The following is a 107,206-nucleotide window of genomic DNA, read 5'->3' as shown; positions in this document are numbered from 1 at the left end:
GACGCCGAGATAGTCGTTGACCGCGGCCGCAATGCGCTTGGCGGTGGTGAAGTCGGCGTTGCGCAGCGCCAGCCGCACATTGGGCAGGCGATTGAGCGCGAACTCGATCTCGCGTTCGATGATGGCGCCGTTGGCGATGCGGCCGACCGTCGGCACGCCGCGGGTGACACTGGCAGCGGCGCCTTCGGCCTGGAAGCCACCGATCGCAAGCGAGCCTTGCGCCACCGCATAGACGTTGCCGTCGGCGCCGAGCAGGGGGGTGACGAGCAGGGTGCCGCCCATGAGATTTTTGGCATCGCCGAGGGCGGAGACGGTGACGTCCATCCGGGTGCCCTGGGTGCCGAACGCCGGCAGATTGCCGGTGACCATGACGGCGGCGACGTTGCCGGTGCGGATGGTGGCGCCGCGGATGTTGACGCCCATGCGTTCCAGCATCGCCTGCAGCGATTGCTTGGTGAAGGGAATGTTGTTCAGCGTGTCGCCGGTGCCGTTGAGGCCGACGACGAGGCCGTAGCCAATCAGCTGGTTCTGCCGCACGCCTTCGATATTGGCGAGGTCCTTGATCCGCGAGGTCGCACTTGCGGACATGGCCGACAGCGCCAGCGCCAACAGCGCGGCGCAGGCCAGCCGAAATACTCTTGCCGTACGGATGCCGGGCATCCTGTGCTCCCCTTTGGGTCTTCCAGCGGACCGCGCGACACTCCCATGACGGCGATCCAGCATTAACTATGCGAGATCGGTGCCACGTCGCGCCGCGCAGGCAATGTATTGATATATTTATGGAAATTGTCGCGAGCTGGTTTGGCTCCGGTTGGCCAGCACGCGCGAAACTGCCGCCTGGCGGCAGATTTTGCCGGGTCGTTTACGCGCCATTAACCATAACAAGGCGAAGCTCTCGCCACTCCATCCTGCGGGATCATGACCATGCGCATCTACGGACCGAACGGCACCACGCTTGGATCGCCCGCGAGTAACACGCGGCGAACCAGTTCGACCGGCTTTTCGCTGCCGGATGCGCCGGCCGTGCCCGAGGAGACCCGTTCCGCCACTGCGCCGAAAGCCGCCACCAGCCTCGACGGGCTGCTGGCCTTGCAGGGCATCGAGGATCCGACCGAACGCCGCAAGCGCTCGGTCGCGCGCGGCAAGGGCGCGCTCGACGTGCTCGACGACCTCAAGCTCGGGCTGCTGTCCGGCAATCTCAATGCCTCCACCGTCAACCGGCTGCGCGATGCCGCCGCCAATCTGAAATCCTCCTCCGGCGATCCCGGCCTCGATGCGGTACTGTCCGAGATCGAGCTGCGCGTCGAAGTCGAACTCGCCAAGGCCGGGCAGGTCTAGCAGTTTGCGGAAAAAGAGTTTTCATGGAGGCCATGAGCAACTTTGATTCAAGAACCGAGCGCGAAACGCACGATAGATTCAAGAAACGGCCGTTTTTCGATTCGATTGTTGCTCAACGTCACATCTATTCTGAGTTTTTCAGCAAACTGCTAGATCGATCCTGCATTTCATGGCCTCATGGTTCTCCCGGCGATGCGAAGCATCGTCCGGAGACGCGCGGCGTTGCCGCGCTCCTTACCATGAGGGTCTCAGACCTCATTCTGAGGAGCGCTGCGACAGCAGCGCGACTCGAAGGATGAAGCCACAGAGCCGGAAGATGCCCTCTCCCGACACATCGTCTCACGCCGCGGCCTGCTTGCGCTGTGCGTCGTAGCGCCGTTGCGCATTCAAAACTTCCTTCAGGTTGCTTTCCGCCCAGTCGCGCAACGGATCGACCGCGCCGGCCAGCGTGGTGCCGAGCGGCGTGATCGAATATTCCACCGTCACCGGCACGGTCGCGATCGCGCGGCGGCGGATCAGTCCGTCGCGCTCGAGACTCTTCAGCACCTGCGACAGCATTTTTTGCGAGATGCCCTCGATCGCGCGGCGGAGCGCATTGAAGCGCATCGGCTCGTCGCGCACGAGCAGCAGGATCAGCACCGCCCATTTGTCGCCGACGCGATCCAGGATCTGGCGCGTCGGGCAATCGGCCGAATAGGCGTTGGCGACTTTCATCATCGTTCTCCTGATAGTTCTCTTTGGCGGTTACTCCGGCGTAATCAGGTGACCCCAAAGTGCTCTCTTAACACTTACACGCTTTTCGCTATCTAGTCTCCATTGGATACCATACCCCCCAAGGAGACCTTCATGAAAATCGCCGTCGTCGGCGCCTCCGGCAATGCCGGTTCGCGTATCACCGCCGAACTCGCCCGCCGTGGCCACAGCGTGACCGCCATCGCCCGTAACCCCGAAAAGATCGCCGCCCAGGCCAATGTCACGGCGAAGAAGGGCGACGTGCTGGACCAGGCCGGCCTTGCCCAGCTTCTGGCCAGGCATGACGCCGCGATCAGTTCGGTGCATTTCCTCGATAGCGACCCGGCCAAACTGATCGGAGCTGCCCGCGATTCCAGAGTCGGCCGCTACCTCGTCGTCGGCGGCGCCGGCAGCCTGGAAGTGGCCCCCGGCGTCCGGCTGGTGACGACGGCGGGCTTTCCGGCCCAGTACAAGGCCGAGGCCGAGAAGGGGGCGCTCTTCCTCGACCTGTTGGGGAAGGAAAAGGAGCTGAACTGGACCTTCCTGTCGCCCTCGGCCGTGTTCACCGCAGGCGAGCGGACCGGCAAGTTCCGGCTCGGGACCAACCAGCTTTTGACCGCCGCCGACGGGAAAAGCTGGATCTCCTTCGAGGACTTCGCAGTTGCACTCGCCGACGAAATCGAGCGTCCGGCCCATATCCGCCAGCGCTTTACGGTCGGCTATTAGGGCGCCGGGAACCAGATCCGGCCCGCCCCGGACGGGCCGGCGACGATTGTCTGTGCAAGGCCATGGGGAGGTACCTCCTTTCCCCAGCGGCCGATATTGTCTGTCACAACCCGCCGCTATATAAGGCGCGCGCGGACGGACCTTTTTGCCCGCCGCCTTGTACGTGAAGATGGGCTGGCCTTGGAAAAGTTGAAGAATTATCGACCCTCCGAAAAAGAGCCTTTCATGAACGAGCGCCAGCGCGATTATTTTCGCGCAAAGCTTCTGGCGTGGAAGGACGAGATCCTGAGGGAATCGAAGATCACGCTGCAGACCCTGCAGGAAGAGAACGTCAATCATCCCGATCTCGCTGATCGCGCCTCTTCCGAAACCGATCGCGCCATCGAACTGCGCGCCCGCGACCGCCAGCGCAAGTTGATCTCCAAGATCGACGCCGCGCTGCAGCGCATCGAGGACAACACCTACGGCTATTGCGAGGAGACCGGGGAACCGATCTCGCTGAAGCGGCTGGAAGCCCGCCCCATCGCAACGCTGTCGGTGGAAGCGCAGGAACGCCACGAGAAACGCGAGAAGGTTTACAGGGACGAGTAGGGCGTGACCGCCGCGTGCGGTCATTTTGTTGTGTAGAACGGAAGGCTGCCGCTGATGGACAACAATCTCGCGGCCGCGAAAGTCATCGCGAGCGCCCGCCGCAAGCGGACGAAGCTCGATTCGCTCCCGCCTGACATCGCGCCGCGCGACGAGGCGGAAGGCTACCAGATCCAGCGCGCGGTCCACGACCTGCTGCTGCCGCAGTTCGGCGCCATGGTCGGCTACAAGATCGGCTGCACCAGCGCGGTGATGCAGCGATATCTCGACATCCCCCATCCCTGCAGCGGCGGCGTGTTCGCCAAGGGCGTCTACGAGAGCGGCGCGCAGCTCAAGGCCGGCGACTACATCCAGGTCGGCGTCGAATGCGAGATCGCGGTGCGGCTGGCGCGCGATCTGACGCCATCGGAAGCGCCGTTCACCGCCGAATGGGTGCACGAGGCGGTCGAGGCCTATCACCCCGCGATCGAGATCGTCGACGACCGTTACGTCAAATGGGAAACCATTGGCGCGCCGACCCTGGTGGCGGATGATTTCTTCGGCGCCGGCTGCGTGCTCGGCCAACCCGTCGCGCGATCGGCCGCGCCTGATCTCCTCAACGTCGTCGGCCGCGCCGTCATCAACGGCAAGGAAGCCGGCCGCGGCACCGGCGCCGACGTGCTCGGCCATCCGCACAACGCACTCGCCTGGCTCGCCAATCATCTGGCCGCCGATGGCCGCGGTTTGCATGCCGGGCAGATCGTGCTCACCGGAAGCCTGGTGAAGACGGTGTGGCTCAACGCCGGCGACAGCGTCGTGATAGAGCTGTCGGGGCTCGGCAACGTCGCCGCCGATTTTCGGGATTGAGAAAACGCATGAAAGCGCAGGAGAGCGTTCCGTCGGTGCGCGAAGAGGATGCCGCCGGCGAAATCGCTGAAATTTTCTCGGACATCCGAAAGGTGCTCGGTACCAGCGTCGTCAATCTGATCTGGCGCAATCTCGCGACCATGCCGGGCGCGCTGCCGTGGACCTGGTCGACGCTGCGCCCGCTCTATCTGGGCGACGCGCCGCTGCATGCCGAGGCAGTCCGGCGCACGATCGCGTTGCCGGACCTGCCCGGCTTCTCCGAGGATACCTTGCTCGCCGCCGGCATTTTGCCGCCGGACCAGATCATCATCCGGCAGGTGCTGGACAGCTATCAGTACACCAACGCGCTGGCGCTCGTGGTGTTGTCGGCGCTGCTGGCGCGCTTCGAACCGAAAACGGCCGAACCCGTGCAACCGGCAACCGCCGCGCCAAAACCGTTGGGCGTGAAAATACCCGAACTGCCGCCGATGGACGCGCTCGACCCCGAGGTGGCGCGGCTGGTCGCTGAATTGAACGGCTTTGGCGAAGACACAAAACCGCAGCTGATCGCCAGCATGTACCGCCATCTGGCCTATTGGCCGGCCTATCTCGCACTGGTCCGGACCATACTGGTGCCGCCGCATGCCGACGGCCGGCTGCTCGCGCTGACCAACGCCACCCGCGCGCTGGGCCATGCCCATGGTCAGATGCTCGCCGCGCAATTGAAGCCTGCCGCGCCGCCCGACACGCTCGCGGATGCGCTCGCCTCCTGCCGCCTGTTCGTCGAGCATCCGATTGCGCGCATGACCGGGCTCTGCGCGTTGATCCGCCGCGCTACGCCGGCATGATGGCGGATTGATATTCTCAATCGATCAATTTCACCTTGCCGTCGCCGAGGCGATAGACGCCGCCGACGATCTTGATTTTGCCGTCCGCGACCGCGGCATTGAGAATCGGCGTCGCCGATTTGAGCTTTGCGACGACGTCGACGACGTTTTGCCGGATGGCATTGGCAAGCTTGTCGCCGGGCTTGTCCATGGTCGCTTTCACCGCAGGCGCGAGTGCTGCAACCAGCGACGGCAGATGACCGGGCAGGGTGGTGTTGTCCTTCAGTGACTTGATCGTCGCATCCACCGCGCCGCAACTTTCGTGGCCGAGCACCAGGATCAGCGGCGAGTTGAGCACGGCGGTGGCATATTCCAGGCTCGCCACCGTGTCGTCATTGGCGAAATTGCCCGCGACCCGGCAGACGAACAGATCGCCGCGGGCGCTGTCAAAGGCGTATTCGGGCGCGATGCGCGAATCCGCGCAGCTCAAAATGCTGGCGTAGGGATTTTGGCCGCCGGCCAGCGCTTCCCGCTCATGGGTGAAATCGTGCCGGCGCGAGACGCCCTCGACATAGCGTTCGTTGCCCTTCATCAGGCGCTTCAGCGCCGCCTCCGGCGAAATTTCGTTCTGCGGCTTCGGCGGCGGCTTCGTCTCCTTGGCAGAGGCCGGCGGCGAAAGAGCAAGACCGGCGGCGGCTCCGCCGGCGAGTGTTAGGAAGCGGCGTCGTGAAGTTGTCTCGGGCGCAACGGCGTCGCGGGCATCGCACAGTCGGCACATGGCGGTTCTCCCTGGCGAGAATGAAGGCGAAGGCAAGTTCGAAAACAACGTCAAGTTTATGTCATTGCGAGCCAGCGAAGCAATCCACTCGCTTTAATGGTCGCTACGGTTCTGACCGTCATTGCGAGCGAAGCGAAGCAATCCATAGCGCAGCAAAAAAGAATGGATTGCTTCGTCGCTTCGCTCCTCGCAATGACGGTGAACACGAGTTCACGACCTCGCGGCGCGAAGCGCCCAAGCTGTGCAAGAAACTCCGCCCAAAGAAAACAGAGGGCGCAGGGAATGCCGGGTGCTTGCTGCACCCGCGGTCTCGCGCGCAAAATTGTGCGAAGAAACGCACACGAGCATACAGGTACAGTCGGAGCATTCCGGCATTCCCCGCGCAATGGTTTTACGGCTTATATCGCGCTCTCCCCGGCGACGAATTCGTCTTGTCACCGTCGCCAGCGGATTAAGGTTTCGCGAAAGCCCGGTCGGGCTCGTAAAACCTCCGCCGACTTGACACCAGCAACGGGTGCCAGGACCACACGGTTTTGCCGTACGCCGCAACATCGATCGTCTGCGCGCCCTGATCGCTCACGGAGAACCGCCCTGCGATCACGTCCACGCGCCCGACGCAGCCGCGTCCACCGCGTCCCATCCCAACGACCGTGACGATCATGATACGCCCCTCCTGCGGGACAGGATGGGGCGAGCTTCTACAGCTGATTTGCCCGACAGCGAAAGCGGAATATTTTCTCAAGATGGGCTTGACAGAAATTACTGATTTGCCCGTCGGGCAGTCAGCGCATGGCGATCGATTTGAAGCCGCCGCTACTCACCGGCATATTCCGTCTGCCTGACGTAAGCGTCCGGCACACAGCGACGGACGGATTCGAGGATATTGCCGGCGGCAGACTTCGAGCGATACGGGCCCAGCACGACGACGTTGTAACCGGAAGCCATTCCCTTGAATTTCATGGAGTAGTCGTTGAACGCCTGATATCCGCATTTTGCGGCGGCACGTTCCACGATTTCTCGTTTTCGGCCGGACTCCGCGGTTATGTTATTGTCGCGGCCGATGTCGATTGAGCCAAGTATGATCCACCAGCCTGCTTCGCCCATTTCGGCTTCGGAGGGTTTTGGCGAGGGCGCACTGGCCGCCTTGTCGTAACATTTGAGACGTTCTGCGTCCGCAGTGACACGTTTGCAGCTGTCGAGAGTCGGCGTGTCCACCTCGGCGCGCGCAGGCGAGGCGAGCAACAATAGTCCCACAATCGCGGCAGCAAACTTCATGACGGTCTCTGTGGTCGGCTGCCGAGCGCGAGTGTATCCGGCGAGTGTTAACCGATATCCCAAACGGCAGCGGTTTTGAGCAGGAAAGCTGACGAAGGCGGCGTGATTGCATCGCCGCGCCTGGGTTCGCTGGAAGTACGCCATTCCCGGAGATATTTGCTGCGATCCGGAACGATCGGCCCGCCAGCAGATTGGCTATGATCGACCCGGAGAATGCAATCATGAGCGATGATTTCCAGCCACCGCCGTTCGTCTATGAAGGGTTGGATCCGGTCCCCGAACCCAAGTCGACGATAGCGGAAGCCACCGAGGCGGTGAAGAACGCCGCCGGCTTTGTCGGCGATACCATCGACAAGGGCCGCAAGCCCGGAATGCCCCTGAGCATCCTGAGCAATATCGCGCGCGAAGCGCCGCTTGGCTCGCTGCTGATCGCTTTCCTGTTGGGCGTGGCCGTTGCCCGGCGCAGGTAGATCGAGACCAGGCGTGCGCGAGCGCGCAGCAGCAGATTTGTGATTAAAAAGAAAAAGCGCACTTCCCTTGCGAGAAGCGCGCCTTGGAAACATTAGTCGCGCTCATGGATGATGGTTTTGTGTTCCACGCCTTCACCGCGTTCCTTCTTGATCACCGTGGTACGATCGGTGGGCTCGCGTTCCTTGATGACGGTGGTGCGGTCACGATCGCGATCCCGATCATAGTCCCGATGGCCTTCGCCGACCGTCACGCCGGCGCCAACCGGGCCAACCTTAACGCCAACCTCGTCCGCCAAAGCCGGGGTAGCCAGCGCGGCAACGGTCGCAATCACCAAAGCGTACTTCATTTAAAGCTCCTCTCCTCATGATGGTGGAAAGGAAATCGCCGGTGCGGCGTGAAGTTCCTGCGACGACAGCAAAATGTAGCGGGAACTATTTTCGGTTTCGAAATCCCGACGAAGGATCAATCGCCCGAACCGATCTGCAATTCCAGCAGCGCCAAGCGTTGCAGCACGGATGCATTGCGCTCGCCGTCCCTGGTCTCGCGAAGGATCGTCTCCGCCAGTCGATGCACGTGATGCGAACTCACCGGTTCCGGCAGCGTCGCCACGGAAGCCTTGAGCGCCGTCGTCATCGTCTTGATGGTTTCCGGTGCGAACGCCGCGTTCGAAAAATCTTTCATTGCGGTCTGGCTCCACGATGGGTCAGTCCAGTGGATCGCCGGGCGGCGTCCTCGGAAGCGCATCTCAGACAACAACCTTCGGGCAATGAGATTGGTTCCGGCCCAAGCCGCAGCAGCCCGGCTTCTGCGAGCCCGGAATCTGGCTCTTTATCGTCGATGAACGGCGGAGTGCGGCTTCAAATCTCTTGCTTGGGCTCAAGCAGCCGGACGTTTCCGCGCTTGTCACCGGTCGCGTCGGCAAATTCTCGATCGATCGGTTGGTTCGATGCCTGGATCGATTGGACTACAAAGTAGACGTCGTCGTGCGCCACAAGCCGCGCCGCGGCTCTTCGCGGGCGATAGCGGCTTAGAGTTAGACGGTCGTTTAGATTATGGACAAAGCATGTTTCGGAATCCCAACGATTCCGTTTTGCATGCTTAGGCGGTGTCCGCTCGACCTCCGCCTTCGTGAGGTTCAGCGGGGCGGGTCAGCGTTCGGATGGCGGTTGGGTGTAGTTGTTCGTTTGTCGGTGGCTTGCTTGTTTTGGGCAAGCCTTAGAAATAGGGGAGAGGCAATGCTTGAGCTAACGCTCGGCCCCATCCCCCTCACTGCTCCGCCTTCGCCGGCTCCCCATCCTCTGCCAGGCACCGGATAACAAACGCGGTCCAGTCCCGCGGCAGCACCTTGGCGATATCGGCCTTGCGGCGGCATTCGAGTTGCTCGGCTTTTTTGGCGCGGCGCTTCTCTTCCGTGAGCGAGGATTGCCGGATTTTTCGCAATGTGATCGGCGAACCGTCGGACTCGAATTGCAGTTCGTATTTCTTGCCGTTGGCGGTGGTCGCCGCACAGGAGATGCTGGAGATCGGTGTCTTCGTGATGATCCCGATCTGCTTGCAGCTGCCCGCCGACGGTTCGGCCGACGGCACCGGCAGGCCGTCGACCCTCGGCCGGTCCTTGGAATTCAGCAGCATCTTGTCGACCAGCAGCTCGTAGACATTGTCCTGGTCCCGCCGGCCGTTTTCGCCGGAGAACGAGATGATATGGCTGGCGTCCCTGGGGTCGTCGAGCACGATGGTAAAATGGGCGCGGCCTTGCTGGCTGTGAAAATAGGCCACCGCCTTGCACGTGAAATCGCGGCCCGCGATCCTGAGCGTGGTGCACTTGCCCGACATCAGCGCGTACATGTCGATATCGGGCTCTTCGTGCTCGGGCTCGGCCGCGACGGGAACGAGCGGCCGCGTGCCGTCGGGTGGCGCGGCCGCCGCCGGAGCCATCGAGATAAAACTCGCAACGGCAAGGAGTTGCCAGCAGAAGCGCATCGTCATGTCCGGTTTGAAGAAAAGTTTCGCGCAGGTGCCATTTAGCATCAAATTGGTTCGCCTGTTGCCTGAAATTCTGGGCGTTTCGATGGAGCCGGGTCCGCCAAAACAACATTGAACCGCAAAAAACGACCGCGGCCTTCGCCAGGGGAGCTGGCGAAGGCCGCGTTGGAACACATCATCGCGCCTAGGTTCGCAATGAGGTGTGGGAGCTCGTTATTGAGTGGGCTTGATCTTATCCAAAAACCGGTTTCCACTTTTTGGGATCATGCCCTAGAACGGCAGCAGAATGTCGGTCACTTGCTGGCCGTAACGTGGCTGCTGGAAGTCGGAGATCTGGCCGCGGCCGCCATAGGCGATGCGGGCCTGCGCGATCTTGCTCGAATCGATGGTATTGTCGCTCTGGATGTCCTCTGGACGCACGACACCGGCCACGATCAATTCGCGGATTTCGTAGTTGACGCGGATCTCCTGCTTGCCCTCGACCACGAGATTGCCGTTCGGCAAAATCTGGGTAACGACTGCGGCGACGTTGGTCTGCAGATTTTCCTGGCGGTTGACCGAGCCCTTGCCGTCGTAGGTGGAACTGGAATCGGTGGTCAATATGCGGCCTGGCAACACCTTTTGCGCCTGTACGCCGAGTGTCTTCGCGCCGATGAAGTCGTCGATCCCGGAATCTTCCTTTGAGGCCCGGCTGCGCTGGCTCTCGTTGGCGATATTGGCCTTGTCGGTAAAATTCACTGTCACGGTGAGGAGATCGCCGATTCGCGCCGCGCGCTGGTCCTTGAAGAAGGCTCTGGAGCCGTTTCGCCACAACGAGTTCGCGTTATATGAAGCCTGCTCCGGCTTCGGCATCGGCATCTGCACCGGCTTGTAGCCGGGCTGCGTGGTCGGATTTTCGATCGCCGTCAGCTTCGGCGTCTCGCCGATCTGGGAGAGACGGTCGATCGCGGAACAACCGCTGGCGAAGGTGCCGAGCGCCAGCAAGGCGCCGGACAGGACGATGCGGTTAATACGGGAGGCTGACATTTACATTACTCGGCTTTTGGAGCGACTGAACTGACATTGGCGACGGCGACAGGGGCGGGGGCGGCAGGCTCGGCGGCGCCGAGCTTTGATGAGGTGGCATCGCTGACCGGCGCGGGGCGCGGGGTGGCGACCGAAATCGTGACCTGGCCGCGGCCGGTGACGGCGCCGGATACGGTGCGCCTGGATTGCAGGTTCGTGACGCTGACGACGTCGCCCTCGGTGCCGTTCTCCATGGCCTTGCCGCGAACGGTGATATAAATCCCGGGTGTTTCATAGATCAGCGTGACGTTCTGGTCGCGCTGCACCAGATCGGGCCTGGCGAGATCGGCGACGCGCAACGCCTGGCCGGTGCGAAGCTGGCGGCGTGCCTGCATGCCGACGGCGCGGTCGCGGGTTGCAGCGTCAACGCCGACTTCGGCTTTCGGCCTGCGCTCGACCACCACGTCGGAGGATTTCAGCACTTCCTTGGACTCGACATTGCGCGCCAGCACCGCGGCTTCCACGGTCTCGATCGCGGTGCCGGTAAAGCGCAGCTTGGTCGGCGCGGCACCGGTCTCGTTCGATATTTCGAGCGTGACGTCGAAGCGGCTGCTGCGCGGCTCGTAGCGCACCGAGGTCGCCTGCAGGCTGCCGGTATTGGCGGCGTCGAGGCGGATATCGCCGGGATCGCGATCGAAGGTCAGGCTCAGATTGGAGGCGTCGCCGAGGCCGTTCTTGCGTTCCAGCGCATGCGCGACCTGGCTCTCGATGTCCTTGCCCTCGAGCGTGCGGGCCAGCCGCGTCACCGAAATCTCCTTGAGATCCCGCGTGTCGACGCCGATCACCTGATGCGCCCGCAATGCGGAGAGCACCTGCGAGACCGGCAGCGCGCCGGTCGTGCCGAGATCGGGCGCGCGATAGATCGCGATCTGCGCGGCGCTGCCGGCATTGTCGATGATGTCGCCGATCCGTACGATATCGCCCGACACCGTGACGCTGGCGCGCAGCACCGGGGTTGCGATGATTTCGTCGCGGGTCTGGGCTGCGGCCGCGATTGCCGAGGCTGCGAGCAGGGCGGCTGCGAGGAGGAGCGAGCGGGCGATCATGTGCTTTCCTCAGCGGAACAGGGCAGTAGCGGATTGCAGCATCTGGTCGGCCGCGCTGACGACCTTTGCGTTCATCTCGTAGGCGCGCTGGGCTGCGATCAAATCGGAGATTTCCGAGACCACTTCGACGTTGGCCTGTTCGAGATTGGACTGCTGCATGTCGCCAAAACCGTCGGTGTTGGCGATGCCGTCCTGCGGCGCGCCGGAGGCCGGCGTATCCGTGAACAAATTGTCGCCGATCGGCTGCAGGCCGGCCTTGTTGATGAAGCGGGTCAGGCCGATCTGGCCGACCGTGGTCGGCGTGGTCGAGCCCGGCAGCGTTACCGAGAGCTGGCCCTGCGCGTTGATGGTGATGCCCGAGGCGTTCTGCGGGATCGTGATGGTCGGCTGCACCGGGTTGCCCTGCGCGTTGACGACGCGGCCGGTGTTGTCCATCTGGAACGAGCCGTCGCGGGTGTAGGCAAAGGTGCCGTCCGGCATCTGGATCTTGAAGAAGCCTTCGCCGCGGATCGCGATGTCGAGATCGTTGCCGGTCGCCGCCAGCGTGCCCTGGCTCATCAGCCGCGGCGTGCCGACGGTTTTGACGCCGCCGCCGAGGTCGACGCCGACCGGCAGGATGGTGCCCTGGTCGGAGGCCTGCGCGCCGACCCGGCGCACATGATCGTAGATCAGGTCCTGGAACGCGGCGCGCTGCTTCTTGTAGCCGGTGGTGCGCAGGTTGGCGATGTTGTTGGAGATCACCTGAACGTTGAGTTCCTGTGCCGCCATTCCGGTCGCTGCGGTATAAAGAGCGCGCATCGGTCAGTCTCCCCTTAAGCCGGAACGTCGGCGAGTTTCTCGATGGCGGATTTGTGCAAGTCGCTCTGCTGCTGCAGCAGCGTCGAAATCTGGGTGTAGGTGCGCGTGATCTCGATCATGCGGCTCATCTCGGTGACCGAATTGACGTTCGATTTCTCGATAAAGCCCTGGCGCACGCGCGAGGTGGTGTCCGGCTGCGCGGCGGTGCCGGTGCCGGCCGAATAGAGGTTGGAGCCTTCCTTCAGCAGCTTCTGCGCATCGGCAAAGCTCACCATCCGCAGCTTGCCGCGGACCGAGTCGGTGCGGCCGATGCCTTCCTGCACCGTGACATAGCCGTCGGCGGCGATGCTGATGTCATGGTCGGTCGGCTGGAACACGATCGGGCCGGAGGCGCCGAGCACGGGATTGCCGCTGACGGTGACGAGCTGGCCCTGGTTGTTGATCTGCAGGCCGCCGTCGCGGGTGTAGCGCTCGCCGGCCGGGGTCTGCACCACCAGGAAGCCGGCGCCGTCGATCGCGACGTCGAGCGGGTTCTTGGTCAGCTCGGTACTGCCGGGTGCGAAATCGTGGAAGGTGCCGCGGTCCTGCACGAAGGAGACGCGGCGGTCGCTGGAGGCGAAATTATCCTCATGCGCGCCCGACCGCAGATATTCCTCGAACAGCGAGCGGTCGGCCTTGAAACCTGACGTATTGACGTTCGCAACGTTGTTGGCAACGACATCCATCTGCCGTTCCAGCGTCATCTGCCGCGAAAGTCCGACGAGAAGCGTATTCTCCATCGGTGGTTCTCCCCTTCAAATCGATCCGTGCGCGGCTCTCCCAAGCTTTGCTTTCGGATCTCGCAAACCGTAAGAGGGCTCTCCCAAGCGCCTCCGGGTTCGCCAACATCAGAGCGAAAGCCGTGCCAATTGAGAAAACGCTGATTTTTGAACGGTTTGGGTGTTTTGCAGGGGTAGACCGAGGGCGGCAGAAAGGTCTTGTTGACCATGTTTGCCCGGCAGTTTTTTCCTAGTTGCAGGGCAATGGAAAGGTTCCGTTAACCATTATTACCCTAGCGTTGCACGTAGAGAGCGCGTGTGCGCTGGCGGCATTTGTATCGCGTCCTAAAGCCCGGCAGGCGGCAATCGCGTTCGTTCTCCTGATGAGCGGGCGGGGCAATGGCGGACAACGAAGCGGAAGGCGCGGCCGACGGCGCCGAAGGCTCGTCTGCGAAAAAGGGCAAGCTCAAGCTGATGATCGCCGCGGTGGGATTCATCGCCATCCTCGGCGGCGGCGCGGGCTGGTTCTTCTTCATGCGCGGCGGTCACGGCGAGGAGATGCGCGCCGAAGCGCTGCCGCCGAAGCCGCCGTCCTTTGTCGAAGTGCCGGACATGATGGTCAATCTGGTCGGCGCGCCGGGCGAGCGGGTGCAATATCTCAAAATGAAGATCGTGCTCGAGGTCAAGGAAGAGAAGCAGGCCGAGTCCATCAAGCCGTCCCTGCCGCGCGTCACCGATCTGTTCCAGACGTACTTGCGCGAATTGCGGCCGTCCGATCTGAACGGTTCGGCCGGACTGTTTCGCCTCAAGGAAGAGCTGACCAAGCGGGTGAATTCGGCGGTATCGCCCAATCAGGTCAGCGCGGTGCTGTTCAAGGAAGTTCTCGTCCAGTGACGAGACGGATGTAGAATCATGGCTGGCAACAACGATCAGGTCGATCAGGACGCAATTGCCGCCCAATGGGAAGCCTCGCTGGATTCCGAGGACCCGGCGGAGGCCGCGGAAGCGGCTGCGGCCAATGAACTCTCCGAGAGCATGGCGCTGCAATGGGCCGCCATGGTCGAGGACGGCAGCCGCGACTTCGGCAACAAGAACTCCGGCGAGCGGGTGCTGTCGCAGGAGGAGATCGACAATCTGCTCGGCTTCACCGTCGGCGACGTCAATCTCGACGACCATTCCGGCATCCGCGCCATCATCGATTCGGCGATGGTGTCCTACGAGCGTCTGCCGATGCTCGAAATCGTGTTCGACCGCCTGGTGCGGCTGATGACCACGAGCCTGCGCAACTTCACCAGCGACAACGTCGAAGTCTCGCTCGACCGCATCACCTCGGTGCGGTTCGGCGACTACATGAATTCGATCCCGCTGCCGGCCGTGCTTTGCGTGTTCAAGGCCGAGGAGTGGGAAAATTTCGGCCTCGCCACCGTGGATTCCAGCCTGATCTATTCGATCATCGACGTGCTGCTCGGCGGCCGCCGCGGCCAGACTTCGATGCGAATCGAGGGCCGGCCCTACACCACGATCGAAACCAATCTGGTCAAGCGGCTGGTCGAGGTCGTGCTGTCGGACGCCGAGCAGGCGTTCCGGCCGCTGTCGCCGGTGACGTTCTCGATCGACCGCCTGGAAACCAATCCGCGCTTTGCCGCCATCAGCCGCCCGGCCAACGCCGCGATCCTGGTGCGCCTGCGCATCGACATGGAAGACCGCGGCGGCAATATCGAGCTGCTGCTGCCCTATGCGACCATCGAGCCGATCCGGCCGGTGCTGTTGCAGATGTTCATGGGCGAAAAATTCGGCCGCGACCCGATCTGGGAAGGCCATTTCGCCACCGAGGTGGCGCAGGCCGAGATCGCGGTCGATGCCGTGCTCTACGAGGCCGATATCCCGCTGAAGCAGCTGATGAAGCTGAAGGTCGGCGACACCCTGCCACTGGAAATGCGTGCCGATGCGCTGGTCTCGGTTCGCTGCGGCAACGTCGTCCTGACCGAAGGCCGCATGGGCCGGGTCGGCGATCGCGTCGCCATTCGCGTTACCAAGCAGTTGCGCAAGCCGAATACCACCTTCGCGATGTTCGAGAAGGCCGACGAGCAAACCAAGCTGATGGAGGCACCATGAGTCATTCCTTTGGAATTGTGATCGAGAGCCTGGTGGCGGTGCTGCTGATGCTCACGATCGGCTATTGCATGCTGCTCAACGCCCGCCTGAAGCGCCTGAAGGCGGACGAACATTCGCTGAAAGCGACGATCGGTGAACTGATCACGGCGACCGAAATCGCCGAGCGCGCGATCGGCGGCCTCAAGCATACCGTTCGCGACGTCAACGAGAATCTCGGCAGCCAGCTGACCGCCGCGGCGCAGATGTCGGCGCATCTGAAGAACCAGCTCGCCGAGGGCGACGGCGTGATCCGGCGGCTGTCCAGGATCGCCGCCGCCGCACGGCCCTCGTCGGAGTCGGCTGAGGCGGCGCCCAAGGTTTCGGCCGCCAAGGCGGTCGCCGCGGCGGCACAGGCCTTCTCCGACCGCCGAAGGGCTGATGGCCTCGCCGCATGAAATCCTTCCGTGACATTCGCGTCATTCCGGTCGTCCTGGTCGCGGTCTTCGGCCTTGCAGTGCTGAAGATCGCCGGCCTGGTGCTCGATGGAGGATATGTCTTCGACTACGATCCGAACTCGACCCAAAAGTCATGGGCACAGGAAACCATCAACTTCCCCGGCGGCCCCAAGGCAAATTCCAGAAACGATCTGAAGGGCGATTCCGATATCACCGGTTCGGTGCATGAAAAGCCCAAGGAAGAGGCACCGGAACCGGCGGCACCCGCGGCCGAAGCGCCCAAGCCCGATGGCGTCATGGTTTATCCCGAGCAGGCCCAGGGGGTGTCGCCGTCGGAGCGGGCGATCCTCGAACGGCTGCAGGCGCGGCGGCAGGAACTGGAGACGCGCGCCCGCGAAATCGACATCAGGGAAAACCTGCTCAAGTCGGCCGAGAAACGCATCGAGTCGCGGGTCGAGGAGATGAAGGCCACCGAGGCGCGGATCACGACCGCGACCGGACAAAAGGCCGAAGTCGAAGCCGCGCGCATGAAGGGCATCATCACCATGTATGAGGCCATGAAGCCAAAGGATGCCGCCAAGGTGTTCGACCGGCTGGAAATGTCGGTGCTGTTCGAAATCGCCTCCCAGATCGCTCCGCGCAAGATGTCCGACATCCTCGGCCTGATGCAGCCGGAAGCGGCCGAACGGCTCACCGTCGAGATGGCGCGCCGGGCCAATCCGGACCGCTCCGCCTCCAGCGCCGATCTGCCCAAGATCGAAGGCAAGATGCTGTCGCAAAAGCCCAATTAACGCGGATATTTAACAAAGCCTTAAGCCGGCCAATTCAAGATTCAAATGCGAAGCCGACGGCGCTTCGCCCGCGACGGTACCTTGAGGCTGAAAGTAGTTTTGGAATGGGGCGAACGGCTGCCGCTGGAATCTGGTCGCTGGGCCGCGCATTGGCGCGGACGGCCAGATCTTGCATCGGCCTGCCGTCATCGCGCTCGATCATCCTCGTCGTCGCCGGTTTGACGCTGTCCTTGCCCTGCCGGGCGCAGGATCTGGCCAAACAAGACCCGGTCAAGGGCGAGGCGAGTTTTTCGGCCGCCGGCGGTTACGCGCGGCTGGTGCTGAAGCTCGCCGAGGACGTCGAATCCGAAGTCACCACGGCCGGTTCGATCATCGTGATCCGGTTCAAGCGTCCGGTGGACATTCCGGTCGACAAATTGTCGGACGCGGTGCCCGACTATGTCGGCTCCGCACGGCGCGATCCCGACGGCTCCGCGATCCGGCTGTCGCTGCAGCGTCGGGCGACCGTCAACACCATGACCGCGGGCGAGCGGATCTTCGTCGACTTCCTGCCCGACAGCTGGACCGGCCCGCCGCCCTCGCTGCCGCAGGAAGTCATTCGCGAATTGTCGGAGCGGGCGCGAATTGCCGAACGCGCGCTTCGCTTGCAGCGCGCGGCCGCGGCGTCGAAAAGAAAGCCGCCGGTTCGCGTCCGCGCCTCGGTGCAGCCGACATTCGTGCGCTTCGTGTTTGAAATGCCCGATGGCGTCAATGTTTCGTCGGTGCTCAACGACCAGAAGCTGACATTGCAGTTCAACAGCGTGCTGGCCTTCGATCTGGCGGATGCCAAGGTGGCGGCGCCGCCGAACATCGCCTCGATCAGCCAGCGGGTCGATGTCGATTCCTCGGCGGTCGACATCACGCTGATCGGTGAAGTCGACGTCCACTCGTTCCGCGAGGAGAAGAACTACATCATCGACGTCGCCTTCCAGCAGGCCGAAAAGTCCGCCGCGGCCGAATTGCCTGCCGCGATTGCGGCGCTTGCCCCCACCGCTGCACACGCTCCGGCACCGGCCGCCAGCGACAGGCTGGCCAGGGAGTCGATGCCGCCGCAACAGCCGGCGCAGGTCGCGTCGGTGACCTCGGAGACGTTCGCCGAGGAGGCGAAGATCGAGATCAAGCCCGAACAGGCCGCCAACGCAGCGCCCGCGGCGGAGCAGACAGCGCCGGCGGCGGAGAAGGCTGCGCCTGCGTCAGAGAACACCGCGCCCCCGGCCGAGAAGGTTACGGCTGACAAGGCTGCGCCCGAGACGGCTTCGCCTGCGCCCGAGATGGCCGCTCCCCAGGAGGCGCCGAAAGCGGAGCATCGGGTGGAGGAGAAGCAGGCCGCCGCAAACGAGGCTGCGAAGCCTGCACCGGCAGCCCAGGAAACGCCGGCTCGCGCGTCGGAAGCCCCGCCAAAGGTGTCGCCCGCTGCGTCCCCACCTTCGGCCGAAAATCGCGGCACCGGCAAGGCGGTTGCCGTCGACGCGCGGCGGGACAGCGACGGATTTCGCGTGACGTTTTCGTTCGGTGCGGCGACGCCCGCGGCGATGTTTCGCCGCGCCGACACCGTGTGGCTGGTGTTCGATTCGAACAGGGCGATCGATGTCGAGCCGATCCGCGCCAAGGCCGGCGCGATCATCGGCGACGTCAGCCGGTTGCCGCTGGAAAAAGGCCAGGCCATCCGGTTCCGTCTCAACCGCCCGCAGATGCCGTCGCTGACCGGCGACGACCGCGCCACCGGCGAGAGCTGGACGCTGACATTTGCCGACCGGGTGCAAACGCCGCCGCTGCCGCTGACGGTGATCCGCAACATCACCGACCCCGCGCGCGCCAATGTCAGCGTGCCGCTGGCGAACCCCGGCACGCTGCACCGGCTGGTCGATCCCGACGCCGGCGATATGCTCTGGGTGGTGACCGCGCCGCCGCCGACCCGCGGCTTCATCAAGCGGCAGGATTTCGTCGAGCTGTCGCTGCTGGAATCCGTTCACGGCGTGGTGGTTCGTCCGAACTCCGACGATGTCAGCGCCGAGGTCGGCGCCGACAAGGTCATGCTCGGCAGGCCGGGCGGTCTCACGCTGTCATCGGCTGACGTCGCGGCCGAACGCGCCACCGCCGCGGTCCGTCCGCTGTTCGACGTCAACGAATGGCGCAAGAACCGGGAGGAGAAATTTCTCGCGCGGCTGGACGCGCTGATCGCCGCTGCCGCCGCCGCCGCGCCCGACCTGCGCTCGCAGGCCCGGCTCGACCTTGCCGATTTCTACATGGCGAACGGGATGTATGAGGAAGCCCACGGCCTCGCCAATCTGATCCTCTCGGAGACCAAGCAGGGGACCGAGGACGCCGGCGTGATGATGGTGCGTGCGGTCTCCGGCATCCTGATCGGCCGGCCGGACGGGGGATTGAAGGATCTCGCCAACCCGGCGATCGGAAACGGCTACGATTCCCAATTGTGGCAGGCGCTGGCCTTTGCGCGCCAGGGCAAATGGGCGGATGCGCGCGAGAAGTTCAAGAACGCCGAATTCTCGATCGCGGTGCTGCCGCTGGAGCTGCAGCGCATCGTGACCGCGGAGGCGATGCGGGCATCGCTCGAAGTGAAGGATTATGCCGGCGCCTCGCGTCGCCGCAGCGAGCTCGAAGTGGTCGGCGTCCCCAAGGAGATGAAGCCTTCGGTCGCGGTGTTGCGCGGGCGGCTCGCCGAGGCGCTCGGACACGACAAGGACGCGCTCGATGAGTACAGGTTCGCGGCCAACTCCGCCGACCGGCCTTCGGCGGCCGAAGGCAGGCTGCTCGAGGTGTTGCTGCGGCAGAAGCGCGGCGAACTCGGCCAGGCCGAGGTCCTGCGCGAGCTGGAGACGCTGTCGGCGATCTGGCGCGGCGACGGGATCGAGGTGAAGACGCTGCAGACGTTGGCGCGCATCTATGCCGATACCGGGCGCTATTCTGAATCGTTCGCCGCGGTCAGGACCGCAACAAGGCTGCAGCCGAATTCCGAACTGTCACGGCAAGGCCAGGATGCGGCGTCGGCGCTGTTTGCGCAATTGTATCTCAGCCCCAAAGGCGAGGACATGAAGCCGATCGATGCGCTCGGCATGTTCTACGAAAACCGCGAGCTGACGCCGATCGGCCGGCGCGGCGACGAGATGATCCGGCGGCTGGCGGACCGGCTGGTTGCGGTCGACCTGCTCGATCAGGCAGCCGAGCTGTTGCAATACCAGATCGACAAGCGGCTGGAGGGGGCTGCGCGCGCGCAGGTGGCGGCAAAGCTTGCGATGGTCTATCTGACCAACCGCAAGCCGGACCGCGCGATCGCCGCGCTTCGCACCACCCGGATCGCGGATCTCTCCGGGGAGTTGCGGCAGCAGCGGCTGCTGCTCGAGGCACGCGCGCAAAGCGACGTCGGGCGCCACGATCTCGCGCTCGACATCATCTCCAATATCACCGGGCCGGAAGCGATCCGGCTGCGCTCCGACATCTACTGGGCCTCGCGGAAGTGGCGCGAGGCCTCCGAACAGATCGAATTGTACTATGCCGATCGCTGGCGCGACTTCACACCGCTCAACGCGGCGGAGAAGGGCGACGTGATCCGCGCCGTGGTCGGATATGCGCTGGCGGAAGATGCCATCGGCCTGGCGCGATTCCGCGAGAAATACGCGCCCTTGATGATCGGCGAGGCGGACCGGCTGGCGTTCGACACTGCCAGCAAGCCGGCCACCTCCAGCAGCGCCGAATTCGCCCAGATCGCCAAGATGGCCGCCAGCGTCGATACGCTGGACGGCTTCGTCCGTGAAATGAAGACCCGCTTCCCGGACGCCACCGCGCGCGCGCCGCTGCTGCCGGAAGCCAGAGCCGACCCGGTCCACACCGGTTCCCTGCCGGCGATCGTCGGCTTGAGGCAGATCGGCGCGGCGCGATAGCACCTCCTTCGTCCCCTCGACAGATGCGCGCCGACGCGGCAACCTGCGGCGAACAATACTTTGGGGAGGACGCCGTCACCATGAGCAAGCCCGTCAAGACCGAAGCCGAACTCATTGCGATGGCAGCAGCCGAATTGAAGGTTCACGCCGATTGTCCGGATGGAATGGTCATCGCCGTGATCCCCGACGGCGATAGCTGGGAATTCCGCGCCAAGGCCGATGCGGCAACCGTTGCCAAACCCGGCTATCCCGAATGCGTCGCGATGCTGGTGCAGATCGGCGACCACCTCAGCAAGCAGTATGACGTGAAGGGGTGAGGGGCACGCAGCCTTACCGGCCGCAGTTCTGCGCGAAGCGTCTGCGACCGGCGATCAGGCATCGACCAGCCCGAAGAAGCTGGCGAGCGGGCAAGGCTACTTCGACATCACTTCATAGACCCTGATGCTCGATATGAACGGATTGCCTCGCGCCATCTCCTCTGCGTCATCAAGGCTATCTGCCTTCACTGTGGTGAAGCCGGTGATGGATTCAAGCCCCAGTGGCAGGTCCCTGGTCCCGGCTTTCGAGATTTCTCGGCCCCGACTGAAATGGCCGCCCATGTCGATGATATTGTCTTTCATTGCCTCGAACCACTTGCCCCAGGCCGCCATGATTTCCGGCGTTGGCTTTTCAAATCCGTAATGCAACAAGATAAACTTCTTCATTGTCCTCTCCTTGATGTTGGTCGAACAAGATCTGGAATCCTCCAGCTGGCTCCGCCGCCTACTGCTTCGTCATCATCCCACGCCTGCGTTCCGCGAGGTCGAACAGTTGCGGCAGCTTGCGAACGAGCGCTGCCGAGCCACTCACTATCGCGCGCTTCGCCGCTATCGCATCATCGAGCGACACGCCCATGCCAACGATCTGGAGTACAACGTCGAACGGCGCTTCCAGCGTTCCCTTGCAATTGGTGATGCCCTTCTGGATAGCCGTTCCGCTCTGGCCGCCCGCAACGGTAAAGCCGGCAGATTTCTTGCCATGCGTTACGACCAGACCGACGTTCATTTCGGGCACCGGCGTGCGCTTCGCGATGGCATCCAGGCCGAGCAGCACCCAATCCGGCTCGAACGTGTCCCCGGGCACCGGCGGAAACAGAAAGCGGCCTCCCCAGCGGATCAATTCCCGTATTGCCGGTTGAATCTCGCGACCGATATCGGTCAGTTCATAGAGCTGTGCATTGACCGGCCTCGGCAAAGTGATCCGGCGAACCACATTGCTGTCGATCAAAACCGTGAGACGCGCCGTCAGCAAAGTCGGGCTCATCCCGTCAAGGTGATCCATGAGATCGCCAAACCGCTTCGGCCCAAGCAGAAGCTCTCTGATGATCAGCAGCGTCCAACGCTCGCCAATGAGCTCCGCGGCCCGGGCGAGCGCGCAAAACTGCGGGTAGTGGATATTGCTCATGGCTGAAAAATCGTCGTGTCAGCCTCCAGTATCAATCTCGGTGGGCAAGGGCGGTCAGGGGTCCCACGACCAGGAACTGCAGGATCGTGAAGGCGGTTTCGAGAGGCACATAGTCCGAGATCGAGGCCATCGGGTGTTTTGCCGCAACCGCCAGTGTCGTGAATGACCACGATAACAAGCCGGCACCCAGCCCGTACAGCAGCCCATCTTTCAGGATCGAATCGCGATGACCGGCAAACACACGAGGGAAAACCCACGAGAAGATGACGGCCTGGATCATCATCGAAGCCAACCCGAAGGGGATGATCGGATCGGCACGGTAGATGTGAAGTGCATGGTATTGCGGCTCGAACAGAACGAGATGCCAAACATATGCAATCGGAAAGGTGGGGATGAGGTAGGCGGCGATACCGAGCCACAAGCCGCGGGCACTCGCCGGGTGCCTGGTGTCAGGGGCAATCGCCATGGGCTACTCCAAGGTATACTACATTTTTTATAGTAGACACTACAAAATATGGAGTCAAGCGTGCGGCGGCGATCCGAGAACCGTGAGCTCACACCGACGAGTGTGATGGCGGAGCCTCGCTCATAGGTCGCGCATCAAGCCGGCTGCAGCAGCGGCGCCTGGGCAACGCCCGGATTTTCCGTTTCCGCAAAACCCGCTTGCAAGACTTCTTCGCGTTTGTGACGAAGATGCGTACGCAGGATGTGCGCCAGTCCCAGTCCGTCGCGGCGTCGCAGCGCATTCAGGATCGCCTCGTGTTCCTGAAGCGCCAACGCCCAGCGCGGCGGCGTCATCGGGGTCACATAGCGGGCGCGGCGGATGCGCGCGGTCACCGATTCATAAAGCCCCGATAGCACCGGGTTGCCGGCGGCGGTGACGATGGCCTCGTGGATGGCGCGGTTGCAGCGGTAGTACTGCAGCAGATCGCTGTTTTGGTAGTGCTGCGCCATCGCGGCGTGGGTGGCGGCGACTGCGGCGATCTCCGCATCGGTGATGCGCTCGCTGGCGAGTTCGCCGGCCAGGGCCTCAAGGCCCTGGCAGACCTCGAACAGGTCGCGCATGTCCTTGTCGGTGAGCTTGGCTGCGCGCGAGCCACGGTTGGGCAGGAGTTGGACGAGGCCTTCGGCGGCGAGCACCTTGAGCGCCTCGCGCAGCGGTGTGCGCGAAATTTGCAGCTTCTCGCAGAGGTCGCGTTCGGGAATCCGCGCCCCCGGCGGAATTTCGCCTTCGAGCAGCATCGCGCGGACCCGGCCGACGACCTCCTCATGCAGCATGGTTCCGTCGATCCTCTATTTTTGAATTCAAAATGGTCAATAACATCGGAAAACGGAAAGTTCTAGCTTGATAAATCGAAGTTTTGCATTCAAAATCTGAAAAACTAGAAAAGGAGGCTTGGGGATGAACCAGCAACTGGCCGAGCGGGAGGATCTCCTCTTCACGCTCGACGACGGCATCGGCCGGATCGTTTTCAATCGCCCGCAGGCCAGGAACGCCTTCACCTTCGAAATGTATGAGCGCCTCGCCGAGATCTGCGATCGGGCCAACACGGACCGCGCCATCAAGGTCCTCGTGCTGCGGGGCGCCGGCGACAAAGCCTTCGCCGCCGGCACCGATATCAACCAGTTCCGCGCGTTCGAGACGCCGCAGGACGGGATCGAGTATGAGCGTCGCATCGATCGCGTGCTCACGACCCTCGAACAATGCCGGGTGCCGACCATCGCTGCGATCACCGGTGCCTGCACCGGCGGCGGTGCAGCCATCGCGGCCACCTGCGACCTGCGCATCGGCACCGCGAACACCCGGATCGGATTTCCCATCGCGCGGACGCTCGGCAACTGTCTGTCGATGTCGAGTATCAGCCGTCTCACCGCGCTGATCGGTCCGGCACGGGTGAAAGATCTGATTTTCACGGCGCGGCTCGTCGGGGCGGAGGAGGCGGCCTCGGTCGGCCTTCTCACCGAAGTCGTCGACGATCTGGCGGCGCTCGACAAGCGTGCCGATGAAGTCGCGAGACTTGTCGCAAGCCACGCGCCGCTGACGCTGAGCGCAACCAAGCACGCGGTCGCGCGATTGCAAAAACGGCTTACGAAGGACGAAGGCGAAGACCTGATCCTGATGTGCTACATGAGCCGGGATTTCCGCGAAGGCCTCGATGCGTTTCTCACCAAGCGCGCGCCGCAATGGCGCGGCGAGTAGGAGGGCGCATGCCGACCCGCAACAACAACACCCGTGCGCGCGCTACGGGGCCGCTTGCCGGCCTCAAGGTGGTCGATCTCACCCATGTGATGGCGGGCCCGACCTGCACCTTGATGCTGGCCGATATGGGCGCCGACGTCATCAAGATCGAAAAATCGCCGAACGGCGACGACACAAGGCATTCGATCCCGCCGAAGATCGGCGACGAGGCCGCATCCTTCCTGATGATGAACCGCAACAAGCGCGGCATCGTGCTCGATCTGAAGACCGCGGGCGGCAAGGCCGTACTGCGGCGGCTGATCGCCGACGCGGACGTCCTGGTGGAGAATTTCGCGCCGGGGGCGATGGAGCGGCTCGGCTTCGGCTACGCGGAGTTGCACAAGGATTTTCCGGCGCTGATCTATTGCTCGCTGTCGGGCTTCGGCCGCACCGGTCCCTACAAGGATCGCCGTGGTTTCGATCTGGTTGCGCAGGCGATGAGCGGCATCATGAGCTTCACCGGCGAACGTCCGGACGGGCCGCCGGTGAAATGCGGGCCGCCCTTGTCGGATATCACCGCCGGGCTTTTGGCGAGCATGGGCATCCTCGCCGCCTACACGCATCGGCTGAAGACCGGCGAAGGCCAATGGGTCGAGACCTCGCTCTACGAGGCGGCGCTGGTTCAGACCTATTGGCAGTCGACGATTGCGCTCGCGACCAATGTAGCGCCGCGCGCCATGGGCTCGGCGCATCCATTGAACGCGCCTTACCAGGCTTTCGAGGCGTCGGACGGCTGGCTCGTGGTCGGCGGCGCCAACAGGAAGCACTGGCTATTGATGCTGGAGGCGCTCGGCGCGCCGGAACTGGCATCCGATCCGCGCTTTGTGAACGGCTCCGACCGCATGGCGCATCTTGCCGAGCTCGAAGCGGTGTTGAGCCGGCATTTCCGGACCCGCACCAGGGCGCATTGGCTGGCCGCGCTCGAGGAGAAAGGCGTGCCCTGCGGTCCCGTCCACGACATGCTGCAGGCGCTTGAGGATCCGCAGACGCTGGCGCGCGAGATGGTGGTTGAGGTCGAGCATTCGACGATCGGACCAGTCAAGACCATCGGGCTCCCGGTCAAGTTCTCGGCAACGCCGGGCAAGGTGCGCTCGGGCGCGCCGGTTTACGGCGAGCACACCCGCGAAGTCTTGCGCGAATACGGTTTCGACGAAAAGCAGATCGAAGCGCTCGAAAGGGAAGGGGCGGTCGTTGCCGCTGCCCCTAGCCGCAAGGCCGGCCAGCAGGTCGCCTGATCAACAGTCCAACATACTCTTCTTAAAAAAACAACGAGACGGGGGAAACATGAACATCACGTCAAGACTTCTGTTGTCCACGGCCGCGATCCTGCTCGCCGGCGCGGCGCCTGCTTGCGCGGCCTGGCAGCCGCAGAAACCGATTGAGTTCGTGGCGACGGCGGGGCCGGGCGGCGGCACCGACAATCTTGCCCGCGCCGTGCAGAACATCGTCACCAAATACAAACTGACCGATCAGCCGGTGGTGGTCGTCAACAAGGCCGGCGGCAGCGGCGCCGAAGGTTACGTCTATGGCAAGGCCTCGGCCGGCGATCCCTACAAGGTTATCTTCGGCACCTCGAACGCCTGGCAGCAGCCGTTGGTGTCCAAGGTTGCGTTCAACTACACCGATCTCACGCCGATCGCGGCGATGGCGCAGGACGAGTTCCTGCTCTGGGTGAAACAGGACGCGCCCTACAAGACCGCCACGGACTTTCTCAAGGCGGCGGCCACGGGCGATTTCAAGATGGGCGGCGCCCAGTCGAAGGATACCGACGAAGTGCTCACGCGCCTGATCGAGAAGGCCGCGCATGTGAAGTTCACCTACATTCCCTTCAAGAGCGGCGCCGAGGCCGCGGTGCAACTGGCCGGCGGCCACATCGACTCCCACGTCAATAATCCGAGCGAGAGCCTCGGACAGTGGCGCGGCGGCACGCAGCGTCCGCTCTGCGCCTTCAGCCCCAAGCGGTTGCCGCAAGGGCCGAAGATCACCGCGACCGAAGGCTGGAGCGACATTCCGACCTGCGTCGAGCAAGGCCTCGCCATCTCCCAGTACGAGCAGCCGCGCACGGTATGGCTGCCGGGCAAGGTCAGCGCCGACCAGACCGCGTTCTATCAGGATCTCATGAAGAAGGTTCAGGCGACGCCGGAGTGGAAGGACTACATCGAGAAAACCTCGCAGGTCGATACATTCCTCAGCGGCGATGCATTCGACAAATTCATCAAGGAGGACCTCGAGCATTTGAAACAGGTGGCGGCCGAGCAGGGCTGGTTGGTCAAGTGAACGGACCGCGGCGGTCTGGACAAGGATCGCGCCGCGGCCTGATGCGCGGCGGGAGGCATCGATGATATCGCGACGGGTGCTCGAGGTTTCGACGGCGGCGCTGACCGGGAGTTTTGGTCTCGCGGTCGCCGTCTCGAGCATCGACAACGGCATCGGCTGGTCCACGGCGGGCGTCGATTCCGGCACGTTTCCTTTCCTGGCCGGAGTCATCATCGTTCTCGGCAGCCTTTACAATCTCGGACGCGGCGCGCTGACGGGGGGCGCCGTGGTGGTCTCGCGTTCCGATCTGCGCCGCGTGGCGGCGTTGTTCGTTCCGGCCGCGATCTTTATCGGCGTCATTCCGGCGATCGGCATCTATCTGGCTTCCGCGGGCTATATGTTCGCCGTACTGGCGCTGCCGAAACATCAATCGCTGCTTTATTCGTTCATCATCGCGGCCCTAACGCCGGTCGCGCTCTACGTCGTGTTCGAGCGCCTGTTCCTGGTGACGCTGCCGCACGGCGCGCTCGCCGCCGCGCTCGGCTTCTGACGGGGGCGGCGATGGAAAACATCGATTTGCTGCTGCACGGCTTCACCATCGCGATCACGCTGCCGCATCTGGCGCTGATGGTGATCGGCGTGCTGCTCGGAATTCTGGTCGGCGTGCTGCCGGGCCTCGGCGCGCCGAACGGCGTATCGCTGTTGCTGCCGCTGACCTTCGGCATGCAGCCGGTCTCGGCGATTATCCTGCTGTCCAGCATGTATTGGGGCGCGCTGTTCGGCGGCTCGGTGACGTCGATCCTGTTCAATATTCCCGGCGAGCCGTCATCGGTCGCGACCACCTTCGACGGTTATCCGATGGCGCGCGACGGCCGACCGACGACCGCGCTCGCCACCGCGTTCGGATCGGCGGCGTTCGGCGCACTGGTCGGCGTGATCCTGATTACCTTTCTTGCCTCCTGGGTAGCGAAGGTTGCGCTGGCGTTCGGACCGGCGGAATATTTCGCCGTCTACTTCCTGGCTTTCGCCAGCTTCGTCGGCATGGGCGGCGCGCCGCCGGCCAAGACCATCGTTGCGCTCGCGATCGGCTTCGCCATCGCCGCGATCGGCATCGATACCGTGTCCGGCAGCGTGCGGCTCACCATGGGCATCGATGAACTGGTGAAAGGCGTGAATTTCGTCGTCGCCGTGATGGGCCTGTTCGGTATCGGCGAGCTTTTGATCGCCGTCGAAGAGGAATTTCACGCCCGCGCGGTGTCGTCGAAGATCGAGTGGCGGGAAGTATTCCGGGCGCTGGGCCGTCTGCCGTGGCATGGCGTTGCGTTGCTGCGCAGCGCCGCGATCGGCTGCTGGATGGGAATCACCCCGGGTGGCCCGACGGCGGCGTCGTTCATGAGCTACGGCATCGCCAAGCGGTTCTCGAGCCGCGGCAAACACTTCGGCACCGGCGAAGTCGAGGGCATCATCGCACCGGAGACCGCCGATCACGCCGCCGGAACCAGTGCGCTGCTGCCGATGCTGTCGCTCGGCATTCCCGGCTCGGCGACCGCCGCCGTCATGATGGGCGGCCTGATGATCTGGGGCCTCAATCCCGGGCCGATGCTGTTCATCGATCAGAAGGATTTTGTGTGGGGCCTGATCGCCTCGATGTATGTCGGCAATATCGTCGCCGTCGTGCTGGTGCTGCTCACCGTTCCCGTTTTCGCCGCCTTGATGCGGATTCCCTTCGTCATCATCGCGCCGCTGATTGTGATCATCTGCGCGGTCGGCGCCTATTCGGTCTCGAACTCCTATCTCGACGTGCTCTTGATGCTCGGGTTTGGCGTGGTCGGCTACCTCTTCAAAAAGCTGTCCTATCCGCTGGCGCCGCTGGTGCTGGCGATCGTGATCGGCGACAAGGCCGAGGATGCGTTCCGGCAATCGATGCTGATGTCAAAGGGCTCGCTCGGGATTTTCTTCGCCAACCGGCTGGTGACCAGCCTTGTCGTCGGCGGCGTGGCGCTGCTGCTGCTTCCGCTCGTTCTGCAGGTCGTGCGCATGCGGCGCGGAACCGCGCCCGATCGAGCCAAGCCTGAGGAGATGCGGATCATATGAACGCACCTGGCAGCAGCCGCCCGATTATCGCGCTCGCGATGGGAGATCCCGCCGGCATCAGCCCCGAGCTGACCGCGAAGCTCACAGCCCTTGACGAGGTCCGCGCCTGTGCGCGCGTCATCGTGATCGGCGATCGCCGCGTATTCGACGAGGGGGCGCGTGTCGCGGGCATCAAGCCTGATCTCGGCAATGTCAAGCCGGATGCCGACCCGCGGTCGATCAACGCCAGCGCGGTGTTCATGGATCTTGCCAATCTCGACCCGGCCACGGTCGAACGCGGCGCAGCCTGCAAAGCGGGCGGCGCGTTTGCGCTGGCGAATTACCGGCATGCCCTGACACTGGCGGGCGACGGCCACGCCGACGCCGTGTGCTTCACGCCCTTCAACAAGAAGGCGATGCGGCTGGCGCGTTCCGGTTATGACGACGAAATCGCGTTCTCTTCCGAAGTGGTCGGCCTGCGAACGCCGGCCAGCGAGTTCAACGTGCTCGACAAGATCTGGAATGCGCGCGTCACCTCGCATATCGCGCTCAAGGACGTGTCGTCGCAATTGAGCTTCGAACGGATCAGCCGGGCGCTGAAGCTGACCGATGCCTGCATGCGCCGGGCCGGCTTCAGCAAGCCCCGCATCGCGGTCGCCGGGCTCAACCCGCATGCCGGCGACGGCGGCAATTTCGGCCGCGAGGAAATCGACATCATCGCTCCCGCCGTCATGGCCGGCAGGGAAGAGGGGATCGCTGCCGAAGGACCGTTTCCGGCCGATACCGTGTTCCTGCGTGTGAAAAATGGCGCCTTCGACGCGGTGCTGACCATGTACCACGACCAGGGCCAGATCGCGATGAAGCTGATGGGGTTCGATCGCGGCGTAACGCTGCTGGGCGGTTTTCCGTTTCCGATCTGCACGCCCGCGCACGGCACCGCCTATGATATCGCAGGCCAGGGCATCGCCTCGATCGGAGCCACCCGCGCGGCGGTATTGCTTGCGGCGGAGATGGCCAACGCGCGCCGGGCGTGACGCCGCCATCGTTGAGGGGCGATATCAGCCCCGCAGCCGCCTCACCAGCGCCGCAACGAAGCGGTCGGCGTCGGCTTCGTCGTTGTAAACGTGCGGCGAGATGCGCATGCGGCCAAGCCGCGCCGCGACGTGGACGCCGTCGGCTGCAAGTCCCTCGATCAGTTTCGCCGGCATCCCGTCCTTGAAACCAAGGCTCAGGACATGCGGCGCCCTGACATTACGCGCCGGCACGCTGACGCCGAGACCGTGCACGCCGTCCGCGATCCGGTCCGTCAACATCGCGAGACGCTGCGCGACGGCTGCCGCACCCCATTCGGCCATCATTTCCATGCCAATGGACGCCATCTCCATCGAGATGAAATGGTCGCGCTCGCCCATGTCGAAGCGCCGCGCATTGCCGACATAGCCGAGGTCCGAGAAATAGACGTCGTTCTCGGCGCGCACGTCGCGGCGGCCGGCCGCCGTCTGCTCGAGCGGAATACCATTTTGATGGCGTTTGGCAACGTAGGCAAACGCCCTGCCGTAGGGGCCGAGCAGCCATTTGTAGGTTGGGAACAGCACAAAATCCGGGTCGAGATGTCCTACCTCCATCGGAAGTACGCCGGCACTTTGCGTCGCGTCGACCAGAAAGAGGGCGCCTTGCCGCCGCAGCGCCGCAGCCACTTTTTCGAGATCGATCAGCCCGCCGTCCGACCAGTGCACTGATGAGATCGATGCCAGGCCGACCGGCGGCGCACCGGAGCGTTCGATCGCCGCGAGAACCGCCGAGGTCCAGTCGCCATCGTCAGGTTGGCGCACCGTCTCGATGGCAAAACCCTGCGCGTCGGCCCTGGTCTGCCATTCCAGCACCGGCGAGGAATGATCGTTTTCCAGAACGATGATTCGCGTGCCGCGGGCGATGGTCACGAGCTTCGCGGCCGTCGCCACCCCGTAACTGATCGAGGGGATCAGGGCTATGTCGGCGGGATCGGCATTGATTAGCCGCGCCGCGGCGGCCCGCGCGCGCTCATGCTGCCTATGGGCGAAGCCGGCGTCGAGTGTCCAGGGCGTCCCTTTGCGGTCGACCGCGGCGCGGCCGGCTTCCAGCGTTCGCCGCGGCAACGGGCTGTAGGAGGCCGAATTCAGGTAGCAGATGTGGCGCGGCATCTCGAACAGGTCACGTTGCGACGGCAGCATTTCGGTCTCTCGGTTGCACTATGATCTTGATAACCTATCCGGGCCGCGCCAGCCACCGAGGTCGCCGGTTGGCTGTCTTGCGTGCCGCGCGGCGGCGATCCGGGGCGGAGTTGAGGCAGGGGACTTGTTTCCATGAAGCTTGAACGTCGACAATGCACAGCGGATTCTGCTGGGCGGCGTTCACCAATACCAGCCGCCGCAATTCGCGGATCGATGGCGACCTCGACGCGCTCAATTGGGACATGGTCGGCAAGGTCGAACATTGGCAGGTATAGGCTGCAGCGCTCCGCAAACGCACTCCAAGGATGCTATTTTTCGAGCGCCGACACCGCCGGTGGGCTAGATCTCGGGGGCCGGCCCGGCCCGGCAAGACCGCCGAGACCCGCGTTTAACGCCGCCGCCTGCCTGTTATTCCACGCGGCGGCTGCATGGCCCAATGCCAGAACCTTTTTGCCTGTGGGGTTACCTATGCATAGGGCTGTATTACCGGGTTCTCGCATGACGTCTTTCCGACCCACGAAAATCGAGCAATTCGCGTTTGAAGCGAAGCTCAACCGGTTTTTCGGGGAGCATGTATACGACCAGGTGTTCCTTGGACTCGAGATCGTGGAGGTTGTCGACGACGAGCTGCGGGCCTGGTCGCCGTCGGAGCATTGTGCCGCGGTGATCGACCTGCACTATTCGAAGAAAGTCGCGTGGATCGCGCAAACCCTGTTCAACCGGCCGGTGCGGCAGGTCCGCGTTCTCGCCCGCGGAATGAGCCATAACGCGCGCGAACAGCCGGTCTGAGCGATCGGGTTTCGTCGCCGGAACGCGTCAACGGCGGCATCAAGCCGTATTGCCGGCGTCGATCGTCATCACGGTGCCGGTGATGTTGCTGCCGCCGTCGCCGAGCAGATATTCCACCATCCGGGCCACATCGTCCGGGGCGGCGAGGCGGCGCAACGCGCTGCGGCCGGCGATCCGCTTGCGCTGATCCTCGGCAAGATCCTTTGTCAGTTCGGTATCGATAAAGCCCGGCGCGATCGCGTTCACGGTGATCCCGAGCTTGCCTACCTCGCGCGCGAGCGAGCGGGTAAAGCCGGTCGCCGCCGCCTTGGTCGCGCCGTAGACCGACAGGCCGTTGTAACCCGTCGTCGCGATGATCGAGGACATGTTGACGATGCGGCCGGCGCCGTCGGCCATCATCTGGCGCACGACATATTTCGTGAGAATGATCGGCGAGAGGATGTTGAGGCCGACCAGGGCCTCGATCTCGCTGTTGTGCATGGTGGCCAGCAGTCCCTCGGTGCCGATGCCGGCATTGTTGACGAGGCCGTAGATCGCGCCGAATTCGTCGCGCAGGCCTTTGACAAAGGCGGGGATGGCGCCGGTTTCGCTGAGGTCGAATGCCCTGAAGTGAATGGCGCCGGTGCCGGTCGCGGCATCGCGGATGGCGTCGCTCAGTTCATCGCTCGGGCGCCGCGCCACCGCGATGACATTGTAGCCGGCCGCGGCAAGCCGTTGCACGATCGCAAGCCCGATGCCGCGGCTGCCTCCGGTCACCAGGACGTTACGCATCGTTTCGCGCCAGCTTTCCGGCCGCCGTGATGTCGAGCGATGCGACAAAGCGGATCACGGCGGGCACCTTGTGCGCGGCGAGCTGCGCCCGGCAATCGGCCAGAATGTTGGTGCGGATCTCCTCGCTGCGGTCCGGGCCGCAGCCATCGGCCAGAATGACATCGGCCACCACGATCGCGCCGGTGATCGGACTGCGGCGCGATTTGGCGCGCGACATCCGCACTTCCGCGTGCCGGTTGATGACGGCTTCGATCTCTTCGGGATGCACTTTCAGCCCGCCGATATTGATGATGCCGCCGCGGCGGCCGACGAAATGATAGCGGTTGCCGCGCAACTCGACCATGTCGCCGGTATCGACGAAGCCGTCGCCGTCGGTGAGCGCGGCGGCGTGCCGGCCGACATAGGCGTGCGCGGTGCGCGTCGAGCGGATCCGCAGCGATCCGTCCTCGATTTTCATCTCGACGCCGCCGTTTCTGTCGCCGACCATATGGGCCGGAAAACCTTCGCGGCCGTCATTGACCGCAAAGCCGACGCCGGCCTCGGTCGAGGCATAGGCGTGGCCGATCGAGGCCTTTGGATATGCCTTGCTCAAACCGTCGAGCACGGCCTGATCGGCGATCTCGCCGGACAGCCGAACGTAGGATGGAGAAAACCCGGAGGCCGATCCGCTCATCAGAAGCTTGCGCCAGTGCGACGGCGTGCCCGAGATGTGGGTGACTCCCATCTTGTTCAGGCGCGCGACATGATCGGCGACCGGCTCTTCCGGCTGCGACAGCACCATCGAGCCGCCGCCGATGATGGCGCGCAGGAAGATCTGGAGGCCGCCATAGCGGCGGATGTCATAGAAGGTCGCCCAGACGGCCGGGCCGCCGCGGGCGGGGCCGTCGGCGATGATCGCGCCGGTCAGGCCTTCCAGGGTGTGACGGACGATCTTTGGTACGCCCGAGGTGCCCGACGTCAGCATCAGCCACTCGGTCGCGCGCTCGGTTCGTGCGCGACTCGCCCCAGCTGCGGGCGATCGGGCCGTAACGTCCAGGTCGATCCCGGCGGTGTTCCACTCGGCTGGCCGGTCGGTCACGACGGCATCGATCCCGGCGTCCTGGACCAGCGAGCGGACGTGATCGGCGCTGACATCGGGCGGACACAGCAGCATGCGCCGGGCGACGCCATCGAGCTCCGTCATCGCAAGCCCGGACATCAGTTGATCGGTCACCGCCAGCAGCACGGCGCGGCCGGCGAGTTCGCCGAGACGGTTGCCGAGGCAGGCCCGTTCGAGAATATCGGTCAGCGATACGATCTGTCGCGCATCCGAAATCGTCCGGCCCGTCAGCTCCGGGCCGAGATAATCGCGGAGCGCAAAAATCTCACGCGGGGACATTTTCATACGCCCTGACGAAGTCGCCGATCGTGAGCGGGAACGCGGCATCATCCGCGATCGTGAAGGGGTCGACGCCGAGATCGTCTTCGAGACGCGCCACCAGGATGGCGAAGCCGAGCGAGTCGAATCCGGTTTCGTGAAGCGACAGTTCGTCATGCAGCGGCGGCAGCCTCACCTGCTGCTCGACGGCGATCTGCTGCATCGCTGCAATGATCCTTAACCTTACCGACATGGATTCTTTTGCCTTCCCATTGAAGTGTGAGAGGACATCATAGAATGCAAAAGCGAAATAGCGCCGCCTTTCGTCGATCTTTTGGGTTCATTGGTAAACATGATCCTCGCCGCAAAGCCCCGGATTCGCGAGATATTGGAGGCCGATCTCGAGACGGTCGGCGACCTCCTGACTCGCGGGTTCGTGTACCGGCCGCGTGAGTACTGGATGCGCGGCCTGCACCGCCAGGCCACCAGACCCGTGCCGCCAGACGTGCCGCGCTACGGCTATCTGCTCGAAAATGAGGGCGTGCCGGTCGGCTGCCTGCTGCTGATCTATTCGAGCAGGATCCTCGACGGCCAGACCGTGACACGCTGCAACGTGTCGAGCTGGTATGTCGATCCGGCGTTCCGGAACTACGCGGCGCTGTTTGCCTCGATGGCGCAGAAGCGCAAGGACGTCACCTATCTCAACGTCACGCCGGCCACCCGCACCTGGCCGATCCTCGAAGCGCAGGGATACCAAGCCTATTGCCGCGGCCGGTATTTTTCCGTGCCTGTGCTGTCGGGCGGCGGACGCGGCATGCGGATCGAGGCGGTCGGCGCGGATACGAAAGCGATCGAGGGCCTGGCGGACGCGGACCTGGAGATGCTGCGGCGTCACGCCGAATATGGCTGCCTCAGTCTGGTCTGCCATACGAACGAAGCTGCATTGCCGTTTATCTTCTTCCCGCTGCGCAAGCGCCGCGGGATCATTCCGGTGCCCGCGATGCTGCTCGGTTATTGCAACAGCGTCGCGAATTACGTTCGTTGCGCGGCTGTGATCGGCCGCTATCTGCTGTGGCACGGCAAGCCGGTGGTCATTGTCGATGCGAACGGGCCGGTGGCCGGGTTGACCGGGGTCTATCGCGAGCCGCAGGGCCGCAAATATTTCAAGGGGCCGCATCGCGCCGCGCTCGGCGATCTCGCCGACACCGAACTGGCGATCTTCGGCATGTGATCCGGCTATAGCCGCAGCGCGCCGTCCATGAGCTGCGCATAGGCCTCGGCATCGATCGGACGATAGAAGCCCGAGCTTACATCGAGGAAAAACAGCGGGTCTTTCACGCGCGCGGGATCGAACCCCTCGCGAGTCAGTTCGTGCTTTTTCTGCTTGAAGGTTTCGGTACTGTCCAATGTCGCGCAGATGCGCACCAGGACGGGGCAGGCGTAGACCGGCAGCCGGCGCGACAGGTGATCTCGCAATTCCCCGAGGTCGAAACCATCGCCGGTCACGATCGCAACCATGCCGGCGCGGCCATCGGTGCCCGGAAGCCTCACGCCATAGGTCGCGGCGTCGACGACGCCAGGACATTGCGCAACGCCTTCGTTGACTTCGGAGGTCGCGACGTTTTCGCCCTTCCAGCGAAACGTATCGCCGAGCCGGTCGACGAAGCGGAAATAGCCGCGCTCGTCGCGCGTCATCAGGTCGCCGGTACGGAACCAGGCATCGCCGGGCGCCAGCACGTTGCGCAGGATCTTCTTTTCGGTTTCAGCGGCGTCGGTATAGCCCTCAAAGCGGCCGCCGGCCTCGTCGGCGGTTCCGATCCGCCCCATCGCTTCACCGGCTTCGCCGCGCGCGCAGGGGACGCACAGGCCGTCCGCGCCGCGAATGGGTGTGCCGAGCTCGGCATCGACACGGATGATCGCCGCCGGAAACCGATGGGCCAGGAACGCCGGGATCCGCCCGATCGCGCCGGGTTTGCCCTCGACATTGTACAGCGAGAAATTGCCTTCGGTCGCCGCGTAGAATTCGAGGATCTGCGGAATCGCGAACCGGGCCTGAAAGGCTTCCCAGACGTCGCCGCGCAATCCGTTGCCGCAGGCCAGCCGCAGCCGGTGCCCGCGTTCGAGTTCGGATGGCGGCGCCTTCAACAGATAGCGGCAGAGCTCGCCGATATATTGGAACAGGGTGCAATCATGGCGGACGATGTCGTGCCAGAAACGCTCGATCGAGAATTTTTCGGCCAGCACCACCGAGGCGCCAGCGGCCAGCATGCTGCAGGGCGCGACGATGCCGCCGACGCTGTGGCAGAGTGGCAGGCAGTCGTACAGGCGGTCGTCGGGTGCAGCGTTGGTCAGTCCGGCAAACCAGCCGCCCCAGTTGAGGATACGCCGGTGACTGATGCTGGCGGCCTTGGGCAGGCCGGTGGTGCCCGAGGTGTAGATCAGCAGCGCCCGATCGTTGATGGTGATGCCGCGGCGTTCGGCGGATGACAATGCCGCGCCATCCATTTTCGCGAGCGCGGCATCGATGCTCGCCTCTGCGGCGACATCACCGTGGTGCCAGATTTTTGGCGCGTGCTTCAGATGCGGGACGGCGGTTTCAAATACGCCGGCAAGATTGTTGGCGAGGATGATTTGATCGGCATTCGCGACATTGAGGCCGTGCGCCAGCGACTGCCCGACCAGTTTTGTGTTGATCAGCGCGGCGACGCCGCCGACTTTGGTGATCCCGAGCCACGCCGCGATGTAATCGGGGCCACCCGGCATGAACAGGCTGACGGTATCGCCGGCCTCGATGCCCGCCGACATTGCCCAGCGCGCATAGCGGTTGATCCGGGCCGCCAGATCCCGGTAATTCAACGTCATCGCATCCGATATCAGCGCGGGGCGGTCCGGTTGTTTCTCCGACCAATCCTCGACGATGTCGGCAAACAGGCGATGCGGATCGGCCTCGATATGCGAGGTGAGCTCGATCGCCTTCAGCCAGCTTTTGGCGGCCGACGGCCTGCCGCGAAGCTGCGCGGGTTCTGTCGCGTGATTGATGACGCCGGTGTTCATGGCCCAAAATGCGTTGGCTTTCCGCGCCATCTATACTGGGGTCCGTCCGCCGAGGTGTTAATCAGCAGAGTTAAAACTCCTTTCCCGTGCAAATGGGATGGGCAGGGTTTTGATTAATTCATCGGCAATCGAATACGTATCGATGCTTTCGCAGCGTCAGCTGCGCGCGAATTTTACCACGATGCCGGGAATGCCGTGCGGCGCCGCCGGATTCCTGCGATATCGGCCTCGGTTAAAACGACGAAAGGCCGCGATGATGATCAGCAAGAGAGCGCTCCTTCATTCCGCAGCGTGCGCCGGGATATCGCTGCTCGGCGTCAATGTCGCGAGGGCCGCGCGCGCCGATCTGGTCTACCCGACCCGTCAGGTAAAATGGGTTGTCCCGTACGCGGCGGGCGGCGCGACCGACGTGCTTTCGCGGCTGATCTGCCAGCATCTGACCGAGCGGCTGGGCCAGCCCTTCGTGGTCGAGAACAAGCCAGGCGCCGGCAGCAATATCGGCACCCAGGCCGTCATCTCGTCGCCGCCGGACGGCTATACGCTGCTGTTGACCAGCACGGCCAACGCCATCAACGCCTCGTTCGATCCGTCGCTGCCCTATGATTTTGCCAAGGGCATCGCGCCGGTCGCCGGTGTCGCCCGTATTCCGCTGGTGCTCGTGGTCAGCAACGATCTTCCGGTGCACAGCGTTGCGGATTTCATCGCCTACGCCAAAGCCAATCCAGGCAAGCTCAGCGTCGCGTCTTCCGGAATCGGCACGTCGCTGCATCTGTCCGGCGAACTGTTCAAGGCGATGGCCGGCGTCGACTTCATCCACGTGCCCTACCGCGGATCGGCACCGGGCCTGACCGACCTGATGTCCGGCCAGATCCAGGGCATGTTCGACAACGTCACGTCCTCGTTCGAACTGGTCCGGTCGGGAAAGATCCGAGCGCTCGGCGTGACCACAAGGGAACGGTCGGAAATCATGCCCGACGTGCCTCCGATCAGCGATACCTTGCCGGGATATGAGACCGCGTCGTTCTACGGCGTCGGCGCGCCCCACGATACGCCGCCGCAAATCCTCGAACTGCTCAACAAGGAAATCAATGCGGCGCTGGCCGACCCCGCCATCAAGGCGCGGCTCGGCGAACTCGGCGCCATTCCCATTGAGGGCAACGCCGGCCAGTTCGGCGCCATGCTCGTCGTGGAAACCGAGCGCTGGCGCAAGGTCGTGGAACTGTCGGGGCACAAGTAAAACCCGGCCGGTGGCCAATGCACTTGCCGAGGCGGGCCGATTTTTTCGGCTCAGCCTTGATATTCGACCACGTGCAGACCGGCGCGCTCCAAGGGAGTCGAAATGCTAAATTTGGTCCACCAGTAGAACATCAGACAACCGCCCGGTGCATGGCGGGTCGGCTCCAAACCGCTTCGTTAGAATTTGCGCGCGAGCGCAACGTATTGCGCCCCAAGCGGCAGCCAGCCGAGTTTGTCCTCGATGGGACGGAGCAGGGCAAGCGCACGCGGAAAAAACAGATTGTATCGAATCCGAGGGGACGCCCAACCGGCCTCAGCCAATCGTTGCGCCAAATTGCGGGCAAGAACAAGTTTCGCATTCACGTCGAAAGGGCAGGTGTTTACCGCATGGACGGTGAGGGGGTTCAACGGATTATGCTCGAAGATGGCGATCAATCCGCCCGGTTTCGTAATCCGGTAAAGCTCCCGCAGCCACATGGCGTGCTCGTCATGGGGGATGTGGTGAAACACGCATGCCGAAAATGCCAGGTCGAAAGCGTCCGGTTCGGCGGGGATGCGGTCATTTTCGATCAGACGATAGTTGGTGGAATCCGGATAACGCTGTTTGCTGAGCGCAAGGCTGCGCTCGGACACATCGCATGACGTCAGCGAAGCTTGAGGAAAATGCGTCCGAAAGAACGGAATCGAGTTGCCGATTCCGGAACCGAAGTCGCAGATTCGGGACACGCCGATGCCGCCGCGATCGACGATCTGCCGCAGCTTCCTGATCTTGTATTCCGCGAAATACTCCGGGCCCTCCCCGGTGACAGCCACGTTCTCACGATGCTGGTCGTGGTATTCGTCGGCGAAGCGGTCGAATTCGGCCTGGTCCATGTTGCTATCGGGTTACCCGTTTCACGCGCTGAATCGTTCTAATTTCTGCGAAGCCGGGTCGGCGGTTCGTTGTCGGGGGCTCGAACAATTACAATAGGCCCCAATATTTAATTACATATCCGCCTCCCACAGGACCCGGTGGGACAATTGAACCCCCGCAAAGGTTAGCGAATCATGCGCCAGGTTGGCCATAAAAATTGATGAATAATTAACCGGGGTTCACCGAGTATGTCGCGACCAGTCGAATTCGATTCCCTATCTTGCAGGCTGCCAGAGTCATGGAAATTCACGACGGTATGCAGCGCCCCAAAAGACTGTTCCTGTCGATCGTGGTGCCGTGTTGCAACGAAGAAGAGGGATTGCGCGAATTTCATCGTCAGATGACTGCAGCAGCGCGCGCGCGGTTCGGTCAGAAATTCGAACTCATCCTCGTCGATGACGGTTCGACCGACAATACGTGGAAAATCATCAACGAGCTTTCGGCGCAAGATCGCAATGTCGTCGCGGTTCGTCTGTCGCGCAACCACGGTCACCAGTTGGCACTAACGGCCGGACTTTCCACCGTGCGCGGCGACCTGGTCCTCGTCATTGACGCCGACCTGCAGGATCCCCCGGAACTGCTGGGCCCGATGTACGATCTGATGGTGCGTGAAGACGCCGACGTGGTCTATGGGCAGCGACGAAGCCGTGCCGGCGAGGGCCGCTTCAAGAAGAGGTCAGCCGAGGCATTCTACCGCCTGCTCGCCAACCTGACGCGCGTCAATATCCCGGTTGATACCGGCGACTTCCGGCTCATGAGCCGGCGCATCTCCGATCAGGTTGTGCAGATGCCGGAACATGATCGGTTTATTCGGGGCATGGTCGCCTGGCTCGGTTTCAAGCAGGTTGCTTTTGAATACGATCGCAACGCCCGATTTGCCGGTACCACCAAATATCCGCTGACCAAAATGATCGGCTTCGCCGCGGATGCGCTGGTGAGCTTTTCCATGGTCCCGCTGCGGATCGCAACCTATGTCGGCGCGTTGTTGACGACGGTCCTCACTTTTGTCGGCCTCTGGGCAGCGGTAGGCTGGATTCTCTCCGGCACCGTACCCGGTTGGACCAGCCTGACGCTGCTTGTCGTTGGAATTTCCTCCGTGCAACTCCTGGTCCTCGGCCTGATCGGGGAATATGTCGGCCGCACCTATATTCAATCGAAGCATCGGCCACTGTTCGTGATCTCTCAGCTCCGCCGGCGTGCCCGTTTGCCGGATCGGCTGCCGCACGATCCGCCGCCCGGCCGGAAGAGTTCTGGGAACTCGCCATTCAAGGCGCTGCAAGCCGAGTTGGATGCCGAGGCACACGAGCCGCTTCTCGACGAGATCGCCCAGTAACGGCGATCCTGAATCATCCCGCGCTGTATCAGGCCTGGCAGAATGCCGGCGGCTTGTTTGGCGCGCGCGTCAAGGCAATCGCGGATGATGTGACGCTCGCTTGCGGGATGCGCGTGATCGACATCGTCGCGTTTATCATGTGGCGAGGGTGTTTGGTCAGCTATTCGCGCTCGGGGCTAGCTTGCGACCATCTTCCGGATAAAAAGGGTGCTTTTTGTACCCGGGATGTGCAAGCCAGCCGGCTGGGGCTTCTTTTTGAAAACGCCGATACAGCACGCCAAACCAAAGTAACAGGGCCAGGAAGGCAAACGGAACATGGCTGCCAACTGCGACAGGCTGTGCATAGGGCATGATCAGTAGCGCCGTTACCGAGGCTAATTCGATCCCGTCCCACCCATCACGCCAGTTGCGTGCGAGCAGCGGGATAACGGACAGCATCAGCAGTGGTGTGTCGTAAGACAATGAGTACGGCGTTGCAAGCAACGTCCCCGCGGCCAGGAGCGCCAATCGAAGATCAAGCCTCCCATCTTCCTTTCCCGTTTCCTGGCTGTTTGACTTCCACCGCGAAAAACCCCGGGTGATCACGGTCAGAACCGCAACGATCACGACCACCTGCAAAAGGCCCGCGAGAGCAGCCGGCATTCCAGCTCCCTGCAACGACACATAGGGACCGAGTGCCAGCTGTTGTATCTGGTCGTAGCCCCTGCCGATAAAATGGCCGAACAGCTGGCTCATACGCAGATAATCTGTCCAGATGGCGGCTCCAAGCCATATCGTCGAGAGAACAATCAAAGAGAGGACGGTTGTCGCTGCGGCCGCGACGACGCGCCACTGACCGGACGCTATCAGCGCAAAGGGCATCAACAGGCCCATTTGTGGTTTGATTGCCAAAAGACCGATGCAAATTCCTGTTAGAACAGGACGCGTTGGCCAGAAATACGCCGCCCCCAGAAACAGCACGGCTATGAGCGTACCGGTTTGTCCGCTAAACAAATTGGCGCTGAGAAAGGGCAAGGAGAATGCGATAAGCACGGCGTAAGCCTGCATTCGCGGCCAGTGATTCTCGCAAGCAGGATTGGCGCCGGCACCCAAGCCGGAGCGTTTCGCCAACAAAACGATCAAAGCAAAATAGAAGGCCAGCGGAACGAGCGACCAGGCCAGGACCGCTTCGTTGTACGTCGCGTCGCCCAGCGGCCATAATCCAAATAAGGTGAATGGTGGATATACGAACCACGAGAGGGTGCTCGTCGTATTCGTCGACAAGATTCTTTGCCACGTTTCTGGATCATAGATGGCGGTGAACTCGCCGTGCCGCACTCGATGCGCCGCATTCCAGAAACTAATGAAGTCGCCACCGAAGCGCGAGCCGTCCGACAGTTCGTGGAAATACTTGATCAGATTGGCGCCGGCCTGCGTCGCCAAGCATGTCGCAAACAACAGCAGCAATGTTTTCTGCAACGGCCTCATGGGCCGGAGTTTAGCGGCCCTTCCTTTCTGGTGGCTTAAGACGGTAGCGGCAATGCCAAGCATTAACGCAAGTCAGCGCAGCATTTGCCGTAAATGCTAGATCGTCGAGCCGGAAATATACTCCGGATCGTCGCGGCTCTGGTGTCCGCTTCCGCCGCTTTCATCAAGGCCATTGGGACCGGTGACATCAACTGGGCTTCCGCGATTTTGGCGCGGCCTCCGGAATGAGCGCCTACCCCCCGTAGCTCTGCACCAGGCTGCCCGCCACCAGCGACCAGCCGTCGACCAGCACGAAGAAGATCAGCTTGAACGGCAGCGATACCACGACCGGTGGCAGCATCATCATGCCCATCGACATCAGGACCGATGCGACCACGAGATCGATGATCAGGAACGGCAGGAACAGCAGGAAGCCGATCTCGAACGCGCGCTTCAGTTCGGAAATCATGAAGGCCGGCACCAGTATCCGCAGCGACATCTCTTCAGGTGTTGCCGGCGGCGGTTCGCCGGAGAGATCCATGAACAGTTTTAGATCCTTCTCGCGGACGTTCTTCTGCATGAAGCCGCGCAGCGGCACCGATGCCTTCTGCAGCGCTTCCTCGACGCCGATCTGGTTGGCGACCAAGGGCTTGATGCCGTCGTCATAGGATTTCTGCAGCACCGGCCCCATCACGAACGCGGTCAGGAACATCGCCAGCGCGATGATCACCGAGTTCGGCGGCGCGGTCGCAGTGCCCAATGCGGTGCGCAGCAGCGACAGCACCACGACGATGCGCGTGAACGACGTCATCATGATCAGGATCGACGGCGCGATCGAGAGCACCGTGAGTAGCGCGATCAGCTGGATCGCGCGCTCGGTGACGCCGCCATTGCCCTGGCCGAGATTGATGCTGATATCCTGCGCGAACGCCGGATCGATCAGCGATCCGGCGGTGGCTATCAGTACGGAAAAAAATAAAACTCTACGCGGGACTTTCGCCGATCTCACGAAGGAGACTTTGGACGGCCCAGCAAGGACGCCATCTCGTCTTCGAGATTTTCAAAGCCGCTCTTCTGCGGAGCGGGAGCGGGAGCGGGAGGGGGGGCCTCGCTGCGCGCCGGACGGGCGGGCGGCGGCTCGGGCGCGACCGGCGGCGCGGTGTCGCCGGCCGGCCGACGCAGGGCTGCTTCCAGTCGCTGCGCCATCTCGGCAAGATTCTGGTCGGCGCTGGATTGCGGCGGCGACGCGGAAGGCGGCGGCGGAGGTGCTGCGGCGCGTTCCGGCGCCCGCACCGGCGGTGGCGCTTTCGGCGGTTCGCTCGGACGCGGCGCTCGCGGCAGCATTGGTTCGGTGCGGGTCATCCGCGGCGGGACCGGATCGGGGCGCGCTTCAGCCCTTGGCTCCGGGCGGCTGCCAATCGGTTCCGGCGCAAAGCCGGCCATCGGATCGCTGCGGCGCTCCGGCACCGGGCGGCGAACCTCGTCGGCGAAGGAGGGGCGGGCCGAGCGCGGCGGCGGCTCCGGCATTTGCGGTTCCGCATGGTCGAACATGTCGGTCCGGGAACCTTCGCTGTCGGCCCAGGCGGCATCGGGCAGTGGCGCAATCCGGGGCGGCTGCTCGGCGCCGGCTACTGCGGGCCGCGGCGACATCTGATCCCGCCCGGGGGTCGCGCGCACGATATTGGGTTCCACCACGATGTCGCTCGGACCGCCGATCATCAGGAGATGTTCGACATTGTCGCGCCGTACCAGCACCAGACGCCGGCGGCCGTCGACGGCGGCGGCGTCGATCACGGCCAGCCGCGGCATCCGTCCGCGATTGGGATTGGCGCCGAGGCGGTTGGTGGCGAAGCGGCGAACCAGCCATGCGGCGACGCCGATCAGCGCCAGAACGGCGATGAATGCGAAGAGGAATGTCAGTGTCTGCGGCATTCTTTGGTCCCCGGCCAGAGGCCGTCCTCAACATGGCATACTTCAACGCGTGCGGATTGGAAGCGATCCACATACGGCGAATCACGCCCGAGATCAGCCTTATTCCTTAACTCCCCACGGCAAACCCTGCCGCCCGTTAATTAATAGACCAAGAATCGCTTGATCCAAAACGACTTCTGAGCGCGCGAAAAGCATTGGCTCTTGCTGGTTAACGCAGCTTTCGTGGCGAAAATGCGCTCGCTTTGCGGTCTCGCGCACTGTCCGCGGCCAAAGCGCGCGATTTTAACCGACCGTTAACCATACACCGGGCAAATTCTGCCTACCTCGAACGTGGCACAGAGGTTAACGGGAGCGGCGCCCATGCCCATGAACGATCTTCCGATCCTGTCGGCGCTGCGCACCAAGATGCAGTGGCACCAGGAGCGCCAGCGGGTGCTGTCCGAAAACATCTCCAACTCGGATACGCCGAACTTCAAGCCGCGCGATCTGGTCGAGCCGACCTTCGACAACAAGGGTGGAACCGTCGGCGGCGGGATGGGGTCGCTGGCGATGATGCGGACCTCGACCAGCCATATCGCGGTATCCGGCGGCGGACAGACCTTCGACGGGGATGGCGGCAAGAGCGGATTCCAGACCCGGCCCGCCGGCAACGCCGTCAACCTCGAGGACCAGATGCTGAAAGTGTCCGCCAACCAGATGGACTACGCCGCGGCCACCTCGCTCTACAGCAAGAGCCTGCACCTTCTGAAGACAGCGATCGGCAAGGGCTAGATCATGATTATGGCGGAGGAACCCGGACATGGCTGACAATAGCAGCGATTTCGCCCGCTCGATGGGCATTGCGACCTCCGGTCTGCGCGCGCAGGCCGGGCGGATGCGGGTGATCTCGGAAAACATCGCCAACGCGGATTCGACCGCGCCGACCGCCGCCGGCGACCCCTATCGCCGCAAGGTGCCGACCTTTTCCTCCACGCTCGACCGGACGCTGGACGCAAAGGTCGTAGCCCTCGGCAAGGTCCGCACCGACCAGTCGGCGTTTCGCGTCAAATACGAGCCGAGCAATCCGGCGGCGGATGCCGCGGGCAACGTCAAATATCCCAACGTCAATCCGCTGATCGAAATGACCGACATGCGCGACGCCCAGCGATCCTATGAGGCGAACCTCAACATCATCAGCGCCACGCGCCGGATGATTCAACGCACGCTCGACATCCTCAAGGCCTGAACAGGAATTTTTAGCAAATGGCTACACCCACAGTCGCTGCCAACGCCTACGCCAGCCTTGCCCGCATGATGGAATCGGGCGGCGCGGAGAAGGGCGGCCAGACCTCGGGCGGCCCGTCCTTCTCGGCGCTGCTCAAGGATGCGGTCGGCAGCGTGCTCGAGGCCGGCAAGAAATCCGACGCCCAGACCATGGCGATGACCTCGGGCAAGGCCAACGTCATGGACGTGGTGACGGCGGTGGCGGAAACCGACGTCGCGGTCTCGACGCTGGTCTCGGTGCGCGATCGCGTCATCCAGTCCTACGAAGACATCATGAAGATGCCGATCTGATGCGCGCCGTCATTGCGAGCCAACGGGTCGGCGCGAAGCGCCGCCCGATGACAGGCTCCGCGAAGCAATCCATCGCGCAGCAAAAAGAAAGAATGGATTGCTTCGTCGCAAGGGCTCCTCGCAATGACGGGTGCTGAGCTTCCAGAGTAGACAGGAATCTGAAATGACCGGTGCTGAAACCCTCGACGTGGCGCGTGATGCGATCTGGACCATTGTCATAGTGTCGTCGCCGCTGATGGTGGTTGCCCTTGTGGTCGGCGTCGTCGTGTCGCTGTTCCAGGCGCTGACGCAGATCCAGGAGCAGACGCTGATCTTCGTGCCGAAGATCCTGGCGATCTTCGTGACGCTGTTGCTGGCGCTGCCGTTCATGGCGGATTCGCTGCACAGTCACATGATGCGGATATCGTCGCGAATCATAGGCGGTTGATGGCATCATGGGTGGGTCATGCGCGTCGATATCTCCCTGCTTCCGGCCCTCGCCGCCGCCTTCATGCTGGTGTTCGCCCGCATTGGCGCAATGGTGATGCTGTTGCCGGGGCTCGGTGAGACCAATATCCCGGTGCGCGTCAAGCTCGCGATCGCGCTATTGCTGACGCTGATCATCCTGCCGCTGCATCGCTCGGCCTACCACGTCGACATGAATTCGATGACTTCGCTGCTGGTGTTGATGCTGCAGGAAATCATCATCGGCGTCGTGCTCGGCGCCACCGCCCGCGTCACGCTGGCGGCGCTGTCGGTGGCGGGGTCGGTGATCGCCCAGCAGCTCGGCCTCGGATTCGTCACCTCGGTCGATCCGACCCAGGGCCAGCAGGGCCTCCTGATCGGCAACTTCCTCACCCTCCTCGGCATCACGCTGCTGTTTGCCACCGACAGCCACCATCTCGTCATCGCCGCGCTGAACGAGAGCTACCGGATTTTTTCGCCGGGCGAGGCGATCCCGACCGGCGACGTCGCAGCCCTTGCCACCCGCGCGTTCGCCGCCGCGTTCAAGATCGGCATGCAGCTTGCGGCGCCGTTTCTGGTGTTCGGCCTCGTCTTCAATATCGGGCTCGGCGTGCTGGCGCGACTGATGCCGCAGATGCAGGTCTATTTCGTCGGCGTGCCGCTCGCGATCATGGTCGGCTTCCTGATCTTCGCCCTCGTCCTCACGGCGATGATGGGAACCTACCTCGACTACTTCGTCGGCGTCATGCACGACCTGACACCGCTGAGATAGAGCATGATCCGGAAAAATGGGTACCGGTTTTCCCTCGCGACAAACGCGGAACGCGTTTGCGCGGAGATCATGCTCAAACAAAGAGGCTAGAGCGCCGCGATGGCCGACGATACCCACGACAAAACAGAAGACCCTACGCAAAAGCGTCTCGACGACGCCCATGCGCGCGGCGACGTTGCCAAGAGCCAGGAGGTCAACACCTGGTTCGTGATCGCGGGCGGGACGCTCGTGTTGTCGACCTTTTCGGGATCGATGGGCGGCGGCATCCTGATGCCGCTGCGCAACCTGGTCGCCAATTCATGGATGATTCACACCGACGGCGCCGCCTTGCTGGCGCTGGCGCAGACGCTGGGCTACGCCGTGCTGGCGGCGGTCGGCGTACCGATGTTGATGCTGATGATCGCGGCGATCGCGGGCAACATGATCCAGCACCGGCTGGTGTGGTCGGCGGAGGGGCTCAAACCGAAATTCAGCAAGGTGTCGCCCGGCGCCGGCTTGAAGCGCATCTTCGGCAAGCAGGCGGCGGCGAATTTCGCCAAGGGCCTCTTCAAGCTGGTGACGCTCGGCGCCGTCATGATGGCGGTGCTGTGGCCGGAGCGCCATCGCCTGGAATCGTTCCTGCGGTTCGACCCGGACGCGATTCTTAGCGTCACCACCAGCCTGACGCTGCACCTGATGGGCGCCGTGGTGGCGATGCTGGCCGCGGTCGCCATCGCCGATTATTTCTTCCAGTACCGGCAGTGGTACGAGCGGCAGAAGATGTCGCTGCAGGAGATGAAGGACGAGTTCAAGCAGTCCGAAGGCGATCCGCATATCAAGGGCAAGATCAGGCAATTGCGGCAGCAGCGCATGAAGAAGCGCATGATGGCTGCGGTTCCCAAGGCCTCCGTGATCATCACCAACCCGACCCACTATTCGGTGGCGCTGTCCTACGATCGCGGCATGTCGGCGCCGGTCTGCGTCGCCAAGGGTGTCGACAATATCGCGTTCAAGATCAGGGAAATCGCCAGGAAGCACGATATTCCCATCGTGGAGAACGTGCCGCTGGCCCGCGCCCTCTATGCCACCGTCGAGGTCGACGACGAGATCCCGGTCGAGCATTATCATGCGGTTGCCGAAATCATCGGCTATGTCATGGGCCTGAAGCGCGGGCTTTCCGGCCGGCGGACGTGAAACGGAACGGAAATCGCCTTGAAATGCCTGTAATCTGCGGAATACCTGCCTGATGGACTTGCGTTTGCGGGTCCGATTCAGGCACTCAAGAGCGACGCGCCGGCCGGTTGGGATGGCGCGCCTTCTCCATGCCGACGGGCAATGTCGCTTCAAATGACCGCCGAAACTGACAACCATCCGTCACCCGAGCCGTTCCTGGCCCATGAACCGGCGCGGCGGGGCGGCAGCATCGTGCTGGTGCTGCTGGTGGCCGCCGGGATCGTGGCGGTCGCGGTCGCGCTGATGACCATCGGCCGCGCCCAGGCCCAGCCCTATATCCTCGGTGTGCTGGCGCTGCTGGCGATGGTCGGCCTGTTCAATCTGTTCGCGTTCGCCGCCGGCATCATCCGTTTCACCGACCGTACCGCCGACGACCCGGTGATGGGCCACATCGCCGATCATGCCTATGACGGGCTGGCGGTCACCGACGCCAGAGGGCACGTGGTCTATTCCAACGCCGCCTATCTGGCGCTGACGGGGGCCACGAGCGCGCAGGACGTCCGGCCGGTCGAGCGCGTCTTCATCGGCAATCCCGACGTGTCGGAAGCGGTGTTCCGCCTGTTGAAGGCCGCGCGCGAGGGCAAGCGGCAGCAGGAGGAAGTACGTATCGCGGGCCAGGGCGGCGCCCACGGCCGCTGGCTCCGGATGCGGGTTCGTCCGCTCGGCCAGAGCAAGCGCGAGGCGAAATACGCGGTGTGGTCGATCGCCGATATCACGCGGGACCGCGAACGTCAGGAAGACGTGTTCAAGGAACTGCAGCACGCGATCGAGTATCTCGATCACGCACCCTGCGGCTTCTTCTCGGTCGATCCCTCCGGCGAGATCGGCTACGTCAACGCGACGCTGGCGAACTGGCTGGACCACGACCTCGCCGAAATCGGATCGGGCGGCCTGAAGCTGACCGAAATCGTCTCCGGCGACGGCGCCTCGCTATTGACCTCGATCGCGGCGGTGCCCGGCGAAGTCAAAACCGAAGTGTTCGACATCGACCTGCGCATGCGCGGCGGCAAGACCATGCCGGTGCGGCTCTATCACAAGCTGGCGTTCGGCGCGGACGGCGTGCCCGGCCCGTCGCGCACGCTGGTGATCAACCGCGCGCGCGACGAGCATTCCGATCCGGAACGCGCGGCCGAAGTCCGCTTCATGCGCTTCTTCGACCATACCCCGATGGCGATCGCGACCGTGGATCGCGGCGGCACGGTGGTGCGCGCCAATGCCCGCTTCGCCAAGCTGGCGCAAAGCCTGAGCGCGGACGGTGCGGCGAACAAATCGATCTTCCGGGCGGTGAACGCCCGCGACCGCAGCCTTTTGATCGCGGCGATTAATCAGGCCGCCGAAGGGCAGGGCGATATCGCGCCGGTCGAGGCCATGCTCGACGGGCCTAAGGAGCGCTGGGGGCAGTTCTTCGTCACCGGCGTCGAGAAGGACGAGCGCGATGCCGAGGCCGCCATCGTCTACATGCTGGAGACCACCGAGCGGCGCACGCTTGAGAACCAGATCAACCAGTCGCAGAAGATGGATATGGTCGGCCAGCTCGCCGGCGGCATCGCGCACGACTTCAACAATGTGCTGTCCGCCATCATGATGGCGAACGATTTCCTGCTGAACGCGCACAAGCCGACCGATCCGTCGTTCCAGGACATCATGCAGATCAAGCAGAACGCGACGCGGGCGGCGACGCTGGTGCGGCAGTTGCTGGCGTTCTCGCGCCGCCAGACCCTGCGGCCGCAGGTGCTCGACCTCGGCGACGCGCTGAGCGACCTCACCATGCTGCTGCGCCGGCTGATCGGCGAGAAGGTCAAGCTCGACCTCGTGCACGGCCGCGATCTCTGGCCGGTGAAGGTCGACGTCTCCCAGTTCGAGCAAGTGATCGTCAATCTTGCGGTCAACGCCCGCGATGCGATGCCGGACGGCGGCAAGCTGACGGTGAAGACCGCCAACGTCTCGTCGGACGAGGCGACCCAGCTGTCCTACAAGGGCATGCCGGCGGCGGATTATGTGCGGATCGACATTTCAGATACCGGCACCGGAATCCCCGCCGACATCGTCGACAAGATTTTCGAGCCGTTCTTCTCCACCAAGGAGGTCGGCAAGGGCACCGGCCTTGGGCTGTCGACGGTCTACGGCATCGTCAAGCAGACCGGCGGTTTTGTCTACGTCGACTCCAGGCCCGGCGAGGGCACCTCGTTCCGCATCTTCCTGCCGCGCTATCACCAGGAGCTGGAGGCCGCACCCGAGCCGCAAGCTGTCAGTGGCGCCAGGGACGCTGGCGCCGAGCCGCCGAAGCCAAAACCCGATTTGACCGGGCACGGCACGATCCTGCTGGTCGAGGACGAGGAGGGCCTGCGCTCGCTGAACGCGCGGGGCTTGCGTTCGCGCGGCTACAGCGTGATCGAGGCCTCCAACGGCATCGAGGCGATCGAGGCGCTGGAGGAAAAACAAGGCGCGGTCGATCTGGTCGTATCCGACGTGGTGATGCCGGAAATGGACGGCCCGACGCTGCTGCGGGAGATGCGAACGCGCAATCCCAACCTCAAGATCATCTTCGTCTCCGGCTATGCCGAAGAAGCCTTCGAAAAGAGCCTGCCGGAAAACGAGCAGTTCGCCTTCCTCGCAAAGCCGTTCGCGCTGAGCGCGCTGGTCGAGAAGGTGAAGGAAACCATGACGTCGTCGTGAGGCATCATCCCCGTGTCCCGGACGCGTTGCAGCTTCTTGACGGTGCAACGCAGAGCCGGGACCCAAATCGTCTCACCACGATCCCGGGTCTGCAGCGCATCACCATAGCGCGTCGAAGACGCGCGTGAACGCGCTTGTGGTGCTGCGCAGCGCCCGGGAAACGCTGCCAGACTGATCGCAGTAGGGTGCACCTGCGCCCTGACAAGCCCCTTATCGTCACGTCCCCGCGACCGAGGGCCGCAGCCGCGGTTCCCGTTTGCGGCTTCACTTTTAGGCAACTGTGCCCATGTTAAGGGCGCTTCCCCATGCCGGGGATTGAGGAAACAGACATGAATTTCTCGCAACGCACGCGCGGGATTGTCCGGGCCATCGCCGTCGTTCTGTCGCTGGCGGTGCCGCTGGTGATCGCGATCTCGTCGGCCGACGCCCGCGTCGGCGGCGGATTTGGCTCGGGCTCCCGGGGATCGCGGACGTTTTCCGCGCCTCCGAGCACCACCACGGCGCCGGGCACGGCGCAACCGCTCAACCGCACCTTTAGCCAGCCGGGCAGCCCCGGGATCGGTGCGCCGGCCGCGAACGGCGGCGGCTTCTTCAACCGCGGCGGAATGGGCCGAGGCCTGCTTGGCGGGCTCGCCGCGGGCTTCCTCGGCGCCGGCCTGCTCGGCATGCTGTTCGGCGGCGGGATGTTCTCCGGCCTCGGCGGCTTGTCGTCGATCTTCGGGCTGCTCCTGCAGATCGGCCTGATCTTCATCGTGGTGCGGATGGCGATGTCGTGGTGGCAGCGCCGTCACACACCGGCCTCGGCCTATGCCGGCGGGCCTGCGGTAGGTCCCGGTACGCAATCCGGCTTCGGCTCGGCCATGGGCTTTGGACTGGGGTCGGGCAGCAGCGCGCCGCTCGAGATCCAGCCCGCGGACTATGAGGCCTTCGAACGATTGCTGGGCGAGATCCAGGCCGCGTGGTCGAACGAGGACGTCGCCAGGCTGCATACGCTGGCGACGCCCGAGATGGTCAAGTATCTCACCGACGATATCCAGGCCAACAAGGCCCGCAACGTCATCAACAAGACCTCCGACGTCAAGCTGCTGCAGGGCGATCTCGCGGAGGCCTGGCGCGAAGGCGATACCGATTACGCCAGCGTGGCGATGCGGTTCTCGCTGGTCGACAAGACGCTGGATCGCAACACCGGCCGTATGGTCGAGGGTAGCGAAACGCCGTCCGAAATCACCGAGGTCTGGACCTTCGTGCGGCCGCGCGGCGCAACCTGGGAACTCTCGGCGCTCCAGCAGACCAACTGATTATTGCCCAAGTGAACATCTGAAGCGAACATCTGAAGTGACCATCTGAAGGCGCTGCGGTTCATTCCGCGGCGCCTTTTGTTTTTCCGTTCCTCATTTCGTCGTCGATGAGCAGGAATAATACCTCCCGTGACGGGTTGATCCCTGCGAACCAAAAAACACTTGAAAAAACACTTGGGAGGATTTCGATGAACCGTTTCGCGAAGGTCCTGTCGGCTGCCTGCTTCGCGCTCGCCGCCATGTACGCTCTCGCTGCGCAGCCGGCGCAGGCGCAATCGGCCGATACCAGCTTCTTCCTGACCAGTAACGGCATCGGCAATGGCGGCAACCTCGGCGGCCTGGCGGGCGCCGACAATCACTGCCAGACGCTGGCACAGGCCGCGGGCTTTGGCGCTCCGAAAACCTGGCGCGCCTATCTCTCGACCCAGGCGGCCGACGGCGCGCCTGCCGTGAACGCGCGCGATCGCATCGGCAAGGGGCCGTGGAAAAATTCCAGGGGCGTCGTGATTGCCAAGGACGTCGCCGAGTTGCACTCCGGCGGCAACAACCTCACGAAGCAGACCGCGCTCTCCGAGAAGGGCGAGGTCATCAACGGCCGCGGCGATACGCCGAACCGCCACGACGTGCTGACGGGATCGCAGCCCGACGGTACCGCGTTCGCGGTGGGCGACGACCGCACCTGCAAGAACTGGACGAGTTCGACGCAGGGCGCTGCCATGGTCGGGCATTTCGACCGCTTGGGCTTGCGCGACGACGACGCCTCAAAATCCTGGAACTCCTCGCATGCCTCGCGCGGGCCGGACGGCGGCTGTTCGCAGGCCGACCTCAAGAGCACCGGCGGCGACGGCCTGCTGTATTGTTTCGCGGCGAATTGACGGACTGTCATTCCGGGGCGATGCGAAGCATCGAAACTATGATGCGCAGTTGCGCATCTGGCATTCGCACAGGGAAGGCGGTGGATTGGCGCGTTGACACCCAGGATGTAGCTTGGCGACCAGCCGTCATGTTCACATTCACGAGGGGATCGTCGATGCGTTATCAGCTCTATTACTGGCCGGGCATTCAGGGCCGCGGCGAATATGTCCGGCTCGCGCTGGAAGAGGCTGGTGCCGCCTACAGCGATGTCGCGCGCGGCGGCAACGGCATGGGTGCGATGATGAAGATGATGGAGGCCAAGGGCATGCCGCCGTTTGCGCCGCCGTTCCTCAAGGCCGGCAAGCTCGTGATCGGGCAGACCGCCAACATCCTGCTCTATCTCGGCGCGCGCCATGGTCTGGCGCCGAAGGCGGAGCCGGGAAAGCTGTGGCTGCATCAGCTGCAGCTCACGATCACCGATTTCGTGTCGGAGATTCACGACACCCATCACCCGCTCGGGCCCTCGCTGTATTACGAAGACCAGCGCGCGGCTGCAAAGAAGCGCACCGAGGAATTCTGGAAAGAACGCGTGCCGAAATATCTGGGTTATTTCGAGCGCCTGCTAAAGGCCAATGGCGGCGCTTACGTCACCGGCCGCCGCCTGACCTATGTCGATCTCTCATTGTTCCAGATCGTGGAAGGGCTGGGCTACGCTTTTCCGAAGCGCATGAAGGCCTTTGAGCGGGAAATACCCGGCCTGATCGGCCTGCGTGACCGCGTCGCGGCGCGGCCGAACATCAAGGCGTATCTGGCGAGCGACCGGCGGATTGCGTTTAACGAGGACGGGATTTTTCGCAGGTACAAGGCGCTGGATATTTAGCTCCGTCATTCCGGGATGCGCCCGCTTGGGCGCAGGCCCGGAATCCATACTCACGATCGTGGTTATGGATTCTCAGATGTGCAATTGCACATCATAGCTCGCGCTTCGCGCGCCCCGGAATGACGAACGTTGGATTTGGTACTAACGATTCCTGCCATCGATCGGCGTCATCGCAAGCTTCGCAAGCTCGATGCCGTCGATGCAGCTGACGTTCAGCGCCACCACTTCGGTGCCGTCGGGCTTGGTGCCGCGCGCGAACACGTCGACGCCGCAATCGATGCAGAGCTGATGGCGGATCGCGTGCTTGTTGAACAGATATTCGCGCAGATTTTCCTCACCGGCGCGGAGCTGAAAGCTCTTCGGTGGGAGGAAGGTGAAATGCAGGCCCTTCTTGGTGCAGATCGAGCAGTTGCAGGCGGTCACCATCGCCATGTCGGTGGTGCATTCGAAGCGCACCTGGCCGCAATGGCAGCCGCCGGTGTAAACCTTGCTGTCGGGCATCGTTTCCCCCTCGCCAGACGCTCTCACCAGATTCCCGGTACCAGACGATAGCGCACGCGCGCGGCGTAGTCAGCATAGCCCGGCAGCCCCGCGATCAGCGTCCGTTCCTCAATACGGGCGCGAATGGCGAACAGCAATGCGAACAGGGGCGCGATCGCCACGCCCCACCAGGAGCCCAGCAGCAGCGGCGCGCCGACGAAAAACAGCATGATGGCGCTGTACATGGGATGGCGCACCAACGCGTATGGACCGGTCGAGACCACGTGATGGTGGTGCTCGGCCTGCACCTTGACCACGGGGGCGGCAAAGGAGTTTTCGCGGAACACCCACATGATGAAGCCGGTCGAGAGCAGGTACATCGCCAGCCCCAGCACCTGCAGCGCCACGGGTACGTCGGAGGCCTGCATCCGCCGGTCCAGTCCCATCGCGACGAACCACAGGAATGCCACGATGACGAATACCAGCATGAATTTCTTGTCGGCGGCGGGCTGTTCGTCGCGCGCTGTCAGCCGCATGCGCTCGGCCAGCAGCCCCGGATCGGTTCGCGCAAGCCACAATCCGCAGGCGGGGCCGAGTATCGCAGAGGTCGCCAGATACACCCACGCCGCCGGCCAGTGCAGCGTGCCCGCGGTCGCAAACAGCAGCACGCCCATGGCGACGACAACGAACGTGTTCTGCAGCAGCAGCTTTGCGATCATGCTTGTGTCCCTTGAGGGATCAGCATGATCGCGCGTTTTTTCGGCAAACTTGCGGCACTCACTACCGCCATTGCCGGGCATAGCAGTCTGCCCTTGCGCAGACTGCGTAAACTTGTCTGCGCTCCCGGCAATCCATCCGCTTCGAAAAACTTCTCATGAAGAAAGATGGATACGCGAGCATAGCCGTCTGAAGGACGGCGTCGCTTCCGCTCGCCTATGCCCGCGTATGACGTTTGGAGATTGCCTTTTGCAGCTCAGACCAGCTGGTCGATCCGCGTTCCCTGTCCGGGCGGAAGTGCGGCCAGCACCGTCGGCTGCGGCAGGCGCGTGCCGTCGGCCGCAGCGGCGTTCGCGTCAGGCGTCTTGTCGGGCGGATTGGGCGCGCTCGATTGCGGCGGCGCGACCGGCACCGGCGCGGCAACACTTGCGATCGTCATCGGAAACATCCTTTTCGTTGCCTCCGACCTTGGCCGGGTTGAAGCGAACGATTTATGAATCCGGCGCTTCAACCACGCAGCATCGCCGCCGATCCCGTCGAACAGTGAACGGGAGGCTCCGATTTCATTACAAATTTATTGAACTCGGCGTTCCGGCGTGGCTGGCTGCAGGCCTATTCGTCCTTGTCGCGCGTCACCGCGATCGACGCGTCGGTCTTGGTGCGCGTGCATTCCATGTTGAGCCGGCGATAGCGAAAGCTGACCTTGTCGCCGCGCAGGATGCCCATGCGCTTGAGGCAGCGCGTGGTGCCGGTCGTGGTGTCGTCTTTCGGCACCGTGAAGACGATCGCCGCCGCGCGGCCGACCAGATCGTAAAATGCGGGCTTCGGCTTGCGGTCGCCCTTGGCGTAGAGCTCGTTGGAGTAATCCTGGCCGCGGCAGCCGAGCGACAGCTCTTTTGCCGCCGGGTGCGTCAGATAGACGATATTGGCGGCCTTGAAGTTGACCTTGAGGCCGTCGATCTGATCGGCGAGTTGCTTTGCGGCATCGTCGCAGGGATCGGCGCGGGCCGGAGAGATCGTCAATACGGCCAGTACGGCAAAAATGGCGGCGAACATCGCCGAACGAACGTCCGGTACGAAACGGTTGCGCAGTGTTTTTGTCATAATACCCCCGCGGCACTGAAACGCGCACGCAAGGTTCATGCAAGGTCCGCGCGAGCGCGTCAATACGTGCCGTGACCGCGATCGGCGGTCTATGAAACAGCCAACGGTTAAATTCAGCAAGGGCGCGGTCGGCCGGGTCCGGATCGTCGAGGATTTTCTGCCATCTCCGGACCGGCTGGTGCTGCGCGAGGACAACGTGAAGGTGACGTTGAGCATGTCGCAGCGATCGTTCTTCAAACGCGCCGCGCGCCCTACCAGCGCATGATCCGCGCGCTGGTGGACGCCTATGCGGAAAAGCAGGAAGGGAAGGGGTGAGGAAGCATTGCTCCTGAGGCATCCGGAACCTTCCTTTTCTCCCAAAAGTGCTTAGAACGGCTCTATCGCCGGCGTGGCGTCCGTGGACGCGTCCGGAACCTCAACTTGCGAGTCCCCCATGAACGCCCCCACCGCCTTTCCTGACCCAAAGCCCGTCCCGCCCTACAAGCACACGCCGCTGTTCCCGCTTGGCGCGGATACCGCGCCCTACAAGAAGATCACGGCCGAGGGCGTGCGGGTCGAAAACGTGCTCGGCAAGGACATGCTGGTGGTGTCGCGCGAGGCGCTGCGGGCACTGTCCGAGGCCGCCTTCGGCGACATCAATCATTACCTCCGGCCCGGGCACCTGAAGCAGCTGCGCTCGATCCTCGAGGACAAGGAGGCCAGCGACAACGACAAGTTCGTCGCCTTCGACTTCCTGAAGAACGCCAACATCGCCGCCGGCGGTGTGCTGCCGATGTGCCAGGACACCGGCACCGCGATCATCATGGGCAAGAAGGGCTGCAACGTCATCTCTGATGGCGACGACGAGGCCGCGCTGTCGGAAGGGGCGCGTGATGCTTACCTGCGCCGTAATTTGCGTTATTCGCAGGTGGCGCCGCTGTCGATGTATGAGGAAAAGAACACCGCCAACAACATGCCGGCGCAGTGCGAGATCTATGCCGAGGGCGATGACGCCTACAAGTTCATGTTCATGGCCAAGGGCGGCGGCAGCGCCAACAAGAGTTTTCTGTTCCAGGCGACACCGTCGGTTCTGACAAAAGATCGCCTGCTGGCGTTTTTGAAGGAGAAGGTGCTGACGCTCGGCACCGCGGCGTGTCCGCCTTATCACCTCGCCATCGTGATCGGCGGCACTTCGGCTGAACTCTGCATGAAGACCGTAAAACTGGCGTCCGCGCGCTATCTCGACGCGCTGCCGACGCACGGCTCGGCCGATGGCAACGCCTTCCGCGATCTGGAGATGGAGCAAGAGATTCTGAAGATGACGCAGTCGCTCGGCGTCGGCGCGCAGTTCGGCGGCAAATATTTCTGCCACGACGTCCGCGTGATCCGGATGCCGCGCCACGGCGCGTCGCTGCCGATCGGGCTTGGCGTGTCCTGCTCGGCGGATCGCCAGGTGCTCGGCAAGATCACGAGGGACGGCGTCTATCTCGAGGAGCTCGAGCATAATCCGGCGCAGTATCTGCCCGCGGTCGAACAGTCGCTCGGCGGCGAGGTCGTCAAGATCAATCTCAACCAGCCGATGAAGGATATTCTGGCGACGCTTGCAAAGCACCCGATCAAGACCCGGTTGTCCTTGAGCGGGACGATGATCGTCGCGCGCGACTCCGCGCATGCCAAGCTGCGCGAGCGGCTGGAAAAAGGCGAGCCGCTGCCCGACTACTTCAAGAACCATCCGGTGTATTACGCCGGTCCCGCCAAGACGCCTGACGGCTACGCCTCCGGCGCGTTCGGCCCGACCACCGCGGGACGGATGGATTCCTTCGTCGACCAGTTCCAGGCCGCGGGCGGATCGATGGTGATGGTGGCCAAGGGCAACCGCGCGGTCGCGGTGCGCGAGGCCTGCAAGAAGCACGGCGGCTTCTATCTCGGCTCGATCGGCGGTGCGGCAGCCAACCTCGCCGAGCACTGCATCAAGAAGGTCGAGGTGGTGGAATATCCCGAACTCGGCATGGAAGCGATCTGGCGGATCGAGGTCGAGGATTTCCCGGCCTTCATCATCATCGACGACAAGGGCAATGATTTCTTCAAGGAATTGAATCTGGGGTAGGGGGCGCGTTCCCCGGATGCTACGCAGCACGAAGTGATGCGCTGCTGATCCGGGGTCCATGTCCCGGCGTGGGTCCCGGCTCTGCCGAGCAGCGCTACGCGCTGCACCGCGTCCGGGACACGAGACCAGTTACGCCCGCGTTCCCGTGAACGGGAAGCTGCCCATCGGGCCGATGCCCATTTCGCCGGACATGCTGTCGCCGGACACCTTGCCGGTGAAGGCCAGCGTCAGCGGCATCGGGTTGGTGATGGAGATCTTCCAGGCGACGTCGTCGCCGCTGGCGGTGCCGTCGAAGATTTCGCCGGAATTGCCGTCGGCGCCCTGGGTGCCCGTCAGCGTGCCGCCATTGTTCGTCAAGGTCAGCGTCGCCTTGCGCTCGCCCATCGGCGTGGTCATCACGATGTTCCAGTTGCCGTCCACTGCCATTGCTGTCTCCCCAATATTTCCCAGTAAACCGGAATGGTTCTGAGTTCCAAACTCGGGCGGCGGTATAACCTATCTCGCTGCTGAAGCCTATGGTGTGGTGAATGCGGCCATCAAGTGGCGGCGCGCAGGCGGCTCGTTACCAGGATGCGGAACGCCACATACTGGATGGCGAAGGCCGCAATCTTCGCGCCGACCAGCACAACCGTCACATAGAATGTCCACAGCTTCATGTCGCCGGTCAGCGCCACTGCGATGGTGCCACAGCCGAGCGCGAACATCAGCGCCGCCCACGCTAAGCCTGCAAGCGTGGCATATTCCGGAATGGTCTCGGTCACGATCGGCGGCAGATAGCGCAGCAGCCATCCGCGCTTGAGCATGATGGCGCCGATCGCAAAATGCCCGATCGCAGGCTTGGCCAGCACGAAACGCGGATCGTTGGTGAGCAACGTCGCGCTGCCGAGCACGATCACCAGCGCCAGGCTGGCATAGGTCATGAAGCCGAGCGGCTTGCCCTTGACGCGGGCGTAGATCACTTGCGCGATGGCGCCTGCGATCGCGACGCCCGTCGCCAGCAGCACGTTGTCGGTCAAGAAGTAGATCGCAAGGAACAGGATGGTGGAGAGAAAATCGGTGGCCAGTCTGGCGAATACGTCCTTCATCGTCCTGCTCTCTGTTGGATCGGTGGTCTGATGATATCCTAATGCGTTGCCGGCAGGGTACTGACGGGCGCCAGTCCGTATTTCGCCTTGCGATACTGCGGATACCATTTGGTGAAATAGACCGCGCTGTTGCGGGCGGCGAAGGTGATCAGCAATCCCGACCAGAGCGGCAGGCTGGGGACATAGAGCAGCGCAATGTTGCCGATCATCATCAGCAGCGCGGCGCCGGTCCAGGCCCATGTGATCAGATAGTTCGCGTGGAGGAAACCGGGCAGCCGCGCGGTCTCGGCATCGACCGCCTCCCGTGCATATTGCAGCGTGAAGGGGTGGCGAAACACGATCGACAGCAGCGACACCAGGAAGATGCCGGTATCGACCGCGAACTTGACAGCCGATGAGTTCATGGCGGGATCGGTCAGGACGTAGCCGCCGACCGCGGCGAACACGACCACGGAGCCGGCGCCGAGAATCTTGACCGAGCGGCCGCGCAAGATGTCGAGCGCGATCACGCCAAGGCAGACCGCAACGGCGGCAAACAGGCTCACGGCGGCCGAGGTCACCAGCATCAGCAGGCCATAGACGCCGTAGGGGACAAGGATCAGGAAAATCGCCATGGCAGCCTCATTCGGGCTAATCTTTACATCGTCAAGATAGACTAGGGGCGAGCGGCGGAATCGTCAAGCGAAATCTTTACAGTGTCTAAATTGTGATAATCGGATATTGTGATGGAATTACAATTATTTAGGTTGGCGTAAGTCTAGCCATTAGAATCCACGACAGGATCAACACGGCGCAGGCGACCAGCAACCGATCGTGATCGTCATGCCGCCGACCCGGCAGATGCGAAATTGCAGGGTGTTGGGAGCGACATACATGCCCAGCGGATGCAGCAGCCGCGAGATCAGGAGCGCGGCCATCAGCAAATGCACGCGCAGCGCGGAAGCGCCCGACATTTCGAGCATCGCGACCATCAGCGCGACGATCGCGACATATTCGGCAAAGTTGGCATGCGCCCGGATCGCGCTGCGCAGCGTCGAACTGCCGCTGTCGCCAAAACTCGCCCGATTGGTTTGGCGCAACCGGATCACTTGCACGGTGAGGACTGCATAGAGCAGCGCGAGAACCGCGAGATAGGCTGACGTGATCGAGGGCAGGTGCATGGCGATTTCTCGGATGGTTGGCATCGTCATTCCGGGGCGATGCGCAGCATCGAACGCGGAATCCAGAGACGATGCCATCGAGATTCCGGGTTCAGCCCTGCGGGCTGCCCCGGAATGACGGGGCAAGGCCCTTACTCCGACCCCACCCAATTGCCGTGAAAACCATCGGGCACGCGATGGCCGAGATGCACCAGCGCCACTGGGCCGGCTTCGACATCGGTAGCATTGAACACCGCCAGATCGCTGCGGTTTTCCCGCGCGCGCCAGACCGCGGCCAACAGCCAGCCATCCCCCTCGGCGGCATCGCTGCCGCGCTCGACGAACACCGGCTCCGAAATCGTGTCGCCGGCGGGCAGCAGATAATTGCCAAGCCGCGTACCTTTGCCGTCGACATGCACGATGCCGGACAGCGCTCCGAACATCGGCAGATCCGGATTGGCGCAGGCGTACCAGCCGTGGCTGCTTTTCAAGCCGGCGCGGCGATCGTCGATGCGCGGGAATTCGCCAGTCAGGTCGTCGAGATAGGTTTGCGTGAAACGGTCGGTATTACCTGCAAGATCGAAGCTCCAGCGGCAGTGGCGGGCGCGGGATTTCGCCGGATCCGTCGGCGAGCCGTCGGGATGGGTGAACAACGGGGCTTCCTCGAACTGCATGACGTCGGCGATGATGCGGTCGCCTTCTTCCCAGTCGTTCATGACATGGAAGACGTAGCAGCTTTCGGCGCGGAACCAGACGATGTCTTTCGCCGAACCGCTGCGCTTCATGACGCCGACATAGGCGCCCTTGTCCGGCTCCCAGGCATAAGGCGGCTTGCCGCGCATTGCGCGATCCATGCTGCCGGTGATCGGCAATATCGGAAACAGCAGGTGATGTTCGGTGACGATGAAGTCGTGCACCATGCTGGCATAGGGCGCCTCGAACCGATCGAACCGCGTCACCACGCCGGACGCGTTGACCGATCCGAAGGACAGGGCAGGGGTCAGCGGGCCGGCGGCGTTGTAGCCGAAGAACACCATTTCGCCGGTGACCGGATCGATCTTCGGATGCGCGGTGAAGGGGCCGGAGATGGCGCCCTTGTAGTCGCAATAGCCGATCCGGTTCAGCGTATCCGGCTCGATCTCGGTCGGCAGATGACCCTCTTCCAGCGCCAGCAGGCGGCCGGCGTGAAAGATGATGTTGGTGTTGGCGACCCCTCCGTCGGTGATGGTCGAAGGCGGCGCGTCCGGCAGCTTGCGGCCGAAGCCGCCGAACAGCGCGCGGCCGGCGTCATGCTCGGCCTGCCACTTGGGGGTGCGGACCCAGCGATTGCGGTAGCTGGCGTGGCCGTTTTCGAGACGGAAGGCGTGCAGCATGCCGTCGCCGATGAACCAGTGCGCGCCCGGCGCGTCGAATTGCGGGTTGGGGCCGTTGCGATAGAGCGTGCCGTTGAGCTCGCGCGGCAGTTCGCCGGTCACCTTCAAAAACGGCGCGTCGCACTCAAAAGGGATCGGCGCCAGATTGGTCCGCGCCGCATTGGATGTCACCTGGTCAAGCATCTCGCGCTCCCTCCGTTTATATCTTTACATCGTAAAGATATGGGTACAAGGCGTCCCGCGCGCCGTCAAGCAAAATCTTTACAGTGTCAAAATGGCGTCATATAAGGATTCGCATGGCAAGATTATCCAGAGAAAGCAGAGCGAGCCGCCCGGCGACGGCGCGAGCCCGCAGGCCGGCGAAGGCCGTAGCCGAAAGGCCCGCCCGGCGGCCGCGCAAATCATCCGGCGATACCCCCTATCACCATGGCGACCTGCACGAGGCTTTGCTGAAGGCAGCCGAGCAGGTGCTGGAGCGCGACGGCCTACCGGGGCTGACGCTGCGCGCGGTAGCGCGCGAGGCCGGCGTATCGCACGCCGCACCCACCCATCATTTCGGCGATCTCACCGGTTTGCTCAGTGAACTCGCCGCGATCGGTTTTCGGCAATTCGGCGCGGCGATGGCGGCTGCCGGCGCTTCCGCTGCCACGCTGCCCGAGAAGGGGATGGCGAGCGCCAAGGCCTATGTCGCCTATGCACAGGCGCATCCCGGCATGTACGGGCTGATGTTCCGCAACGAGCGGCTCGATTATTCGCGCCCGTCGCTGCACGAGGCCTCCGAAGCCTCGTTCGCAGGGCTGGCCCGCTCCGTCGGCGCCAGCCGGCAGGAGCAGATTTCCAAGGAATCGCTGTCGCTGGACCAGGCTGCCGCCATCGCGCGCGCCTGGTCGCTGGTGCATGGTTTTACCATGCTGCTGCTCGACGGACGCCTCTCCAAGATTCTGGACCGGTCGCCCGAGGGCACATCTGCGGAAATGTTGTTGACCGCGATGCTGCGGTCGACCGGGGGCCACCCGCCGCGGCCCTAACGGCGCGACCCAAGGCCTAGCGCCTCGCCAGACCCACCGCGACGCCGGTCTCTCCGATCACCTTCACCTCGTCCTTGCCGCACTTGAAATCGCGCGCCAGTTCGTCCGCAGCCTTGCGGGCGAGGTCATTGGCGTTGGCGTTGGCCTGCGCGTCGACATAGGCGACGTGGCAGACCTCGCCGGGCGGCAGCCGCGTCACCGCCAGCATCGGCTTTGCAATCGGGCGTCCGCTCTTGTCCCGGTCGCCATTGTCGGCGATGTGCCAGCGCTGGATGATCGCAAACGGCTTGCCGTCCTTGGCCCGCCATTCGACCGTGTTGCTGGTCGAGTTGAACGGGCCGAACCAGGTTTGAGCCGCAGGCTCGCTGGCCGCCGCGGCGCCACTGCGGCCGACCGAGACGGTTTCGCGCAGATCGTCTTCGGCAATCCGCACCACCAGGCCTGATTTGCCCGGGCAAAGGCGCATGGTGCTGCCGTCGAGTTCGCTGGGCTTGCCGATCATGCGGCAACCCTTCGGGGCGGTAGAGCTGTAGCTGCTGCTGAATGTTTGGGCGTTTGCCGGTGAAACGGCTGATATCAGCGCCGCGGCGGCCAATCCGGATGCGACCTGCAAACAGGGGACGCGTTTCATCCCAAAACCTTATCGCCAAAGGAAACTTCGACGGGAACCTCGACCGATCAGACGTGTGCAATCTGGGGAAGGTTCAAGCCGGAGGTGCGAAACACCTGACACGGGCGCGGAATCGTCCTAGAAGAGCGGCTCCGCGATCCCTTTTCGCCTTCACCAGTGTGTCAGTTACGTCATCGCCATGCCTGCTATTCCAGCGAATAAACCCTACCGCGTCGGCCGTTCCTCCACCGGGCTTGGCCTCTTCGCCACCAAACCGATCAAGAAGGGCACCAAAATCATTCGCTATTTTGGGCCGCTCCTGGATTCGAAGAAGAAAAAAGACGACGCGATCGAGAACAAATATCTGTTCGAGCTCAACAACCGCTGGACCATCGACGGCTCGGTGCGCAAGAACGTCGCCCGCTACATCAACCACGCCTGCAAGCCGAACGCGGAATCCGACGTCAAACCGCGCAAGCGCAAGGTCTTCATCCGCGCCATCAAGAACATCGAACCGGGCGAAGAGATCAACTACGATTACGGCACCGATTATTTCAAAGCCTATCTGAAGCCGATCGGCTGCAAATGCGCGGCCTGCGAGAAAAAGCGCAAGAAGAAGCGCGCCGAGGCGCGGGCCGAGAAATTGCGCCTGAAGGCCAAGGCGGAGCGCAAGGCGCTGAAGCAGGCGGAAAAGCTGGCGGCGAAGGCTGCAAAGAAGAACGGCGCCAGTGCCAACGGCGTCAAGGCCAACGGCGTCAAAATGAATGGCGTCAAGGCGAACGGCAAACACCTCAACGGCAAGCACCTGAACGGCAACGGTCAGGGCAAGGTGACGGCAAGGAAGCCGCTCGCCGTGAGGCCGCGGGCTCCCGCGCCTGAGCCGGCCCTTCAGGCCTAGAGCATTCAATCAGCGCGCCCGTTATCCTGAGAGGCCGTGAAGCTATCTCGGACCTCATCCTGAAGGAGCGGCGTCTTCGCCGCGTCTCGAAGGATGGCCGCGAGTCCGCGTGTTGCGTCCATCCTTCGAGGCTCGCCGAAGTCGGCTCGCACCTCAGGATGACGTCCGTGGGAGAATTCATCCCCCAGGCCTCCGCGTCGAGTCCGGCAGCGGCGCATCGCCAAAATCGAGCGCCGAGCGTTGCAGAATCGTGCCGCTGTCGTCGACGACGACGCGAAATCGCCGGTGTTCCCAAAAGAACGTCATGCGATGCCGGCCGAGATCCGCATCGACCCCGCGCTCGGAGAGGCTCGTGATCTTGCCGGCTTGCATCTGTTGCCTGAGAACCGGCAACGCGATGCCGAGGCCCTCGGCGATCACGGACGCGTCGATCTCAAGGTCGCCGTCGCGGAATTCGACCGGTTTCATGCCGCACCTCGGGCAGGGCTGGGTTTGGATCGCGCGGGATAGGCGCATTCCGCCAGCGTCGTGGAGTCAAGCTCGCGCATAAAGGCTTCGCGCGCGGCGGCGAGCTTTGCCTTGAGACGGCAGCGCGGCGTCAGCACGCAACCGCCGCCATCCTCGCGAAAACATTCGACCAGCGCTTCGCCTTCGAGTGCGCGCACGACTTCGCCGAGCGTGATCGACGCCGGCGGCCGCGCCAGCGTGAAGCCGCCGCCGGCGCCGCGCTGGGTCGCAATGAATCCGCCGTCGGCGAGGTCGCGCACCACCTTGGCCAGGTGATTGCGGGAGATGCCGAACTCGGCGGCGATTTCGTTGGTCGCGAACGAGCGCGCCGGCTCGCCCGCCAGCCGCATCAGGGCGCGCAACGCAAAATCCGTAAATGACGTCAGGCGCATGGGAGGCCCTCGAAAACAAGACTTTGCAGAGACCCTATACAAGACTAAATGCGTATTTGAAATACCTATTTAAGGAGACCTGCCATGGCAGCGGCAGAACGGCGCGAAAAGATCACGGCCGAGATCGTCGCGAGAACCGGGATTACCGAGGCCATGATCGAGCGGCTGGTGCACGGCTTCTACGCCAAGGTAAGGGCCGATGCGGCGCTGGCGCCAATATTTGACGCCCGGATCCGGGATTGGGAACCGCATCTGGCGCAGATGTGCGCGTTCTGGTCGTCGGTGGCGCTGATGTCGGGCCGCTATCAGGGCACGCCGATGGTCAAGCATGTGCCGCTGCCGGTCGATGCCGCCCATTTCGACCGCTGGCTAAAACTGTTCGAGGAGACGGCCCGGGAGATCTGCCCGCCGGCGGCCGCGACGCATTTCGTCGAACTTGCCCGGCGGATTGCCGCGAGCCTCGAGCTCGGCATCGCCGGCGGCCAGGGCGTCATGCTCAGGCCGGGCGAACGATTCAGGCGTAACGAAACGGGAGCCGTGCAATGATCGACCGGGCGCATGTCGTGACTGACCCAGTATCGGCGAATCCGTATTCCGGCAGCAGCCTGCTGCCGATGCTGGTCGCAGGGCTCGTTCTGACGCTGGTCGGGATGATCGCGGCTGTGCTCCTGAGTTGAGGCGTCATTGCGAGGAGCGCAGCGACGAAGCAATCCATTCTTTCTTTGCGTGGTGAGATGGATTGCTTCGCTTCGCTCGCAATGACGATTTCGGACTATCGTTTCCCAATAGGTCGATTAAGCCGCCACGGCGCCGCCGCTCCGGCGCAGGCCGATATATTGCAGCTCGGCGAACACGCCGGTTGCGGTCGCCTGCGCCACGACGACGATCTCGCCAAGCAGGTTCGGCGACACCGCGCCGGAGAACAACAGCGCGATGCTGGCGAGCGTCCAAGCCGCGTTGCCGGCGACCACGAGCATCACCAGCGCCTTCGGCACCGATGGCCGCGTGCCGAGCCAGCCCACCAGGATCGTATAAGCGATCAGGAACAGGCCGGTCTCCTGCAACAGCGCCTGGGGCAGGTTGAGCAAGGAAACAAAGATGCCGGCGCCAAGCGTGAGCCCTGCGGCGGATACGCCGCTGAAGATGGCGTCAGCCAGCAGGGCGCGGCGCAGGAACCGGGATGGGTTGATCATGACAAGTCTCCTTATCGGTTTGGGGGTGGGACGGTTCAGCGGAGCCAGGCGAGGAGCCGGCGCAGGTGCCGCACGGGACACAGCGCCTTGCCGATCCTGTTCTCGATCGTCTGCACCTGCGCGAACACGAAAACGCCTGTGTCGTGCACCACCGGTTCGGGCATGTTGAACGACCGCGCCACCGCCCAGATTGCCAGATGGAGCATCCACGGGATCAGGACGGCGAGCGTGCGAACGAGGGAAAGCATCAGCATGGGTCATCTCCTGTGCCTGACAAGATGATCCAGCCCGCGCCCCAATTCGATTACCTCGGACGTAATGGAACGGCTGACAATCGCGTGATAGGTTTTCGGGCATGAACGCACATGCATCTGCGGCGCGAGCCGAACGAACCCAGCCGGTCCATATCGGCGACCATTTGCGCGAATGGCGGCAGCGCCGCCATCTCAGCCAGCTCGACCTCGCCGGCGACGCCGAGATTTCGGCGCGTCATCTCAGTTTCGTCGAAACCGGCCGCGCCGCGCCATCCCGCGACATGGTCCTGCGGTTGGCCGAACGCCTGGAGGTGCCCTTGCGCGAACGCAATGTGCTACTGGTCGCCGCCGGCTTCGCGCCGGCGTTTCCGCAGCGCTCGCTCGACGATCCCGCGCTGAAATCGGCGCGCCAGGCGATCGATCTGGTGCTGAAGGCGCACGAGCCCAATCCGGCGCTGGCCTATGACCGGCACTGGAATCTGGTGACCGCCAACCGGATGGTGGCGCCGCTCTTGGAGGGCATTCCGCAGCGGCTGCTCGGACAGCCCTTCAATATCCTGCGGCTCGCCTTTCACCCCGAGGCGCTGGCGCCGCGCACGGTCAACCTCGCCGAATGGAGCAGCCATCTGCTGGAACGGTTGCACCGCCAGTGCGAGGCGACCGCCGATCCCGAACTCATCAAACTTTATCACGAGCTCAAGGCCTATCCGATGCCGGCGCGCTCGGGCCCGCTCTCGCCCGACAATGTCGCGATCCCGTTCAAGATGCGGCTCGACGGCGAGGTGCTGAGCTTTATCTCGACCACGATGATCTTCGGCACCCCGGTCGATGTCACGCTGTCGGAACTGGCGTTGGAGACCTTTTTTCCGGCGGACGATCTGACCGCCCGGCGGATGCGGGAGATGGCGGCAAATCTCAAATAGGGCCTTGCTCAAATAGCGCCTTGTCCGGGCCCGGATCGGGGCTTATCTCTGGGGGCCTTGCAGCCGAGGAGACCCCGATGAGCACGCTAAAACCGCTTAAGATCGATATCGTTTCCGACGTGGTCTGCCCCTGGTGCTATATCGGCAAGCGCCGGATCGAGAACGCGCTGGCGCTGGTGCCGGATGTCCCGGTCGAGGTGCGCTGGCGGCCGTTCTTCCTCAATTCCTGGGTGCCGCGCGAGGGCATCAGCCGCGACGAATATCTCACCGCCAAATTCGGCTCGGTCGAAGCCTACAAGAACATCGCCGGCCGCGTCGTGACCGCCGCGGGCGAAGAGGGGCTCACCTACCGGCCTGATCTGGTGAAGCGCCAGCCCAACACCATCGATTGCCACCGCCTGATCCACTGGGCGGAAGCGCAGGGCAAATCGGCCGAGATGAAGCAGCGGCTGATGGAATTGTACTTTCGCGACGGCGGCGATCTCACCGACGTGAATGTGCTGGTGCAGGCTGCGGCCGATGTCGGGCTCGATGCCGACGACATCCGCAAGCGCCTCGCCACCGATGAGGACGTGGCGCTGATCTCCGGCCAAGCCCAGGAAGCCTCCGACAAGGGCATCTCCGGCGTGCCAACTTTTGTGTTCGCGCAGAAATACGCGGTCTCCGGCGCCCAGCCGGCCGACCAGCTCGCGCGCGCGATCCGGCAGGTGTCGGGCGAAATCAACGCGCAGGCGGCGGAATAGGGCATTATTGGACAAATCGTCATGCCCGGCCTTGTGCCGGGTATCCACGTCTTACGATCTTGCGGCAAGAAAGTCGTGGATGGCCGGGTCAAGCCCGGCCATGACGATAAGTGCCAAAAAACTTGGGGGAAAAATCATGATCTACGAGCTTCGAACCTACACCGTAAAACCCGGCACCATTGGCGACATGGTCAAGGCGGCGAGCACGGTGTCGCGCGATATCCGCGGCGATAATTTCGGCAAGCTGGAAGGCTACTGGTCGACCGAGATCGGTCCGCTCAACCAGGTCCTGCACATGTGGAGCTACAGCGATTATGCCGAGCGTACCCGATTGCGCGCCGAACTCGCCAAGAACCCGCGCTGGGGCGGCGAATATTTGCCGCTGATCCGTCCGCTGCTGATACGTCAGGACGTCCGTCTGCTCAACGCGGTGAGGCCGCCGGTCGCCCCGGCGTCAACCGGCAACATCTACGAGATGCGCAACTATCGCGCCAGGCCCGCGGGCGCTGCCAAGCAATGGCTCGATGCGTTTACCGCCGTGCTGCCCGCGCGCGAAAAACATTCAAAGATCGTCGGCCTCTGGCAGACCGAAGCGGGACAGCCCAATGAAGTGCTGCACATCTGGGCCTATCCCGACCTCAACGCCCGCGCCGAGGCGCGTGGCAACGCCATGAAGGATCCGCCCTGGCAGGAATTCCTCAAGGTAGGCCCGCCGCTGCTGGAAGAGATGCACTCGACCATCATGCTGCCGGCGCCCCACTCGCCGTTGAAGTGAGTGTAGCAGAGCAGACGAGCGGTGTTTGGGATGCCTTCGCGCAACAACCATCGCCGTCATCCTGAGGCGCTCGCCATCTTTGGCGAGCCTCGAAGGATGGGCCGCGGGTTCCGACTGTCATCCTTACGAGGCTCGCAAGGGCTCGCACCTCAGGATGACGGGCAGTCTTTAAGGCTTAAGCCCCCTTCAAATAATAATTCGCACGCTTGCCGAGCGCGATGCGGCGCATCACGCGGCGCATCGCCAACGAGCTGCGCAGCGGTTTGATCGTCGCCGTTACCCCGCGATAGAACGCCAGCTTCAACGCATCGCGCACCGGCTGTTTGCCCGGTGGCTGTTGCGGCAGGCCGATGCCGCGCAGCATCGAATTGAAGAAATGCAGATCGTTGAGGCGGCGCACCTCGCGCGTCTTCCAGGTGATCGCCATCGAGATCGAATAGAAGCCGGCGGTGCGGACCCAGTGCGGCCACTGATACGGCACGTAGCAGCCGTCGCCCTCGAACAGATGAAACTCCTTGCCGCGCGGCGCAAAGCTTTCGTCGTATTTCAGATTGCGATGCTTGGTCATCGAGCGCTCGATCTCGTCGTCATCGACGATCGAGCGGTCGGTATTGTCCACAATCGTGAAGAATTTTTCGCCATGGATATGCACGAAGAAATTGTCTTCGCTGTCGAGATGGAACGGCGTGGTCGAATTCGGCGAGGATACGAACAGAAAGCCCTCGACCTGCTCAAAACCGGCATCGAGCAGCGAGTTGAAGCCGCGCGCCCGCGCCACCGAGAGCAGGGTGTCTTCCAGCAGCTTGCGGTATTCCGGCGAATTCTCGACGCGCTTGAGCACCATCCAGGCGCCCGCGGTCTCGATGCTTTTCACGACTTCAACCGGGTCGAGATCGACCGAGGGAATGGCGTCCGGGTCCTGGCTGATCGCGACCTTGCCGGAATTATATTCGATCAGGTCGCGCGGCAGTTCGGCGGCGAGCGCGGCAATGCGCGGCAGCGTCAGCAAGGGATGGCCGACAAGCTTGTGGCGGATCGCGAACGGTTTTGACGGAAAGTCGCGCCGCAGCGCATCGTTTGCCGCCGTAATCACCGGCGCGACAGCGGTGACGCTATTCATGAGGATTTCTCCTGACGTTTCCTGATGAAGTGAACGGCGCGGCGCATCGGCCCGCGGATCGATTGGCGCAACGCCAAGGCCGCATGGATCAGTGCGACGACGGGATCGTGCCGCCGCAGCGGGATCAGCACGTCGCCGATCGCCAGCCGTCCGCGCCAGATCGGATTGATCATGGGATGATCGGGGCTCGCGGTGGAATCGGCGAGCGCAATGGCCGGGTCGGCGCAGAGATGCGCGGTCAGGTCCAGCGTCAGCTGCACGCCCGGCGAAAATCTGGCGAAGCACTCGTCGACGCCGAGCTTGAAATAGAACGCGCGATCCCGATGCCGCAGCACGATCCCCGCCGCCACCGGCGTATCGCCGGCTCGCAGGCTGATTATCTCGCACTGGCCGGTCCCGGCCAGGCCTGCGGTCGCGCGGCGGATAAAGGCCGCATCGCCAAAATCCTGTCCGAGCGCGGTACCGCGCTTGGCCTTCCAGCCGCTGGCTTCCAGCGCAAGAAACGTTTCGAGCGCGGTGGCTACTTCCGCCTGGGTGCGCGCGACGTCGAAATGGACCGCGCCATGTTCGCCGAGGCGGTTGCGCTGGCGGCGCAGTTCTTTCAATTTCTTGGCGCCGAGCGCCTCGCGCAGCAATTCTTCCGCGTCGCGCGTCGCGTCGAGACAGGCGCGGAGATGGGACTGCAGCACGCGCGGGCGCAGGCCGTCGCGCCGCAATGCCTCGGCAAAGGCCTTCATCGCGGCGCCATCGAGCGCCACGTCGCGCAGGATCAGTGCGTGGTGACCGGCCCGCCGGGCCTGCTGCAGCAGCCGCCAGGCCGCGTCGTCAGCCATCTCGCGATCGAGCAGCGGCGTGCAAAGCGTGCCATAGGGGTCGGCGCTGACAAGGGCGGGCAGCGGAATGTTGTAGGCGCGGCGCATCGGAATGACCGGCATCAGGCCGATCAGTTTCGAGGCCTCGCTCCATGCATTCAGCGCGGAAGCCTCGACGCGGCCCCGCGCGGAAGCGCTGACCGCCAATTCCCAGTCGGGCAGATAATAACCGTTCGGCTCGATGGCGCGCTCGGCGAGCGCGCGCCATTGGGCAGGGGAGATGTCGGCGAGCGGCGCCGGCGCAGCGGCGGCTTTCGCCGCCGGCGCGCGTGCGCCCGTGGCATCGTTGATCAATGCACGACGGACCACCGTTTGTTCAGCAATCTCGGCCACTTCCCCGCTTCCCCGTTCGCGACCAGCGCAGGGACACAAGTGGTGCCGCCCGCTTCTGTCGCGTTCACAGGCAACGCTAGTCGAAAAGATTGGAAAAACCCGCTGGGCGCAGACTCGAATTGGAGCGGTCGTGTTAACGGGCCGTTCAGCATGACAACGCCGGCGAGGGATCAAGGGTCGGGGTGATTACATCCGGCGGCGCTTCGCTCGGCGCGATCAGCGGCCCGCTACCGTATAGGGGCCGCAGGCGGCGCGCCCTTTTCCCTCTGCACGACGCCAATGTCATATTGGCCCTGCAGGTCCAGCCAGAACTGCGCGTTGTTGCCGAAATAACAGCCCAGCCGCACCGCGGTATCGGCCGAGATCGTGCGGCGGCCATCGGGGATATAGGTGATGCGGCCGGATGGCACGCCGATATCGAGTGACAGGCGATTGGCGCTGAGCTTACGGGCCGCCAATTCGCGTTTCAGCAAACGGCCGGGATGGACGATGGGAGTCATAAGGGTCAACCTCTGTGGTAATCTTCAATCTCGACCTCGTGGGCGTCGCCTTGTCGACGCACGTGTTTTCATCTGACTCAAATCAGCTCGTATAATTTAGTACTGAGGTCGCGCGGTTGCCGCCAGGTCGATCATGCCGAGATTGACAAGGGTGCGGTGGAAGCGGCGTTTCCGCTCCGAGGAGGACGCGAAGTAGGCGTCGCCGCACTGTCCGAGAAGGCTCGCGCGGGTGGCAAAGATCTCGTCAAGCGGCAGGCCGGCCTGCTGCAGAGCGACGGTGCCGAGGAAGGCAATATCCAGGTCCGGGCCGCGTCCGGGGATCATCCGCTCGGAGCGGTCGTTCAGGGTTTCCATGGCATAGAAGGTGCGAAACTGGCGTCGCGGATCCACCGGGAGTTTGATTTTCGCCTCGATCCGCCGCGCCATGACGGGTTGATGATCGCCGTAGTGGACGATCAGCATCGGGCGTCCGGGAAAGCGGCTGGAAAGTTCGGACTTGAGCCTGTTCCAGGTCACCGCGGTCTCCACCAGCCGGGCGTAGTACTCGGCATAGCAGGCATCGGCGAGGCTTGCGGCCGCGAACGCCCGTTCGCTCTCAAAGCGCCCGGGCGCTGTCAGTCGCCGGTTGTGCGGGCCGTGATTGAAGTTGGTCAGCGCATACAGGAAACGAGGCGCTGAATCGCCGGCAATCCGTTTCATGTGAACGCCGAGGGCGGCTTCCAGAAACAATGCATCGGAATGCGTCGCCTCGAATCGGCCGACATCGAAAGGCGGATGAAAATCATCCGTGAAGATGCGTTCGCCGATGCCGATCGAACGGTAGAACTCATCGTAGTTGAGAAAGCTGCGGCGGCAGCTCGACGTCAGCATGGTTTTGTACCCAAGCGCCGTCAGCGTCTTTGGCAAGCTGTTGTGGAACCGGCCGGCGCCTCGCTTGAAAAGAAAATAGGCGCTCGAGCCGAAGCTGGCGCTGGAAAGGCCGGTGAGCAGGCTGAATTCGGATTGCCACGATCCGCCGCCAAAAATATCGACGTTGAGCGTGCCATGGCGGCTGTATTTCGGGGATAGGAATGCTTCGACGATGGGATCGACCGGGAGCCCGAACAGCCGCGGATCGAAAATCGATTCGTGCTGGATCACGATAATGTCGGGTGTGTCCGGGGTGCGCGCTGGCATGGCCGGCATCAGCGGCAACGGATCGTCGGCGATATCGCTGAGCGCGAGCCCGCCGAACTGCCGCCAGGACAGCGGGTCGAACAGGGAAGCCATGAAGGTCGAGAAGAAACACCGCGGCTGGGCCGCAATCCGCTGCAAAGAGACGGCCGCGCCGCCGGTCCTGTAGGCCGCAAACAAAGCGACGGAGGCAGCGCCGAATAGAATGATCTGGAGTTCCCGGGAAACCGGCGGCCCGGCGACGCAGAGCAGCGTCGCGACCGCGGCCAGAATGAGGGCAATGGCTCCGGCGAAAAAGGCCGCCATCGCGCGCGGATATTGCACGATGAAGAACGGCACTGTTCCCGCGAACGCCAGCGGCAAATCGGTGACGGTCAGTTTCAGCCCGCTATGCCTGTGCTTGACGTTTGAGGTTCCGAAGATCGCCGCGGCCAGGATCGACGACAGCAGCAACGCTCTTTCTAAATCGGTAACGAAAAGCAGCAGCACCGCGGCCATCAAGCACAGCGCGGCAATGGCCAGTTTCAGATGCTCAACGCTGCGCTCTGCCAGGCAAACGACGGCGATGGCTGACGCAATGATCAGGGTCAACATCATGTGGACAGGATGGCCAACCCGCGGATGAAATTCTACAACCAGACCATCAAGAAGTGCACGGCCCGGTAAGTCAACCGCGCAATATCCAATTTTGAGGCAGACTCGCCGGGGATTGAGGATGGTCGCCAGCGAAACCTTTGCCGAGTTCCTGCGCACTGTCGCCGTAATTCCGCGATGTGCCAATCGGCCACATGACCTATTCGATCAACTCGTCCGCACTTGCGAGGAGCGCGGCAGGAATATTAAGCTCGATTGCTCTTGCGGCCTTCAGGTTGATGGCAAACTGAAATCTCGTAGGCTGTAGATAAGGCAGATCACCGGGCTTCGTACCTCTGAGGATCAGGTCTACATAATGCGCTAACCCCGTCATTACTTCACGGAAGTCGCTCGTGTACGACATGAGCCCTCCATCGTTCACGTACTCTCGGAAAGGATAGATTGCAGGCAGACGATGGTCCTGAACAAGTTGAACTATCATAGGCCGGTGCGCCAAAATCTCGAAAGCCGTGCTTACAACTAGCCCCTCGATACCGTCGTCGATCATGGACGCAAGCGAAGCTCGATGGTCCTGATCCTTGAAGGGGCTCTCGACCATCGGCCCTACGACCGAGATGCCCATCGATTGCGATGTAGCCGTTAGGACAGGCTGCCAAATTTCCCACCCTTGCCGAGGCGCAAGAAATCCTGCCTTCTTTAATCCCGGTTTGAGGTCCCGCAGGAGCTGAAAATGCTTTCCGAGGAAAGCCGGGCCGGCCTCTGTTGTGACTCCAGTTATGTTCGCTCCGGGGCGCGATAAATTTTCCACGATTCCCATGCGAATAGGATCAGCACCGGCAAGCACAACGATGGGAAGTGTGGAGGTCGTGTGTTTGAAGGGCAACGCCATGCGACCCGTTGGCACGAACACAACGTCGGGCTTGTGGCCAATCACTTCGCGCGCGATTTCCTCGTAGCGGTCCGTTCTGCCCTCGGCCGTCCACCGTTTGACGAAAAGATTTTGGCCTTCAATGTAGCCGAGCCGCCGCAGCGCCCTAAAAAATGAAGGATAGAATTCGCCGTGAGTGGTTTCCTCGGTAAGATCAGCGACCGGAGCGCTTGGATGAACAATCGCGATGCGATACATTTTCGCCGGTTGTTGCGACCGTGCTGCAAGTGGCCATGCTGCCGCGACGCTTGCGAGCCCTATGAAGTCGCGTCGTCTCATGCCAGTCCCCAGCCGCCTGAGACTGCACCGTATCAGGCTGGACGACCATTTTGATAGAGGCAGAAACCACGTCGAGCGCGATTTAGGCGGAAGCGGCGGATGTCTGTTTCGGGATCATTCGCGACCGCACCGTCAACGTCATTCCTGGTATCGGCGCTCCCTGCGCTTCGCGAAAACTTGCGTCGCCTGAAATTTGTTGAAACGATTCAACGTGATTTGCCCTGTCCAGCCCGTTGAGCTTCAATCCGCCTTCGGACCAGTCTCCAGGAACGTGTTGGTTCCTTGCCTATCGCGACGGTGCTACAATGGGATATGGCAGATGGTCAGGTCGTACTGGTGACGACTGAACGGTTGGAAGGCGGTTCGCCCCTCCGATCGGTCTACTTTGTTGCCGAGCAGGATCCGGAGACGGCCAAGGCAATTATCGGTGCAATGATGGCTCCGAATGAGAAGGTCGAAGCGTGGGGCCGGCTTCCGGAGGCCGCGGTTAAAGCGCTCGGCTTGAAGCGTGGCGACTTCACGCACGGCTGACCCGGCATCGAGCGCCATGCGCCTGAAAACGAATTTGTTGAAACGATTCAACGTGATTTGCCCTGACCAAGCAGGAACTGGTAGCGAAGCTTGAATCCGCAGGCCATTCGCAAATCCGGGATGTCAAATCCACCGCCGAAGGTACAGCCGTCAGGGCGACGAAAAACGGCAAGGAAGTGTTCCTTGTCGTCGACAGCAGCGGCCAAATCCAAGAGCGGCGCTAGCGAAATCATCTGGACTGTTGCGATCGTTCACCGAACATCCGTAACGGAAAGCCAAACGTCAACCCCGCACGTACTTCGTTGACCGGATGGCCGTTCGTGAGCGCATGACGCAGTCCAACATCGAAACTGAGATTATCCCGGACTCGCCAAATGAAACCGACCAAAGCGGACATCGTCTCGGATTGGCCAAACTCTTTCTCGTAGAAAAACTCCGCAACCGGTCGAACCGACCATTGTGATGGTCCCTCGATGATGCCGCCAAGAAACAGATCAGCATGATGGTCGCGGGTGAGGGCTGTTTGTGCGTTCAAGTGGATCGTTCCCCAGTCCCAGCGCTGCGAGACGATCCCCGCCACGCTTGCGCCGACGCCCGAACTCCCGGTGCTGTCCGGTAGCAACACGCCGAATTCAGTCGCGATACCGGGGCCGGCCTTGTCCTGCAGGCTGCCCGGCTGCAGGACATGCTTGAGGAACGCTCCTGCTGCCGTCAGGCTGGTCGGACCTGAAGGTGACAGCGGAGTTTGGCCCTGGCCCTCGAATACGGCTTCCCATCCCTCGCTCAAACCGTAGTTGATGACCGTTGCAGGAGCGATCAGGGTGGTGGTTCCGCTCTCTCGCAGGCGCCCGGCTGGTTGAAGCTCAATCTCCAGCTCTTCCGGCGCTGCCACCGCAGCGTCGGTTCCGTCGAATGGGCGATAAGCCCGCGCACAGCCGGACCATACCGTGAAGCACAAGGTGATCGCTGATCCCGACAGGAGCCATTTCGGGAATCTCGGTTTCGAACTCTGACGTCTCGTGCGCATGCGCTGGTCCTCCGTGCCGCGGCTACGGATTCAAGGCATTGGTCGGAATATCCAAATTGCTGGCGGTTCTCCGGAATTCGCCCGGACAGCAACGAGCAGGCGATCCATCTCGGGTACAAAGAGCGAAGTTCGTGCGCCGGAAACCGTGGGGATGCGCGCGATCCGCTGGTACGTCGCGTCCTTGGGTTCCAAAACATCAAGGAAGCCGGCCCCGCAACTGACGTAAACGCGCGCGCGTTTGGCATCGATGAACAGGTCGTCCGCGTCGCCGCAGGCTCCGATGGTCGCGATCGGCTTGCCGCCCATCATGGAGAATACGCCGAGTTCGGCAGGAGAGCGAAAGATCACGACGACATGGCGACGGACGGGATACAGGGCCATCGGAAAATTCGCACTCCGATTGGCCAGCGGCCACTTTCCGGTTTGCTTTTGCGAGACGTGGTCCACGACCGCGATGCCGCGGTCATCCGGAAGGTTGACGAAGAACGGAAAAGGTCGGCAAATGGACCGTCGAGAAGGAATTACCCGACCCTGTGAGCGTGGATGTCCAACCTTCGGGCGTGTCGCCGATCGAGGTGTTCTCGAAACTAACTGCGAGGTTTGTCATGTCATTCATCTCCATCAGGAAAATCGTGGCTGCGATGACGGCCCAGCGGGCGTGCCGATAACGCATTGTCTAGGCTCCCTTGAGGTCCAGAACCCCCTTGTGCGAAGGGGAGAACACGTAAAGCCGGTCCGGCTCGATCAGTGCCGTCGTCGTTACGCCGCGAGCGGTAGCGATCTGCCCACGAGTGCCGGTACGCGGATCAATGGACTGGATCAGTCCGGGTTCGCCAATGGCCACATGGACCAATCCGCTCCTGGGGTTGAAGAAGGTCGCATCCGGCACGCCGGCGAGCGGCCACTGGCGCCGCATCTCCCCGGACCGGGAATCAACCTCGACAAGCGCCCCGCCGTCGCATGCCACGTAGAGGAGTCCGGATGCGTGGTCGATGTCCATCCCATGGGCGCCGCCGGAAGGAAGTGGCCAGTGCTGCACAGCGGTCAGTTCGGGCAGATTGGCAACCAGCACCATGGAAGGATCGCGGATCGCAAGAAATACGCGTTCCGCTTTGGCGTCGATGACGCACCAGCGGGGTCGTCCGGGGAGGGCAATGGACCATCGCCGTTCTCCTTCCAGTCCGAGCACCTGGAGCTGAGGTTTGTGGACATCGTTTCCGATGCACGCGGCGACCGCGGCGTGTAACGGCGACACGATCGCGACGCCATTCGGCCGAGGTGCGGTATGAAGAACGATCCGCGTTTCCAGCGTGCGTGCATCGATCCAGGCCAAGCTGGCGCTGCCGCGGTTCGTGACCAGTACACATTCTTCGCCTGCGACCACGCCCGCCGCTTCCGGAAAGCCGGAGAGCGTCGCGACGTGCAAGCCGGTGTCAACGTCCACCACCTCAAGGCAGTCCCGAGCCGTATGCGCGATGAAGACACGGCGCGTCTTCGCTTCAAACGCGCCATGGTCAAAAGCCGAACCGAAGGAATTAGGGATCTCGATAGTGCCTGCGGCTATTAGCGACATGTCGATATCCTATAACGTCACAGTGAAACGCGAATTGGCGAGCACGGCGTCATTCAAAAAGCTTCACCGGCCCTTTGATCGCTTTCCATGCGTAATGCCCGCCTTTCATGTAGCGAGCGTCAAACCCCGCCTTGCGCAGCGTTGAAGCCGCTTCGCATCCGACGTGGAAGCCGTAGACACAGAATGTGACGACGGGTTCGGTCTTTGAAAGGGTACCAATCCAGTCGTCCAGGCGTTCCGGATCACGCCAGACGGCTCCCTCCATGATGTCTTGCGCTTTCGCGGTGTAGTGCCTCGGACGGGTATCGATGATTTGGACCGGCGTTCCCGACTTCAGCATCTCCCGGACTTCTTCGACGGAAATCGCAGGGACGTCGGCAAACTGCTTTTGTTCAAGGGGACGGGGTGGCGCGACCATGATGGCATCTTCATATCGCAGCTTTACAGCGGACCAATCGATGTTGCGCATGAATGCGGCAATGTAAGCGCTGGCGTTCGCGCCGAATTCCAGGTGGTACGCATGCTCGTACATATCGAGGGCAAGTATTGGGACACCACCGGCGATGCTCTGATCATGGTCCGACGCGATCTGGTTGATGAGCCGCCCATCTCGCGGAACATATGTGAGCAACACCCAGCCTGAACCGCCGGCCAGACTATTCGCAATCCCGACAAACTCCTGACGCCAGCGATCGACCGAACCGAAGTCCTTCGCGATGGCGTTCGCGAGGGCATCCGGCAGAACACGCCCGTCGCCACCGAGGCTTGCAAAATACAACTCGTGTAAAAGTGTTGAATTGAGCGCCACAATCTCGTCGCGCTTCAGGCGGGCAAGCGATTGATCGGAAGTAGTGCTGAAATCGAGCTGCTCAATTTCCTCCGAGATGGCGTTCAAGCGATTCAAGGCTGCGCCATAGTTGTTTTCATAATGGCTTTCGATGAGACGCGGAGAGATTCCATTCAGCGTCCAAGGACGACAGTAAAGCGGTGCCAGTTGGTAGCGCATCTTAGTTCTCCTTCAATTGCGGGGACTCGACTTTAAGGCTTTCAAACCAGGTCATGCCGTCGGCTTGGGTCCACAAGCGCGATGCTGCCGGATCACGCGCAGCCGAGAACAGGCAGAGCGGCCGGTATGGATGAGCGCGCGCGATCACGGTTTTGCCTTTCCGATGGGAGGCTTTGCCGGTTGGGGGAGTTGTTCGACAACTGCGACCCCCATTGCGCTTAGTGCAATGAGGAAACCCCGGCTGACTTCTTCCTCGTTCCGGTAATAGACCGCGGCCGAAGGTTCATCAGAGTCTTGGCAAGGTTCGACTTGTCCGGAACGGCTTTGCCGCTCAACGGCGGCGAGTTCGGCTGCCTTCGCCAACGCCGCGGACGGCAGATCAATGTCTGCGGAAGCCCACTGGGAAGCAGACCGGAAACGAAATTCGCTGGGAGGAGTTGGAGGCTTGCTCTTGTCCATGTGCACATACCTCGACAAGTCGAGCGTTGCACAGTCTTGGACCGGAGCCTCAAGGGGAGACCGCATTTCCCCTGCGCACGTCATAATTCAGCGAAGCGAGCGATGCAATAAAATCTTTACAACCACTGGCCGGTGCCACCGAGGAATCCATTTGTCTTGCTATGGCCAATGGTGGCGAAGATTATTCCTCACATAGGGATGTGCGGCGGCGCGATTTTTCTGAACCAATTCAACGTGATTTGCCCTGTCCAGCCCCTCCAGCAAAAATATTCCTCTTCCCATCTCCCCCCAAATCAGCGGCATAACTCCCGCCGTCCCGTCCCAATAGAGGGGCGTTGGCCATCGTCACGAACGTGGGGCGGGATGCGATGGACGCGGCAGTGTCGGGCGCGTGGTGGTGGTCGCAGGGCGGGCTTCGGTCCGTGAGCGAACACAGCGCGCAGACGACCGGCGCCAATGCCCGGTTGAGCCTTTAGGCGAAGCCGGGAGGCTGCGTACGGCAAAACCGTGTGGTTCTGGCACCCGTTGCTGGTGTCAAGCTGGCGGAGGATCAGTCGACCCGACCGGGTTTTGGCAATCCTTCAATCCGTCAGCGACGGTGACAAGACGAATTCGTCGCCGGGGAGAGCACGGCATAAGCCGTAAAACCATTGCGCAGGGAATGCCGGAATGCTCCGACTGTACCTGTATGCTCGTGTGCGTGTCTTGTGCACATATTGCACGCGAGACCGCGGGTGCAGCAAGCACCCGGCGTTCCCTGCGCCCTCTTCTTGATGGGCGAAACGATTTTGCAAAGCCCGGGCGAAACGCGCCGCGGGGAGGCGGAGGTGTGTTTGAAAATCGAATCCGTTGCAATGCGACGGCTCGCGCAACGCTGCCTAGATCGGCTCGTAGTTCTCCGACGTACACGTGTCGTCGGCATCGACGTGCTGGCGATCGGCGATCACGCCTTCGGTGATGGTGATGCGGTAGGTCTGCATGCCCAGCGGCTTGCCCATCACCGAGGTCAGCTCGGCCCTGACGCAGGCCGTCCAGCCCCGCCCGCGCGGATCGTGGATCGGCGCCGAGACCTGCACGCGGGTTGGATGCGACGCTGCCGTAAACACCGCATCCAGTTTTTCGCTGATCAGCCGCTTGACGTCCGGGGGCGCCTCGAGCGGCGGCGGTTCGGGCGCCTTGACGCGCATGAACTCCGGCACCACCGGCGAGCGGCTGTCGGCAAAGCCGCAGCCTGCCAGCGCAAGCGCTGCGATCGTCGTCACCGCGATGTGAAGTCTGCCCCGTCCCATGGCCCGAATTTATGCTGCGCCGGCCGAAATTGCGCCCCCACCGATGGTTAATTCACGCAGGTTAATCGGGTTTGCCGATCAACAAATGCTGAAAATGGCCGCGAGACCGGCTATCCTGTGACGCTTGTGTTGCAGAGTGTTTCCGGGACGGGACGGCGGAGAGAGGCGATGAAGACGTTCACAGTTGCGGCGGTCATGCTGGCGTTGCTTGCGGTGCCCGCGCACGCCCAGGCCCGGCGGCCGCAAGGCGGCGACGACAAGAAGGTCGATCAGAAGAAGCTGCAGGAAAAGCAGCAGGCGGACGACAAGGCCTACAGGGCGGCGCTGGAAAGAATTCCCGACTCCAAGGAAAAGTACGACCCGTGGAGCATCACCAAGCCCGCGGAACCTGTCAAAAAACCCAAGTGAAGCCCAAGTAAAACCAACGTGAAGCCGAGGCGATGGCCTGAATTCGCCGGCCGTGGGACCGAATATCCGGCCTGCGGCGATGCGTTGTTCCGGCTGGCTTGAACCTCCGCACGGATGTCGAGACCTATCTGTAGCCGGCATTGATGGGAGGCTACCCCATGTCACGCCCCGCGCTGCTCACCGCGATCGTGCTGTCCGCGATCCTCAGTCATGCCAATCCCGCGTCCGCCGAAAATCGCCTGGCGCTGGTGATCGGCCAATCGGCCTACCGTTCGGTGCCAGCGCTGCCCAATCCGGCCAACGACGCCAGGGCGGTCACGCAATTGCTGACTGATTCCGGTTTCGAGGTCTCATCCGCATCCGACCTTTCGCAGAACGAGATGCGCGACAAGGTCTCGGAATTCGCCGGCAAGGTGGCGGCCAAGGGGGCCGATACGGTCGCGCTGGTATTTTATGCCGGCCACGGCCTGCAGATCGACGGCGAAAACTTTCTGGTGCCTGTCGACGTCGACCCCAAGCGCGAAGCGGACATTCCGATCCAGGCCGTGCGCCTCAACGACATCCTCAACACGCTGACGTCGGTGCCGACCAGGATGCGCATCGTGCTGCTGGATTCCTGCCGCAACAATCCGTTCCCCGAGTTGAAGGCCGCGGGCCACGGGCTTGCGATCGTCGACGCCAAGGTCGGCGTTCCCGGCACCTTCCTGTCGTTCTCGACCTCGCCGGGGGCCGAAGCCGAGGATGGCAACGGCGTCGACAGCCCCTACACCACGGCGCTGCTTGCCGCCGCCAAGGAGCCGGGGCCGATCGAGGAAACCTTCAAGCGCGTTCGCCTGTCGGTCAACAAGGCGACCGAAGGCCGGCAGACGCCTTGGGACAGTTCGTCGCTGACCGAAGATTTCAGATTCTCCGGGCCTGCGGTCGCCGGTCCGAAGCTCGCCGCCACGCCCAAGCGGACGGTCGAGCAATGGCGCGGCGATTTGACGGGCAAGCCGGTCGAGGTCGCCAATGAATTGATCGTGGCCGACGGCACCGACGAGGCCTATGAGGCCTTCGTCGGCCTGTATCCGCAAACGCCGTTCGGGCTGCAGGCGCGCGACTGGCTCGATCGCCACCGCCGCATGGTGGCGTGGAAGAACGCCGTTCTCATCAACACCGCGGCGGGCTATCGCGCCTTCCTCGCGCAATATCCCGACAGCGATCTCACGGCGACAGCGCGCAAGCTGGAAGAGCGGTTGCGCAACCGGCCGGACGTCGCAGCCGTGGTCGCGGCTCCCGTCAGCGTTCCCGCCACCAATGTCGCGCTGGCCGCACCCACCTGTCCGTGCACCACGCCGCCACAGCCTCTGAAGAAGGTCGACCTGCCGGCGAAGAAGCGCACCGATCCCGATACGCCCAAGCGTGCGAGCTCGACGCCGTCGCGCCGCGTCATCGACGAGGATGTCGTGGTCGTGCGTCGCCCGCCGCCGCCGCGCGACGTCTACGAGCCGTCAGGACCGCCGATTGGCATCGGGATCGGGATCGGCATTGGCGGCGGTGGATTTGGCGGCCGCTCCGGCGGCGAGGGGATGAGCCGGAGGGGTGGATACTAAGACGGTAATGGCGTAATCCATTGGCGCAAGATGCGACTGGCTTTGCAATGATCGCATCATCACCGGAATGCCATGCGACATTTGCTTCGCCTGTCTGCCGTCCTGTTGCTGTGCGTGTCGCCGGCGCTGGCCTGGGAACATTGGGGCGGCGATCGCGGCGGCATGCGGTTCTCGCCGCTCACCCAGATCACGCCGGCCAATGTCGGCGACCTCGTCCGCGCCTGGGAGTTTCGCACCGGCGATCTCGATAGCCGCGCGCCCGAGGTGATGAAGCGCACCAAGTTTCAGGCAACGCCGTTGTTCGTCGAGGACAGCCTGATCTTCTGTTCGCCCTTCAACGAAGTCATCGCGCTCGATCCCGGCAGCGGCGCGCAGAAATGGCGGTACGATCCGAAGATCGCGACCAGCCAGCGCCCGGCCAACCGTTACAACTGCCGCGGCGTAACCTATTGGGTCGATGACAAGGCCGCGGCAACCGCCGCCTGCCGCGCCCGGATCTTCATGGGCACCAACGACGTCCGCGTCATCGCGCTCGACGCCAGGACCGGCATTCCCTGCGCCGATTTCGGCAGCAATGGCGAGATCAAGCCCGATATCGGCATGAAGCTGGAATGGCCGGGCGAATTCCAGATCACCTCGGCGCCGGTGGTCAGCCGCGGTGTCGTCGTGGTCGGCTCGTCGATCGCGGACAACCGCCGCGTCAATGCGCCGCTTGGAACGGTGCGCGCCTTCGATGCACGGACGGGGCAGCCGCGCTGGACATTCGATCCGTTGTTCCATGACGGCATCGAGGCCGGCCACACCAATGTCTGGGCGCCGATGTCGGCGGATGAAGAACGCGGCCTGGTATTCCTGCCGACATCCTCGCCGAGCACCGATTTCTGGGGCGGCAGGCGGCCCGGCAATAATGCGCGTGCCAACTCCGTGGTCGCGCTGCGCGCCGAGACCGGCGAACTGGTGTGGTCGTTCCAGACCGTGCATCACGACGTCTGGGATTACGACCTGCCGGCGCAGCCGACGCTGGCGCGCATCGACACGGGCGAGGGCATGCGCGACGTCGTGATCCAGCCGACCAAGCAGGGTTTTGTGTTCGTGCTCGACCGCGATACCGGCAAACCAATATGGCCGGTCGAGGAGCGCGCCGTTCCGCAAGGCGGCGCAGAAGGCGAAAAATTGTCGCCGACGCAACCGTTCCCGACGCACGTGCCGCCGCTGATGTCGCAACGCATCTCCGTCGATGATGCGTTCAACCCGTTTCCCAGCTTTGGCCGCTCGACCTGCGAGGAATTATTCGCCGGCGCGCGCAACGAGGGCCTCTACACGCCGCCATCGACGCAAGGCACGCTCATTTTTCCGATGACCGGCGGCGGCGTCAACTGGGGCAGCGCGGCGTTCGATCCCGTCAACCAGATCCTCTATGCCAATACCAGCCACGCCGTGCATGTGGTGAAACTGATTCCGCGCACGCAAGCCACCGGCTTCAATCCGCCGCCCGGCCACGATTTCGGCCAGCAGCAGGGCACGCCGTTTGCGATGACGCGCGCGGTGGCGATGTCGCCTAATGGGATGGTCCGGCCGTGCTCCTGCCCCGCCAGCATGCGAAGCCGGCAAGGGGCGCCAAAGACAAGGAGCACGCCATGTCCCAGACACTCAATAGCGCGATGGCCGTGATTGGCATCGATATCGGCAAGAACTCGTTCCACGTCGTGGGCCACGATGCGCGCGGCGCCATCGTGCTGCGGCAAAAGTGGTCGCGTGGCCAAGTGGAGGCGCGGCTCGCCAATATACCGCCTTGCCTGATCGGCATGGAAGCCTGCGTCGGCGCCCATCACCTGAGCCGCAAACTCGCATCGCTGGGTCACGATGCCAGATTGATGCCGGCCAAATATGTACGCCCCTATAGCAAGGGACAGAAGAACGACTTCAATGATGCCGAAGCGATTGCCGAAGCCGTGCAGCGCCCGACGATGAAGTTCGTGGCGACCAAGACCGCGGAGCAACTGGATCTGCAGGCGCTGCATCGGGTGCGCGAGCGACTGGTGTCGCAACGCACCGGCATCATCAACCAGATTCGCGCCTTCATGTTGGAACGCGGGATCGCCGTGCGCCAAGGTATCGGCTTCCTGCGCACGGAACTGCCCACCATCCTTGCGACGCGCACCGATGCCCTGTCGCCACGCATGTTGCGTGTCATCGAGGAGTTGGCAGGCGACTGGCGCCGACTGAATCAGCGTATCGATGGCCTCTCCGGCGAGATCGAAGCCCTGGCCCGTCAAGATCAGGCATGTTCGCGCCTGATGACGGTGCCCGGCATCGGGCCGATCATTTCGAGCGCCATGGTGGCCGCGATCGGCACTGGAGACGTATTCTCCAAAGGCCGCGACTTCGGCGCCTGGCTCGGACTGGTGCCCAAGCAGATCTCAACGGGAGACCGCACGATCCTCGGCAAAATCTCGAGGCGCGGCAATCGCTACCTGCGCGTTCTGTTTGTGCAGGCGGCATGGGTTGTGCTGGTCAGGATAAAGGACTGGGAACGTTACGGGCTCAAATCCTGGATCGAAGCCGCCAAGAGGCGGTTGCACCACAACGTGCTCGCGATTGCGCTCGCCAACAAACTTGCCCGCATCGCCTGGGCGGTGCTGGCGAAAGGACGCGCCTTCGAGCTGACGAGGACCGACGATGCAGACGTCCGACCCGCTTGATCCTCGCGCCGTGCTCGGCGCGGTCAAGGCGCAGCCTGGCAACGCCGGAGCCAGCCGCAAGCCAAGCGCGACGGCCGGCCTTGACCGCCCCTGCGCGCGACGCGATCGACGTTCTGCGGGCCGGGACGAAGGAACGGCCCTCGGCTCGAACAAAGGAACTGCGCGATATGAGGAGCAAGCGATGACGTAACCCTATCAACAGTTTCCAGCCGAGGTCTGCGAGAGGATGAGACGAGATGGAGGATCGGTCTTCCCGGCGCATGCGAACACTGGTGACCCAAATGGCCCAATCGAGGCCTGTCGCCTAATGAGAACGCACGCGCGCTGATATCCATGATGGTCCGGAGCAAAACAGCTCCAACTAGAGACCGGATACATTGATGCAAGACCGCTTACCACCAGATCGACGAAACCTCTTGCAACGCACGGCCGGACCATACATTGGGTCTGTTGTGCAACAAGCCGCCCTGGGGCGAGATGGTCGCGGTCGACCTGAAGGCCGGAAAGATCCTCTGGCATTCCTCGGTCGGCACCTCCGAAGATCAGGCGCCGCTCGGCATCGCCTTCAACTGGGGGACGCCGCTGGTCAACGGCGTCGCGATCACTGCGGGTGGCCTCGTCTTCACCGGCGCAATGGATGCTTACTTGCGCGCCTTCGATGCCAAATCCGGCCAGGAGCTGTGGCAGGGCAGGCTGCCGGTCCCCGGCGTCGCCAATCCCATGACCTATCTCTGGAAGGGCGAGCAATATGTCGCGATCGGTGCCGGCGGTCATTCCGAGGAAGGCACCACGATCGGCGACAGCGTGGTGGCGTTTCGCCTGCCGCGGCCGGGTGAGGCGCCCTCGCTGTGGTCGCGGAGCATCGACCGGCCGGGTGGACGGTTTGCGAGCAAGGCGGCAGCGTTTGCGCTTGTGGTGATGTTGCTGGTGGTCGCGGTGTGGCGCTGGCGCCGCTCGCGTCGCGCAAAGGCAGCCATCTAGTCGAACGCGACGCCGACCTTTGTGTCCTTGCTCCAGACCCGATGGCAGCGGCGCAGGAAGTGATCGGTCTTGATGACAAGGGTGAAAGACGGCGGCAGTCCCATCGGGCTCGCTGTCTCAATCCGCGCACCGCTCGAGGAGATGTTGCGGACCATGCAGTCGACGCCGCCGCCACTGCCGAAAGCCAGCGTTCCCTGTTTGAGCACGCGGTGTCTGGTTGCTATCCGTCTTTCGATCATCGCCGTGATCCCGTCTGCCGGTTGTCGTTCATTAAAATTAGCAGCGCGAAATTACCGATAATTGAATCCAGTCTCGAACCTGGTTGCACTCCGCTTCAGATTTCGTTTACCACAATGGCCGGGGGCCACGCTGGTGTGGCTTTCCAAACGCCTGTTCGTATTGCGGCGTGATGCGTTTTCTTCACGCGAACCGCTACGCACCCTGGATCAAGTCCGGGGCAGGCTTTCGCCGGAAAACGTTAAGGCAGCATCGCGAACGCGCTCGAGACCATCGCCACCGGCTTGTTGTCGGTGGCGCCTGACAGCGTGACGCGGCCGAAGCTCATGGTGCGCCCGAGCCGGACCACGCGCGCCTCGGCCAGCACGTCGGAGGCGGTGACCGCGCGCATGAAATGCGTGGTCTGGTCCACCGTCGTCATCGGACGGTAGCCCTTGTTGGCGGCGAGGTTGGCCAGCACCATCGCGGTATCGGCAAACGCCATCAGCGCCTGGCCGCAGACGATGCCGCCATTGCGGCACAGGCGTTCCGAAAACGGCATCCGCAGGATCGCGCCCGGCTGCCAGTCGGCCGCGCCACCCGGCGGCGGGGTGAAGTCGAAACCCTCGATCGACAAATCCAGGTCCCGCACCCACGGTGCAAACACCTCGCCCAGCACGCGCCTCGCCTCGTCAATGCCGAACTCCGCGGCCGGTTGTTGCTGCATGAATGCTGGTTCCTCGCCTGAATGATTGTCCCGGGCATTCTACGGTGCATTCGGCCGAAAGGAACAGTGGGCCGGTTCGGCTTGAAAATGCCCGACTTGAAGGCCTATGATCCGGCCTCAGGGGAGCGGATGGTTCATGTTACGCCGGTTGGTATTGCTTTTCAGCGTGATCGCCATGGGTCTCGTGCTCAATGGCTGCACCAAATGCGGTCCGATCTGGGACGACTGGGTGCAATCGCCGAAATCCTGTAAATCGGATCACCTTTGAGCCACTCCCGGTCGCGCTTGGCGGCGCGGTTTGGGGGGTGATATACGGCTTTGGCTTTTACGCGTTTTCTTGGCGCGAACCGGTTTCCACTTCGCCTGAAAACGCTACGGAGAGAACGCGAGGAGAGCGGCCCATGAGAATTCTGAGCGCGGCTGCCGTGGTGGTGTTGCTGACGGCGCCTGCCTATGCCCAGATAGCGACCCCCAACATCAACCTGATCCCCGAACTCACCTCCAAAACGCCGGAGGAGAAGGAACAGGATGCGATCAAGGAAAAGGCCTACAAGGAATCGCTGAAGAAGATTCCCGACGCCAAGGTCTCTTCCGATCCGTGGGGCAGCGTGCGTACCGACACGCCGAAGGCGGCCCCGGCCCCGGCCAAGCCGAAGACCAAGACCGGCAGCAGCGCGCAACGCAGCCAATAGAACGCGACCCGCGGGGACTCGGATTCATTCGCCGCCGCCCTATATCAAGCCGGTCGTCATGTGGTTCGGAGTTGCGACATGGTGTTGCGTCCGCGCGATCTCGCCAGCCGGATGGCCAGCCGGCGCAGGCCGGACGATGGCTATCTGCGCGAGACCTTTACGCTGCCGCGCGACGCGGCGCGCACCAGGGCGCGTGACTTCCTCAATCGGTATCCCAAGGCAGCCTATATGAGCGCGGTCGAAAGCTGGCGCGAACTGCCCGGCGGCGAGATCGAATTCACGATGCGGCGGCTGGCCAGCGCCGATTAGCTTCGGTGGGACCGTCCTGGCTGCGGGTGCCTAATCCAGCGTTTCCGAGACCAGCCGAATTCGGAAAACCGGCTTCCTGAACTCATCCAGAAGCTCCAAAAGCTGTTATGGCCGTCGCAAAGCCATGCAATCATTGACAAATTCCGGAAAATCGCCGCCGCGCTCCGATCCGCAGAACTACCGGCTTATTCGTCTCGCGCGGCCTTCTTCAGCTCGCGGTCGATCCGCAGCTGAACGCGGCGGATGGCAAGCAAATTGAGTCTGGCTTCGGTCTTGCCCGATACCACCTTGTCGCCGATCTGGAACTGCCATTTCCAGACGCCCGGCGCGACCGGCGTCAGGATGTACTCGACGCCCTTGTAGTTCATGGGACATCCCCGGCCCGATTGAGGGTAATCCCAAATCAAAACCAAAGGTTGTAGCTTATATTTGCAACTCAGAGAATATTGGACGCCGCGCCTGTAAATGTGGGTGAGGCTCCCGCCGGCCGGCTTCGACGGCCGCCGGATCCTGGATGCGTGTCGCGTCCAGGATGCGCGTCGGCCCGGTGCGCCCGTGCCTTGCTTCCGTCGGGGCCGAACCGACGAGATCGCCTGTCCGGAACCGCCACATCCGCCTGGAAGGAATTGCCGTTCTTCCCGAGTGTATTGTCTACGCCTTGGTAATTCATGGGGGAGTCGCCCACACGTCGCCTGCACCATCGGAGTGGAACGCAAAAATTCCATTCGTTCAATACTGCACGCCATCGTGCACGTTGGAAACTCAACCGGTCGGGCACAGGACATCGTTCCCCGCGCGGGAACCGGGCTTGCTCAGGGCGTCAGATCCAACTCGGCCAGCCGATTCAGATCGCCGAACTGCTTGGCCGGATCCGCCGCAACATCCAGTTCCGCCAGCGATTGCAGCAGCCGCCGGTAGGCGCGATCGGCAATCGTCGATGGCAACGGCGCTTCGTCAAACTCCGCGATATAGCTGCCGACAATGCCGTTCAGCAACCGGCACATCGCCCGCTGGTCCGGATGGTCGGCGGCAAGTTTCGAAAGTTTGAGCTGGAGGGTTTTGAAGGTCGCAAGACCGGGATGCTGGCCCGAGAGCCAAGAATACAATTCGTTCATGAAGCGCTCCTTCTTGAAATCGGGAAGAAGCTGCGAACTTGTACAGCTCCGCGCCGTGTAGGAGAAGTGGCGTTCTTGCAGGGGCGTGCGGCGAATTTTGAATGCGTGCGTGCGAAGAATTCAAGGAATCGTCATCAAGCGATCGTCATCAAGTGATCTCGCCCAGGCTGTCGGCGTCTCTCTCGATTTCGTGCTGGCATGCCCTGCATGTGAAGGTCTGCCGTTCAAAGTCGTAACCTCGAACCGGGTGCGGCGTGCGCCTCGTCAAGCGCATTCGGTTTTTGCATTTCGGGCAGACAGGGTTATCGGTCGCGCCAAAGCGGGTTGGCATGGCGATTCCTTTGGTTGGGAAGGAATCAACTCGCCATCTCAAATAGCGTTCCGATGGAGCTACAACTATTTCGCGAATCAATTCGCTGCGCTCGGACCAATCGAAGCGGCCAGCTGCGGCGGTCTCACTTTTCGCGGAGCACCGGCATCCGGCGGCTGTTCCGTGTTACGGTCAGCGTGGGATGGGGAGCATTCCATGCCGATGTGGTTGATCTTTCAACTGGTCTCAAATAGCCGCGATGCCGGCTGCCTATCACATGGCGCTCGACCGTGGCAGATCGACCAGGGCCTGGCTCTGGACGGCGTTGATCTTTGGGCCCATGGCGCTCCTCGCGCTCCTCATTCTGGGCAAGCGCAACAACCGAGCAGTGTGGACAGTGCCCTGAATTTGGCATGACAGGGCAATGAGACGATGGCTACGATTCTGATCAAAATCGCTATACTGGCTGGCCTGCTGATACTTACCTTTGGCGTTTTCCCGGATCGGCGAAGGGGCGGAATCCTTGCCATTGCGACGTGCGTCGTCGCTGCCGTTGTCCTTCATTTCGTGGCCCCCTGAAAAAATCAAATCAGGCCATTGAGGATCGAAACCGGCCTGCACGGGATTTCTCGGGTCCAATATGACGCCTGACAGGAAACCATTTCTCCGAACGGCTGCAGCCATGATGATCGCTTGGGCCATCGAGGCATGCATCATTTTCCTGCTTTTTTAGCCAACGCCAAAAGCAAATCAGGACACGGTTAGCCAAAGGCCAGGATACCGAAGGTCAAATACGGATTGCATCGGCCTCTGGGTGCCGGCCATGAGAGAGGCCGCCAACTGAGGCGGCCCAAGTGCGCAACCTAAATCGTGTTGACGCCACGGGCTTCAAGGCGCCCGCAGTTTAGACATTCGAAAGTATACAGGTCGCGGGTTGGCGTCGCGGACTCGATCCCAAATAGTCGCATTTCGGCGCCGCATTCCGGACACAGCATAAGTGGGGCGATTGGTATTTCCGGCGGGGAGGGCTGAGACATGCCAAACAATAGGCGCCCGCGACAATCGAATTGCGAATCAATCCTCGTTTCAAAACCCCTCGGCGGTACTGGCCGAAATAGGCCACTCGCAGATGCGCCTTACTTTCAGACGGCGCGGCGGTCTTGTTCACGTTTGAGCGCGTTGTATCGGTCGATTTGGCCGGCCAGTCTCGTCCAGCTAGGAGCCTGTCCGAATAGTGGCTGTTCAATTCTGAGCGAGTCTGATTCAACCTTGGGCGATGAGCAAGTATTTTCGCCCCTGGAATATCGATCAGACGCTGCTTCTGCCGCCGAATGTGCAGGACTTCGTGCCGAAAGGCCATGTCTCGCGGTTTATCGTTGAACTGGTGCGGGAGAGCCTCGATCTCAAGGAGATCACGGGCAGCTATGTGAGCGGGCTCGGGCAGCCGCCGTTCGACCCGCGCATGATGGTGGCGCTTGTGCTGCACGGCTATGCGAGTGGGCTGTATTCATCGCGGCGGATCGCGAAGGCCTGCCGCGAACGGAATGATTTTGTAATGATTGTCGCGCTCGATCCGCCGGATTTTCGCACGATCAGCGACTTCCGCAAGCGGCATTTGAAGGCGCTCGGCGCACTGTTCCTGCAGGTTCTGAAGTTGTGCGAGACGGCAGGGCTGGTCAAACTCGGCCATGTCGCGCTTGATGGCACGAAGATCAAAGCGAACGCGTCGAAACATAAAGCGATGAGTTATGAGCGCATGAAGAAACGCGAGGCGGAATTGAAAGCCGAGGTCGCTCGCATGCTGGCGGCCGCTGAGGCGGCGGATGCTCAGGAGGACGAGACTTTCGGCAAAGACAAACGCGGCGACGAGCTGCCGGATTGGGCTGGCGACAAGGAGAAGCGGCTGGCGAAGATCCAGCAGGCGATGGCGGCGCTGGAGGCCGACGCCAGGCTGGCCGCGGAGGAAGAGCGTCGCATCGAGGCCGAAAAGGAACAGCAGCGCCAAGCCGAAGGCCGCAAGAAGCCGGGCAAACCGGCGGCGCCGGCATCGGACCAGCCTGATCCCAAGTCGCAACGCAACTTCACCGATCCGGAAAGCCGCATCATGAAGTCGAAGGATGGCTTCGTTCAGGCCTATAATGCACAGGCCGCCGTCGACGCAGGCGCCCAGATCATTGTCGCGCACGAACTGACGCAGTGCGGCAACGATCAGGGCCAGCTGGTGCCCCTGATCGAGGCCATCGAGAACAATCTCGGCCGCACGCCGGAGCAGGCCTCAGCGGACTCCGGCTACTGCAGCGAATCCAATCTCGAAGCGCTCGAAGCACATCGCGTTGACGGCTATGTCGCGCCTGGACGCGCCAAGCACCCGACAGCCGCGAACGGAAAAATCGGCGGACCGCTGACCCAACGGATGCGAAAGAAGATCGACGATGGCGGCTTCGAAACGCCCTACCGATTGAGAAAGCAAGTGGTCGAACCGGTGTTCGGACAGATCAAACAGGCGCGCGGCTTCCGCCAGTTCCTGTTGCGGGGTGTCGAAAAAGTGCGTGCCGAGTGGGCCATGATCTGCACCGCCCACAACCTCCTGAAGCTGTTCACCCTCGCAAAGGCTGCCTGAGCCGGCTAACATGCCAATAAATGCCCGTCGCAGCACCTATCTGGACGGACTCCTAGAGGAGAGATTTTTCAGAATCTCGGCTTCAGCTTCACTTTGCGCTAATTTCACCAAGCGACGACATTCGGCCGACTGATCTTGGCAATGCCGCGGGCTATCCATGGAATGACTCCTCAGCCAATTCCCGGAGAGGGTTGATCCGTGGCCTTGGCCCCCCGGAACAGCATGGTTCTCAGACTAGAAGACCAAGCTGACGCCGACCTTACAGACCCAAATTAGGCCACTGCATTTTTCAAATTACGAGGCCGGAAACAGGCCAGCGCCCCCTCAGCCGAAAGAACATATTGCGAACGGAGAACAAACATGGTACAAGGTTCCCATCAGCCGCCGATTCCAAAGACTTCGTCGCCCATTTGTCCCGCTAGCGAATCCCCGCCATAAGGAGCACGTCCTATGTCTGCTACTGCCCTGCGTATCGTCGAAGGATCCTCCATGGATAAGACCAAGGCCCTGTCTGCCGCGCTCTCCCAGATCGAGCGTCAGTTCGGCAAGGGCTCGGTGATGAAGCTGGGCAAGAACGACCGCTCGATGGACATCGAGACCATTTCCTCGGGCTCGCTCGGGCTGGACATCGCGCTTGGCGTCGGCGGCTTGCCGAGGGGGCGGGTGGTTGAAATCTACGGGCCGGAATCCTCGGGCAAAACCACGCTGGCGCTGCACACGGTGGCCGAAGGCCAGAAGAAGGGTGGCATCTGCGCCTTCATCGACGCCGAACACGCGCTCGATCCGGTCTATGCCCGCAAGCTTGGCGTCAACATCGACGAGCTGCTGATTTCGCAGCCCGACACCGGTGAGCAGGCGCTGGAAATTTGCGACACGCTGGTGCGCTCCGGCGCGGTCGACGTGCTGGTGATCGACTCGGTTGCGGCGCTGGTGCCGAAGGCCGAACTCGAAGGCGAGATGGGCGATGCGCTGCCCGGCCTGCAGGCGCGGCTGATGAGCCAGGCATTGCGCAAGCTCACCGCCTCGATCAACAAATCCAACACCATGGTGATCTTCATCAACCAGATTCGGATGAAGATCGGCGTGATGTACGGCTCGCCGGAAACCACCACCGGCGGCAACGCGCTGAAATTTTACGCCTCCGTCCGCCTCGACATCCGCCGCATCGGCGCCATCAAGGAACGCGACGAAGTGGTCGGCAACCAGACCCGCGTCAAGGTGGTGAAGAACAAGCTGGCGCCGCCGTTCAAGCAGGTCGAATTCGACATCATGTATGGCGAAGGCGTCTCCAAGATGGGCGAAATCCTCGACCTCGGCGTCAAGGCCGGCATCGTCGAAAAGTCCGGCGCCTGGTTCTCCTATGACAGCCAGCGCCTCGGCCAGGGCCGCGAGAATTCGAAAGCATTCCTCAAGGCCAATCCCGACATGACCGCGAAGATCGAAGCGGCGATCCGGCAAAACTCCGGCCTGATCGCCGAGCAGATTCTGGCAGGCTCGCCCGAGCGCGATGCCGATGGCGAAGAGCCGGAGGATGCCGCGGAGGCGTGAGTTTTTCCGAGACCTGGTCCGCGTGATCTGAGTTTCGACATAGCGGGCGCTGAGGACGTTGAGTTGCCGACGTTCCCGGCGCCCGTTTTGTTTTGTGCGTGTGAGTGAGCCCCATGAATCGCCTGATTGTGACCAGTTCGTCCGGCTCAAGTCTCACCCGTTCAGAGCTCATAGATGCCGACGCTACGATCATGTTTCCCTTTCGCTTCGTAGGGGGACCGTTGCCATCCTTGGACGAACTCGCACGCTATGTCGCCGCGCGTTCCGAGAGGCACGGCCCAGGCGAGCATTGGTCGAATTTTGTCGGCCTATGGCGTCACGGCAGCAAAGCGCGCAGAGATCTCGCGTTGTTCGAGTTCTGCAAGCCTTACGAGGTCATCGAGCTGTGGTTTGATCCAGCGCCCGACGATCAATTGCAACTGATCTGCTGGCTCGATTGGTTCAGGTCTTACCCGGAGATTGCGACCAGGCTGAAACTGCGCCTTGTCGACTTCAACCTGATCATGATGGATGTGGAGGCGCCAAAGGAAGATCGTATCCCGCTTGTCAACGTCAGCAGAGCGCATATCGAAACTGCAAGCATGTGCTGGCGGGCGTATCGGGCACCGACGCCCGAACCCTGCTTCGATCAGCTCCATCGGGATTTGAGCGCATTTCCATTGCTGAGGCCGGCCCTGCTTGATTTGATCGAGGAACTTCCTTCTGATGTAACGGGACTTGGCGCGACAGAGATGCGGCTCCTCGAACTGGTTGCGACAGGTTTTATGGGCACAAATATGCTGTTTTATCTTCGCGGTTTTCGTCAACGCGGAGTATTCAGCGATTGGGAAATCGGGTCCTTGCTTGAGGGGCTTGCGCATGGTCCGAGGCCGGCCCTCGCAGGGCTCGACGACGAGTTGCGTGTCATCGACAAAGAGAACTTGCGAGATCGCCTCAAGGCGTATCAGCGAAGCCGGTTGACGATGACCGAATTCGGCAAGGCGGTTCTCGCTCATAAGGAAGATTTCAGCCGCCATAACCCGATCGATCGCTGGTGGGGCGGCACGCATCTCACCAACGATCGATTATGGCATTTCGATCCCGTTCTGACGAAACCTCAACGAAAACGCGCATGACGCGCCTGATCTTGACGGCAGACTCTTCCGCCGCGGGCGCTCTCATGGGCGCGTGTCCCGGTGACCTCGCGATCGCGATCGAACGTCGGCTCGTCTGGGGAGCTTTACCGTCCGGAGCGCAACTCGACGCGTTCTTCGCGGCCCGAACGATGCAGGAGAATAGCCTCCATTGGCAGGACGATTGCCCTTCCTGGCGTCTGGAAGGATTTGGCGTCGCCGATCTTGGATTGATTGAGCTGTGTGCGAAATGCGAAGCGGTCGAATTATGGATCAGCCCAGAGTCGAACGACCAATTGATGCTGCTTTGGCTGCTGGACTATTTGCGACCGCATACTAATGTCATTTCCAGATTGAGTCTGATCCAGACAGACTCTGGCATCGGCGATCAACTGCCGAAGGAATTGGCGACGTTGCGGCCTCAGGCCGTTCCAATCTGCAACGACCACCTTGAAATCGCCGCCGCAGCCTGGGCCGCCTGGCGCGCGCCGACACCGCAGGCCTGGTTCGGTCTGCCGGGGCGAGACTTGAAAGCGCTTCCGCATCTGCGGAGTTCAGTGATTTCGCTGCTCGAAGAACTTCCCATGTGCGGCTCCGGGCTTGGCGCGACGGAAATGCGGATTTTGGAGCTGATATCCGCAGGTCACGTGCATCCTTACGAGGTGTTTCCGGGTCACGAGAAACCCAATGAACGTCGGGTTTTCGGCTATTGGGAAGTGGGGGCCTTGCTCGATGGCTTGGCGCATTGTCCAGCGCCTGCGGTGTCGGGACTCGACGAAGGACCTTTCGATCTCGAAATGCACGAAGACGCTGACCGTCACGCGCGGTACAAGCGCAGCAGGCTTGCACTGACTGAACTCGGCAAAGCCGTCATTGCAGGAGCGGACGATTTCAGCCGCCACAACCCCATTCATCGCTGGTGGGGCGGCACCGAGGTAACCAACGACCGGTTATGGCGCTGGGATCCTGAGCGCCGTACGCTGGTCGCGCCCTAACGCGATCGCCTCACTCCGCCGCCTGCGCGTAATCGTCGATCGGCGGGCACGAACACACCAGATTGCGGTCGCCATAGACATTGTCGACCCGCCCGACCGGGCTCCAATACTTATCCGTGCGCGAGACGCCCGCAGGGAAACAGCCCTCGGCGCGGCTATAGGCGCGGGCCCACGCATCGTCGGCGATGTCGTGCACGGTGTGCGGGGCGTGGCGCAGCGGCGAGGCCTCGATCTTCCAGCGGCCGGCCTCGATCTCGGCAATCTCGTTGCGGATCGCGATCATGGCATCGCAGAACCGATCGAGTTCGGCCCTGGATTCCGATTCGGTCGGCTCGACCATCAGCGTGCCCGGCACCGGAAAGCTCATGGTCGGGGCATGAAAGCCGTAATCGATCAGGCGCTTTGCGATGTCGTCGACGGTGACGCCGCTCGTCACCTTGAGCGGGCGCGGATCGACGATGCATTCATGCGCGACCCGGCCTTTTGCATTTCGGTACAGCACCGGGAAATGCGGCTGCAGCCGTGCGGCGATATAGTTCGCATTGAGGATCGCGATCTCGGTCGCCCGCGTCAGGCCTTCGCCGCCCATCATCAGGATGTAGATGTAGGAGATGGTCAGGATCGACGCCGAGCCGAACGGCGCCGCCGACACCGGCCCGATCACATGCGGCCCGGCGCCGTTGGCGGCGGGATGTCCGGGCAGATAGGGAGCGAGATGCGCCTTTACGCCGATCGGGCCCATGCCGGGGCCGCCGCCGCCATGCGGGATGCAGAAGGTCTTGTGCAGATTGAGATGGCTGACATCGGCGCCGTAATCGCCGGGCCGCGCGAGGCCAACCTGCGCGTTCATGTTGGCGCCGTCGAGATAGACCTGGCCGCCATGGCCATGCACGATGTCGCAGATCTCGCTGATGTGCTCCTCGAACACGCCATGCGTCGAGGGATAGGTGATCATCACGGCGGCGAGATTTTTCGAATGCTTTTCCGCCTTCGCCCGCAAATCGTCGACGTCGACGTCGCCCCTGCTGTCGCAGGCCGTCACCACCACTTCCATGCCGGCCATGTGGGCGGACGCCGGATTGGTGCCGTGCGCGGAGGAGGGGATCAGGCACACCTTGCGATGCGGCTCGCCGCGCGCGGCGTGATAGGCGCGGATTGCGAGCAATCCGGCATATTCGCCCTGCGCGCCGGAATTCGGCTGCAGCGAGATCGCGTCGTAGCCGGTGATATCGCACAGCCATTTGTCGAGCCGCGCAAACAGCGCGTGATAGCCTCTGGCCTGTTCGCGCGGCGCGAACGGATGCAGATCGCCGAACGCCGGCCAGGTCAGCGGAATCATCTCCGCCGTCGCATTGAGCTTCATGGTGCAGGAGCCCAGCGGGATCATCGCGCGGTCGAGCGCGAGATCGCGATCGCTGAGTTTTCGCATGTAGCGCAGCAACTCGGTCTCGGAACGGTGCGCATGGAATACCGGATGGGTCAGGAAGGCGCTGCCGCGTTTCAGTTCCGAAGGCAACGCCTCGCGCGTGCCGGCTTCGATGTCCACATATGACAGCTTGCCGCCGAACGCGCGCCACACCGCCTCGATGACCGCAGGCGTGGTGGTCTCGTCCACAGCAATTCCGAGCGTTCCTTCACCGACCCGAAAGTTGATTTTCTCGGCCAACGCGCGGGCGGCGATCCGGCTTTGTTTGCCGCCGGTGTCTACCGTCACGGTGTCGAAGAACGCCTCGCTCCTGGTGGCAAAGCCGAGCTTGCGCAGCCCCGCCGCCAGCACGGCCGCGCGGCGATGCACGGCGCGCGCGATATGCGTCAATCCCTCCGGGCCGTGATAGACCGCATACATCGAGGCGATCACTGCCAGCAGCACCTGCGCGGTGCAGATGTTGGAGGTCGCTTTTTCGCGGCGGATGTGCTGTTCGCGGGTCTGCAGTGCCAGGCGGTAGGCGGGTGCCCCGCGCGAGTCCACCGACAAACCGACGATGCGGCCGGGCAGCGAACGCTTCAGCGCATCGCGCACCGCCATATAGGCCGCGTGCGGGCCGCCATACCCCATCGGCACGCCAAAGCGCTGCGCGGAACCAACCGCGATATCGGCGCCGAGTTCGCCGGGGGAAGCGAGCAGCGTCAGCGCCAGCAGGTCGGCGGCGACAATCGCGAGCGCGCCCTTTGCATGCAGCGTCGCGATCGCCGGCCGCAAATCGCGCACCGCGCCGGACGTCCCCGGATATTGCAGCACGGCGCCGAACACGTCCGCGCTGTCGAGATCGGTGAGGGGATCGCCGACGATTAATGTCCATCCCAGCGGCTCGGCGCGGGTGCGCAGCACGGCCAGCGTCTGCGGATGCACTTCCGCGTCCACGAAGAACGATTTTGTCTTCACCTGCGAGGCGCGTTCCGCCAGCGCCATCGCCTCCGCCGCCGCAGTCGCCTCATCGAGCAATGAAGCGTTGGCGACGTCGAGCCCGGTGAGATCGCAGATCATGGTCTGGAAATTGAACAGTGCCTCCAGCCGGCCCTGGCTGATTTCCGGCTGATACGGCGTGTAAGCCGTGTACCAGGCCGGGTTCTCCAGAATGTTGCGCTGGATCACCGCGGGCAGGATGGTGCCGGAATAGCCCTGGCCGATCAGCGAGGTGAACACCTGGTTTTCCGCGGCGAGTTCGCCCATATGCGCCAGCGCCTCGGTTTCGCTCAAAGCACGGCCGAGATCGAGCGGCGCCTGCTGCCGGATCGCGGACGGCAGCGTTTGGCCCATCAGCGCGCTGAGGCTCTTGGCGCCCACCGTCTCCAGCATCGCCGCGATGTCGCGAGGCGAGGGGCCGATGTGCCGGCGCACGAAATTGGTGGCGGCTTCGTTTAAATGCTTGAGCGGCGCGTTCATGGGTTGGTCCTCAATTTCTGCCGTCATACCCCGCACTCGCCGTCATGCCCCGCGAAGGCGGGGCATCCAGTAATCGCCGGCATCGGCAATTGAATCGAGGCGTCCCGGCGTACTGGATCGTCCGCCTTCGCGGACGATGACAGGGTGAGTGTGGTGGCGTGCTTCGTCATCTCAGGCTGTGTGCTTGGCGTAGGCGGCCTCATCCATCAGGCCGTCGAGTTCTTTCTTGTCCGCGATCTTCAGTTTGAAGAACCACGCCTTGCCGGCGGCGTCGGAATTGACCAAAGCGGGCTCGGCAGCGAGGTCATCGTTGACCTCGAGCACCTCGCCGGAGATCGGCGCGTAAACGTCGGAGGCTGCCTTGACCGATTCGACGACGGCGGCGGCCTCCGCCTTCTTCAGGGACCGGCCGACCTTGGGCAGTTCGACGAACACGACGTCGCCGAGCTGCGATTGCGCGTAGTCGGTGACCCCGATGGTGGCGACATCGCCATCGATGCGGAGCCATTCGTGATCGGAGGTGAACAGCGTCGTCATTGGAACTTCCTCTAGCGTTTATAGGTATTGGGAACGAAGGGCATGCTTGCGACCTTGAGCGGCAGACGCTGTCCGCGCACTTCGGCGAAGACGGATGTGCCGATGGAAGCGAGCGACGACGGCAGATAGCCCATCGCCACCGGTGCATTGAGGCTCGGGCCAAAGCCGCCGGAGGTGACCTTGCCGATTTGTTCGGTCGAGGCCGCATCCGCAAACAGCGCTGCGCCTTCGCGCACCGGCGCGCGGCCTTCCGGCTGCAAGCCGACGCGGCGGCGCGGCGCGCCTTTTTCGAACTGCGCGAGAATCGTGTCCGCGCCGGGGAAGCCGCCCGCGCGCGCGCCGCCAAGGCGGCGGCTTTTCTGGATCGACCATTCCAGCGCGCCCTCGACCGGCGTCGTCATGGTGTCGATGTCGTGGCCATAGAGGCAGAGCCCGGCCTCCAGCCTCAAACTGTCGCGCGCGCCAAGCCCGATCGGCAGCACGTCGCTGTTCTCCAGCAGCGCGGTGGCCAGCCCTTCGGCGTGAACGGCTGGAACCGAAATTTCAAAACCATCTTCGCCGGTATAGCCGGAGCGCGAGACGAAGCAGTCGTAACCGGCCACGCGACGCGGTCCCGCATCCATGAACTTCATCGCGGCTGCGTCTGCACAAAATTTCGTCAGCGCCGCTTCGGCCTTCGGTCCCTGCAGCGCGATCAGCGCGCGGTCGCCGAGCGAATCGATGACGCAGAGATCCGCGAGGTGCGCGCGCAGATGCGCCTCGTCTTCGGCCTTGCAGGCGGCGTTGACGACCAGAACCAGATGGTCGCCGAAATTCGCCACCATTAAATCGTCGAGAATGCCGCCGTTCGCATCGGTAAACTGCGCATAGCGCTGCCGTCCCGGCGCAACCGCAACGATATCCTGCGGCACCAGCCGCTCGAGCGCGCGTGCGGCGTCCAAAACCCTGCCGGATTTCGGCCGCAGCGCGACCTGGCCCATATGGGAGACGTCGAACAGGCCGGCATTCTCGCGGGTATGCAGGTGTTCCCTGAGCACCCCGGCCGGGTACTGCACCGGCATGTCATAGCCGGCGAACGGCACCATCCTGGCGCCGCGCGCCACGTGGAGGGTGTGCAAAGGGGTCTGTTTTAAGGGAGATTCGTCGCGCGCCAGCATCAAGGAGCCCTCGCGGTTCCCGAGGACCAGCCCCCGAAAACCCACAGAAAGCCCCATCTGTCGCTGTGCCTGAGAGTATTATCCCGTCGGCGGACGCATCAGGCCGAAGCCCGAGGGCCCAAGCCTATGTGTCTCTTTCCAGATGCTATCAAGTCACGCGGTCCGTTTGCCTGAGAGTTTCCGGGGCGGTTGCTCCTTCGGCGCCGGCACTTAAGCCGATCTCTCCCGACGCGACTGTTTTGAACAGATAAGAGCAAAACACGGCTCCGCCAAGCCTGTCAACGCAGCCGCAGCAATATCAACGATTCTTGCAGCGGCTCTTGTGTGGTGCGGCAAGCCTATGATCCGCCTGCACAGTTTCTGGACAGCGCGACAGCCCTTGTCTAAAAGCGTTGCGCGGAGCGCGGCCAGCCGCGCTCCAATCATTAGTTGGCGCATGACCTTATCGCCAAACCGCTTCACACTTTGGCGGGTCATGCGCAGTGATCAGGCTATTTGCGGCCAAACCCGGACAGATTTCCGATTGGATGAACATGAGCGGCGTCAACGAGATCAGGTCGACATTCCTCAACTTCTTCGCCAAAAACGGCCACGAGATCGTGCCGTCGTCGCCGCTCGTTCCGCGCAACGACCCGACCCTGATGTTCACCAATGCCGGCATGGTGCAGTTCAAGAACGTCTTCACCGGCGTCGAAAAGCGTGGCTATCAGCGCGCCACCACCTCGCAGAAATGCGTGCGCGCCGGCGGCAAGCACAACGACCTCGACAATGTCGGCTACACCGCCCGGCATCATACCTTTTTCGAGATGCTCGGCAATTTCTCGTTCGGCGATTACTTCAAGGACCACGCAATCGAGCTCGCCTGGAACCTGGTGACGAAAGAGTTCGGCCTGGCAAAGGACAAGCTCACTGCGACCGTCTATATCGACGACGACGAGGCGTTCGATCTCTGGAAGAAGATCGCGGGGCTTCCTGAATCGCGCATCATCCGCATCGCAGGTTCCGACAACTTCTGGCAAATGGGCGACACCGGCCCCTGCGGGCCCTGTTCGGAAATCTTCTACGACCATGGCGACAAGATCTGGGGCGGCCCTCCGGGCTCACCCGAGCAGGACGGCGACCGCTTCATCGAGATCTGGAATCTCGTGTTCATGCAGTTCGAACAGCTGGAAGGCGGCGTGCGCAATGCGCTGCCGAAGCCGTCGATCGATACCGGCGCGGGCCTTGAGCGTGTTGCGGCCGTGCTGCAGGGCAAGCACGACAATTACGACATCGATTTGTTCGTCGCCCTGATCGGCGCCATCTCGGATCTGACCGGCGCCGATCCGCAGGGGCCGCAAAAGGCGTCGTTGCGCGTGATCGCCGACCATCTGCGCGCGTCGTCGTTTTTGATCTCCGACGGCGTGCTGCCGTCGAACGAAGGCCGCGGCTATGTGCTGCGCCGGATCATGCGCCGCGCCATGCGCCATGCGCAGTTGCTCGGCGCGCGCGAGCCGCTGATGCATCGGCTGGTGTGGGCGCTGGTGCGCGAGATGGGCCAGGCCTATCCGGAACTGGTGCGCGCGGAAAAGCTGATCGAGGAGACGCTGCGGCTGGAAGAGACACGTTTTCGCAAGACGCTGGAGCGGGGGCTTTCGATCCTCGACGAGAAGAGCAGTTCGCTCAAGAAGGGCGACATGTTCGACGGCGACACCGCGTTCACGCTGTACGACACCTACGGCTTCCCGCTCGACCTGACCCAGGACGCGCTGAAGTCGCGCGGCATCAGCGTCGACACCGCCTCGTTCACGGATGCGATGGACCGCCAGCGCGAAAAGGCGCGCGCGGCGTGGTCGGGCTCGGGCGATACTGCAAGCGAGAACGTCTGGTTTCCGTTGCGCGAAAAGCTCGGCGCCACCGAATTTTTGGGTTACGAGACCGAGACCGCCGAAGGCGTGGTCGGCGCACTGGTGAAGGACGGCAAGGACGCCGACAGCCTCAAGGCCGGCGAGAGCGGCGCGATCGTCTTGAACCAGACGCCGTTTTACGCGGAGTCCGGCGGTCAGGTCGGCGACACCGGCCTGATGCTGGGTGAGGGCGTCAAGTTCCGCGTCACCGATACGCAGAAGAAGGCCGGCGATCTGTTCGTGCATCTGGGCATGGTAGAGCAGGGCACGCTGAAGGTCGGCACCGCGCTGCAGCTCGAGGTGGATCACGCGCGCCGCTCGTCGATCCGCGCCCATCACTCGGCGACGCATCTGCTGCATGAAGCGCTGCGGCAGGTGCTCGGCGATCACATCGCGCAGCGCGGCTCGCTGGTGGCGCCGGATCGTCTGCGCTTCGACTTCGTGCACCCGAAGCCGATCACGTCGGAAGAGCTTGCCCGCGTCGAGGATATCGCCAACGATGTGGTGCTGGAAAACGATGAGGTCACGACGCGCCTGATGGCGGTCGATGACGCCCGTGAAGCGGGGGCGCGCGCCCTGTTCGGCGAAAAGTACGGCGATGAGGTCCGCGTCGTCTCGATGGGCAAGCACAGCCGCGAGCACGGCCAGAACGCGCTCGGCTGGTCGGTCGAATTGTGCGGCGGCACCCATGTGCGCCGCACCGGCGATATCGGCCTGATTTCGGTCACCGGCGAAAGTGCGGTTTCCTCCGGCGTCCGCCGCATTGAGGCGCTGACCGGACGCCACGCGCGCAAGCATGCCAACGACACCATGGCGCTGGCGAAAACCGCAGCCCTGGAGCTGCGCACCACGATCGACGACGTGCCGGCGCGGATCGCTTCCCTGATGGAAGAGCGCAAGAAGCTCGAGCGCGATCTGTCGGATGCGCGCAAGAAGCTGGCAATGGGCGGCGGCGCTTCGTCCGCCAATGGATCGGCAGCGGCCTCCGGCGTGCGCGAAGTCGGCAACGTCAAGCTGCTGGCGCGCGCGGTCGAAGGCGTCGAGACGAAGGACCTCAAGAGCCTGGTCGATGACGGCAAGAAGCAGATCGGCTCCGGCGTGGTCGCGATTGTCGGCGTCACCGAGGACGGCAAGGCCGGCATCGTGGTCGGCGTCACCAGCGATTTGACCGCGCGTTTCAACGCGGTCGAACTGGTGCGCAAGGGCTCCGAGGCGCTCGGCGGCAAGGGCGGCGGCGGACGGCCCGACATGGCGCAGGCCGGCGGCCCCGACGGCGCCAAGGCCAATGCGGCGCTGGCGGCCATCGAACAAGCCATGGCCGGCGCGTAGGTCCGGTGGCGATCGTCCCGCTCAGAAAGCGGTTGAACGATCCCAATCTGCGGGACCGGCTCTACGAGCTGCTCGAACACGATCATCTGCCGTACTCGGTCGGCTCGCGCTTCGTCCGGCTGATCGTCGCCGTCATCATCATCGACGTGCTGGCGATGATTTTGGCGTCGGTGCCGGAATTCGATGCGCGTTTCGGCCCCCTGTTCACCGTAGTCAAGATCGGTGCGGTTGCGGTGTTTGCGCTGGAATACGCCGCCCGGCTCTGGAGCGTGGTCGGCCACTCGCCGCGAAATTTGTCGCCGACGCAGGACCGGATCGAATACGCGCTCTCAAGCCTCGGCGTCATCGATCTGCTGGCGTTTCTGCCGGCTTCGATCGCACTGATCGCCGGCAGCCGCTCGACGCTGGTGCTGCTCGGCGTGCTGCCGTTTTTCAAACTGGTGCGTTATTCGCCGGCGATGCGCTCGCTGCTATCAGCGCTTCACGCCGAGCGGCGGACGCTGGTCGGCTGCCTTGTGATCCTGACGGGAGCGGTCCTGCTGTTCGCCTCGCTGCTCTACGCCATCGAGCACGACGCGCAGCCCGACAAATTCGGTACCATTCCGCAGGCGATGTGGTGGGCGATCGTGACGCTGGGCACCGTCGGCTACGGCGACGTGGTGCCGATCACGCCGCTTGGCAAACTGGTATCGGTGTTCGCCATCATTGGAGGCTTGACCATGATCGCGCTGCCGGTGGCCATCATTTCCACCGCCTTTGCCGACGAGGTCCGGCGGCGCGACTTCGTCGTTACCTAGGGCATGCTGGCGCGGGTGCCGCTGTTCTCGCATCTCAGCGCCGCTGAAATTGCCGACATCATGCGCTTGCTGCGGGCCAGGACCATTGAGTCCGGCGAAGTCCTGGTGCGGCGCGGCGATACCGCTTCCTCGATGTATTTCATCACCGCGGGCGAGGTCGAGATCGAGTTGCCGAGCCAGCGCGTGCGGCTTTCAGACGGGACCTTCTTCGGCGAAATCGCGCTGCTGCACCGTACCAATCGCAGCGGCACGGTGACGGCGACTCGCAAGACCAGGCTTTTGGCACTCGACGCGCAGGATTTCCACGCGCTGATCGAACGCATGCCCACGCTCGCTGCCCATGTCCACAAGACCGCGAAGGCGAGGCTTGCGGATAGCAATGAGGCGATGAAGGGCGATCTCGCCGTGGCCGAAATCGCGCAGGCCGAGCACGACGACCAGACCGTGGACAAATAGCCGGGCGCGAACGACAGCGTCGCAATTAATTCTTACGTTTCCAGACGAAGTACAGCGTGCCTTCGAATTTCGGCTGGGGGGTCGCAGTGCCGGCCTGCGGCGGTTCCCCGCCCGAAAAGCTCAATGCGACATCGGTGACCCGAATGCCCTGGCAGGTCTGATGCACCGTCTGCATCCGGATCCTTGGCCAATACATGCGGGGCCATCGCGCTTTAGCCCGAGGCGTGCGGGCTCGACGAGAAGAAACACCTCCGCCCAGCAGTGTGCTGAGCCGCGTCGAAAGATACGGGAACATCGAAACCCCCTTCATTAGAATTGTAATTAAAAATTACACAAACGGTTTAAGGAGTCAAACATTAGTCGGCCATTAACCATTTTTGGGGGTAACCACCGATTCGATCGGTAAGGCTCTGGCGGACCGGTAATGTTCTGTTACCTTAATAAAGAGTAAAAGGGACCCTGGAACCGACAAATGGCGCTTTCCTCGGACGTTGTGCGGCAGGTCGAGCAGGATTTGCTCGTGAAGGCGGATGTGCTGGCCTACCATTTAGGTAACTTGGTAGTGACGGACGCTGAGCGAGCCAAGGCCGTCTACGAAGAAATCGTCGGGCGCTTGCGGGACGCGGTTTCGCCGGGGGCCGATCTGGCGCCGAAATCCGAGCTGCTATCGCTGGATCGGCGGCCCAATGTTCGTCTCGCCAAATCCGGCGGCGATGAAATCGAAGATTTCATTCTTGAAATCCTCGCCCACAGCCCGCGGGGATTGTCGGTGCAGGAAATCGTCGACGGCCTTCAGGAGGCCGAGATCGAGATCAAGCGGGCGACGCTGGTGGTCCGTCTTCACCGCATGCTGCAGGCGGGAAAGCTGACCTCACGGACCCATGGGCATTATGTGCTGAGCGAAGCCGAACACAATCGGCGTCAGTCGGCTTAAGCCCGATCGGTTCTGGATGAATCAGAACCGCGATCAGGAGCGTGCCGTCCATCCTTCGAGACGCGCAAGCCAGTGGCGCAATTGCACAGCCGCGCGCACCTTCAGTGATAACGGCGAAGCCGTTACGCAGGGTTGACGGATCGGGTGAGCTTTCCGCTCTTACCCCTTGCGCAAAAACACGTAATCCGCCGAGTAGGGCGCGCTGCGGGTGGCGCCGGTCTTGTCGCACGCGCCGTCGAGCTTTCCGCCCTGCGTGTTGATCCGCTGCACGGTCGTTGCGCCCGAGAGGATGCCGCTGCCGCGCCTGGAAGTCACCTCGAGCTTCAGCCAGGGAATGTCGCTTGGCGTTGCGCCGGGCGCGTTGCCGATGGCTTTGCCGACGACGGCGCTGCCGTCGACATGTTCCCAGCTCGGTCCGCCATAGTGGCGGCCGACGGTCTTGCCGTTGGCCATCAGGGTCGCAACCGGCTCGCGGAACGCCCAGGCCAGTTTGCCTTCGGCGCCTGCCTTGCATTCGTAGACCTGCGCGCCCTCGGCGTGAACGGCGAGGACGACCGCCTCTCCCGGCGCCGCGATGGCGTCGGGAAGCGGTGTCTCGGCGTGCGCGGTGAGAGGCATTCCCGACAACAGTAGTAGTGCCAGCGTGGCAGTCTTGAAATTCGACATTGTGCGCTTCCGGATGTAGGGTTTCGTCATTGCGAGGAGCCAACGGGTCCGGCCTTCGGCCGGCCCGCTGATAAACTCCGCGGACGAAGCAATCCATTCTTTCTTTCGGTAGAGAGATGGATTGCTTCGCGGAGCCTGTCATCGGGCGCGCATTCGCGCGACCCGGTGGCTCGCAATGACGTTGATAGGCCAGCGGAAAGTGGCCGGCGGTTTATGCCGGCACCATCGCCTTGGTCAGGTTTTCCGCGACCTTGTCGAGGAAGCCGGTGGTGGAGAGCCAGCGCTGGTCGGCGCCAACCAGCAGCGCAAGGTCCTTGGTCATGTAGCCGGCCTCGACGGTTTCGACGCAGACCCGCTCCAGCGTGGCGGCAAACTTCGCCAGCGCCTCGTTATTGTCGAGCTTGGCGCGATGCGACAGGCCGCGGGTCCAGGCGAAGATCGAGGCGATCGAGTTGGTCGAGGTCTCCTTGCCCTTCTGGTGCTCGCGGTAATGCCGGGTCACCGTGCCATGCGCGGCCTCGGCTTCCACGGTGTCGCCGTCCGGCGTCATCAAGACCGAGGTCATCAGGCCGAGCGAGCCGTAACCTTGCGCCACGGTGTCGGACTGCACGTCGCCGTCGTAGTTCTTGCAGGCCCAGACATAGCCGCCCGACCACTTCATCGCCGCCGCCACCATGTCGTCGATCAGGCGGTGCTCGTAGGTGATCTTCTTGGCGTCGAACTTGGCCTTGAATTCCTTGTCGAAGATGTCCTGGAAGATGTCCTTGAACCGCCCGTCATAGGTTTTCAGGATGGTGTTCTTGGTAGAGAGATAGACCGAATAACCCTTGGAGAGGCCCTGGTTGAAGGAAGCACGGGCGAAATCGGCGATCGAGTCGTCGAGATTGTACATCGCCAGCGCAATGCCGGCGCTGGGAGCCTTATAGACTTCCCGTTCGATCACCTTGCCGTCCTCGCCGACGAATTTCATCGTTAGCGTTCCCTTGCTCGGGAATTTGAAATCGGTGGCGC

The 107,206-nt window shown here is 62.9% G+C and carries 119 protein-coding genes, 3 pseudogenes and 1 riboswitch (2 of these 123 cut by a window edge); of the genes and pseudogenes, 60 read left to right on the top strand and 62 right to left on the bottom strand.

Annotated elements, in window-relative coordinates; genetic code table 11:
- Nucleotides 1-660 carry the 5' portion of a flagellar basal body P-ring protein FlgI gene (locus tag NL528_RS30880; RefSeq protein WP_309178144.1) on the bottom strand. Its footprint begins 465 nt before the window's first position, so the window shows 660 of its 1,125 coding nt (coding positions 1-660); it begins with the start codon at nucleotides 658-660; its stop codon lies off the left edge, out of view.
- 264 nt (nucleotides 661-924) lie between these two features.
- On the opposite strand from NL528_RS30880, the gene NL528_RS30875 reads away from it, so the two are divergent.
- The gene (locus tag NL528_RS30875) at nucleotides 925-1,338 is read left to right on the top strand and encodes a flagellar assembly protein FliX (RefSeq protein ID WP_309178143.1); all 414 of its coding nucleotides are present in this window, start codon (nucleotides 925-927) and stop codon (nucleotides 1,336-1,338) included.
- A gap of 339 nt (nucleotides 1,339-1,677) precedes the next feature.
- Here the strand turns inward: NL528_RS30875 and NL528_RS30870 are convergent, their stop codons facing one another.
- Nucleotides 1,678-2,052: a helix-turn-helix domain-containing protein gene (locus NL528_RS30870; RefSeq protein ID WP_309178142.1), complete on the bottom strand. Its 375-nt coding sequence runs from the start codon at nucleotides 2,050-2,052 to the stop codon at nucleotides 1,678-1,680.
- Nucleotides 2,053-2,184: 132 nt separating this feature from the next.
- On the opposite strand from NL528_RS30870, the gene NL528_RS30865 reads away from it, so the two are divergent.
- The 4 genes from NL528_RS30865 (at nucleotide 2,185) to NL528_RS30850 (ending at nucleotide 5,057) form a co-directional block, all read left to right on the top strand.
- Nucleotides 2,185-2,796 (top strand): NAD(P)-dependent oxidoreductase, encoded by a 612-nt coding sequence (locus tag NL528_RS30865; protein ID WP_309178141.1) that lies wholly within the window; start codon nucleotides 2,185-2,187, stop codon nucleotides 2,794-2,796.
- 225 nt (nucleotides 2,797-3,021) lie between these two features.
- Nucleotides 3,022-3,387 carry an RNA polymerase-binding protein DksA gene (gene dksA, locus NL528_RS30860; RefSeq protein ID WP_171707889.1) on the top strand — a complete coding sequence of 122 codons (366 nt, stop codon included), beginning with the start codon at nucleotides 3,022-3,024 and terminating at the stop codon, nucleotides 3,385-3,387.
- Nucleotides 3,388-3,441: 54 nt separating this feature from the next.
- On the top strand, nucleotides 3,442-4,230 hold the full coding sequence (locus tag NL528_RS30855) for a fumarylacetoacetate hydrolase family protein (RefSeq protein WP_309178139.1): 789 nt from the start codon (nucleotides 3,442-3,444) through the stop codon (nucleotides 4,228-4,230).
- Nucleotides 4,231-4,238: 8 nt separating this feature from the next.
- Nucleotides 4,239-5,057, top strand: coding sequence for a hypothetical protein (locus tag NL528_RS30850; RefSeq protein WP_309178138.1), 819 nt, complete (start codon nucleotides 4,239-4,241; stop codon nucleotides 5,055-5,057).
- A gap of 16 nt (nucleotides 5,058-5,073) precedes the next feature.
- Here NL528_RS30850 and NL528_RS30845 read toward each other — a convergent pair whose 3' ends face one another.
- From NL528_RS30845 to NL528_RS30835, 3 genes are all read right to left on the bottom strand, one after another.
- Nucleotides 5,074-5,814: a carbonic anhydrase gene (locus NL528_RS30845; protein ID WP_309178136.1), complete on the bottom strand. Its 741-nt coding sequence runs from the start codon at nucleotides 5,812-5,814 to the stop codon at nucleotides 5,074-5,076.
- A gap of 451 nt (nucleotides 5,815-6,265) precedes the next feature.
- Nucleotides 6,266-6,475, bottom strand: a complete 210-nt coding sequence (locus NL528_RS30840; protein ID WP_309178135.1) for a hypothetical protein — start codon at nucleotides 6,473-6,475, stop codon at nucleotides 6,266-6,268.
- 152 nt (nucleotides 6,476-6,627) lie between these two features.
- Entirely contained in the window at nucleotides 6,628-7,233 is a 606-nt protein-coding gene (locus tag NL528_RS30835) for a hypothetical protein (protein WP_309178134.1), read from the bottom strand.
- A gap of 77 nt (nucleotides 7,234-7,310) precedes the next feature.
- Between NL528_RS30835 and NL528_RS30830 the strand changes: the two genes are divergently transcribed.
- Complete coding sequence (locus NL528_RS30830; RefSeq protein WP_309178133.1) at nucleotides 7,311-7,559, top strand: hypothetical protein; 249 nt, start codon at nucleotides 7,311-7,313, stop codon at nucleotides 7,557-7,559.
- Between the two features lie 92 nt (nucleotides 7,560-7,651).
- On the opposite strand, the gene NL528_RS30825 is transcribed toward NL528_RS30830, so the two are convergent.
- Nucleotides 7,652-7,906 carry a hypothetical protein gene (locus NL528_RS30825; RefSeq protein WP_309178132.1) on the bottom strand — a complete coding sequence of 85 codons (255 nt, stop codon included), beginning with the start codon at nucleotides 7,904-7,906 and terminating at the stop codon, nucleotides 7,652-7,654.
- Nucleotides 7,907-8,022: 116 nt separating this feature from the next.
- Nucleotides 8,023-8,241 carry a hypothetical protein gene (locus NL528_RS30820; protein WP_309178131.1) on the bottom strand — a complete coding sequence of 73 codons (219 nt, stop codon included), beginning with the start codon at nucleotides 8,239-8,241 and terminating at the stop codon, nucleotides 8,023-8,025.
- Nucleotides 8,242-8,426: 185 nt separating this feature from the next.
- Here NL528_RS30820 and NL528_RS47255 point away from each other — a divergent pair, with 185 nt between their 5' ends.
- Nucleotides 8,427-8,591 (top strand): XRE family transcriptional regulator, encoded by a 165-nt coding sequence (locus tag NL528_RS47255; protein ID WP_375143906.1) that lies wholly within the window; start codon nucleotides 8,427-8,429, stop codon nucleotides 8,589-8,591.
- A 235-nt stretch (nucleotides 8,592-8,826) separates the two neighbouring features.
- On the opposite strand, the gene NL528_RS30815 is transcribed toward NL528_RS47255, so the two are convergent.
- The 5 genes from NL528_RS30815 to flgF form a co-directional block, all read right to left on the bottom strand.
- Nucleotides 8,827-9,546, bottom strand: coding sequence for a hypothetical protein (locus NL528_RS30815; RefSeq protein WP_309178130.1), 720 nt, complete (start codon nucleotides 9,544-9,546; stop codon nucleotides 8,827-8,829).
- Nucleotides 9,547-9,813: 267 nt separating this feature from the next.
- Nucleotides 9,814-10,569, bottom strand: a complete 756-nt coding sequence (gene flgH / locus NL528_RS30810) for a flagellar basal body L-ring protein FlgH (protein WP_309178129.1) — start codon at nucleotides 10,567-10,569, stop codon at nucleotides 9,814-9,816.
- Nucleotides 10,570-10,574: 5 nt separating this feature from the next.
- Nucleotides 10,575-11,654 carry a flagellar basal body P-ring formation chaperone FlgA gene (gene flgA / locus NL528_RS30805; RefSeq protein WP_309178128.1) on the bottom strand — a complete coding sequence of 360 codons (1,080 nt, stop codon included), beginning with the start codon at nucleotides 11,652-11,654 and terminating at the stop codon, nucleotides 10,575-10,577.
- Between the two features lie 9 nt (nucleotides 11,655-11,663).
- Entirely contained in the window at nucleotides 11,664-12,452 is a 789-nt protein-coding gene (gene flgG / locus NL528_RS30800; protein WP_309178127.1) for a flagellar basal-body rod protein FlgG, read from the bottom strand.
- 14 nt (nucleotides 12,453-12,466) lie between these two features.
- Entirely contained in the window at nucleotides 12,467-13,231 is a 765-nt protein-coding gene (gene flgF / locus NL528_RS30795) for a flagellar basal-body rod protein FlgF (RefSeq protein ID WP_309178126.1), read from the bottom strand.
- Between the two features lie 378 nt (nucleotides 13,232-13,609).
- On the opposite strand from flgF, the gene fliL reads away from it, so the two are divergent.
- The 6 genes from fliL to NL528_RS30765 all read left to right on the top strand — a co-directional run bounded on the left by fliL (nucleotide 13,610) and on the right by NL528_RS30765 (nucleotide 20,805).
- Nucleotides 13,610-14,104: a flagellar basal body-associated protein FliL gene (gene fliL / locus NL528_RS30790; RefSeq protein WP_309178125.1), complete on the top strand. Its 495-nt coding sequence runs from the start codon at nucleotides 13,610-13,612 to the stop codon at nucleotides 14,102-14,104.
- An 18-nt stretch (nucleotides 14,105-14,122) separates the two neighbouring features.
- Nucleotides 14,123-15,325, top strand: a complete 1,203-nt coding sequence (fliM, locus tag NL528_RS30785; protein WP_309178124.1) for a flagellar motor switch protein FliM — start codon at nucleotides 14,123-14,125, stop codon at nucleotides 15,323-15,325.
- On the top strand, nucleotides 15,322-15,759 hold the full coding sequence (locus NL528_RS30780) for a DUF6468 domain-containing protein (RefSeq protein WP_309178123.1): 438 nt from the start codon (nucleotides 15,322-15,324) through the stop codon (nucleotides 15,757-15,759). The genes fliM and NL528_RS30780 overlap by 4 nt, the downstream gene beginning before the upstream one ends.
- Complete coding sequence (locus NL528_RS30775; protein ID WP_309178122.1) at nucleotides 15,756-16,550, top strand: flagellar protein FlbB; 795 nt, start codon at nucleotides 15,756-15,758, stop codon at nucleotides 16,548-16,550. The genes NL528_RS30780 and NL528_RS30775 overlap by 4 nt, the downstream gene beginning before the upstream one ends.
- 104 nt (nucleotides 16,551-16,654) lie before the next feature.
- Nucleotides 16,655-20,488 (top strand): tetratricopeptide repeat protein, encoded by a 3,834-nt coding sequence (locus NL528_RS30770; RefSeq protein ID WP_309178121.1) that lies wholly within the window; start codon nucleotides 16,655-16,657, stop codon nucleotides 20,486-20,488.
- An 80-nt stretch (nucleotides 20,489-20,568) separates the two neighbouring features.
- Nucleotides 20,569-20,805, top strand: a complete 237-nt coding sequence (locus NL528_RS30765; RefSeq protein ID WP_309178120.1) for a hypothetical protein — start codon at nucleotides 20,569-20,571, stop codon at nucleotides 20,803-20,805.
- Nucleotides 20,806-20,901: 96 nt separating this feature from the next.
- On the opposite strand, the gene NL528_RS30760 is transcribed toward NL528_RS30765, so the two are convergent.
- The 4 genes from NL528_RS30760 to NL528_RS30745 all read right to left on the bottom strand — a co-directional run bounded on the left by NL528_RS30760 (nucleotide 20,902) and on the right by NL528_RS30745 (nucleotide 23,209).
- Nucleotides 20,902-21,192, bottom strand: a complete 291-nt coding sequence (locus NL528_RS30760) for a hypothetical protein (RefSeq protein ID WP_309178119.1) — start codon at nucleotides 21,190-21,192, stop codon at nucleotides 20,902-20,904.
- Between the two features lie 58 nt (nucleotides 21,193-21,250).
- The gene (locus NL528_RS30755; RefSeq protein WP_309178118.1) at nucleotides 21,251-21,931 is read right to left on the bottom strand and encodes a helix-turn-helix domain-containing protein; all 681 of its coding nucleotides are present in this window, start codon (nucleotides 21,929-21,931) and stop codon (nucleotides 21,251-21,253) included.
- 31 nt (nucleotides 21,932-21,962) lie between these two features.
- Nucleotides 21,963-22,397, bottom strand: a complete 435-nt coding sequence (locus NL528_RS30750) for a hypothetical protein (protein ID WP_309178116.1) — start codon at nucleotides 22,395-22,397, stop codon at nucleotides 21,963-21,965.
- Between the two features lie 134 nt (nucleotides 22,398-22,531).
- Entirely contained in the window at nucleotides 22,532-23,209 is a 678-nt protein-coding gene (locus NL528_RS30745; protein WP_309178115.1) for a GntR family transcriptional regulator, read from the bottom strand.
- A gap of 124 nt (nucleotides 23,210-23,333) precedes the next feature.
- Between NL528_RS30745 and NL528_RS30740 the strand changes: the two genes are divergently transcribed.
- From NL528_RS30740 to NL528_RS30715, 6 genes are all read left to right on the top strand, one after another.
- Nucleotides 23,334-24,131 (top strand): enoyl-CoA hydratase/isomerase family protein, encoded by a 798-nt coding sequence (locus NL528_RS30740; protein ID WP_309178114.1) that lies wholly within the window; start codon nucleotides 23,334-23,336, stop codon nucleotides 24,129-24,131.
- 8 nt (nucleotides 24,132-24,139) lie between these two features.
- Nucleotides 24,140-25,405: a CoA transferase gene (locus tag NL528_RS30735; RefSeq protein WP_309178113.1), complete on the top strand. Its 1,266-nt coding sequence runs from the start codon at nucleotides 24,140-24,142 to the stop codon at nucleotides 25,403-25,405.
- Nucleotides 25,406-25,454: 49 nt separating this feature from the next.
- Entirely contained in the window at nucleotides 25,455-26,447 is a 993-nt protein-coding gene (locus tag NL528_RS30730; RefSeq protein WP_309178112.1) for a tripartite tricarboxylate transporter substrate-binding protein, read from the top strand.
- A gap of 61 nt (nucleotides 26,448-26,508) precedes the next feature.
- A complete protein-coding gene (locus NL528_RS30725) occupies nucleotides 26,509-26,976 on the top strand; it encodes a tripartite tricarboxylate transporter TctB family protein (protein ID WP_309178111.1) in 468 nt (155 codons plus the stop codon).
- Between the two features lie 11 nt (nucleotides 26,977-26,987).
- Nucleotides 26,988-28,520, top strand: coding sequence for a tripartite tricarboxylate transporter permease (locus NL528_RS30720; protein WP_309178110.1), 1,533 nt, complete (start codon nucleotides 26,988-26,990; stop codon nucleotides 28,518-28,520).
- Nucleotides 28,517-29,533: a 4-hydroxythreonine-4-phosphate dehydrogenase PdxA gene (locus NL528_RS30715; RefSeq protein ID WP_309178109.1), complete on the top strand. Its 1,017-nt coding sequence runs from the start codon at nucleotides 28,517-28,519 to the stop codon at nucleotides 29,531-29,533. The genes NL528_RS30720 and NL528_RS30715 overlap by 4 nt, the downstream gene beginning before the upstream one ends.
- Nucleotides 29,534-29,557: 24 nt before the next feature.
- Here the strand turns inward: NL528_RS30715 and NL528_RS30710 are convergent, their stop codons facing one another.
- Entirely contained in the window at nucleotides 29,558-30,709 is a 1,152-nt protein-coding gene (locus tag NL528_RS30710) for an aminotransferase class V-fold PLP-dependent enzyme (RefSeq protein ID WP_309178108.1), read from the bottom strand.
- A gap of 152 nt (nucleotides 30,710-30,861) precedes the next feature.
- Between NL528_RS30710 and NL528_RS30705 the strand changes: the two genes are divergently transcribed.
- Both NL528_RS30705 and NL528_RS30700 read left to right on the top strand, forming a co-directional pair.
- Entirely contained in the window at nucleotides 30,862-30,984 is a 123-nt protein-coding gene (locus tag NL528_RS30705) for a hypothetical protein (RefSeq protein ID WP_309178107.1), read from the top strand.
- 223 nt (nucleotides 30,985-31,207) lie between these two features.
- Nucleotides 31,208-31,498 carry a hypothetical protein gene (locus NL528_RS30700; RefSeq protein ID WP_309178106.1) on the top strand — a complete coding sequence of 97 codons (291 nt, stop codon included), beginning with the start codon at nucleotides 31,208-31,210 and terminating at the stop codon, nucleotides 31,496-31,498.
- Nucleotides 31,499-31,537: 39 nt separating this feature from the next.
- Here the strand turns inward: NL528_RS30700 and NL528_RS30695 are convergent, their stop codons facing one another.
- The 3 genes from NL528_RS30695 to NL528_RS30685 are packed head-to-tail and all read right to left on the bottom strand — an operon-like array spanning nucleotide 31,538 to nucleotide 33,879.
- A complete protein-coding gene (locus tag NL528_RS30695) occupies nucleotides 31,538-32,269 on the bottom strand; it encodes an SDR family NAD(P)-dependent oxidoreductase (protein ID WP_309178105.1) in 732 nt (243 codons plus the stop codon).
- Nucleotides 32,262-33,647, bottom strand: a complete 1,386-nt coding sequence (locus NL528_RS30690) for a fatty acid--CoA ligase family protein (RefSeq protein WP_309178104.1) — start codon at nucleotides 33,645-33,647, stop codon at nucleotides 32,262-32,264. Before NL528_RS30690 ends, NL528_RS30695 begins: the two co-directional genes overlap by 8 nt.
- Nucleotides 33,634-33,879, bottom strand: a complete 246-nt coding sequence (locus NL528_RS30685) for a phosphopantetheine-binding protein (RefSeq protein WP_309178103.1) — start codon at nucleotides 33,877-33,879, stop codon at nucleotides 33,634-33,636. The genes NL528_RS30690 and NL528_RS30685 overlap by 14 nt, the downstream gene beginning before the upstream one ends.
- Before the next feature lie 102 nt (nucleotides 33,880-33,981).
- Here NL528_RS30685 and NL528_RS30680 point away from each other — a divergent pair, with 102 nt between their 5' ends.
- On the top strand, nucleotides 33,982-34,857 hold the full coding sequence (locus NL528_RS30680; protein WP_309185084.1) for an acyl-CoA acyltransferase: 876 nt from the start codon (nucleotides 33,982-33,984) through the stop codon (nucleotides 34,855-34,857).
- Nucleotides 34,858-34,862: 5 nt separating this feature from the next.
- Here the strand turns inward: NL528_RS30680 and NL528_RS30675 are convergent, their stop codons facing one another.
- Nucleotides 34,863-36,680, bottom strand: a complete 1,818-nt coding sequence (locus NL528_RS30675; RefSeq protein WP_309185082.1) for a long-chain-acyl-CoA synthetase — start codon at nucleotides 36,678-36,680, stop codon at nucleotides 34,863-34,865.
- A 256-nt stretch (nucleotides 36,681-36,936) separates the two neighbouring features.
- Between NL528_RS30675 and NL528_RS30670 the strand changes: the two genes are divergently transcribed.
- Complete coding sequence (locus NL528_RS30670; RefSeq protein ID WP_309185081.1) at nucleotides 36,937-37,917, top strand: tripartite tricarboxylate transporter substrate binding protein; 981 nt, start codon at nucleotides 36,937-36,939, stop codon at nucleotides 37,915-37,917.
- Nucleotides 37,918-38,093: 176 nt separating this feature from the next.
- On the opposite strand, the gene NL528_RS30665 is transcribed toward NL528_RS30670, so the two are convergent.
- A complete protein-coding gene (locus tag NL528_RS30665; RefSeq protein ID WP_309185079.1) occupies nucleotides 38,094-38,642 on the bottom strand; it encodes a class I SAM-dependent methyltransferase in 549 nt (182 codons plus the stop codon).
- Between NL528_RS30665 and NL528_RS30660 the strand changes: the two genes are divergently transcribed.
- Both NL528_RS30660 and NL528_RS30655 read left to right on the top strand, forming a co-directional pair.
- On the top strand, nucleotides 38,580-38,831 hold the full coding sequence (locus NL528_RS30660) for a hypothetical protein (RefSeq protein ID WP_309185336.1): 252 nt from the start codon (nucleotides 38,580-38,582) through the stop codon (nucleotides 38,829-38,831). The genes NL528_RS30665 and NL528_RS30660 overlap by 63 nt on opposite strands.
- Before the next feature lie 254 nt (nucleotides 38,832-39,085).
- Nucleotides 39,086-40,162, top strand: coding sequence for a glycosyltransferase family 2 protein (locus NL528_RS30655; protein WP_309178102.1), 1,077 nt, complete (start codon nucleotides 39,086-39,088; stop codon nucleotides 40,160-40,162).
- 156 nt (nucleotides 40,163-40,318) lie between these two features.
- On the opposite strand, the gene NL528_RS30650 is transcribed toward NL528_RS30655, so the two are convergent.
- The 3 genes from NL528_RS30650 to NL528_RS30640 form a co-directional block, all read right to left on the bottom strand.
- Nucleotides 40,319-41,620, bottom strand: a complete 1,302-nt coding sequence (locus NL528_RS30650) for a glycosyltransferase family 87 protein (protein WP_309178101.1) — start codon at nucleotides 41,618-41,620, stop codon at nucleotides 40,319-40,321.
- A 241-nt stretch (nucleotides 41,621-41,861) separates the two neighbouring features.
- A complete protein-coding gene (fliP, locus tag NL528_RS30645; protein ID WP_309178100.1) occupies nucleotides 41,862-42,617 on the bottom strand; it encodes a flagellar type III secretion system pore protein FliP in 756 nt (251 codons plus the stop codon).
- Nucleotides 42,614-43,540 carry a flagellar biosynthetic protein FliO gene (locus tag NL528_RS30640; RefSeq protein ID WP_309178099.1) on the bottom strand — a complete coding sequence of 309 codons (927 nt, stop codon included), beginning with the start codon at nucleotides 43,538-43,540 and terminating at the stop codon, nucleotides 42,614-42,616. Before NL528_RS30640 ends, fliP begins: the two co-directional genes overlap by 4 nt.
- A gap of 360 nt (nucleotides 43,541-43,900) precedes the next feature.
- Here NL528_RS30640 and flgB point away from each other — a divergent pair, with 360 nt between their 5' ends.
- From flgB to NL528_RS30590, 10 genes are all read left to right on the top strand, one after another.
- The gene (gene flgB, locus NL528_RS30635) at nucleotides 43,901-44,311 is read left to right on the top strand and encodes a flagellar basal body rod protein FlgB (protein WP_309178098.1); all 411 of its coding nucleotides are present in this window, start codon (nucleotides 43,901-43,903) and stop codon (nucleotides 44,309-44,311) included.
- Nucleotides 44,312-44,339: 28 nt separating this feature from the next.
- The gene (flgC, locus tag NL528_RS30630; RefSeq protein WP_309178097.1) at nucleotides 44,340-44,765 is read left to right on the top strand and encodes a flagellar basal body rod protein FlgC; all 426 of its coding nucleotides are present in this window, start codon (nucleotides 44,340-44,342) and stop codon (nucleotides 44,763-44,765) included.
- A 17-nt stretch (nucleotides 44,766-44,782) separates the two neighbouring features.
- Entirely contained in the window at nucleotides 44,783-45,094 is a 312-nt protein-coding gene (fliE, locus tag NL528_RS30625; RefSeq protein WP_309178096.1) for a flagellar hook-basal body complex protein FliE, read from the top strand.
- 163 nt (nucleotides 45,095-45,257) lie between these two features.
- On the top strand, nucleotides 45,258-45,521 hold the full coding sequence (gene fliQ, locus NL528_RS30620) for a flagellar biosynthesis protein FliQ (RefSeq protein WP_309178095.1): 264 nt from the start codon (nucleotides 45,258-45,260) through the stop codon (nucleotides 45,519-45,521).
- 18 nt (nucleotides 45,522-45,539) lie between these two features.
- Nucleotides 45,540-46,310, top strand: a complete 771-nt coding sequence (fliR, locus tag NL528_RS30615) for a flagellar biosynthetic protein FliR (RefSeq protein WP_309178094.1) — start codon at nucleotides 45,540-45,542, stop codon at nucleotides 46,308-46,310.
- Between the two features lie 99 nt (nucleotides 46,311-46,409).
- Nucleotides 46,410-47,483 carry a flagellar biosynthesis protein FlhB gene (gene flhB / locus NL528_RS30610; protein WP_309178093.1) on the top strand — a complete coding sequence of 358 codons (1,074 nt, stop codon included), beginning with the start codon at nucleotides 46,410-46,412 and terminating at the stop codon, nucleotides 47,481-47,483.
- 153 nt (nucleotides 47,484-47,636) lie between these two features.
- Nucleotides 47,637-50,198 (top strand): cell cycle histidine kinase CckA, encoded by a 2,562-nt coding sequence (gene cckA, locus NL528_RS30605; RefSeq protein ID WP_309178092.1) that lies wholly within the window; start codon nucleotides 47,637-47,639, stop codon nucleotides 50,196-50,198.
- 305 nt (nucleotides 50,199-50,503) lie between these two features.
- Complete coding sequence (locus tag NL528_RS30600) at nucleotides 50,504-51,496, top strand: Tim44-like domain-containing protein (protein ID WP_309178090.1); 993 nt, start codon at nucleotides 50,504-50,506, stop codon at nucleotides 51,494-51,496.
- A 239-nt stretch (nucleotides 51,497-51,735) separates the two neighbouring features.
- On the top strand, nucleotides 51,736-52,371 hold the full coding sequence (locus NL528_RS30595; RefSeq protein ID WP_309185078.1) for a lectin: 636 nt from the start codon (nucleotides 51,736-51,738) through the stop codon (nucleotides 52,369-52,371).
- 155 nt (nucleotides 52,372-52,526) lie between these two features.
- Nucleotides 52,527-53,231 (top strand): glutathione S-transferase, encoded by a 705-nt coding sequence (locus NL528_RS30590; protein ID WP_309178089.1) that lies wholly within the window; start codon nucleotides 52,527-52,529, stop codon nucleotides 53,229-53,231.
- A gap of 141 nt (nucleotides 53,232-53,372) precedes the next feature.
- On the opposite strand, the gene NL528_RS30585 is transcribed toward NL528_RS30590, so the two are convergent.
- The 4 genes from NL528_RS30585 to NL528_RS30570 all read right to left on the bottom strand — a co-directional run bounded on the left by NL528_RS30585 (nucleotide 53,373) and on the right by NL528_RS30570 (nucleotide 55,484).
- On the bottom strand, nucleotides 53,373-53,732 hold the full coding sequence (locus NL528_RS30585) for a GFA family protein (RefSeq protein WP_309178088.1): 360 nt from the start codon (nucleotides 53,730-53,732) through the stop codon (nucleotides 53,373-53,375).
- 23 nt (nucleotides 53,733-53,755) lie between these two features.
- On the bottom strand, nucleotides 53,756-54,430 hold the full coding sequence (locus tag NL528_RS30580) for an isoprenylcysteine carboxylmethyltransferase family protein (RefSeq protein WP_309178087.1): 675 nt from the start codon (nucleotides 54,428-54,430) through the stop codon (nucleotides 53,756-53,758).
- Nucleotides 54,431-54,684: 254 nt separating this feature from the next.
- Complete coding sequence (locus NL528_RS30575) at nucleotides 54,685-54,867, bottom strand: hypothetical protein (protein ID WP_309178086.1); 183 nt, start codon at nucleotides 54,865-54,867, stop codon at nucleotides 54,685-54,687.
- A 173-nt stretch (nucleotides 54,868-55,040) separates the two neighbouring features.
- Nucleotides 55,041-55,484 (bottom strand): hypothetical protein, encoded by a 444-nt coding sequence (locus NL528_RS30570; RefSeq protein WP_309185076.1) that lies wholly within the window; start codon nucleotides 55,482-55,484, stop codon nucleotides 55,041-55,043.
- Between the two features lie 139 nt (nucleotides 55,485-55,623).
- On the opposite strand from NL528_RS30570, the gene NL528_RS30565 reads away from it, so the two are divergent.
- Both NL528_RS30565 and NL528_RS30560 read left to right on the top strand, forming a co-directional pair.
- The gene (locus tag NL528_RS30565; RefSeq protein WP_309178085.1) at nucleotides 55,624-55,797 is read left to right on the top strand and encodes a hypothetical protein; all 174 of its coding nucleotides are present in this window, start codon (nucleotides 55,624-55,626) and stop codon (nucleotides 55,795-55,797) included.
- A gap of 168 nt (nucleotides 55,798-55,965) precedes the next feature.
- The gene (locus NL528_RS30560) at nucleotides 55,966-57,618 is read left to right on the top strand and encodes a fumarate hydratase (RefSeq protein ID WP_309178084.1); all 1,653 of its coding nucleotides are present in this window, start codon (nucleotides 55,966-55,968) and stop codon (nucleotides 57,616-57,618) included.
- Nucleotides 57,619-57,747: 129 nt separating this feature from the next.
- On the opposite strand, the gene NL528_RS30555 is transcribed toward NL528_RS30560, so the two are convergent.
- The 5 genes from NL528_RS30555 to NL528_RS30535 all read right to left on the bottom strand — a co-directional run bounded on the left by NL528_RS30555 (nucleotide 57,748) and on the right by NL528_RS30535 (nucleotide 61,398).
- Complete coding sequence (locus NL528_RS30555) at nucleotides 57,748-58,044, bottom strand: hypothetical protein (protein WP_309178083.1); 297 nt, start codon at nucleotides 58,042-58,044, stop codon at nucleotides 57,748-57,750.
- Nucleotides 58,045-58,154: 110 nt separating this feature from the next.
- The gene (locus tag NL528_RS30550) at nucleotides 58,155-58,703 is read right to left on the bottom strand and encodes a septation protein IspZ (RefSeq protein ID WP_309178082.1); all 549 of its coding nucleotides are present in this window, start codon (nucleotides 58,701-58,703) and stop codon (nucleotides 58,155-58,157) included.
- Between the two features lie 38 nt (nucleotides 58,704-58,741).
- The gene (locus tag NL528_RS30545) at nucleotides 58,742-59,317 is read right to left on the bottom strand and encodes a hypothetical protein (RefSeq protein ID WP_309178081.1); all 576 of its coding nucleotides are present in this window, start codon (nucleotides 59,315-59,317) and stop codon (nucleotides 58,742-58,744) included.
- A 168-nt stretch (nucleotides 59,318-59,485) separates the two neighbouring features.
- Nucleotides 59,486-59,887: an MAPEG family protein gene (locus NL528_RS30540; RefSeq protein WP_309178080.1), complete on the bottom strand. Its 402-nt coding sequence runs from the start codon at nucleotides 59,885-59,887 to the stop codon at nucleotides 59,486-59,488.
- 107 nt (nucleotides 59,888-59,994) lie between these two features.
- Entirely contained in the window at nucleotides 59,995-61,398 is a 1,404-nt protein-coding gene (locus NL528_RS30535) for a carotenoid oxygenase family protein (protein ID WP_309178079.1), read from the bottom strand.
- A gap of 113 nt (nucleotides 61,399-61,511) precedes the next feature.
- Here NL528_RS30535 and NL528_RS30530 point away from each other — a divergent pair, with 113 nt between their 5' ends.
- Nucleotides 61,512-62,243, top strand: a complete 732-nt coding sequence (locus NL528_RS30530) for a TetR/AcrR family transcriptional regulator (protein WP_309178078.1) — start codon at nucleotides 61,512-61,514, stop codon at nucleotides 62,241-62,243.
- A gap of 16 nt (nucleotides 62,244-62,259) precedes the next feature.
- Here NL528_RS30530 and NL528_RS30525 read toward each other — a convergent pair whose 3' ends face one another.
- Nucleotides 62,260-62,874 (bottom strand): hypothetical protein, encoded by a 615-nt coding sequence (locus NL528_RS30525; RefSeq protein WP_309178077.1) that lies wholly within the window; start codon nucleotides 62,872-62,874, stop codon nucleotides 62,260-62,262.
- A gap of 178 nt (nucleotides 62,875-63,052) precedes the next feature.
- Here NL528_RS30525 and NL528_RS30520 point away from each other — a divergent pair, with 178 nt between their 5' ends.
- Nucleotides 63,053-63,751 carry an SET domain-containing protein gene (locus NL528_RS30520; protein ID WP_309178076.1) on the top strand — a complete coding sequence of 233 codons (699 nt, stop codon included), beginning with the start codon at nucleotides 63,053-63,055 and terminating at the stop codon, nucleotides 63,749-63,751.
- A gap of 177 nt (nucleotides 63,752-63,928) precedes the next feature.
- Here NL528_RS30520 and NL528_RS30515 read toward each other — a convergent pair whose 3' ends face one another.
- Complete coding sequence (locus NL528_RS30515; protein WP_309178075.1) at nucleotides 63,929-64,219, bottom strand: DUF6522 family protein; 291 nt, start codon at nucleotides 64,217-64,219, stop codon at nucleotides 63,929-63,931.
- Nucleotides 64,216-64,650, bottom strand: coding sequence for an Rrf2 family transcriptional regulator (locus tag NL528_RS30510; protein WP_309178074.1), 435 nt, complete (start codon nucleotides 64,648-64,650; stop codon nucleotides 64,216-64,218). Before NL528_RS30510 ends, NL528_RS30515 begins: the two co-directional genes overlap by 4 nt.
- Nucleotides 64,651-64,734: 84 nt before the next feature.
- On the opposite strand from NL528_RS30510, the gene NL528_RS30505 reads away from it, so the two are divergent.
- Entirely contained in the window at nucleotides 64,735-65,196 is a 462-nt protein-coding gene (locus NL528_RS30505; protein ID WP_309178073.1) for a group III truncated hemoglobin, read from the top strand.
- Nucleotides 65,193-65,327 carry a hypothetical protein gene (locus NL528_RS30500; protein WP_309178072.1) on the top strand — a complete coding sequence of 45 codons (135 nt, stop codon included), beginning with the start codon at nucleotides 65,193-65,195 and terminating at the stop codon, nucleotides 65,325-65,327. Before NL528_RS30505 ends, NL528_RS30500 begins: the two co-directional genes overlap by 4 nt.
- A gap of 117 nt (nucleotides 65,328-65,444) precedes the next feature.
- On the opposite strand, the gene NL528_RS30495 is transcribed toward NL528_RS30500, so the two are convergent.
- Together NL528_RS30495 and NL528_RS30490 are read right to left on the bottom strand one after the other, a co-directional pair.
- Entirely contained in the window at nucleotides 65,445-65,843 is a 399-nt protein-coding gene (locus NL528_RS30495) for a hypothetical protein (protein ID WP_309178071.1), read from the bottom strand.
- Between the two features lie 35 nt (nucleotides 65,844-65,878).
- Nucleotides 65,879-66,097: a hypothetical protein gene (locus NL528_RS30490; RefSeq protein WP_309178070.1), complete on the bottom strand. Its 219-nt coding sequence runs from the start codon at nucleotides 66,095-66,097 to the stop codon at nucleotides 65,879-65,881.
- Nucleotides 66,098-66,198: 101 nt separating this feature from the next.
- On the opposite strand from NL528_RS30490, the gene NL528_RS30485 reads away from it, so the two are divergent.
- From NL528_RS30485 to NL528_RS30475, 3 genes are all read left to right on the top strand, one after another.
- The gene (locus NL528_RS30485; RefSeq protein ID WP_309178069.1) at nucleotides 66,199-67,020 is read left to right on the top strand and encodes a helix-turn-helix transcriptional regulator; all 822 of its coding nucleotides are present in this window, start codon (nucleotides 66,199-66,201) and stop codon (nucleotides 67,018-67,020) included.
- A gap of 77 nt (nucleotides 67,021-67,097) precedes the next feature.
- Nucleotides 67,098-67,763: a DsbA family oxidoreductase gene (locus NL528_RS30480; RefSeq protein WP_309178068.1), complete on the top strand. Its 666-nt coding sequence runs from the start codon at nucleotides 67,098-67,100 to the stop codon at nucleotides 67,761-67,763.
- Nucleotides 67,764-67,899: 136 nt separating this feature from the next.
- Nucleotides 67,900-68,538, top strand: coding sequence for an NIPSNAP family protein (locus NL528_RS30475; RefSeq protein ID WP_309178067.1), 639 nt, complete (start codon nucleotides 67,900-67,902; stop codon nucleotides 68,536-68,538).
- A 175-nt stretch (nucleotides 68,539-68,713) separates the two neighbouring features.
- Here the strand turns inward: NL528_RS30475 and NL528_RS30470 are convergent, their stop codons facing one another.
- The 5 genes from NL528_RS30470 to NL528_RS30450 form a co-directional block, all read right to left on the bottom strand.
- Nucleotides 68,714-69,658: a JmjC domain-containing protein gene (locus NL528_RS30470; RefSeq protein WP_309178066.1), complete on the bottom strand. Its 945-nt coding sequence runs from the start codon at nucleotides 69,656-69,658 to the stop codon at nucleotides 68,714-68,716.
- Nucleotides 69,655-70,863 carry a GNAT family N-acetyltransferase gene (locus NL528_RS30465; protein ID WP_375143905.1) on the bottom strand — a complete coding sequence of 403 codons (1,209 nt, stop codon included), beginning with the start codon at nucleotides 70,861-70,863 and terminating at the stop codon, nucleotides 69,655-69,657. Before NL528_RS30465 ends, NL528_RS30470 begins: the two co-directional genes overlap by 4 nt.
- Nucleotides 70,864-71,090: 227 nt before the next feature.
- Nucleotides 71,091-71,363 carry a HigA family addiction module antitoxin gene (locus NL528_RS30460; RefSeq protein ID WP_309178065.1) on the bottom strand — a complete coding sequence of 91 codons (273 nt, stop codon included), beginning with the start codon at nucleotides 71,361-71,363 and terminating at the stop codon, nucleotides 71,091-71,093.
- A gap of 96 nt (nucleotides 71,364-71,459) precedes the next feature.
- Nucleotides 71,460-73,133, bottom strand: coding sequence for a sulfatase-like hydrolase/transferase (locus NL528_RS30455; RefSeq protein ID WP_309178064.1), 1,674 nt, complete (start codon nucleotides 73,131-73,133; stop codon nucleotides 71,460-71,462).
- A 196-nt stretch (nucleotides 73,134-73,329) separates the two neighbouring features.
- Nucleotides 73,330-74,337: an ABC transporter substrate-binding protein gene (locus NL528_RS30450; RefSeq protein WP_309178063.1), complete on the bottom strand. Its 1,008-nt coding sequence runs from the start codon at nucleotides 74,335-74,337 to the stop codon at nucleotides 73,330-73,332.
- Between the two features lie 282 nt (nucleotides 74,338-74,619).
- Between NL528_RS30450 and NL528_RS30445 the strand changes: the two genes are divergently transcribed.
- On the top strand, nucleotides 74,620-74,868 hold the full coding sequence (locus tag NL528_RS30445) for a hypothetical protein (RefSeq protein WP_309178062.1): 249 nt from the start codon (nucleotides 74,620-74,622) through the stop codon (nucleotides 74,866-74,868).
- A 47-nt stretch (nucleotides 74,869-74,915) separates the two neighbouring features.
- On the opposite strand, the gene NL528_RS30440 is transcribed toward NL528_RS30445, so the two are convergent.
- The 7 genes from NL528_RS30440 to NL528_RS30410 form a co-directional block, all read right to left on the bottom strand.
- On the bottom strand, nucleotides 74,916-75,101 hold the full coding sequence (locus tag NL528_RS30440; protein ID WP_309178061.1) for a hypothetical protein: 186 nt from the start codon (nucleotides 75,099-75,101) through the stop codon (nucleotides 74,916-74,918).
- Nucleotides 75,098-75,760 (bottom strand): hypothetical protein, encoded by a 663-nt coding sequence (locus NL528_RS30435; RefSeq protein ID WP_309178060.1) that lies wholly within the window; start codon nucleotides 75,758-75,760, stop codon nucleotides 75,098-75,100. The genes NL528_RS30440 and NL528_RS30435 overlap by 4 nt, the downstream gene beginning before the upstream one ends.
- A 165-nt stretch (nucleotides 75,761-75,925) precedes the next feature.
- Nucleotides 75,926-76,276: a hypothetical protein gene (locus NL528_RS30430; RefSeq protein ID WP_309178059.1), complete on the bottom strand. Its 351-nt coding sequence runs from the start codon at nucleotides 76,274-76,276 to the stop codon at nucleotides 75,926-75,928.
- 82 nt (nucleotides 76,277-76,358) lie between these two features.
- Nucleotides 76,359-76,568, bottom strand: coding sequence for a hypothetical protein (locus NL528_RS30425; protein ID WP_309178058.1), 210 nt, complete (start codon nucleotides 76,566-76,568; stop codon nucleotides 76,359-76,361).
- A gap of 3 nt (nucleotides 76,569-76,571) precedes the next feature.
- A complete protein-coding gene (locus NL528_RS30420; protein ID WP_309178057.1) occupies nucleotides 76,572-77,468 on the bottom strand; it encodes a hypothetical protein in 897 nt (298 codons plus the stop codon).
- A 49-nt stretch (nucleotides 77,469-77,517) separates the two neighbouring features.
- Nucleotides 77,518-78,474 carry a Fe-Mn family superoxide dismutase gene (locus tag NL528_RS30415; RefSeq protein ID WP_309178056.1) on the bottom strand — a complete coding sequence of 319 codons (957 nt, stop codon included), beginning with the start codon at nucleotides 78,472-78,474 and terminating at the stop codon, nucleotides 77,518-77,520.
- A 1,337-nt stretch (nucleotides 78,475-79,811) separates the two neighbouring features.
- A complete protein-coding gene (locus NL528_RS30410) occupies nucleotides 79,812-80,222 on the bottom strand; it encodes a hypothetical protein (protein WP_309178055.1) in 411 nt (136 codons plus the stop codon).
- 168 nt (nucleotides 80,223-80,390) lie between these two features.
- On the opposite strand from NL528_RS30410, the gene NL528_RS30405 reads away from it, so the two are divergent.
- The 5 genes and pseudogenes from NL528_RS30405 to NL528_RS30385 all read left to right on the top strand — a co-directional run.
- A complete protein-coding gene (locus tag NL528_RS30405; protein ID WP_309178054.1) occupies nucleotides 80,391-80,630 on the top strand; it encodes a hypothetical protein in 240 nt (79 codons plus the stop codon).
- Nucleotides 80,631-80,788: 158 nt separating this feature from the next.
- On the top strand, nucleotides 80,789-82,222 hold the full coding sequence (locus NL528_RS30400) for a caspase family protein (RefSeq protein WP_309178053.1): 1,434 nt from the start codon (nucleotides 80,789-80,791) through the stop codon (nucleotides 82,220-82,222).
- A 72-nt stretch (nucleotides 82,223-82,294) separates the two neighbouring features.
- Nucleotides 82,295-83,812, top strand: a pseudogene (locus NL528_RS30395) (PQQ-binding-like beta-propeller repeat protein); the annotation flags it as partial.
- Nucleotides 83,813-83,859: 47 nt separating this feature from the next.
- Nucleotides 83,860-84,924 carry an IS110 family transposase gene (locus NL528_RS30390; protein ID WP_309178052.1) on the top strand — a complete coding sequence of 355 codons (1,065 nt, stop codon included), beginning with the start codon at nucleotides 83,860-83,862 and terminating at the stop codon, nucleotides 84,922-84,924.
- Nucleotides 84,925-85,365: 441 nt separating this feature from the next.
- A pseudogene (locus tag NL528_RS30385) lies at nucleotides 85,366-85,905 on the top strand (PQQ-binding-like beta-propeller repeat protein); the annotation flags it as partial.
- Here NL528_RS30385 and NL528_RS30380 read toward each other — a convergent pair.
- The gene (locus NL528_RS30380) at nucleotides 85,902-86,144 is read right to left on the bottom strand and encodes a PilZ domain-containing protein (RefSeq protein WP_375143904.1); all 243 of its coding nucleotides are present in this window, start codon (nucleotides 86,142-86,144) and stop codon (nucleotides 85,902-85,904) included. The pseudogene NL528_RS30385 and the gene NL528_RS30380 sit on opposite strands and share 4 nt — an antisense overlap.
- A gap of 239 nt (nucleotides 86,145-86,383) precedes the next feature.
- On the bottom strand, nucleotides 86,384-86,848 hold the full coding sequence (locus tag NL528_RS30375; RefSeq protein ID WP_309178051.1) for a PaaI family thioesterase: 465 nt from the start codon (nucleotides 86,846-86,848) through the stop codon (nucleotides 86,384-86,386).
- Between the two features lie 136 nt (nucleotides 86,849-86,984).
- On the opposite strand from NL528_RS30375, the gene NL528_RS30370 reads away from it, so the two are divergent.
- The 3 genes from NL528_RS30370 to NL528_RS30360 all read left to right on the top strand — a co-directional run bounded on the left by NL528_RS30370 (nucleotide 86,985) and on the right by NL528_RS30360 (nucleotide 87,849).
- On the top strand, nucleotides 86,985-87,116 hold the full coding sequence (locus NL528_RS30370; protein WP_309178050.1) for a peptidylprolyl isomerase: 132 nt from the start codon (nucleotides 86,985-86,987) through the stop codon (nucleotides 87,114-87,116).
- Between the two features lie 133 nt (nucleotides 87,117-87,249).
- On the top strand, nucleotides 87,250-87,540 hold the full coding sequence (locus tag NL528_RS30365; protein WP_309178049.1) for a hypothetical protein: 291 nt from the start codon (nucleotides 87,250-87,252) through the stop codon (nucleotides 87,538-87,540).
- Nucleotides 87,541-87,618: 78 nt separating this feature from the next.
- Nucleotides 87,619-87,849 carry a hypothetical protein gene (locus tag NL528_RS30360; RefSeq protein ID WP_074274961.1) on the top strand — a complete coding sequence of 77 codons (231 nt, stop codon included), beginning with the start codon at nucleotides 87,619-87,621 and terminating at the stop codon, nucleotides 87,847-87,849.
- 185 nt (nucleotides 87,850-88,034) lie between these two features.
- Here the strand turns inward: NL528_RS30360 and NL528_RS30355 are convergent, their stop codons facing one another.
- The 3 genes from NL528_RS30355 to NL528_RS30345 form a co-directional block, all read right to left on the bottom strand.
- Nucleotides 88,035-88,217 carry a hypothetical protein gene (locus tag NL528_RS30355; RefSeq protein WP_309178048.1) on the bottom strand — a complete coding sequence of 61 codons (183 nt, stop codon included), beginning with the start codon at nucleotides 88,215-88,217 and terminating at the stop codon, nucleotides 88,035-88,037.
- A 444-nt stretch (nucleotides 88,218-88,661) separates the two neighbouring features.
- Nucleotides 88,662-88,964, bottom strand: coding sequence for a hypothetical protein (locus tag NL528_RS30350; protein ID WP_309178047.1), 303 nt, complete (start codon nucleotides 88,962-88,964; stop codon nucleotides 88,662-88,664).
- A gap of 583 nt (nucleotides 88,965-89,547) precedes the next feature.
- Nucleotides 89,548-89,976, bottom strand: coding sequence for a hypothetical protein (locus NL528_RS30345; protein ID WP_309178046.1), 429 nt, complete (start codon nucleotides 89,974-89,976; stop codon nucleotides 89,548-89,550).
- A gap of 574 nt (nucleotides 89,977-90,550) precedes the next feature.
- Here NL528_RS30345 and NL528_RS30340 point away from each other — a divergent pair.
- From NL528_RS30340 to NL528_RS30325, 4 genes are all read left to right on the top strand, one after another.
- Nucleotides 90,551-91,894 carry an IS1182 family transposase gene (locus tag NL528_RS30340; protein ID WP_074272158.1) on the top strand — a complete coding sequence of 448 codons (1,344 nt, stop codon included), beginning with the start codon at nucleotides 90,551-90,553 and terminating at the stop codon, nucleotides 91,892-91,894.
- Between the two features lie 450 nt (nucleotides 91,895-92,344).
- Complete coding sequence (gene recA / locus NL528_RS30335) at nucleotides 92,345-93,442, top strand: recombinase RecA (RefSeq protein ID WP_309178045.1); 1,098 nt, start codon at nucleotides 92,345-92,347, stop codon at nucleotides 93,440-93,442.
- A 113-nt stretch (nucleotides 93,443-93,555) separates the two neighbouring features.
- Nucleotides 93,556-94,557 (top strand): hypothetical protein, encoded by a 1,002-nt coding sequence (locus NL528_RS30330; protein WP_309178044.1) that lies wholly within the window; start codon nucleotides 93,556-93,558, stop codon nucleotides 94,555-94,557.
- On the top strand, nucleotides 94,554-95,549 hold the full coding sequence (locus tag NL528_RS30325) for a hypothetical protein (protein ID WP_309178042.1): 996 nt from the start codon (nucleotides 94,554-94,556) through the stop codon (nucleotides 95,547-95,549). The genes NL528_RS30330 and NL528_RS30325 overlap by 4 nt, the downstream gene beginning before the upstream one ends.
- 10 nt (nucleotides 95,550-95,559) lie before the next feature.
- On the opposite strand, the gene gcvP is transcribed toward NL528_RS30325, so the two are convergent.
- The 3 genes from gcvP to gcvT all read right to left on the bottom strand — a co-directional run bounded on the left by gcvP (nucleotide 95,560) and on the right by gcvT (nucleotide 100,127).
- Entirely contained in the window at nucleotides 95,560-98,433 is a 2,874-nt protein-coding gene (gcvP, locus tag NL528_RS30320) for an aminomethyl-transferring glycine dehydrogenase (protein ID WP_309178041.1), read from the bottom strand.
- A 171-nt stretch (nucleotides 98,434-98,604) separates the two neighbouring features.
- On the bottom strand, nucleotides 98,605-98,970 hold the full coding sequence (gene gcvH / locus NL528_RS30315) for a glycine cleavage system protein GcvH (protein WP_309178039.1): 366 nt from the start codon (nucleotides 98,968-98,970) through the stop codon (nucleotides 98,605-98,607).
- Nucleotides 98,971-98,981: 11 nt separating this feature from the next.
- On the bottom strand, nucleotides 98,982-100,127 hold the full coding sequence (gcvT, locus tag NL528_RS30310) for a glycine cleavage system aminomethyltransferase GcvT (RefSeq protein ID WP_309178037.1): 1,146 nt from the start codon (nucleotides 100,125-100,127) through the stop codon (nucleotides 98,982-98,984).
- Nucleotides 100,128-100,276: 149 nt separating this feature from the next.
- A riboswitch (glycine riboswitch) is annotated at nucleotides 100,277-100,365 on the bottom strand.
- A gap of 295 nt (nucleotides 100,366-100,660) precedes the next feature.
- On the opposite strand from gcvT, the gene alaS reads away from it, so the two are divergent.
- On the top strand, nucleotides 100,661-103,342 hold the full coding sequence (gene alaS / locus NL528_RS30305; RefSeq protein ID WP_309185072.1) for an alanine--tRNA ligase: 2,682 nt from the start codon (nucleotides 100,661-100,663) through the stop codon (nucleotides 103,340-103,342).
- A gap of 11 nt (nucleotides 103,343-103,353) precedes the next feature.
- Nucleotides 103,354-104,595: pseudogene (locus NL528_RS30300) on the top strand (cyclic nucleotide-gated ion channel).
- Nucleotides 104,596-104,620: 25 nt separating this feature from the next.
- Here NL528_RS30300 and NL528_RS30295 read toward each other — a convergent pair.
- Complete coding sequence (locus NL528_RS30295; protein WP_309178036.1) at nucleotides 104,621-104,791, bottom strand: hypothetical protein; 171 nt, start codon at nucleotides 104,789-104,791, stop codon at nucleotides 104,621-104,623.
- A gap of 276 nt (nucleotides 104,792-105,067) precedes the next feature.
- Between NL528_RS30295 and NL528_RS30290 the strand changes: the two genes are divergently transcribed.
- Nucleotides 105,068-105,529, top strand: coding sequence for a hypothetical protein (locus tag NL528_RS30290; protein WP_309178035.1), 462 nt, complete (start codon nucleotides 105,068-105,070; stop codon nucleotides 105,527-105,529).
- A 159-nt stretch (nucleotides 105,530-105,688) separates the two neighbouring features.
- Here the strand turns inward: NL528_RS30290 and NL528_RS30285 are convergent, their stop codons facing one another.
- Both NL528_RS30285 and NL528_RS30280 read right to left on the bottom strand, forming a co-directional pair.
- Nucleotides 105,689-106,195 (bottom strand): DUF3455 domain-containing protein, encoded by a 507-nt coding sequence (locus NL528_RS30285; RefSeq protein WP_309178033.1) that lies wholly within the window; start codon nucleotides 106,193-106,195, stop codon nucleotides 105,689-105,691.
- A 211-nt stretch (nucleotides 106,196-106,406) separates the two neighbouring features.
- Nucleotides 106,407-107,206 carry the 3' portion of an NADP-dependent isocitrate dehydrogenase gene (locus tag NL528_RS30280; protein ID WP_074274969.1) on the bottom strand. Its footprint extends 418 nt past the window's final position, so the window shows 800 of its 1,218 coding nt (coding positions 419-1,218); its start codon lies beyond the right edge, outside the window — the gene reads right to left on this strand; it ends in the stop codon at nucleotides 106,407-106,409.

Origin of the sequence: Bradyrhizobium sp. Ash2021 (assembly GCF_031202265.1) — a bacterium.
In the GTDB taxonomy this organism is placed as follows: domain Bacteria; phylum Pseudomonadota; class Alphaproteobacteria; order Rhizobiales; family Xanthobacteraceae; genus Bradyrhizobium.
This window is presented reverse-complemented; position numbering and strand designations above follow the sequence as displayed.

What these genes read in the sequence shown, in the direction of transcription:
- NL528_RS30510 (WP_309178074.1), bottom strand. Translation starts at nt 64,650, where the DNA reads ATGCGCCTGACGTCATTTACGGATTTTGCGTTGCGCGCCCTGATGCGG.
- dksA (WP_171707889.1), top strand. Translation starts at nt 3,022, where the DNA reads ATGAACGAGCGCCAGCGCGATTATTTTCGCGCAAAGCTTCTGGCGTGG.
- NL528_RS30340 (WP_074272158.1), top strand. Translation starts at nt 90,551, where the DNA reads ATGAGCAAGTATTTTCGCCCCTGGAATATCGATCAGACGCTGCTTCTG.
- NL528_RS30740 (WP_309178114.1), top strand. Translation starts at nt 23,334, where the DNA reads ATGAACCAGCAACTGGCCGAGCGGGAGGATCTCCTCTTCACGCTCGAC.
- NL528_RS30745 (WP_309178115.1), bottom strand. Translation starts at nt 23,209, where the DNA reads ATGCTGCATGAGGAGGTCGTCGGCCGGGTCCGCGCGATGCTGCTCGAA.
- NL528_RS30415 (WP_309178056.1), bottom strand. Translation starts at nt 78,474, where the DNA reads ATGCGCTACCAACTGGCACCGCTTTACTGTCGTCCTTGGACGCTGAAT.
- flgB (WP_309178098.1), top strand. Translation starts at nt 43,901, where the DNA reads ATGCCCATGAACGATCTTCCGATCCTGTCGGCGCTGCGCACCAAGATG.
- NL528_RS30685 (WP_309178103.1), bottom strand. Translation starts at nt 33,879, where the DNA reads ATGTCGGTAAGGTTAAGGATCATTGCAGCGATGCAGCAGATCGCCGTC.
- fliR (WP_309178094.1), top strand. Translation starts at nt 45,540, where the DNA reads ATGCGCGTCGATATCTCCCTGCTTCCGGCCCTCGCCGCCGCCTTCATG.
- NL528_RS30690 (WP_309178104.1), bottom strand. Translation starts at nt 33,647, where the DNA reads ATGTCCCCGCGTGAGATTTTTGCGCTCCGCGATTATCTCGGCCCGGAG.
- fliQ (WP_309178095.1), top strand. Translation starts at nt 45,258, where the DNA reads ATGACCGGTGCTGAAACCCTCGACGTGGCGCGTGATGCGATCTGGACC.
- NL528_RS30490 (WP_309178070.1), bottom strand. Translation starts at nt 66,097, where the DNA reads ATGCTGATGCTTTCCCTCGTTCGCACGCTCGCCGTCCTGATCCCGTGG.
- NL528_RS30595 (WP_309185078.1), top strand. Translation starts at nt 51,736, where the DNA reads ATGTACGCTCTCGCTGCGCAGCCGGCGCAGGCGCAATCGGCCGATACC.
- flgC (WP_309178097.1), top strand. Translation starts at nt 44,340, where the DNA reads ATGGCTGACAATAGCAGCGATTTCGCCCGCTCGATGGGCATTGCGACC.
- NL528_RS30480 (WP_309178068.1), top strand. Translation starts at nt 67,098, where the DNA reads ATGAGCACGCTAAAACCGCTTAAGATCGATATCGTTTCCGACGTGGTC.
- gcvT (WP_309178037.1), bottom strand. Translation starts at nt 100,127, where the DNA reads ATGCTGGCGCGCGACGAATCTCCCTTAAAACAGACCCCTTTGCACACC.
- NL528_RS30440 (WP_309178061.1), bottom strand. Translation starts at nt 75,101, where the DNA reads ATGATTTCGCTAGCGCCGCTCTTGGATTTGGCCGCTGCTGTCGACGAC.
- alaS (WP_309185072.1), top strand. Translation starts at nt 100,661, where the DNA reads ATGAGCGGCGTCAACGAGATCAGGTCGACATTCCTCAACTTCTTCGCC.
- NL528_RS30875 (WP_309178143.1), top strand. Translation starts at nt 925, where the DNA reads ATGCGCATCTACGGACCGAACGGCACCACGCTTGGATCGCCCGCGAGT.
- NL528_RS30330 (WP_309178044.1), top strand. Translation starts at nt 93,556, where the DNA reads ATGAATCGCCTGATTGTGACCAGTTCGTCCGGCTCAAGTCTCACCCGT.
- cckA (WP_309178092.1), top strand. Translation starts at nt 47,637, where the DNA reads ATGACCGCCGAAACTGACAACCATCCGTCACCCGAGCCGTTCCTGGCC.
- NL528_RS30565 (WP_309178085.1), top strand. Translation starts at nt 55,624, where the DNA reads ATGAAACAGCCAACGGTTAAATTCAGCAAGGGCGCGGTCGGCCGGGTC.
- NL528_RS30655 (WP_309178102.1), top strand. Translation starts at nt 39,086, where the DNA reads ATGCAGCGCCCCAAAAGACTGTTCCTGTCGATCGTGGTGCCGTGTTGC.
- NL528_RS30750 (WP_309178116.1), bottom strand. Translation starts at nt 22,397, where the DNA reads ATGGCGATTGCCCCTGACACCAGGCACCCGGCGAGTGCCCGCGGCTTG.
- NL528_RS30560 (WP_309178084.1), top strand. Translation starts at nt 55,966, where the DNA reads ATGAACGCCCCCACCGCCTTTCCTGACCCAAAGCCCGTCCCGCCCTAC.
- NL528_RS30870 (WP_309178142.1), bottom strand. Translation starts at nt 2,052, where the DNA reads ATGAAAGTCGCCAACGCCTATTCGGCCGATTGCCCGACGCGCCAGATC.
- NL528_RS30720 (WP_309178110.1), top strand. Translation starts at nt 26,988, where the DNA reads ATGGAAAACATCGATTTGCTGCTGCACGGCTTCACCATCGCGATCACG.
- NL528_RS30495 (WP_309178071.1), bottom strand. Translation starts at nt 65,843, where the DNA reads ATGATCAACCCATCCCGGTTCCTGCGCCGCGCCCTGCTGGCTGACGCC.
- NL528_RS30760 (WP_309178119.1), bottom strand. Translation starts at nt 21,192, where the DNA reads ATGAAGAAGTTTATCTTGTTGCATTACGGATTTGAAAAGCCAACGCCG.
- NL528_RS30725 (WP_309178111.1), top strand. Translation starts at nt 26,509, where the DNA reads ATGATATCGCGACGGGTGCTCGAGGTTTCGACGGCGGCGCTGACCGGG.
- flgA (WP_309178128.1), bottom strand. Translation starts at nt 11,654, where the DNA reads ATGATCGCCCGCTCGCTCCTCCTCGCAGCCGCCCTGCTCGCAGCCTCG.
- NL528_RS30735 (WP_309178113.1), top strand. Translation starts at nt 24,140, where the DNA reads ATGCCGACCCGCAACAACAACACCCGTGCGCGCGCTACGGGGCCGCTT.
- NL528_RS30830 (WP_309178133.1), top strand. Translation starts at nt 7,311, where the DNA reads ATGAGCGATGATTTCCAGCCACCGCCGTTCGTCTATGAAGGGTTGGAT.
- flgG (WP_309178127.1), bottom strand. Translation starts at nt 12,452, where the DNA reads ATGCGCGCTCTTTATACCGCAGCGACCGGAATGGCGGCACAGGAACTC.
- NL528_RS30670 (WP_309185081.1), top strand. Translation starts at nt 36,937, where the DNA reads ATGATCAGCAAGAGAGCGCTCCTTCATTCCGCAGCGTGCGCCGGGATA.
- NL528_RS30520 (WP_309178076.1), top strand. Translation starts at nt 63,053, where the DNA reads ATGCCTGCTATTCCAGCGAATAAACCCTACCGCGTCGGCCGTTCCTCC.
- NL528_RS30730 (WP_309178112.1), top strand. Translation starts at nt 25,455, where the DNA reads ATGAACATCACGTCAAGACTTCTGTTGTCCACGGCCGCGATCCTGCTC.
- NL528_RS30540 (WP_309178080.1), bottom strand. Translation starts at nt 59,887, where the DNA reads ATGCCAACCATCCGAGAAATCGCCATGCACCTGCCCTCGATCACGTCA.
- NL528_RS30515 (WP_309178075.1), bottom strand. Translation starts at nt 64,219, where the DNA reads ATGAAACCGGTCGAATTCCGCGACGGCGACCTTGAGATCGACGCGTCC.
- NL528_RS30370 (WP_309178050.1), top strand. Translation starts at nt 86,985, where the DNA reads ATGTTACGCCGGTTGGTATTGCTTTTCAGCGTGATCGCCATGGGTCTC.
- NL528_RS30700 (WP_309178106.1), top strand. Translation starts at nt 31,208, where the DNA reads ATGACGTCTTTCCGACCCACGAAAATCGAGCAATTCGCGTTTGAAGCG.
- NL528_RS30715 (WP_309178109.1), top strand. Translation starts at nt 28,517, where the DNA reads ATGAACGCACCTGGCAGCAGCCGCCCGATTATCGCGCTCGCGATGGGA.
- NL528_RS30825 (WP_309178132.1), bottom strand. Translation starts at nt 7,906, where the DNA reads ATGAAGTACGCTTTGGTGATTGCGACCGTTGCCGCGCTGGCTACCCCG.
- gcvH (WP_309178039.1), bottom strand. Translation starts at nt 98,970, where the DNA reads ATGACGACGCTGTTCACCTCCGATCACGAATGGCTCCGCATCGATGGC.
- NL528_RS30865 (WP_309178141.1), top strand. Translation starts at nt 2,185, where the DNA reads ATGAAAATCGCCGTCGTCGGCGCCTCCGGCAATGCCGGTTCGCGTATC.
- NL528_RS30325 (WP_309178042.1), top strand. Translation starts at nt 94,554, where the DNA reads ATGACGCGCCTGATCTTGACGGCAGACTCTTCCGCCGCGGGCGCTCTC.
- NL528_RS30505 (WP_309178073.1), top strand. Translation starts at nt 64,735, where the DNA reads ATGGCAGCGGCAGAACGGCGCGAAAAGATCACGGCCGAGATCGTCGCG.
- NL528_RS30455 (WP_309178064.1), bottom strand. Translation starts at nt 73,133, where the DNA reads ATGATGTTGACCCTGATCATTGCGTCAGCCATCGCCGTCGTTTGCCTG.
- flgH (WP_309178129.1), bottom strand. Translation starts at nt 10,569, where the DNA reads ATGTCAGCCTCCCGTATTAACCGCATCGTCCTGTCCGGCGCCTTGCTG.
- NL528_RS30600 (WP_309178090.1), top strand. Translation starts at nt 50,504, where the DNA reads ATGCCGGGGATTGAGGAAACAGACATGAATTTCTCGCAACGCACGCGC.
- fliL (WP_309178125.1), top strand. Translation starts at nt 13,610, where the DNA reads ATGGCGGACAACGAAGCGGAAGGCGCGGCCGACGGCGCCGAAGGCTCG.
- NL528_RS30350 (WP_309178047.1), bottom strand. Translation starts at nt 88,964, where the DNA reads ATGAACGAATTGTATTCTTGGCTCTCGGGCCAGCATCCCGGTCTTGCG.
- NL528_RS30420 (WP_309178057.1), bottom strand. Translation starts at nt 77,468, where the DNA reads ATGTCGCTAATAGCCGCAGGCACTATCGAGATCCCTAATTCCTTCGGT.
- NL528_RS30755 (WP_309178118.1), bottom strand. Translation starts at nt 21,931, where the DNA reads ATGAGCAATATCCACTACCCGCAGTTTTGCGCGCTCGCCCGGGCCGCG.
- NL528_RS30475 (WP_309178067.1), top strand. Translation starts at nt 67,900, where the DNA reads ATGATCTACGAGCTTCGAACCTACACCGTAAAACCCGGCACCATTGGC.
- NL528_RS30525 (WP_309178077.1), bottom strand. Translation starts at nt 62,874, where the DNA reads ATGAAACGCGTCCCCTGTTTGCAGGTCGCATCCGGATTGGCCGCCGCG.
- NL528_RS30365 (WP_309178049.1), top strand. Translation starts at nt 87,250, where the DNA reads ATGAGAATTCTGAGCGCGGCTGCCGTGGTGGTGTTGCTGACGGCGCCT.
- NL528_RS30570 (WP_309185076.1), bottom strand. Translation starts at nt 55,484, where the DNA reads ATGTTCGCCGCCATTTTTGCCGTACTGGCCGTATTGACGATCTCTCCG.
- NL528_RS30500 (WP_309178072.1), top strand. Translation starts at nt 65,193, where the DNA reads ATGATCGACCGGGCGCATGTCGTGACTGACCCAGTATCGGCGAATCCG.
- NL528_RS30400 (WP_309178053.1), top strand. Translation starts at nt 80,789, where the DNA reads ATGTCACGCCCCGCGCTGCTCACCGCGATCGTGCTGTCCGCGATCCTC.
- NL528_RS30585 (WP_309178088.1), bottom strand. Translation starts at nt 53,732, where the DNA reads ATGCCCGACAGCAAGGTTTACACCGGCGGCTGCCATTGCGGCCAGGTG.
- NL528_RS30410 (WP_309178055.1), bottom strand. Translation starts at nt 80,222, where the DNA reads ATGGGACGGGGCAGACTTCACATCGCGGTGACGACGATCGCAGCGCTT.
- NL528_RS30820 (WP_309178131.1), bottom strand. Translation starts at nt 8,241, where the DNA reads ATGAAAGATTTTTCGAACGCGGCGTTCGCACCGGAAACCATCAAGACG.
- NL528_RS30375 (WP_309178051.1), bottom strand. Translation starts at nt 86,848, where the DNA reads ATGCAGCAACAACCGGCCGCGGAGTTCGGCATTGACGAGGCGAGGCGC.
- NL528_RS30550 (WP_309178082.1), bottom strand. Translation starts at nt 58,703, where the DNA reads ATGAAGGACGTATTCGCCAGACTGGCCACCGATTTTCTCTCCACCATC.
- NL528_RS30450 (WP_309178063.1), bottom strand. Translation starts at nt 74,337, where the DNA reads ATGAGACGACGCGACTTCATAGGGCTCGCAAGCGTCGCGGCAGCATGG.
- NL528_RS30850 (WP_309178138.1), top strand. Translation starts at nt 4,239, where the DNA reads ATGAAAGCGCAGGAGAGCGTTCCGTCGGTGCGCGAAGAGGATGCCGCC.
- fliE (WP_309178096.1), top strand. Translation starts at nt 44,783, where the DNA reads ATGGCTACACCCACAGTCGCTGCCAACGCCTACGCCAGCCTTGCCCGC.
- NL528_RS30485 (WP_309178069.1), top strand. Translation starts at nt 66,199, where the DNA reads ATGAACGCACATGCATCTGCGGCGCGAGCCGAACGAACCCAGCCGGTC.
- NL528_RS30710 (WP_309178108.1), bottom strand. Translation starts at nt 30,709, where the DNA reads ATGCTGCCGTCGCAACGTGACCTGTTCGAGATGCCGCGCCACATCTGC.
- NL528_RS30780 (WP_309178123.1), top strand. Translation starts at nt 15,322, where the DNA reads ATGAGTCATTCCTTTGGAATTGTGATCGAGAGCCTGGTGGCGGTGCTG.
- NL528_RS30470 (WP_309178066.1), bottom strand. Translation starts at nt 69,658, where the DNA reads ATGAATAGCGTCACCGCTGTCGCGCCGGTGATTACGGCGGCAAACGAT.
- NL528_RS30705 (WP_309178107.1), top strand. Translation starts at nt 30,862, where the DNA reads ATGCACAGCGGATTCTGCTGGGCGGCGTTCACCAATACCAGCCGCCGC.
- NL528_RS30285 (WP_309178033.1), bottom strand. Translation starts at nt 106,195, where the DNA reads ATGTCGAATTTCAAGACTGCCACGCTGGCACTACTACTGTTGTCGGGA.
- NL528_RS30575 (WP_309178086.1), bottom strand. Translation starts at nt 54,867, where the DNA reads ATGACGATCGCAAGTGTTGCCGCGCCGGTGCCGGTCGCGCCGCCGCAA.
- NL528_RS30845 (WP_309178136.1), bottom strand. Translation starts at nt 5,814, where the DNA reads ATGTGCCGACTGTGCGATGCCCGCGACGCCGTTGCGCCCGAGACAACT.
- NL528_RS30840 (WP_309178135.1), bottom strand. Translation starts at nt 6,475, where the DNA reads ATGATCGTCACGGTCGTTGGGATGGGACGCGGTGGACGCGGCTGCGTC.
- NL528_RS30580 (WP_309178087.1), bottom strand. Translation starts at nt 54,430, where the DNA reads ATGATCGCAAAGCTGCTGCTGCAGAACACGTTCGTTGTCGTCGCCATG.
- NL528_RS30695 (WP_309178105.1), bottom strand. Translation starts at nt 32,269, where the DNA reads ATGCGTAACGTCCTGGTGACCGGAGGCAGCCGCGGCATCGGGCTTGCG.
- flhB (WP_309178093.1), top strand. Translation starts at nt 46,410, where the DNA reads ATGGCCGACGATACCCACGACAAAACAGAAGACCCTACGCAAAAGCGT.
- NL528_RS30770 (WP_309178121.1), top strand. Translation starts at nt 16,655, where the DNA reads ATGGGGCGAACGGCTGCCGCTGGAATCTGGTCGCTGGGCCGCGCATTG.
- NL528_RS30380 (WP_375143904.1), bottom strand. Translation starts at nt 86,144, where the DNA reads ATGATCGAAAGACGGATAGCAACCAGACACCGCGTGCTCAAACAGGGA.
- NL528_RS30345 (WP_309178046.1), bottom strand. Translation starts at nt 89,976, where the DNA reads ATGGCCCAAGCGATCATCATGGCTGCAGCCGTTCGGAGAAATGGTTTC.
- NL528_RS30460 (WP_309178065.1), bottom strand. Translation starts at nt 71,363, where the DNA reads ATGACTCCCATCGTCCATCCCGGCCGTTTGCTGAAACGCGAATTGGCG.
- NL528_RS30535 (WP_309178079.1), bottom strand. Translation starts at nt 61,398, where the DNA reads ATGCTTGACCAGGTGACATCCAATGCGGCGCGGACCAATCTGGCGCCG.
- NL528_RS30775 (WP_309178122.1), top strand. Translation starts at nt 15,756, where the DNA reads ATGAAATCCTTCCGTGACATTCGCGTCATTCCGGTCGTCCTGGTCGCG.
- NL528_RS30835 (WP_309178134.1), bottom strand. Translation starts at nt 7,233, where the DNA reads ATGGCGTACTTCCAGCGAACCCAGGCGCGGCGATGCAATCACGCCGCC.
- flgF (WP_309178126.1), bottom strand. Translation starts at nt 13,231, where the DNA reads ATGGAGAATACGCTTCTCGTCGGACTTTCGCGGCAGATGACGCTGGAA.
- NL528_RS30430 (WP_309178059.1), bottom strand. Translation starts at nt 76,276, where the DNA reads ATGGCCCTGTATCCCGTCCGTCGCCATGTCGTCGTGATCTTTCGCTCT.
- NL528_RS30295 (WP_309178036.1), bottom strand. Translation starts at nt 104,791, where the DNA reads ATGTATTGGCCAAGGATCCGGATGCAGACGGTGCATCAGACCTGCCAG.
- NL528_RS30545 (WP_309178081.1), bottom strand. Translation starts at nt 59,317, where the DNA reads ATGGCGATTTTCCTGATCCTTGTCCCCTACGGCGTCTATGGCCTGCTG.
- NL528_RS30355 (WP_309178048.1), bottom strand. Translation starts at nt 88,217, where the DNA reads ATGAACTACAAGGGCGTCGAGTACATCCTGACGCCGGTCGCGCCGGGC.
- NL528_RS30405 (WP_309178054.1), top strand. Translation starts at nt 80,391, where the DNA reads ATGAAGACGTTCACAGTTGCGGCGGTCATGCTGGCGTTGCTTGCGGTG.
- NL528_RS30290 (WP_309178035.1), top strand. Translation starts at nt 105,068, where the DNA reads ATGGCGCTTTCCTCGGACGTTGTGCGGCAGGTCGAGCAGGATTTGCTC.
- NL528_RS30530 (WP_309178078.1), top strand. Translation starts at nt 61,512, where the DNA reads ATGGCAAGATTATCCAGAGAAAGCAGAGCGAGCCGCCCGGCGACGGCG.
- NL528_RS30660 (WP_309185336.1), top strand. Translation starts at nt 38,580, where the DNA reads ATGCGTCCGAAAGAACGGAATCGAGTTGCCGATTCCGGAACCGAAGTC.
- recA (WP_309178045.1), top strand. Translation starts at nt 92,345, where the DNA reads ATGTCTGCTACTGCCCTGCGTATCGTCGAAGGATCCTCCATGGATAAG.
- NL528_RS30360 (WP_074274961.1), top strand. Translation starts at nt 87,619, where the DNA reads ATGGTGTTGCGTCCGCGCGATCTCGCCAGCCGGATGGCCAGCCGGCGC.
- NL528_RS30765 (WP_309178120.1), top strand. Translation starts at nt 20,569, where the DNA reads ATGAGCAAGCCCGTCAAGACCGAAGCCGAACTCATTGCGATGGCAGCA.
- NL528_RS30390 (WP_309178052.1), top strand. Translation starts at nt 83,860, where the DNA reads ATGTCCCAGACACTCAATAGCGCGATGGCCGTGATTGGCATCGATATC.
- NL528_RS30425 (WP_309178058.1), bottom strand. Translation starts at nt 76,568, where the DNA reads ATGCGTTATCGGCACGCCCGCTGGGCCGTCATCGCAGCCACGATTTTC.
- NL528_RS30640 (WP_309178099.1), bottom strand. Translation starts at nt 43,540, where the DNA reads ATGCCGCAGACACTGACATTCCTCTTCGCATTCATCGCCGTTCTGGCG.
- fliM (WP_309178124.1), top strand. Translation starts at nt 14,123, where the DNA reads ATGGCTGGCAACAACGATCAGGTCGATCAGGACGCAATTGCCGCCCAA.
- NL528_RS30855 (WP_309178139.1), top strand. Translation starts at nt 3,442, where the DNA reads ATGGACAACAATCTCGCGGCCGCGAAAGTCATCGCGAGCGCCCGCCGC.
- NL528_RS30590 (WP_309178089.1), top strand. Translation starts at nt 52,527, where the DNA reads ATGCGTTATCAGCTCTATTACTGGCCGGGCATTCAGGGCCGCGGCGAA.
- gcvP (WP_309178041.1), bottom strand. Translation starts at nt 98,433, where the DNA reads ATGAACGCGCCGCTCAAGCATTTAAACGAAGCCGCCACCAATTTCGTG.
- NL528_RS30555 (WP_309178083.1), bottom strand. Translation starts at nt 58,044, where the DNA reads ATGGCAGTGGACGGCAACTGGAACATCGTGATGACCACGCCGATGGGC.
- NL528_RS30815 (WP_309178130.1), bottom strand. Translation starts at nt 9,546, where the DNA reads ATGACGATGCGCTTCTGCTGGCAACTCCTTGCCGTTGCGAGTTTTATC.
- NL528_RS30675 (WP_309185082.1), bottom strand. Translation starts at nt 36,680, where the DNA reads ATGAACACCGGCGTCATCAATCACGCGACAGAACCCGCGCAGCTTCGC.